This is a genomic window from Microbacterium sp. CnD16-F, from assembly GCF_024124465.1.
GTDB classification, from domain to species: domain Bacteria; phylum Actinomycetota; class Actinomycetes; order Actinomycetales; family Microbacteriaceae; genus Microbacterium; species Microbacterium gawkjiense.
The window spans coordinates 1-82,285 of sequence record NZ_JAMXSA010000008.1 but is presented as its reverse complement, the minus strand read 5'-3'; the positions used below and the strand labels follow the sequence as shown (position 1 = coordinate 82,285).

Genomic DNA, 82,285 nt, shown 5'->3' with positions numbered 1-82,285 from the left:
GACCGTCGAGTTCCGCGTGCCGCCCGCCCGCCTCGCCTACGCCGGCCGCGACGCGGTGCGCGCGGTCGAGCCGGGACGCGTCGACCTGTGGGTCGGGCCCTCCAGCGCCGACCGCGACGCGACGGCCTCGGTCGAGTTCACGGGTGAGGCGTACGTCATCGGACCGGACGACGCGCGGCTGGCGACGGCATCCGTCCTCGAGGGCGCCGTCGTCAGTCGGTGACGGCGAGGGCCGCCTCGACCGGGAGCCGGTCGGCCGAGGGGCCCGCGGCGATGCGGTACGCGCCCGGCTGCACCCGCAGCGCGCCCTCGTACAGCCAGCCCTCGGGCGCCCCGTCGATCCGGACCGTGTCGTCCCAGACCGCGAGGCGCTCGACGGCGAAGGGGACCTGCACCGTGCGGGTCGTGCCGGGCTGCACCCGCACGCGGGCGTACCCGAGCAGCAGGTGGCGGGGGGCGGTGATGGGCGGAAAGTGCAGGTTGGTGCGGCTATCGCGACCACTGTGCGGCGGGTGTCAACGGCACGAGCGGTGGCCTCTCGACGGCCGTCTCGAGAGTCACGCGACGCCGCCCGGCCGACGACCGCAGCAGGCTCTCCATCGCGTCGAGCACGTGGAGTGCCAGCGCTCCGCTCGCACGGCCGGGCCCGCCCGCCGCGACGGCGTCGATGAGCCCGATACCGCGGCCGGAGCCCTCGTACCCAGCCGAGGGGGAGACTGCACGCCACCCGTCGTCGCCCAGCTCGTTCAGCCGGACCTCGCCGTCGAACATGTTCGGGTCGGGCACGACGAGCGATCCCCGGTCGCCGTGCACCTCGATCGGCGGGGATGTCGTCGCGACCGCGTCGAAGCTCGTCACGATCGTCGACACCGCGCCGTCGGCATGCTCGAGGAGCCCGCTCACGTGCGTGTCGACCTCGACCTCGATCCGCTCACCGGCCCGAGGACCCGTCGCGATGGTGCGTTCCGCGCGTGCGCGCCGCGCGGCACCCGTGACGGCCACGATCGGTCCGAGCAGGTGCACGAGGCTCGTGAGGTAGTACGGCCCCATGTCGAAGAGGGCTCCTCCCCCGGGCGCGTAGTAGAACCCGGGCGCGGGGTGCCACAGCTCGTGACCCGGCGACACCCACGTCGCGCTGGCCGCCCTGGGCCGGCCGATGGCCCCGTCGTCGACGAGCCGACGCGCCGTCTGGATGCCGGTGCCGAGCACCGTGTCGGGGGCGGAGGTGACCCGCACGCCGGCGGCGGACGCGGCATCCAGGATCGCCCGTCCATCGGCGACATGCAGGGCCAACGGCTTCTCGCCGTGCACGGACTTGCCGGCCGCGATCGCCGCGTGGGCGATGTCGGCGTGTGCGGCGGGCACCGTCAGGTTCAGCACCGTCTCGACCTCGGGATCGGTCATGAGCTCATCGACGCTCAGCGCTCGGGCGCCGGGGACGGCAGCCGCCACCTGGGCCGCGCGCTCCCTGTCGAGATCCGCCACCGAGCTGCCGCGGTACGAGTCGGCGATCCCGCCGTGCCAGCCGGCGAGACCGGTGCCGGCCTCGACCGCGGCGCGCAGGCCCGTGAGTGCGGCATCCGAGATCGACGACATCGTGACCGCCTGGACGACCAGATCCGTCTCGGCCATCAGGGCGGCGTCGGCGTAGACCTCGTTGGACTCCTCGACGCGTACCTCGAAACCGTTCCCGGCGAGGAACGGGCGGAACATGTCCGTCGCCGCGACGGGATGGTGCCCGTCCCAGCCGCCGCGGACGATGAGCGCGCGCCGGCCCGTCACCGCAGCTCTGCCGCTCGTCGCGCGGCGACGCGGTCGTAGCGCTCCCGCACTTCGGGACGGGGGGCGGATGCCGCATCCCGATCCATCTCGACGGGCCACTCCGGCCACGACCCGGCGATTACGGCGGCCGCCTGGCGGGCCGCGCCCCGGGCCACGTACTCCCCCGGCGACGGTACGGCCACCGGCACGTCGAACACCTGCGCCGCGACGGCGGCGACCGCGGGGTTGCGCGCTGCGCCGCCCACGAGCAGCACCCGTTCGGTGGCGACGCCGAGGCTCCGGATCGCCTCGAGCCCCGTCGCGAGACCCGCGAGCATGCCCTCGACGGCGGCGCGAGCGAGGTTCTCCCGCGTCGTGTTCTCGAGCGACAGACCGTCGAGCGACGCGCGCGCCGTGGGCAGGTTGGGCGTGCGCTCCCCCTCGAACCAGGGCACGAGCACGACACCGCCGGCTCCGGGCTCGGCGGCGGCCGCCAGCTCGGTGAGACCGTCGTGGTCGACGCCGAGCAGACGCGCGACGGCGTCGAGCACCCGCGCCGCGTTCAGGGTCGCGACCAGCGGCAGGAACCGCCCCGTCGCATCGGCGAACCCGGCCGCGGTCCCGGTCGGGTCGATCGTCCGGGTGTCGCTGACGGCGAAGACCGTGCCCGACGTACCGATCGACACGACGACGTCGCCCGCCGTCGCACCGACGCCGAGGGCGGCGCCGGCGTTGTCGCCCGCACCCGGCCCGACGCGGCGGCCGGCGGCATCCGTCACCCACTCGAGCGGGCCGAGCACGCGGGGCAGCACCGCGTCGTGACCGAGCGCCGCCGCGAGCAGGTCGCGGTCGTAGCCGTCCGATGCGGGGTCCCAGTAGCCGGTGCCCGAGGCATCCGAGCGATCGGTGACGAGCTCGTCGAGCTGCGGATTCCCGGGACCGAACCCGCGCAGGCGCCACGTCAGCCAGTCGTGCGGCAGGGCGACCGCCGCCACCCGTGCCGCGTTGTCGGGCTCGGCGTCGCGCAGCCAGCGGAGCTTCGTGATCGTGAACGAGGCGACCGGCACAAGACCCGTGCGCTGTGCGAGCGTCTCGGCGCCGAACTCGGCCGTGAGATCGGATGCCGCCTGCCCCGAGCGCGTGTCGTTCCACAGCAGCGCGTCGCGCACCACCGTGCCCGCCGCGTCGAGCGCGACCATGCCGTGCTGCTGGCCCCCGATCGACCACGCCTCGACGTCCTCCATGCCCCCGGCATCCGCGATCGCGCTCTGCAGCGCGGTCCACCACGCCTCGGGGTCGACCGAGGTGCCCTCGGGATGCGACGCGCGACCGGAGCGGACGACCGCCCCGGTCGCGGCGTCGACGATGACGACCTTGCACGACTGCGTCGACGAGTCGACGCCCATGACGAGCGTCACGTCAGCGCGCGCCCAGCAGGTGCTCGGTCGCCAGCTGCTGCAGGCGGACGAAGCCGCCGCCCTTGCCGCCGAGGTAGACGCTCGGGTCGAAGTCCTCGTACGCGGAGCGGTCGGCGAGGAAGTCCTCGTACGTCTCGCCCGGGTTCAGGGTCGGGGTCGAGAGCTCGTCGACCTTGGCGGCCGCGAGGGCCTCCTGCACCTCGGGGTCGGCGCGGAACGCCTGCGCCCGCTCCTTGAGGAGCAGGTAGGTGCGCATGTTGGCCGCGGCCGACTCCCAGACGCCGGTCTCGTCCTCGGTGCGGCTCGGCTTGTAGTCGAAGTGACGCGGGCCCTCGTAGGCGGGGACGCCGCCGGGGCCGCCGTTCTCGAGCAGGTCGACGAGCGCGAACGCGTTGTGCAGGTCGCCGTGGCCGAACACGAGGTCCTGGTCGTACTTGATGCCGCGCTGACCGTTGAGGTCGATGTGGAAGAGCTTGCCGTGGTAGAGCGCCTGCGCGATGCCGGCGGCGAAGTTCAGGCCCGCCATCTGCTCGTGACCGACCTCGGGGTTGAGGCCGACGAGCTCGGGCCGCTCGAGCGAGTCGATGAAGGCGATCGCATGACCGAGCGTCGGCAGCAGGATGTCGCCGCGCGGCTCGTTCGGCTTCGGCTCGATCGCGAAGCGGATGTCGTAGCCCTTGTCGGTGACGTAGTCGCCGAGCAGGTTGACGGCCTCGCGGTACCGCTCGAGCGCCTGGCGGATGTCCTTCGCGGAGTCGTACTCGGCGCCCTCGCGGCCGCCCCACATGACGAAGGTCTTGGCGCCGAGCTCGGCCCCGAGGTCGAGCTGGCGGAACACCTTGCGGAGGGCGAAACGGCGGACGTCGCGGTCGTTGGCGGTGAACCCGCCGTCCTTGAACACGGGCGCGCTGAAGAGGTTGGTCGTGACCATCGGGACGATCATCCCGGTCGCGTCGAGGGCGCCCTTGAGGCGGTCGATCTCGCGCTGGCGCTCGGCGTCGCTCGACCCGAAGGCGAACAGGTCGTCGTCGTGGAAGGTGAGGCCGTAGGCGCCGAGCTCGGCGAGTTTCTCGACGGCGTGGACGGTGTCGAGCGGGGGTCGCGTCGGCCCGCCGAAGGGGTCGGTGCCGTTGTAGCCGACGGTCCACAGGCCGAAGCTGAACTTGTCTGCGGGGGTGGGGGTGACCATGTCGCTCCTTCGCGAACCATTAATTGTTGTTAGCAGCAACGTATACCAGGCGCGCCGCCGCCACAAACCCCATGTGATGGCTATGGTGGGTCCGTGACCGAGCAAGGGCGAACCGTCGAATCCGTCCGGCGCGCCAACCTCGGCAGCATCCTGGGGATCGTTCACCGCGAGGGCCCGCAGTCCCGCGCCGCGCTCACCGAGTCGACCGGACTGAACCGATCGACCGTCGCCGACCTCGTCGCGACCCTCGTCTCGTTTGGCCTCGTCGTCGAGCGCGCACCCGACCCCTCGCACCGCGTCGGCCGCCCCTCCCCCGTCGTCTGCGTCGACCCCGCCGTCGTCGCCATCGCCGTCAACCCCGAGGTCGACGCGCTCGAGATCGCCGCCGTCGGGCTCGACCGCGGCATCCGCGCCGTCGTCGACCTGCCGCAGGAGCACCTCCTCACCCCCGAGGCGACCGCCGACCTCGTCGCCGCGCAGATCGCGACCTGGCGCCGGGCCGAGCTGGCGGACGCCCGCATCCTCGGCGTCGGACTCGCCGTGCCCGGGCTCGTCCGGGTCGAGGACGGTCTCGTCCGGGACGCGCCGCACCTCGGCTGGGTCGACGTGCCCCTGCGCGACGTCGTCGCGGCGGCCACCGGCATCCCCGTCGTCGTCGGCAACGACGCCACGCTCGGCACCGTCGCCGAGCACCTCTTCGGCGCCGCGAGCGGCATCGACAACGCGGTCTACCTCAACGGCGGCGCGAGCGGCATCGGCGGCGGCATCATCGTGAACGGGATGCCGGTGGTCGGCGCCGGCGGCTACGCCGGGGAGTTCGGGCAGAACCGCCCCGGCATCGCCACCCTCGCCGACCGGCGGGCCCGCGACGGCGTCCTGGAGGACGAGGTCAGCCGCGCCCGACTGCTGTCGGTCGTGGGACTGGGCCGCGGAGACGACCGCGAGCTCGGCGACGCGCTCGCGGCGCAGATCGACACCCCGTCGGTGGCGGGAGAGGTCGAGCGGCAGCGCCGCATCCTGGCCACCGCACTCGCGAACGCCGTCAACGTGCTGAACCCCTCCGCCGTCGTGCTCGGCGGCTTCCTCGCGGTGCTCGCGGGACTCGACGTCGCAGCCCTCGAGCAGGCCGTGCGCGCGCAGGCGATGCCCGCCTGCGGCGAGGACCTGCGGATCCTGCCCGCCGGCCTGGCGGATCACCGCCTGCTCATCGGCGCCGCCGAAGCCGTCTTCGAAGGCGTGCTGGCGAACCCGCAGCCCGTCTGAGCGGCGCGCGGCCCTCGCCGCGTGTGCCGGATGCAGGGTGAGATGCCCCCGGGGCGCGTCGACACCCCGGTATGCAGCACTGAACCTGCGCTCGGCACACCAACGTCGAACCGTTCTCCGGAGGGATGCGAGGAACGTGCCCCGCAATGCTTCCCTCGAGGCGATCCATCCGGAGAACGGCCCGAGATCCGTCGCCGACGGCGTCAGTCGCCGAGACGCCAGCTGACGAACGGGACGCCGGCGACGCCGTCGCGCGTGCGGTCCGTCGCCCGCCGACCGCGCGCGAGTTCCGCCGGGCGACCGCCGCGGATCTCGTCGAACCGCTCGTGGCGGGCCGACCCGATCCCCCGATCGAAAAGGTCCGGCAGGACGTACAGGCTCACCAGCTCGACGGTCACCCCCAGCCGCACGTGCAGGAACCCCGTCGGTCTCTCGTCCTCGGCGACGACCCGCCGCCACATCGGCTCACGGTCGCGCGCCGCGGCATCCTCGACGGTCGCCGCCCGGAGCATCGTCAGCGAGGGCCGGGTCTGACCGACAGGTCGGTGATGACGGCGTCGCGCGGCAGGTCGAGGGCGGTGAGCACGGCGGTGACGACGGATGCCGGCTGGATCCAGGCATCCGCGTCGTAGTCCTTCCCCTCCTGCGCGTGGACCTGGGCCTGCATCGGCGTCGCGGTGCGACCGGGATAGACCGTCGTGACGCGGACGCCGTGAGCGGCTTCTTCGCCGCGCAGCGCGTCTGCGAGCGCCTTGAGCCCGTGCTTCGACGCGGCGTACGCGGCCCACTGCGGGTGGGCGGTGAGCCCGGCGCCGGAATTCACGAACAGCACCTGCCCCCGCGCGGCGCGCACGCGCGGCAGCAGCAGGCGCGTGAGTTCGGCGGGCGAGACGAGGTTGACCGCGAGCTGGTCCTGCCACGACGTCACCGTCAGGTCCTCGACGTGTCCGAGGTCGACGATCCCCGCCGCGTGCACGACCGCGTCGATCCCATCGGGAAGATCGGATGCCGCAACGGCCGCGGCGAGCGATGCGGGCTGCGCGAGGTCGGCGACGATCACCGCCGAACCGGGGTGCTCCGCGGCGAGATCCGCCGCCCGGTCGGCGTCGCGCGCCACGAGGACGAGGCGGTCGCCCCGCTCCGTCAGGCGCTCGGCGAGGAGCTGCCCGATGCCCGATCCGGCACCGGTGAGGACGATGGTGTGCGGCATCCCCTCATCCTGTCATCGGATGTTCCCGAGGAGATGCGGCTTCGCGAGGACCGATCGGGCCGAAAACCTCCTCGACAACCGTCATCTCCTCGCGAACCGACACGGCGAACCGACGCGAGGCGCCGCCTCAGTCGCCCAGCAGCGCGCGCCGGGCCATGCCGGCCAGGATGCCGCCCGCCCGGTCTTCGCTCGGCGCGGCCGAGTGCGGGGTCGAGTTCAGCAGGCCGAAGGCGGCGAGCAGCCGCGTCTCGCGCTCGGCGTCGGCGAGGTCGGGGCGGAGCGCGGCGAACGGCCGGTCCCACTCCCGCACGTACTCGCGCTGCAGCCGTCGCACCTGCTGGTTGACGTCCGCCGGCAGGTTGGCGAGCTCCCGATCCTGCACGCGGATGACGTCGGCGTCGCTCGTGGCGAACTCGAGGTGGAACGCGATGAGCGCCTCGAACACCTGCCGCGGGTCCCCGCTCGAGCCCGTCAGCGCGCGCCCACCTTCGAGCAGCCGCTCGCTCGCGTCGAGCAGCAGGTCGCAGAGCAGCGCCTCCTTGCTCGCGAAGTGCCGATACAGCGCCGGACCGCTCATGCCGACGGCGTCGCCGAGGTCGGCGGTCGAGACGGCGGCGAAGCCGCGCTCGGCGAACAGCCGCGCGGCCGACGCCATCAGCTCGGCCCGCCGGTTCGCCTTCTGCGTCGCCCGCCAGGTCGTCATCGCGACAGGGTCCGCCGCGCCTGTCTCAGCACGGGCTCGTCGATCATCCGTCCGCGGAACCGGAACACCCCGGGCTGCCGCGTCGCCTCGGCGAGCACCGCCTCGGCCCACTCGACCTCGTCCGGGCTCGCCGCGTAGGCACGGCGGATGACCTCGACCTGGGAGGGATGGATGCAGGCGGTCGCCGCGAACCCCGAGGCCGCGGCATCCCGCGCCTCGTCCTCGAGCCCGGCGGTGTCGGCGATGTCGAGGTGCACGGCGTCGATCGCGTCGATCCCCGCCGCCGCGGCGGCGATCAGCACCCGCGAGCGCGCGTACCGAGCGACGTCGCGGTAGCGCCCATCGTCGAATCGGCTCGAGCGTCCCCCGATGCCGGCGACCAGGTCCTCGGCGCCCCACATGAGTGCGTCGACGAGCGGATGCCGCGCCAGCGCGCCCGCGTTCTCGACGCCGCGCGGCGTCTCGCACAGCGCGATGACCCGGTACCCCTCGAGCGCGTCGACCTCGGCCGCCTCCTCGGCCTTCGCGAGCATCAGCCGACGGAACGGCGTGCCCTGCAGAGCCGCGAGATCGTGCGCGAGTTCGGGAGTGGATGCCGGGTTCACCCGCACGATCACGCGATCGGCGTCGACGTCCGCCGCCGCGAGCGCCGTCCGCGCGCCCGCTTTGCCCTCCGGCGCGACGGCGTCCTCGAGGTCGAGGATCACGGTGTCGGCGGCGGCGAGCGCCTTCGCGTACCGCTCGGGACGGTCGGCGGGGCAGAACAGGAGCGCGGGACCGAGGCTCATGCCGCGGCCTCCGGCGACATCCGCATGAGCGTCGAGCGTCGCGCGGTCGCGACGACCTGGTCGTGCTGGTTGCGCATCGTGTGCAGGAACTCGACGATCCCCTGCCCGGGGCGCGACGTCGACGCGCGCTTCGACGCGACGACGGTCTCAGCGTAGAGCGTGTCGCCATGCCGCACGGGGGCGGGGAAGGTGACCTCGGAGAAGCCGAGGTTCGCGACGATCGTCCCCTGCGTGAGCTGCGCGACCGACAGGCCGACGAGCGTCGACAGGGTGAACATGCTGTTGACCAGCCGCTCGCCGAACTCGGTCTGCTCGGCCCACGCGGCATTCAGGTGCAACGACTGCGTGTTCATCGTCAGCGTCGTGAACAGCACGTTGTCGGCCTCGGTCACGGTGCGGCCGGGGCTGTGCACGTAGACGGCGCCCTCCTCGAGCTCGTCGAAGTACAGACCGCGCTGCACGATGCGCCGGGGCACGTCCTCACTCATGCGTCCTCCTCCTGCGTCGGGGTCACGACGGCGAGCGTCTGCCCGCGGCCCACGCTGTCGCCCGTCGCGACCCGCAGCGCCACCGTACCGGCGACCTCGGCCCGGACGACATGCTCCATCTTCATCGCCTCGACGACGACCACGGCGTCACCGGCCGACACCACCGCGCCGTCGGCGACCGACGTCATCACGACGACGCCCGGCATGGGCGAGACGAGCTCGGGCACGGCCGACGCATCCGCGTCGCGGCGGTGGTCGAGGCTCACCCGGCGCACCTCGCGCGCGCGTCCGCCGCGCGAGAGCCACAGGGCGTCGCCGTCGACGGTCGCGACGACCGTGACGCTGCGATCGCCGACCCGCACCGCGAACCGGTCGCCGAGGTCCCGGACGGATGCCGCGACCTCCGTCCCGTCGACGATCACCCGGTCGCCGACGAGCTCGACCGCGTGCTCCTCGCCGCCGGCCGTCAGCCGGTACCGCCGCGGCGCGGGCGGACCCAGCCGCCACCCGTCCGCCCGGTGCCACGGATCGTCCCCGCGGGGGACGGCGGCGTCGAGCAGCAGCGCCGCCTCGACGAACACGTCGTCCGGATCGCCCGTCGCGACGAGCCCGTCGAGCTCGCGGGCGATGAGCCCCGTGTCGAGCTCCCCCGCCGCCACCGCCGGCAGCTCGAGCAGCGCGCGCAGGAACGAGAGGTTCGTCTCGAACCCGAGCACCGCGGTGTCGCCGAGGGCGGCGAACAGTCGGCGCCGGGCCTCGTCGCGGGTCCGCCCCGTGGCGATGACCTTCGCGAGCATGGGGTCGTAGTCCACCGACACGTCGAGCCCGTCGGCGAGGGCGCTGTCGACCCGGATGCCGGGGCCCACCGGGTGGACGACCCGCACGACGCGTCCGCCGGTCGGCAGGAAGCCCGCCGCGGGATCCTCCGCGTACACCCGCGCCTCGATGCTGTGCCCGCTGAGCACGACGTCGTCCTGCCCGAACCCGAGCGGCTCCCCCGCGGCGATCCGCAGCTGCGCCGCGACGAGGTCGATGCCGGTGACCTCCTCGGTGACGGGGTGCTCGACCTGCAGGCGGGTGTTCATCTCCATGAAGAAGAACTCGTCGGCGCGGTCCGCCGCCACGATGAACTCGACCGTCCCCGCACCGCGGTAGTCGACGCTCCGCGCGGTCTCGCACGCAGCCTGCCCGATGCGCGCGCGGGTCGCGTCGTCGAGCAGCGGCGACGGCGCCTCTTCGATGACCTTCTGGTGCCGACGCTGCAGCGAGCACTCCCGCTCGCCCAGGTGCACGACGTTGCCGTGCGCATCGGCGAGCACCTGCACCTCGATGTGCCGCGGGGTGTCGACGTAGCGCTCGAGGAACAGGGTGTCGTCGCCGAAGCTCGCGCCCGCTTCACGGCGGGCGGCGGCGAGCGCGGCCGGCAGGGCCGCGGCATCCGTCACGACGTGCATCCCCTTGCCCCCGCCGCCCGCGGACGGCTTGATGAGCAGCGGATAGCCGACCTCGGGCGCCGCGGCGGTGAGCTCGTCGTCGGTCATACCGGCTCGCGCGACGCCGGGCACCGTGGGCACGCCGCGCGCTTCGACGGCGTGCTTCGCGGCGATCTTGTCGCCCATCGTGCGGATCGCGTCGGCGCTCGGCCCGATGAAGACGATCCCGGCCCGCTCGCACGCCGCCGCGAAGGCGGTGTTCTCGGACAGGAACCCGTAACCGGGGTGTATCGCCTCGGCACCCGTCGCTCGGGCCGCGGCGATCACCGCGTCGATGTCGAGGTAGCTCTGCGCGGCGGGCGCGGGCCCGAGCCGCACGGCCTCGTCGGCGAGCGCGACGTGGCGGGCCCCGGCATCCGCGTCGCTGTAGACGGCGACCGAGCGGATGCCGAGCTCCCGCAGTGTGCGGATGACGCGGCAGGCGATCTCGCCGCGGTTCGCGACCAGGACGGTGGAGAACATGCGCATCACATCCGGAAGACGCCGTAGCCCGGCGCGTCGAAGGGGGCCCGCAGGCAGATGTCGAGGGCGAGACCGAGGGCGTCGCGGGTCTCGGCGGGGGCGAGGATGCCGTCGTCCCAGAGCCGTGCCGTCGAGTAGTACGGGCTGCCCTGCAGCTCGTACTGCGCGCGGATCGGCGCCTGGAATGCCGCCTCGTCGTCCGCCGACCATTCCCCACCGCGCGCCTCGATCTGCTCGCGGCGGACGGTGGAGAGGACGGATGCCGCCTGCGGACCGCCCATGACCGACACCCGCGCCCCGGGCCACAGCCACAGGAACCGCGGCGAATACGCCCGCCCGCACATCGAGTAGGTGCCGGCGCCGAACGAGCCGCCGACGACGACCGTGAGCTTGGGCACCGAGGCGCACGCGACGGCGTTCACCATCTTCGCGCCGTGCTTGGCGATGCCGCCCGACTCGTACTCGCGCCCGACCATGAACCCGGTGATGTTCTGCAGGAAGACGAGCGGGATGCCGCGCTGGTCGCACAGCTCGATGAAGTGCGCGCCCTTCAGCGCCGACTCCCCGAACAGCACGCCGTTGTTCGCGAGCACGCCCACCCGGTGACCGTGCAGGCGCGCGAAGCCGGTCACGAGCGTCTCGCCGTACTCCCGTTTGAACTCGTGCCACGAGCCGCCGTCGACGATCCGGTCGACGATCTCGCGGGCGTCGTAGGGCGTCGTGAGTTCGACGGGGACGACATCGACGAGGGTCGCTGGGTCTGCGATCGGCGGGGTCACCGGTTGGGGCTGCTCCCGCAGCGGCGCGGGCGCAGGGAGCGTCGCGACGATGCCGCGGACGATCTGCAGGGCGTGCTCGTCGTTCTCGGCGAGGTGGTCGGTGACGCCCGAGACCTTCGTGTGCAGGTCGCCGCCGCCGAGGTCCTCCGCCGAGACCACCTCGCCGGTCGCCGCCTTCACGAGCGGCGGTCCGCCGAGGAAGATCGTCCCCTGGTTGCGCACGATGACGGTTTCGTCGCTCATCGCGGGCACGTACGCGCCGCCGGCGGTCGACGAGCCGAGCACGGCGGCGATCTGCGGGATGCCGTCGCGCGACATCCGGGCCTGGTTGTAGAAGATGCGCCCGAAGTGGTCGCGGTCGGGGAAGACCTCGTCCTGCATCGGCAGGAACGCGCCGCCCGAGTCGACGAGATAGATGCACGGCAGCCGGTTCTCGGCCGCGATCTCCTGCGCGCGCAGGTGCTTCTTGACGGTGATCGGGTAGTAGGTGCCGCCCTTCACCGTCGCGTCGTTCGCGACGACCATGACGTGGCGACCGCGGACGAGCCCCACCCCCGCGACTACACCACCGGCGGGACACTCGTCGTCGTACAGGTCGAGCCCGGCGAGCGCGCCGACCTCGAGGAAGGGACTGCCGACGTCGAGCAGGGTGTCGATGCGGTCGCGAGCGAGGAGCTTGCCGCGGGCGGTGTGGCGCTCGCGGGCCCGCTCGGGGCCACCGCGCGCCGCCTCGGCGCGACGGCGCTCGAGCTCGGCGATCAGATCGGGATACGTGGGGGCTGTCATCGTCGACGGCACCTCCGAGGAGAATGCTTCAGTTAACGTTCGCTAACCGAAAGAACGATAACACGCGATCGCCGCTCCGGAAGGGTCAGGCCTCGAGGATCGCCCGCAGCGACACCCGCACCGGGAGCGGCGAGGATGGAGGGATGACGACTTTCGACGACCCCGTGCTGCAGGCGATGGCGATGCGGCGGTCGCTCGCGAAGGTCGGGCCGGGCGCGCCCACCGACGACGACCTGCGCGACCTGCTCGCCGCCGTCACCCCCGTCGCCGACCACAAGGCGCTGCGACCCTGGCGTCTCATCACCCTCCGCGGCGACGACCGCGCACGCCTGGGCGACGCGCTCGACGCCGCCGGCGGGGTCGAGCGCGAACCGGGCGACCGCAACGGCAAGCCGTTCCGTGCCGATCTGCTGATCGCCGTCGTCGCGAGCCCGAAGCCGCACCCCGCCGTCCCCGTCTGGGAGCAGCAGGCGACCGCCGCAGGCGCGGCGCACCTGCTCGAGCTCGCGCTCTGGCGCGCGGGGTGGGGCGTCATGTGGCGGACGGGGCTGCTCGTGAACTCCCCCGAGGTCCGCGCGCTGCACGGACTCGCGGACGACGAACTGCTCATGGGGTGGCTCTACGTCGGCAGCATCGGCCCCGACCTGCGCGCCCGGATCGACGAAGCGCCGAGGAAACCGCTCGATCCCGAGCCGTTCCTCGGCGCTCTGCCGCGCTGACCCTCAGCCGCGACGCAGAGTCGCGGTGACCGGGCAGTCGAACGGGTCGCGCGCGGCCAGACCCACCCGGTTGAGGTAATCGATGACGATCGCGTACGACCGGCCGAGGCTCGTCTCGGTGTACGGCACGCCCAGGGTCGCGCAGTGCTCGCGGACGATCTCCCGCGCCTTCGACAGGTGCGGACGCGGCATGTTGGGGAACAGATGGTGCTCCACCTGATAGTTCAGACCGCCCATGAGCCACGTTGCCCACCAGCCCCCGCGGATGTTGCGCGACGTGCGCACCTGCTTGCTGAAGAAGTCGAGCTTGGCGTCGGGGGCGATCACCGGCATCCCCTTGTGGTTCGGGGCGAAGGACGCCCCCATGTAGACGCCGAACACGGCGAGCTGCACGCCGAGGAAGGCGAACGCCATCCCGATCGGCAGCAGCAGGAAGACCGGGACGGCGACGACGGCCAGCCGCACGATGATCATGCCGATCTCGAGCCAGCGCGCCTTGACGTCCTTCTCGGTGAAGAGGTACTTCAGGCCCAGATGATGCAGGTTGAGCCCCTCCAGGGTCAGGAGCGGGAAGAAGAGCCACCCCTGCCGCTTCGTGATGGCGCGGCGGATCCCGCGGGCCGATGCGGCATCGGCATCGAGGAACGAGATCGTGTCGATCTCGATGTCGGGATCCTTGCCGACGCGGTTCGGGTTCGCGTGATGACGCGTGTGCTTGCCGGTCCACCACGCGTAGCTGATCCCGACGACCCCGGCGGCGAGGATGCGTGCGAGGCGGTCGTTGGCGGGGCCGGAGGTCAAGATCTGACGATGCGCCGCCTCGTGGGCGAGGAACGCGACCTGCGTGAAGATGATGCCGAGAGCGCCGGCCATCAACAGCTGGTACCAGGTGTCGCCGAGCAGGATGAAGCCGGTGACCGCGCCGCCGAAGGCGAGGACGAGGGCGATGCCGACGGCCAGGTAGAAGGTCGGCGTGCGCCGCAGCAGTCCCGTCTCACGGACGATGCGCGAGACGTCGGTGAACGCCTTCGCCATCGGAGGGAACTGCGCTGTTCCGGAATAGGTCTGACGGACGGGACCGAGACGTGACTCGGCGACGGATGAAGCGATGGGGGCACCTGCTCGGAATCGGGTGTCCGCTGCGGCGGAGAGGAAGCAACTGACGGATGCCGATCGCTGAGGGCCACGCTACGGTGCCGCCCATCGCCATCACGGCATGCATCGGCGATCCCCACGGGACTGCCAGGGCTCACCCAGGGTGGAGGAAGCTCAGCTCTCGCCCGAGCGGGCTGACGCCGTCTCGGGGAACCGTTGCACCGGCACGATGACGACGTCGTGCATCTTCCAGTCCAGGGCACGGCACTCGGCCTGCGCCTGCTCGATCTCGGCGAGGCGCGGCATCCGTCCCCGTCGCGGCCGGACGAAGGCCTCGACGTGGAAGAACTGACCCTGATCGCGGGTGCGGGTGCGTACCTCGTCGACCCAGCGCAGCGACGACAGGTGGTCATGGATCCGGTCGATGTCGGGATGCGGCTTCGCGTCGTCGAAGGTGGTCGCCCGTGTGTCCATGAGGTCGGTGATCGCGCCCTTCGTGTTCTTCACGCCGTCCCAGAGGATGCTGCCCGAGATGAAGATCGCCGCCGCCGCATCCGCCCACCAGATCCCGAGACCGATGCCACCGACCCCGACGATCGAGCCGACCGCCGTCATCCAGTCCGCCTTGTTCATGTCGGCGTCGGCATAGAGCACCTTGTTGTGCAACTGCCGCGCGAGCCGCATCTTGACCCGCCCGAACCAGATGGGCAGCGGGATCGTCGCCGCCATGACGGCCATCATGAACCAGCCGAGCCACACAGACTGGCCGAACACGTCGACCGAGCCGATGGGCGGGCGCTCGCCGCGGACGAGGGTCAGCGCGGAGTCGACCAGGAGGAACGATCCCATGGCGAACAACGCCACTCCGGCCACGAGGTGGGCGACCCCGACCGAGCGGAAGTAGCCGTAGGGGTAGCGCGGGTTCGCGGCGCGCGCCATGACCCGCACGGCGACGAGGAAGGCGAGGGGCGGCGCGAGCGAGAGCATGTCCTCGACCCACGCAGCGCGCATCGCCTGCGAACTGCCGGTCACGACGCCGACGACGGGGATCGCGACGGCGAGGAAGGCGATCGTCGCCCACTCCATGCGCACGGCGCCGCGCAGTGCGCGTCGACCGTCGTCGTCCAGGCCGTCCCGGAGCGCGTCGCGCCTCATCCGCGGGCCTCCTCGCGCAGGAACACCTCGAGCTCCATCAGGAATCCGTTCTCGCCCGCTCGCGTCAGCATGACGTGCTTCTCGACCTCGCCCGAGGGACTCGTCGTCTCGCGATACACATCCGTGACCGCCGCGTCATCCTTCCACGGCGTCGCGTCGGTGAGTCCGCCCACGACGACATCGAGGCTCCCGGCGTGGAGCGCGTCGACGAGGACCTCCTCGGTGCCCGCGCGCCACTCGACGGCGGCGCCGTGCCGCGCCGCGAACCGCTCGAGGAGCGCGACCTCGCTTCCGGACGCCCGGCCGTCGCCGGTCGAGGTCCACGGCGGGTTCTCGGTCACCCCCGCCCGCAGCACGCCGCTCTCCGTCACGCGATCCAGCGTGCCGTCGGTGTCGGCGGGTCGGACCCCGCAGCCCACGAGCCCCAGGGCGACGATGAAGGATGCGGCGACGGCCGCCTGCGCTCGACGTGACATCCGAACCTCCTCGGCGTCACCCTAGAGAGGCGCGCGAACCGCCCTCACCGGGGTTGACAGCCGCGCGGTCGACGGAACCGCGGCGGAAGGTCAGCCGACCGGCTGCTCGGCGATCGGCGACGACGACGAGCGCCCGTTGACGTCGAGGTAGAGCTGACGCTCGGTCACGGACACCGTGACGGCGTTGCGTCGCTCGAGAGCGGATGCCGCATCCTCGACGAAGTCCTTCTCGAAGCTGTAGAGCGGGATGTCGGCGCCGCGGTGGATGGTCTTGCCCGCCCACGCCTGGGCCAGGCGGTTCGGCTCGCGGTGCGTGTACACGGCCACGCGGCCGGCCGCCTTGCTGCCGGTGTGGAGTCGCGCGGCATCCGGAGCCCCCACCTCGATCCACGCCGTCAGGCGTCCCGTCGCGTCGCGGACGAGGACGGCCGGTTCATCCGTCGCGGCGATGCCCTCGCTGAACGCGATCCCCTCCTCGTATTCGAGGGAGTACGCGAGCACGCGCAGCAGGACGTTCGCCGCCGTCTCGGACGGGTGCCGCGCGAGGCGGAGCGAGAGTTCCTCGTAGACGCCGCGGTCGACGTCGGCGAGTTGCACGGTGAAGGTGTGCATCGTGGATCCGATGGCCATCCGTCGAGCCTAGGCCCGGGATGCCCCGTGACGCGGTCACGGGACATAATGGTCGCATCCCGACCGGCGATCCAGAGCGAGGAGCCACGCGCATGCCGTTCCACAGCCAGGAGATGCTCGAGCAGTGGCTCGAGGAGTTCGCCGCGCTGGGTTACTCGATCAGCGAGCGCGTGAAGGTCATTCCCCAGGACGGCGCCGACGGCCGCGACACGGGCCTCATCGCCCTCAACCTGCTCGACTCGATGACCCTGACCTATCTCCAGCCCGAGCCGCTGGGGTCCATCCACTGGGGCATCACGTTCGAGGCGCGCGAGACCGACCTGAAGATGGATGCCGGGCGCACCCTCGAGCTGTCCGCCGAGCTCGCCATGGTGTCGACCCTCTGCACGTTCCTGCAGACGAAGTCGCTCACAGAGGTCGAGGTCGAAGCCGGCTCGGTCGATCCCGAAGCGCTCGGTCTCTGATGGACGAGAGCCTGCAGTCCGAGCTCCGCGCGCTGCAGGCACGGGCCTACGGCCCGGGCGACGGCCTGGCCGGCGACGACGCCGCGCGCCGGCGGCTGGAAGAGCTCGAAGGCCGTGCGCGGCGGGAGCGGGATCACCCGCCCGTCGTCGACCAAGTGCCCGCATCCGTTCGTGCTTCGACGCCGCACCCCGAGGTTCCCCCGCTGCCGCCGGTCTCCCCCGCGGACGCCGCACGCGCCTTCGCGGCGCCCCCGCGCAAGGCAGAGCGCGCAGCCGACGAACGTGGGCGTCGACGCCTGAGGGGTCTCGCCTGGGTCGGGTCGCTCGCGATGGCGGCGACCCTGGCGGTCGGAGTGACGGCGGCCGTGACGAGCCGTCCGGTGTGGACGGCGGCATCCGTCCCGCCCGGGACCGACATCCGGCACGTCGCGACCCTGACGGAGGATCAGGACCGCGGATGGCCGGACGGATACCTCGGCGGCACCGCCGACGGCGTCGTGTTCGAGCCGATCGGCGAGATCACCCCCGTCGTCGGATCCATGCCGACCGGTACGGGTGTGACCCGGTGCATGCAGTTGCTCCCACCACAGGCGTGGGAGCCCTCGGGCGAAGAGGGCAGCGTGTGGGGCGGATACGGCGGATGCAGCGTCGAGCCGTTCTCCGTCACCGCCACCTTCGTCGTCGGGCCCGAGGCGCCGTCGGCGCTGCGGGAGAGGTTCGCCGAGGGGACGCGCCTGCAGTTCGTGGCCGGCGACGGTGTCATCGAGGTGTTCTCCGCGGACGCGCCGACCGCCGAGGCGACGAACTGACCGCCTCGGCCGTCCGACGTCGTCAGGCCGCCTGGTAGGTGAGGCAGTCGGCGGACTCGGCTCCGGGTCCGACGCGGACAGCAGATGCCGTGCACTCGAGCGACGAGTTGAAGACGCACTCCGAGCGCTGACAGGCGCCGACGTGGCTGACGACCTTGTCGAGTCCACCCTTCGTGCCGAGCGGGATGAAGGTCGCGCACTCGGCATCACCGGGGGCGCCGCCGATCGTCACCGCCGCGGCGTGGCAGTGCGAGTGGTCGTTGTAGGAGCAGCCGAGGGCGTTGCACTCGGACACGCGGGGCAGGTCGTCGAGGGTCATGCTCATGGAAGCCTCCAGGGTCGTGGTGGTTCGAGGGTATTCCGCGACCCCCGGAGGTTGGACAGCCTTAGTCGCGAGAAATCTGCCCGATCAGTCGCCCTTTCGAAGTTAGGTGAGCCTCGCCTCTCGGGGTCGTGACTCAAGGTCCGCCGAGGCGTGCCACAGGCTGTCGACTTCCACATCCGGCACCGCCGAGGAGCGCGGAAATGGTAGATTCCCTGCATTCCGCAGCGCGCGGAAAGCCCGGATCGGACGCGAAACCCGACGCGGGCGACGGGGAACATCGGCGCGAGGTGGTCGGCGCGAGAAAGCGGCGTGCTCGTCCCGACGGAGGGAGAAGGGTACGCATGGCTCTCGCTGCGTTGTCCGCCGACCTTCCGCCCGCCCTCCCGCTGTGGCCTCAGCTCGCGCTCAGCCACGTCGAGAGGGCCCTCTCGGAGCCGGACCGACCGCTGCGCCTCGTCGTCATCGGTCCTGCGGGGTCCGACAAGTCGCCGCTGCTCGCGCAGATCGCCGATCGCCTCCCCACCCTCCCCCACACGCGGATCATCGACGACGGCCATCTCCTCGCCGACGACGAGCTGCACGCGCTGACCGCCTCGCTCGACGACCCGCGTACCGGGCTCATCCTCGCCTGTCGGCCGTCGCCGTGGCCGCCGACCCTGACGGCGCTGATCCGACGGATCGAGCAGTCGCACCCCGCCCTCGCCCTCGGTCAGGTGGACACCGAGGACGTCCTCCGCGCGCTGTCCGCAGCCGGACGCTCGATCGACACCGGCTGCGTCGGCGCGATCGTGCAGATGGCGGCATCCGTCACCTGGCTCGTGAAGGAGGCCCTCTCCGCGCACGGCGACGGCTTCTGCCACGACCACTCCCACGAACGGGTCGCCCGCGCCGTCGGCGAAGTCATCGCCCTGCGGCTGGACACCCTCGACCCCGAGACAGCGCGCATCGTGCGTCTGGCCAGCCTCGCAGGCGACGACCTACCCCCCGCCATCGACGGGGCGGCCACGGAGTCGCTCGCCCGCGGCCACGCCGAGGGACTGTTGCTGCGCGGCGGGCGCCCCGTGCCGATCGTCCGGACGACCGTCGCCCGGATGACCCCCGTCGCCGAGCTCATCGACCTGCTCGACACCGCCCCGCTCTCGCCCCTCGACCCAGAGATCGCCACCTCTCTCGGTGGTCATCTGGACCCGCGATTGGCTCTCGCCCTCCGCAGCCAGGCCGACGAGACGGCCGGCTATGATCCGCTGCGCGCCACGGAGCTCTACGACGCCGCGCTCGCGGCCGGCGACGACGCGCCGCTCATCGCGATCCGCAAGGCTCGGATGGCCTGGCATCGCGGGGATGTCGACGAGGCCGCATCCCTCGTCGACGCCATCGTCCGGGAGGCCACCGGGGACGAGGGCGACGAGGCCCTGCGCATCCTCGGCTCGGCGTGGAGCGCCCGCGGCCTGCTCCGCGCCAGCGCCGCGACCTACCACGCCCAACCGACCACGGACTTCGTCCTGCGTGCGCAGGGTGCGCTCTCGGCCTTCGGCACCGGCGACGCGGGCCCGATGCACGACACGCTCGGCATCGTCGACAGCGGAGTGAGCGGCATCCCGACCACCCTCCACGTCGCCTACGTGAAGCTGCTGCGGGGGCTCGCGGCATCCCTCGCCGCCGCGACGGGCACCGCCTTCAACGAGCTCATCCGGGCCAGCGCGACGTACGGCGATTCGAACGAGCACGGGCCTGTGCCCGAGCTGCCCGCCGTCATCGCGGCGATCGGCGCGATCAACATCGGCGAGCTCGATACGGCCGGCAACCTCCTCGCCGATGCGCTGATGGAGGAGCACGGCGGCCCCTGGGCCCGCTCGCGATTGCTTCTGTGGGCCGCGTGGGTCGCGGTGCACCGGCAGCATCCGGAGGAATCCGCGGCGCGACTCGCCGACGTCGACGCCTCGGCCCTGCCGTTGAGCAGCCGCGAAGTGCTGGTCCGCGACTCGGTCATGCTCGCGCACGTGCGGCGCTACGGGTCGCTCGACGAACTGCGTGCGCTGTGGGAGCGGGTGCGGGACGACGTCCGCCATGTCGAACCAGACCTCTACCTGCTGCACCCGCTGCGCGAGTTCATCGAGACCGCCCCGCTGTTCGACGACTCGGAGCGTGTCCTGCCCGCGATCGAGGCGCTGACGGACATCCTGCGCGGTCTCGGCGACCCGTCGATGTGGTCGACGCCGTTTCACTGGTCGACCTACCATCGGGCGCTGCTCGCACGGGATGCGCATGGACAGGCGCACGCGGCGCGCGCGCTGTCAGCCGCGGCACGCGGCTCCCGTCTCGCCGCCACCCTGTCGGTGGCGGTCGGCGAGTGGTCGCGCAGCCGCGTCGACGACGGCGACATCGATCGCATCGAGCAGATCGCCTCGCGCCTGGCCGAGGTGGGGCTCGCCTGGGAGGGCGCACGGTTGGCGATCTCGCTCTCCGAGCGTTCCCGCGATCGCCGCGCCGGCACGCGCCTCGCCACCTTCGCCCGCGCTCTGCACCCGAACGCCGGACCGGGGGTCTCGGGCAACGACGTGGCCCTCGGCGACAGCGGGCTGTTGAGCGCCCGGGAGCGCGAGGTCGCCGGCCTGGTGCTCAGCGGCATGACGTATGCCGAGATCGGCGAGGCGATCTTCATCTCACCTCGGACGGCCGAGCACCACATCGCGCGCATCCGCCGCCGGCTGGGCGCGACCTCGCGCACCGACCTCATCGCGAAGCTGCAGGCGATCGTCGGCACCGACGACGGCGCGACCGACGCGGGCGGCAGCCGCTGACGAGGACCGCTCGAGAAGGGCGGACCCCCTCCGGCCAGTTCAGTGGGGACTGCGGCGGGAGAGGGTCCGCGAAACCATCCAGGTCGCCGGAGACGCGCAAGTTTGGGGACAGTACGCGTCGAGACCGCTTGGGGAACGGTTCGGCAACCGATGGGGGATGGCTCTCACATGCTAAAGGAAAGCGCACCGCCGGAACAGGCATGACGCCGGATCTTGAGGTGAACGACGAGGATCAGGCGGCCGGACAACCGATCCCACCCGAGCGGACGTCGACGGGAGCGAGGAGCGGCGTGTGCAGAAGCCGTGGCTCCGCACCGTCCGTCTTCACGTCGGGACCGGCCACGAATCGGAAGGTCAGCACGTCGGATCCTCCCGGCGACAGCTCGACGCGATGGGTGACCGAGAGACGACCGTCGTCCTGCGCATCGACGGATGCGACGGGCGCGCCGTCGAGCGTCACGCCGCCGGCGAACCAGCCGCGCGGCGTCACGACCGTCACCGTGGGCGCGATGTTTCCCGCCTTCACGCCGTAGGCCCCGCCGCCGGTGACACTGAGGGGCAGCGACGACGCATCCGCCGCCGCCAGGGTGTTCCCCAGGTCGACCACCACCTCGACCTCCCGCAGGCCGTCGGCGCGACAGACACCCGAGCGGGTCTCCAGCCCGACGGTCAGGTAGGGCGTGAGCTTGCCTCCGGTGGCATCGTTGAAGTACACGGCGAACGCATCCGGACCGGCCGCGTCGAGGCGGGCGAGCGGACCGGCGAACGCCGTGCCGGCGAGAACCGCCTGCTGCTCCGCGTCGCGGTCCCAGATCGAGATGCGCCCCTCCTCGACGACGCCGGCGAGCGCGGTGACCAGCGTCAGCGGGCGTGCGCGCTCGGTCACCGCCGCGAAGACGGCCCCCGCGGCATCCGCGAAGTACCGGCTCTGCGCGTCCTGATCGAGGGTGCGGTACGGCTCGACGAGCAGCCGGTCGATCGCGTTCGACTGATCGAGCGCACCCGATCGCGTCTCGACGGGGCCGACCGCCTTCAGGATCGCTGCGAGGACGACGGGGTCCATCGACACCACGACATCCGGGGCCGACCCGCCCGATCTCTGCCACCACGCGGCGGCGAGGTTCGCCGTGACACGGAAGTCCGCGGTCATCGACGTGTTCTGCACGTACCGACCGATGCCGTCCCCGAGCGCTCGGACCTCGGCGGCAGGCACGGCGGCGAGCGGCTTGTCGGACGGCGAGAAGTCCGACGAGTCGCGCTGGGCTTCGAGCGAGAGCATGCCGTCCCTCGCCCGGAGTTCGAGGAACGTCCCGGTGATGCCGCCGCCGGTACGCAGTTCGGCGGTGTTCTGGAGGACGATGAGGATGCGACGGTCGCCGTCGGCCCCGAGCATCGCCGGGACCAGCTCGGCAGCCTGCGCGGCTCCGTCCATCGCCGTCCGGAGATCGTCGACGGCATCGGTCACGCGCTCGACGCCGTCGGCGAGCCGGGGGATCAGGGCGGTACGGTCGATGCCCGCCAGATCGCGCGCGATGTCGTCCTGCGTGGCGGCCGCCCGACTCAGCGCCGGGGCGTCCTCGCGCAGGGCGTGGACCGCGGCGGGGGCGTCGGCATCCGTCAGCCGCCGCGCCGTCTCGAACATCGTCGGCGCGACCTCCTCGCCCATTCGGACGATCGCGGTCGCCGCGCGACGCGCCGCCGAGAGATTCGCCCCCACCCCCGGGATCGCTTCGGCGGCGGACCAGACCGGATCGTCGGGGATCGCCGGCGCGATCTCGGCGACGAGTCGGGATGCCGCGCGTTCAGCTCCGTCGATGTCGCCCTCGGCGACGGCCGTCGTGGCGACGGCGGCATCCTCCGTCGCAGCGGTCAGGGCCTGCTGCAGGTCCCAGGCGGATCGCCCGACATGGACGACGGCGACCACGGCGCCGAGGAGGAGGAGAGCGCCGGCGACCCAGAGGAGTCGACGGCGCCTCGTCACGACTCGACCCGGCGGCGGCGAGCGATCAGGAAGAGCCCTCCGGCGACGGCGGCGGCGCCACCGACGGCGGCCGCGATGGGCCACTGCCCGCCCGTGAATGCCAGGGTTCCGGGAGTGCCGCTCGAGGCGACCCCCGTCGGCGTGGCGCACGTGTCGGAGTAGCCCGGGTAGGCCAGCGGCACGGCGATGCTCTCGTCGCCGACGCGCAGCTGGGCGGTCACGGCCCCCGTGGTCCACGCGGCTGCGTCGTCGCGCGGGGTCCACTGATCGCCGGAGCGTATCCAGCCGGGAAGGGCCTCGACGGTGCCGTCGCCGTCGACCTCGACGCCCGGCCAGAGCACGGTGCCGTGCCCTTCACCGGCGTCGTCCACCGTGAGCGGCACCGAGAGCTGGTGACCGTCCCCGAAGATGACGAGCTCGGCGGACGGCGCCGACGCGGTACGTGCAGCCGCCGATGCATCCACACGGACGATCGAGTAGTCGATCGCCGGTGCCTGGTGGACGCACAGCGACTGCACGACCGACCCGTTCAGTCCCGACTCGTCGGGAGTGTTCGGGACGTACGACCCGTCGGCCGCGAATGCCGGTGCCGAGCCGGCACCGACGATGACGGCGCCCACGATCGCGGCACGCCAAAGTTCCCCCCACATGTCTGCCTCCCCAAAGGCGACGAGGCGGCGCCTCGGATGGGCGCTCGCTCGTTCTTCAGCCGCCACGTTACCGCCGGTGCCGCCGGCGGACCTCCCGTGTTCTGCCCCGCAACCCCCTAATCCTCCTCCCTACTTGTCCCCCATCTGGGGGACAGGAGATTAGGTTCGTCCCCCTATTGGTGGACACCGTCGTCACCTGTAGCGTCTCCGATATCGCCGCCGCAGAGGCTTTGGGGAGTCGACACGGCACATGGCGGCAGCAGATGGAGTGGGGGCGAGCTTGGGGGCCGTACCCATATCTGCCTGGGCTCTTCGTACGTCTTCGTTCGCGCATCGAACTCGTGCGAAGAGCCCTTACTCCGCACACCGTATGGGGCGGTGGGCGGGGTTTTCTGGGGGAAGAGAAAGAGGGTGCGCCGAGGGGTCGGTGCATCGAGCGGTGTCGCTGGGGGGCGGCGCCGCACACGGGGAATCGCGGATCGGATCCGCACATCGGGGGACGCGAGCCACACTTGCGTCGATGTTTTTCGGGGGATGGAACGTTCATGGGGACAGAACGGAACAGGGGTGCGCGTCTGCGTGACGCGCTCGTCGATCCGACGAGACCATCGGTGCGCGAGGCACTCCGGGGCCCGCGTGATCGCCGCCGGAGCCGTGGCCGCACCACGGTCTCCGGCGGCATCACCCCGACCGCGAGGGCGGTCCGCTGATGCACATGCGCCTTGTTGCGCCCGCGCCGCACTCCGCAGCTGTCGCTGAGCGCCGCACCCCGTCGCCGGCATCGCCCGTCGCCCCGTACCCTGCTGAGGGCCTGCGCGAGCGCTCGACGCCCGGCGGTCTGACGCCCGGCGCCCTCCTGGAGCATGCCGACGCGGCACACTGGCGCGTCGCCGTCGTCGGCGGCTCACCCGCCCAGCGCGAGGAGCTTCACCGGCGCATGGTCGCCGACCGACCCGGCGTGGCCCTCATCGGCCACTTGACGCCGGTGCACACCGCGATCCGATCGCGGGAGACCTCCCTCGACATCGCCGAACAGATCCGGCACGCCGAGGCCGACCGCGTGGTCGTCTGCCTGCAGACGCACCGGCAGACGGACTGGATCGGCACCTACGGCGAACTGACGGGCGCACGCGCCCTGATCGCTGTGGACGCACTCGGCGATCTTCTGACCGATCGAGTCCCGCGCATCCTTGCCGACGGCGCGCGCGGACGACTCGACAAGATGTGGCGGCTCGCGCTCGAGCCGAAGCGATGGGCGAAGCGGTACCTCGTCGAGGGACCCCCGGCCTCCCAGGCCGTCCGCCGATCCTCGGCTCCTCATGACGCGTGAACCGTCACCCGCACGCGGGCACGGCCGGACCTCCCCCCCCCGTCCGTCCGTGCCCGCCTGGTGGATCAGCCGGCGCGGCCCGAGCGCCGGCTCTTCCACGACCGCTCTGCCGCCTGGGCGCGCCACGGACCGTCAGCCCGCGACGCACCGCGGCGCCCGGCGCTGAGCGGGATGCCCCAGCTCAGCGACCGCAGCGCGCAGCGCCTCGCTCAGCGACGGCAGCGCCTCGCTCAGCGACCCGAGCGCGTCACCGTCTGCGCGTTCGCGAGCGCGGGTGCGCCCGGGTCGCGCAGGATCGCCACGATCTGATCCTGTTGCGCGGCCGTGAGCGTGCGCGAGACGGGCAGGGCGAGCGTGCGATCGGCGAACCGCTCCGACCCGGGAAGCCCGTCGGGAGGTGTCAGCGCACGGTACGGCGCGTGGCGGTGGATCGCCGAGCCGCCCCGTCGCACGGCGATGCCGGCGGCGGCGAGCGCGGCGAGCAGTCCGTCGCGGTCGACCGGATACGCGTGCTCGACCTCGACCCAGAACGATCCGACGTTGCCCGTTCCCCACGCGGGGTCCGCCGCGAGACGCAGCCCCCGCACGTCCCGGAGCCCGTCGCGGTACCGGTCGGCGATCTGCCGACGGCGGCGCACGATCTCGGGCAGGCGACCGAGCTGGACGATCCCCACGGCGGCCTGCAGGTCGGTCAGGCGCGAGTCCCCACCCACCTCCCGGTACTCCTCCGCGGGCGGCACCGAGCCGGGACGCGGATCGGCGGACGGGGTGATCATGCCGTGCTCGCGCAGCCGCCGCGCCCGCGCCGCCCAGGCAGCGTGCGTCGTGGTGAGCATGCCGCCGTCACCCGTCGTCAGGATCGCGCGGCCGTCGAACGACCAGGTGGCGATCTCGGCCGCGGCACCGACGGGGCGGCCGCGACAGGTCGAGCCCACACCGCCGGCGGTGTCCTCGATGACGACGATCCCGAGCGGGTCCGTGACGTCGCGGATGCGCTGCAGGTCGACGGGAGAGCCCCCGTGGTCCGCGACGATGACCGCGGTCGTCGTCGGGGTGAGGGCACGCTCGACCGTGGCAGCGGTCGCGGTCCCGGTGACCGGATCGACGTCGGCGAACACCGGTGTCGCCCCCACCGAGCGCACGGCGTTCGCGGTGGCGATGAATGCCAACGACGGGACGACGACGTCCTCGCCGGGCCGCACCCCTGCGACGAGCAGGGCGAGATGCAGGGCGTCGGTGCCGTTGGCGGTCGCAACGGCGTAGTTCGCGTCGACGAGACCGGCGAAGTCCTGCTCGAAGCGCGCCACCCTCGGGCCCTGCCCCACCCAGCCGCTCGCGATGACCTCGGCGACCGCGTTCAGCTCGGCCTGGCCCAGCCAGGGGGCGTCGACGCCGATCTCCCACTCAGCCATGGTGGGCCCGCCCGTGGCGGCGCGACCGGCTCATGCCGCCACCTCGGCAGAGGAGCGGGCGTGCGGGATAGGATGCGGCGCACCGAAGGCCGCCAGGCTGCCCGCGGCGGCGTCGAGGATCGACAGCACCCGGAGCCCGGACGCGCCACTCGTGCGCGAGGCGCGCTTCTCACGGATCGCGGCGGCGAACTCGCTCACGACGAGCGTGAGCGCCTCCCGCTCCTCGAGCGCCGGCGCGCGGGTCGCGCCCGCCCGGTACGGGATGCTGACCTCCCGTCGCTCCTTCGCGGTCGCGCGCGAGATCGATGCGACGTCCGCGCCGCGGTCGTAAATGGTGAGCCGCTGCTGCGTGTTCAGGTCGTCCCACACCAGGGTGTGGCGGGTGCCCCCGACCACCATGCGGCGCGTACGGGTCGGGCTCAGCCAGTTGACGTGCACGTGCGCCATCGCCCCGCCCGCGAGCGGCATCGCGAGGTGGCCGATGCACGACTTGCCGGTGTTCAACGGGTCGGATCCGTGCGCCGACACCGAGGTCGCCCGCAGGCCACCCGGCAGCACGAAGTCCATGATCGACAGGTCGTGCGGAGCGAGGTCGCGGAAGACGTCCACGTCGGGCTGCACGAGACCGAAGTTGATGCGCACGCTGTCGATGAACAGGATGTCGCCGAGCTCGCCGCTCGCGATCAGCTCACGCATCTTCATCACCGCGGGCGTGTAGCAGGACGTGTGGTCGGCCATCAGCACGAGGCCGCGTTCGGATGCCCGCCCGACCATCTCCTCGCCGCGCTGCTGGGTGTCGGCGAGCGGCTTCTCGACCAGCACGTGCTTGCCGGCCTCGAGCGCGGCCATCGCGATCTCGTGATGGGTCGATGCGGGCGTCGCGATCGCGATGGCGTCGATCTGCGGGTCGGCCAGCACGGAATCGAGCTCGGGGACGACCCGGGCACCGCCCACGGCGTCCGCGGCGCGGCGCGCGCGGTCGATGTCGAGGTCGCAGATGGCGGCGAGGCTCCACTCACGGCTGGCACGCAGCGTGCGCGCCAGGGTCGGCCCCCAATATCCCGCGCCGATCACGGCGACATTCAGTCGTCTCTTCACTTCGTCCCCCGGATTCCCCCCACGGATCACGCTCCCCACGAGCGCCCCCCGACGGCTGCTGCCGTCCACCGGTGGGGGCGATCGCCGCCGCACCGGTGTCGTCTCGCGGCGACCCTCCGAGGGCCGTCCGCGATGTCATGTGCCCGCACTGCGGTCGCCGAGCGAGCGCAGAGCTGCGGAAGTGTTTCGGAGCGCTCCGTCGATCGGATGGCGACGCGCGGCGCTCGCAGGACCGGGGCGGCGTACGGCGTCCGGACGGCCGTGGCAAGGCGCGGTCGCGCGGTGGTCGCACGCGCGTCGATGCGCGTCGGACCCGTCCGGTGTACGCCGATTGTCCCCGCAGTCCCCATGCTCTCCCCCACAACGCTCACACCCCGAGCAAGAGGTGCGGACGGTAGACCGGCGCCGTCGACGATCCCACTCGTCGCCGTTGTGCTCGCCTCCCCAGGCGGGCACGACCGGTGTCCCCGCGGCTATGAAACCAGACGGGGGCGGCGGGCACAAGGCGACCCGCTCTGTGAATCCCGTGGGTGTTCAGCCCCACCCGCCGAGGTAGGCGGCGACATCGGGCTCGCCGACCAGCGCGCGCACCGCGTCCGCGGTCTCCGTCGTGCGGGGGAACAGGTCGTCCCGCTGCCAGCGTGCCTCGCGCGCCGCGGCCCGGAGGGAACGGATGCGGAGGAGCACCGCGCCGTCCTCACCGGTGAGACTCGCGACGCCGAGGCCCTCCTGGGCGACCCGCTCCACGACCGCGTGAAGGCCCGCGCCCGCGCGGACCGGTCGCACGATCTCGAGGTGCAGCCGCACCCGATCGAGCACGCCGCGCCCTGCGGCCAGGTCCGCGGCGTCGACGGCGGCGGATCCGGGCACCGCCGCCACGACGGAGTCGACGCTCACGAACGCGGCGGCTTCCGAGGCGCCCTCCGGCGCGGTCACGGCGATGTCGACCCGCGTGGTCGGCAGCCCGCGCGGTCGCGAGCCCGGCACCGGGATCAGCTCCGACAGCAGCATCGCCTCGGCGTTCCGGTCCGCCTGGCCCGTCCCCTCGCGCGCACCCGCATCCGGACCGTCGTGCCACGCCACCGCGGACGGCACGTGCGCGAGCACCGCTCCCCGCAGCCACGCGCGGTATGTCCACTCCCAGTCCTCCCCGCCGTAGGCCCGGAATGACTCGTCGAAGCCGCCGGCGGCCGCGAACATCGTCCGCGAGCACGCGAGCACGGCGCCGATCGTATGCCGGTAGCTGCGGTCGTCGGCGTCGAGCAGATCGCGCGACCACCGGTAGGCGTCGGCGAGCCACGCGGGCTCGGGGAGCTCCCGCCCCGCGACGACCCCGCGCACGTCGGCGACGGCGGGAGCGTCCGCGAGGTCGGCGTGGCGCCGTCGCCCGACCGCGACGACGTCCGGGGCGAGCCCCGGCATCCGCGTCAGTTCTCGGACGAAGCCGGGCTCGGGGACCGTGTCGGCGTCGAGGAAGACGAGCACCTCCCCCGTCGCGTGCGCCGCACCGAGGTTGCGCACCGCGGCGAGGCGGAATCCCTCGTCGGCCTGCCGGACGAGCCGGACGCCCGCCGGCACCCGCGGCGGCACGGCCGAGCCGTCGTCCGCGACGATCACTTCGAGGCGGTCGCGGGGGTGGTCCTGGCCGGCGAGGGCCGCGAGGCACCGCGCCAGCTGCGCGGGCTGCTCGTAGTGCGCGACGACGACCGAGACGGTGGGTGTCGCCTCCCGTCCGTCCAGCAGGTCCCAGCGGTTGCCCGGCAGGGCGATGCCCTCCGGCATCAGGCCGCCCACCAGGCGAGGTACGACGCGGCGACGTCGTCGAGCGTCGGCGCGAGCGAGGCACCCGGAGCCAGCCGCGTCGACGTCGGATCGAGCCAGGCGTCCACGAGGCGGGCGGCGAGCTCGTCGGGGGCGTAGCGGGCGAGCGTGCCGGGGCGGAGCGCATCCATCTCGGCGGCGTAGCGCGAGTCGACGACCAGCGGGCGGCGGCCCGCCTCGACCCAGTCCAGCATCGACCGCGAGGCCGACACGTGCTCGTGTGCCGCGAGGGGGATGCCGGGGGCGAGCAGCTCGGCGGCGAAGGCGTCGTCGCCCAGGAATCCGGTGACCTCGAACGCGACGCCGAGCTCGGCGGCATCCGCCCGCAACCGGACGACGTCCTCCTCGTGGCCGCGCGACGGCGCGCCGATCGCGCGCACCGCGACGTCGCCGACGTCCTCGCCCCGGCGGAGGAGCTCGTCGGCGGCCCGGGCCGCCGCGACCACGGCGGGACGGTGACCCTTTCCGGGGTAGACGAAGCCGGCGATGAGGACGCGCAGGTCGCGCGTCGCCTCGCCGGGGCGCGACGGCGGGATGCCGGTGCGCGCCCCGAGCGCGATCGCCTCGGCGCGGGTGACCCCGGGCAGGAACTCGTCCATGAGCAGTTGCTCGTGACGACTGTTGACGGCGACCCGGCTGGCTGCGGCGACCATCCGCGCGTAGGCGGCGCGGCGGCGCTCGAACATCGTGCCGTCGGAGGGCTGGGGCACGTCGTGGAGCGTGAGCGTCAGCCGCATCCGCTCGGCCCAGCGTTCGACGACGTCGGCGGCGTCCTCGGGTGTCCTGCCGAAGAGGCGGTCGGTGGCGTGGAGGTGCACGCGCGCACCCGCGTCGAGCCCGGCGAGCGCCCGGTCGCCGGCGGCGACGTCCGCGACGCGCACCGTCCGCGCGCCGGGACGGAGGGCCCCGACGGCGCGGGCGACATCGTCGCCGTACCGCGTGACACCGTGCCCCTCCGGACCGAGGACGAGCAGGAGCGGAGGCGCGGAGATCACCCGGCATGGTTATCCGTCCGGGGGAGCGAGGTCAAGCCCCCTCGATCCGACGCCTGATGCGCCTACGGTCGGGGCGTTCCCGCGCACCCACTTCTCGGTCGGCGCGACGCCGTCAAAGGGAGAACAGTGGACACGAGCACGCCGATCGTCGCCCCCGCGGGTGCGGAGAGGACCGGAGCGATCAGGATCGTCTCGGTCCCCGCCGGCCACCCGTACGTCCGGCAGACGACGGCGGATCCGTGTGTGAGTGTGCTCCCCGACCCCATCGCCCCCGGAGCGGACCCCGCGGTGTGGTGGCCGCCCGCCGCCCTCGACCCGACCTGGATCCGTGCGCACGCCGATGCCGCATCGCTCCTCCACATCCACTTCGGCACCGAGTCGTTCCCGCCCGGACACCTGACCGCGTGCCTCGAGGCCGCCCACGCCGTCGGCTGGCCCGTCGTCTACACGCTGCACGACCTCGAGCACCCGCAGCTGACCGACGACTCCGGCTACCTCGCCCAGCTCGACGAGCTCGTGACGGGCGCCGACGCGGTCACGACCCTCACGGTCGGCGCCGCCCGCGCGGTGCGCGAGCGCTGGGGCCAGCACGCGACCGTCATCCCGCATCCGTCGGTCCTGCCGCGATCCGCCGCGATCGAACCGGCACTCGGTGCGGGCCGCGTCGTCGGCGTGCATCTGAAGGACCTCCGGCCGAGCGTCGACGGACCGGGCACGGTCCGGGCGCTGGAGGCCGCGCTCACCGCCCTGCGCGACGCGGGCCACGACGTCCGCGGCGAGGTGCGTCTGCACCATCGGGTGCGGGACGCGGATGCCGCAGCCGAGGTGCGCGCGCTGTGCGCGGCATCCGCTGTCCTCGACCTCGTCGAGCACGAGCGTCTCGCCGACGACGAGCTGTTCGCGGCCCTCGCGAGCCTCGACGCGTGCGTGCTGCCCTACCGGCACGGCACGCACTCGGGATGGCTCGAGCTGTGCTGGGACCTGGGCGTCCCGGTCGCCGCCCCGCGGATCGGGTTCTTCGCCGAGCAGCACGCCGACGACACGGTCGCCTCGTTCGCGCCCGGCGACGCCGCGGAGCTCGCGCAGGCCCTCGCCGGCCTGTGGGTCGCCCCGTCGGCGCGTCCGGCGAGCGCCGCGCGCGACGCCCTCGTCGACGAGCGCCGGGCGCTGCGCACCGTGACGGATGCCGCGATCGCCGAGCGTCACGCGGAGCTCTACCTGCACCTGCTCGAGAGCCGCACCGCGTGAGCGCCCGTCCGCTCCGCATCGTCGTGATCGCGCCGCTGCGCTTCCCGATCCGGCGCCCGCACGCGGGCGGTCTGGAGTCCGCCGTCTGGGCCGAGGTCGACGCGCTCCGCCGCCGCGGGCACGAGGTGACCTTCATCGCCCCCGAGGGGTCGGACTTCCTGCCAGACGAGGCGGCGTTCCGGCTGCCGCCGGTGGTGTGGCCGGGCGATGCCGCACCGACCGACAAGACGTGGCCCGAGAGCTACCACCGCGAGAGCGCCCCGGCGCTCGACCGTGCGCTCAGCGGGATCGCCCGCCATCCCGAGCGGTACGACGTGGTCTCGAACCACTGCCTCGACCCCCTGCCGCTGCGCCGCGCGAACACCCTCGGCGTGCCGATGGTGACGACCCTGCACACGCCGGTCGAGGCCGCCGCCGTGGCCGCCCACGTCGCCGCGGGAGGGGCGGGGTCACGGTTCCTCGCGGTGAGTTCGCACACGAAAGGGCAGTGGGATGCCGCGGGTGTGCCCTCGCAGCTGTTGCCGAACGGCGTCGACCCGGCCGCGTGGCCGCTCGGTCCCGGGGGCGACGACCTCGTGTGGTTCGGCCGGATCGTCCCCGAGAAGGCTCCCCATGTCGCCGTCGAGGTCGCGCGCCGGCTCGGTCGCCGCCTCGTCATCGCCGGCCGGATCGGCGACGAGTCGTACGCGCGCGAGGTGCTCCTGCCGAGCGTCCACGGCGCGGTCGAGTACGCCGGCGAGCTCTCGCCCGGACCGCTCGCGGAGCTCGTCGGGCGGAGCGGTCTCGCCCTCGCGACCCCCGCCTGGGCCGAGCCGTTCGGGCTGGTCGGACCCGAGGCGCTCATGTGCGGCACACCGGTGGTGGGGTTCGCGGTCGGCGGCGTTCCCGAGATCGCGGCCGCGACGATGGGGATGCAGCTCGTGGCGCCCGGCGACGTCCTCGCGATGACCGAACGGGCCGCGGCCGTGCTGCCGAGCGGGAAGGATGCCGCGTTCCGTGCCGTCGTGCGCGAGACGGCGGAGCGCCGGTTCTCGCTCGACGCGCGCATCGACGCCCTCGAGGCGACGTTCGCCCGGATGCTCGCGACGGAGACCGCCGCGTGACCGGGCGGACGCCCCGGCTCGGCTGGTACGTGCACCACCACGGCCGCGGGCACCTGACCCGGCTGCTCGCGATCGCACCGCACCTGGATGCCGAGGTCGACGCCGTCAGCAGCCTCGCGGCGCCCGCGGGCCTGCCGTCCGGCTGGACCTGGACCGTGCTCGACCGCGACGACGACGGCGGCGCGCCGATCGACCCGACGGTGGACGGGATGCTGCACTGGGCCCCGATCGGGCACGTCGGGCACCGCACCCGGCTCTCGGTCATCGCCGCCGCGGCGGCGGAACGGCACTGGGACGGGATGGTCGTCGACACCTCGGTCGAGGTGACCCTGCTCGCGCGCCTGCTGGGGCTGCGGACCGTCGTCGTCACGCAGCCGGGGCATCGCATCGACCGGCCGCACCTGCTGGGATTCGCCGCCGCCGACACCGTGATCGCACCGTGGGCCCGCGGCATCCTCTCGCCCCCGCATCTCGAGGCGCTCGGCGACAAGGTCGTGCACACGGGCGGGATCAGCCGTTTCGCCGCGCGCGTCGCGAACGGGCCGCGCTCGGACGAGGTGGTGCTGCTCGCGAGCGGGGGGACCGTCGGACCGGCCGCGATCCGGGATGCCGAGAAGGCCACCGGCCGGCCGTGGCGGGCGCTCGGGGGCGGCGCGTCGGCCGACGATCCGTGGCCGGTGCTGACGACCGCGGGCGTCGTCGTGTCGTGGGCCGGCCAGAACGCGGTCGCCGATCTGGCGGCGGCCCGGGCGTCGGCGATCGTGATCCCGCAGGACAGGCCGTTCGACGAGCAGCGCGAGACGGGGCGCGCGCTCCGGCGCGCGAACCTCGCGCAGGTCGAGGACTCGTGGCCGACAGCGGCGCAGTGGCCCGACCTGATCGAGCGGGCGGCGACCGCGCGGCCGGAGTGGGAGCGCTGGGAGGTCGCGGGGGCGCCCCAGCGCGCCGCCGCCGCGATCACCGACACGATGCGCGGTCGGCGATGAGCGTCGCCGTCGTGAGCCTGTGCTCGAGCCCCCGGCTCGCGCACCTGCGGGTGCAGTTGCGGGCCCTCGCCGGGGCACCCGACGTGCGTCGTGTCGTGGTGTGGATCGGGGACGAGGAGCCGCCCGTCCTGGACGCCGAGACCGTGCTCCGGGTCCCGCCCGGCGCGGACGGACTGCGCCTCGCCGCCGCCCGGAACGCGGGCGCGGCCGCCGCCGACGGCGCCGACCTGCTCGTCTTCCTCGACGCGGACTGCGTGCCCGGCCCGGATCTCGTGCGTCGCTATCGGGAGGCCGCCGTCCGTCACCCGGACGCCGTGCTGTGCGGGCCGGTGACGTACCTCGCCGAGGGGGTGTCGGCATCCGACCCGGCGGAGCTCGCCGCGCTCACCTCCCCCCACCCGGCGCGGCCGATGCCGCCGGACGAGGCGGAACGGACCGCGACAGCCGGCGAGTACCCGCTGTTCTGGTCGCTGTCGTTCGCGCTCTCCCCCGCGACGTGGCGACGGATCGGGGGCTTCGACGAGGCGTACGAGGGGTACGGCGGCGAGGACACCGACTTCGCGTTCCGGATGCGCGAGCGCGAGGTGCCCCTCGTGTGGACGGGTGGCGCCCACGCGTACCACCAGTACCACCCGACGACCTCGCCGCCCTGGCAGCACCTCGACGACATCCTCCGCAACGGGGCGCTGTTCGCCGCGCGCTGGGGCGAGTGGCCCATGACCGGCTGGCTCGACGCGTTCGAGCGGGCCGGCGCGGTGACGAGGGATGCCGCGGGCTGGCGCCGCGTGCCCTAGAAGCCCTCGACCGCAGCCGTCCAGGGTGACGTTGATGGAGTACCGGAGGGAGCGCACAGCGCGACCCTACGCCGGGATGGCCACGCGCGACAGCATCCGATCGACGGCCGCCCGGAGGTCGTCCGCCACCGGCGCGGGGGCGAAGCGGTCGACTCCTGCGGCGGCGCGCGTCGCCCGTCGGCGGGCGGCGCCCGGGTCGTCGAGCACGGTGGCGAGCGCGGCCGCGAGGGCCTCCGGGTCGGCGGGCGGCACCATGAGGCAGTCGGCGCCATCGGTGCAGAAGTCATCGAATCCGCTGCCGGAGGTCACGACCAGCGGCGCCCCGGCGGCCATCACCTCGACGGCCACGTTGCCGAAGCCCTCCCACCGCGACGGGCACATCACCACGTCGGCGGCCGCGATCGCGCCGTACAACTCGTCGCCCGACACGTGCCCGAGGAACGTCACCCGGTCGCGCACCGCGGACGGCACCCGGTCGAGGAGGGCCGCCCGCGACGGCTCGAAGCGGTCGTCTCCCCCGGCACCGGCCAGCACGAGGCGGGCGGTGGGATGCCGCCGCGCGACGCGCGCGAAGGCGTCGACGCCGTCGACCACGCCCTTCCGCCGCTCGGCTCGCCCGAGGAAGAGGACGATCGGACCGTCCCGCTCGGGCCAGCCCGCCGGCGGCCTGCGCGTCGCAGCCGCGTGCCGCACCACCGCGACGTCGATGCAGTTGCGGACGACCTCGACCCGCGGCATCCGTCCCCAGATGCGCTCCGCCCGGTCGGTCATCGCGTGCGAGATCGCGACGATCCCGGCCGAGCGGCGCACCTGCCGCGCCTCGAGGCGACTCTGCAGCATGACCGCCGGACGACTCGATGCCGGGAGGTCGGTGAGCCGCAGGCCCGAGATCTCGTGCGCGAGGTCCACGCCTGTTGCGAGGTTCGTCACGAGCCGGGCGTCGCGCGGCAGCAGCGCACCGAGCCCCATCCACTCCGGCACGAAGACGCGGTCGTAGGCGTCCGCCAGGTACGCCCGCCGCAGGGCACGGGGGCGATGCAGGAGCGCCGCGAGCCGCGGCATCCCCCCGGTCCGGTGGACGACCAGGCGACGGATGCCGGGAGTCGCCCGCGCGCCGACGGGAGGGTCCGTGAACACCACGAGGTCGATCTCGGCGCCCTGCGCGGCGAGGGCGGGCAACAGGGCGGCGTAGTGCCTGCCGATGCCGCCGGTGTACGACGTCACGCCGGCGTACTCCGTCGTGGCGACGAGCCAGCGCTCGGTCACCGGTATCGCCTCGGCACCGTCCAGTGCCGACCGAACTCCGTGTTGAAGGACTCCGGGTGGAACGGGCTGTCGCCACCGGCGGGGAAGCTCGTCAGTTCGCCGAAGACGATGCGGCCGTCGACGTCGTACAGGTCGACGCGCACGAAGTCGGTGTCCGCACCGAGCGCCTCGGCGACGCGGATCATCTCGTCGAGGCCCGCCGGCCGCGGCGGTGTCGGATCGGCCCACGGCGGACCGCCGCTCAGCGGCAGATGGGTCCAGTCGCGGTCGAAGAAGTCCTGCGTGCGACCGGCGAAGCGCCCCGCATCCACTTGCACGTACTGCACCCGACCGTGGAACACGAAGAGCTTGAGGTCGTCGGGGATGCGGTCCGTCGCGCCGCCGAGCATCTCCTCGACGATGATCCGCCGCGGCACCCGGCCGTAGACCCACTCCCGGTTCGGACCCTGCCCGTAGAGCTGCGAGAGCCAGTCCGTCGCGAGGCGCACGAGATGCTCCCGCGGGGCGTGCTCGGGCCGGACGTGGCGGTAGACCCAACTGCCGTCCTCGGGCAGGCGCGCGTCCACCGGCGCCGACGGCGAGACGATGATCGCCGCCCCACTCCCGTGCGTCGGTTTCAGGACGAACGCGTCGGGCAGCTCCGCCGTCAGCAGCTCGGTCGGCGAATCGAACACGGCGGCATCGGGCAGGTACTGCGCGCCGACACGATCGGCGACGTAGTCGCGCACCGCCGCCTTGTCGGCGAAGGTGACGACGAGGGGCCGATGGTCGCGGAGCATCTTGTAGCGGACCTTGTCGCGGAAGGTGACCGGATGCCGCGTCCGCCACAATCGCCAGCCGCGGACGAGGCGGCTGCGCTCCCGCAGGCGTGCGCGTCTCAGAACGACTCCTCGTACCAGGGGTCGTCTTCTTCGTACGGGTACTCGCCGACCGTCTCGGGCGGGTGCACGAGACGGTCGTTGCGACTGAGGAGGTCCATGACGGCGGCTTCGTCGTCGAGGTCCGCAGCGGCACCGGAGTGCGGCGTCGTATAGAGCTGGCTCGCGGGACCGATGAGCATCGACGAGACAGCCGGGCCCTCCGGAGTCGCGATGGGCACCGTGATGAGGTCGGAGGCCTTCTGCTCGGCGAGGGTCTTGGCGTAACGCAGCACCGCGTCGGCGATCGCGCCCGTCGTGACGACGTATCCGTCGGAGTAGTGCAGCTCGAGCATTGCTCGATGGTGCCCGCCATCGGTCGAGGTTCGAGGGGGGTCGCGCCTCCGGCATCCGTCTCTTACACTGCGGCGCTGCGAGGTGATTCGTCCATCACAGTCGCCGGCCGCTCGCAACCCCCTGCCGCGGCCGTCCTTCGCGGCGGAGCGTGTGGGCATGAGCGAATCCGACGACATGGGAACGGACTCCCCCCACGGTGGTTCCGCCGCGTCGCCCGCGACGGCCGCCGAACCGGACGAGCCGAATCGGCACGGCGTGGCGAAGCTCCCGCCCACCGGCCGTTGACGCCGGCCTCAGCGGCCCGGTGATCCCCCGTTTCAGACGGGTGGGAGTGTCGACTTCCGTCATCGGTCCTCGTCCTCACCGTGGGCGAGGCGGATGCGGCGACCCTCGTCGATGTCCTTCTGCTCCTTCGCGGCCTGCTTGTCGGACTTCCGCGTGTCGCGGGCCGGCAGCTGGATGTCCTCCTCGGCGGCGATGCCGCCCTGCAGCTGGCGGCCCCGTTCGAGCTCGGCGTCGAACTCCGCGCCGAACAGCAGCACGTTGTTGGCGATCCACAGCCACAGCAGGAACACGATGACGCCGGCGAGTGAGCCGTAGGTCCGGTCGTAGTTCGAGAAGTTCACGACGTAGAAGGCGAACCCGGTGGTGGCGATGATCATCACGACGATCGCGATGAGCGCGCCGATGCTGATCCAGCGGAACTTCGGCTGCTTCGCGTTGGGGGTCGCGTAGTACAGGACCGCGACGAGGAACACGACGACGAAGAGCATGACGGGCCACTTCGCGATGTTCCACGCGAGCAGCACGCCGTCGCCGAGGCCCACCGTCTCCCCGATCGCTCGGGCGACGTCGCCCGAGAGGACGAGACCGAGCGCGACGAGGGCGAGCGAGACCACCGCGACGAGCGTCACGAGCAGCTGCATCGGGCGCAGCTTCCAGAACGGGCGCCCCTCCTCGATCTCGTAGATCCGGTTCATCGCCCGGGAGAAGGCCCCGACGTACCCCGAAGCCGACCACAGCGCCACGACGATGCCGAGCACGAGCGCGAGTCCCGCACCGGGCGACGACGCGATCTGCTGGATCGGGCCCTCCAGCGCGCTCGCCGTGTCGGAGGGCGCGACATCGCGCACGATGCCGAGCACCGCGTCGGCGGCCGCCTGCCCCTGTCCCACGACGCCGAGCAGCGAGAAGATCGCGATGAGGGCCGGGAAGAGCGCGAGCACCCCGTAGTAGGTGAGGCCCGCCGCGGCATCCGTGCACTGGTCCGCGCTGAACTCGCGGATCGTCTTGCCCAGGACGTACTTCCACGACCGCTTCTTCACGTCGCCGACGGAGTCGGGCTTGCGCGACGCCTCGGGGTCGGGCGCGTCGGTGCGTGTCGTCTGCGTGGTGTTCTGCTCGGCCATGGTGGTCCTCCCGGTCGGAGGTCACCCTGCGGCCGACACGGTCCGGTTCAGAGGGGGTTGCACGCGGCCCCGGTTCGTGGCATTGCGTCAGCGGTGGAACGGGCAGCGCGCGCCGCCCGTCGATCCCGCGGTCCGGACGCGGCCGCCCGAACGGGGTTTCGTCGGCATCCGTCGCTCGTTCACCTCGAGTCCTGCGGGCAGGATCGCCAGGCGGGGGTCGCTCAGAGCGCTGATGGATGCCGCGAGCCCCGCGATCGCGAGCTTCTCGCCCGGGCAGCGGTGCCCTGTCGCGACGTCCGCACCCCCGTGCGGCACGAACGCGGTGATCGCCTCGTAGTCGTCGACGCCGACGAAGCGCTCGGGATCGAAGACGTCGGCGCGCTCCCACGACCCCTCGTCGGTGTCGGTGCCGAGGATGTCGAGCACGATGCGCCCGCCGGCGCGGACCGTACGACCGTCGACCTCGATGTCCTGCGTCGCGAAGGCCGGCAGCATCGGGACGAACGGCGACGTGCGGCGGATCTCCTGTGCGAACGCGGTCGCGAGCGGGCCGTCGACGAGCGATCCCCGCGCGGCGACCTCCGCGGCGATGCGCTCGCGCCATTCCGGGTGCTCCTGCAGCCGCTTCGCGGCGAAGGCGGTGAACCGGGCGACGGCGATCATCGGGCGGAAGCTGTTCTGCAGTTCCACCCCCGCGAGGCGAGCGGGCAGCAGCTCACCGGCGCTGTCGCGGTGCCCTGCCCAGGCGGCCAGCGCGGTTCCCGGGTGCGCGTCGAGGCGGCCTGCGCGCACGGCGCGGATGAGACGCTCGGCGTGGCGGTCGGACCACCGCCGGTTCAGAGCGGCGAGCAGGTACTCCGGGGAGTACGGCACACCGAATCCGTCGACGATCTGCGCCTGCCGGCGCGCCCATCGCGTCTTCGCCTCGCCGGTTCCCGGCAGTCCTGCCCACCGCATGATCGCGCGACCCAAGGCTCCGACGGCCGCGTCGTACGCCGACCGTTCGCCACCGGCGATCCACGCGTCGACCTCGTGCCGCCACTCGCGCTCGAGGTGCGGGCGCAGCCGGGCGACCTGCTCGTCCTCGTACAGCGCGGAGACGAACGTCGCCTTGCGGTGCCGGTGCTCGTCGCCGTCGAGGCTGTGCACCGAGTCGTGCCCGAAGAGGGTCTCCTGAATGAACGGCGGCATGGCGCCGTGCCGTGAGACCCGGGCGTCGTCGTAGAACGCCGCGACCCCCTCCGCGCCGCGCACCAGCAGGGCGTCGGAGAACAGCAGTCGCATCGGCGCCGAGCGCGCGCCGCGCGGCACGCGCTGCCAGATGCGATCGCCGAAGCGGTAGCCGCGGGTCAGGAGCGAGGCGGAGTCGTCGCGCCACGCGGGCCGCGACACGACCCCGAGCGTGGGATCCGCTGCCCGCCCAGGGCGGGTCTGCGGAGCGTCGGTCGTGGACTCAGGAGTGGTCGGCATGCTCCGACGCTCGCAGCGCGGAGCTGTGCCGGCCAGGGGCGTGCGCCCGCGGGACCCATGTGATACCCCGCGTCACTCGCAGTCGCTACGAGGGCCGTCGTCGTACCAGACGTCGAAATCCGCCGGGGAGGCGACCGCCTGACCGTGCCCTATCGGGAGGGCGTCGTTAATCCCGTTCTCAGGATCGGTCAACATCCGCCGAACCTCGCGTCCGTACTCCTGGAGGCATGCCTCACACCACGAAACCGCGCCATCTTCGGACCGCCCTCATCGCCGGCGGCCTCACGGTCGCACTCGCCGTCGGAGGGGCGACGGCGTGGGCCGCAGACCGCTTCCTCATCGAACACGTCGAGATCTCCGACGTCTCGGCATATGAGGCCGAGAACTCGGCCGTCGAGCCGACGACGTCGGCAACGAATGCGGCGGGTGCCGTCCACGGAGACACGTACTCCGACGGGGCCACGAGCGTCACCGTGTCGCAGGTCGTCACCGGTTCGGGCGACGACACCCTCACCTACTACGTCGCCGATGTGGTCCTCTCGGATGCGACCCGGTTGCGCTCCGCATTCGCGAAGGATCAGTTCGGCGAGAACATCACCGAGACCACGAGCGGGATCGCCGAGGACAACGACGCCGTGTTCGCGATCAACGGCGACTACTACGGCTTCCGCGACACCGGCATCGTCATCCGCAACGGCGTCGTCTATCGCGATTCCCCCGCCCGCGCCGGGCTGGCCTTCTACGCCGACGGAACGGTGCAGGTCTACGACGAGACGGCCACGAGCGCCGACCAGCTGCTCGCCGACGGGGTCTGGAACACCCTCAGCTTCGGCCCCGCACTCGTCGAAGACGGCGCCGTCGTGGCCGGGATCGAGGACGTCGAGGTCGACACCAACGTCGGCAACCATTCGATCCAGGGTGAGCAGCCGCGCAGCGCCGTCGGCGTGATCGACGACAACCATCTCGTCTTCGTCGTCGTCGACGGCCGCAGCGAGGGCTACAGCCGCGGAGCGACCCTCACCGAGGTCGCCCAGATCATGATCGACCTCGGCGCCGAGACCGCGTACAACCTCGACGGCGGCGGGTCGTCGACGATGTTCTTCGACGGCGAGGTCGTGAACCAGCCCTCGAACGGCGGCGAGCGCGGCACGAGCGACATCCTCTACATCGCGGAGTGAGCCGTGATCATCCTCATCCCGGCCTACGAACCCGACGTCGCCCTGACCGACCTGGTCGGCGCGCTCACGATCTCCGCTCCCGGCATCCCGATCGTCGTCGTCGACGACGGCAGCGGACCCCGCCATGCCGCCGTCTTCGACGACGTCGCGGCACTCGGGGCGACGGTCCTCGGACACGTGCGGAACCAGGGGAAGGGCGCAGCGCTGCGCACGGGGTTCCGGCACGCGATGAGCGCTTTCCCCGGACATTCCGTGGTCACGGCCGATGCCGACGGCCAGCACACGGTCGCCGACATCCTGAACGTCGGCGCGACCACCGTCGCCGCGGTCGACTCCGGCGCGCCGGTGATGGTGCTCGGATGCCGCGACACCGGCCGACGCGGCAATCCGATGCGCAGCAGGCTCGGCAACGCGGCGGCGCGGGCGACGTTCCGTCTCGCGGCGGGATGGACCCTCTCCGACACCCAGACCGGGCTGCGCGGCATCCCGCCCGTCATGCTGCCCTGGCTGCTCGCGCAGCGCGGCGACCGCTTCGAGTACGAGCAGAACGTGCTCCTGCGCTGTCACCGCGACGGGTGGGAGACGTGCGAGGTCCCGATCGAGACCGTCTACGTGGCGGGGAACGCGTCGAGCCACTTCCGCCCCCTGGTCGACACCCTGCGCGTAGGGGTGCCGCTGCTGCTGTTCGCGGCCTCGTCGCTGTTGGCGTTCGCCGTCGACACCCTGCTGCTCCTCGTCCTGACCGCGGTGACGGGAGCCTTGACCCCGTCCATCATCGCCGCCCGGGTCGTCAGCGCGACCGTGAACTTCGTCGTCAATCGGCACGTCGTCTTCCGTCGCGAGGGCACGGGTGCGCTGCGCCGCGAGGCGACACGGTACGCCCTGCTCGCCGGCGCACTGCTGGCCTCGAACGTCGCCTGGATGACGATGCTCACCGCGGCCGGGATGCCGCTGCTCGCCGCCAAGCTCGTCACCGAGGCGGCGCTGTTCACGCTCGGCTACCTCATCCAGCGGAGCGTGGTGTTCGGCCGGAACCCGCGCGCTTCCCGCCTCGAATCGGCCGTCAATGCGCCTCTTAGGAACGGTGAAGGTGCCGCCACTCGAATGGAGATCGTCACCACATCCCCACGGAGGAACCCATGACCATCGCCTCGATCTCGCTCATCGCGATCGACCTCGCCGCCGCCCTCATCCTCAGCCTGGGGCTCTACTACCGACGCCACCGCCGCCGCGACCTGGTCGTCGCCTTCCTCGGGGTCAACGTCGGGGTGATGGCCGTCGCGACCGTCCTCGGCACCGCCGAGGTCGCGCTCGGACTCGGCCTCGGGCTGTTCGGTGTGCTCTCGATCATCCGGCTCCGGTCGTCGGAGATCTCGCAGCGCGAGGTGGCCTACTACTTCGCCGCACTGGCCACAGGCCTCATGGCCGGCCTGCCGACCACCGACATCCTGCCCGTCACCGGACTCATCGCGCTGATCCTCGTCGTGATGTGGGCGGCCGACCACCCGCGTCTGCTCTCCCGCAGCCGCCACCAAGTGGTGCGCCTCGACCGTGCCGAGGCCGACGAGACCGCGCTCCGCGCCCTCGTCGGGCAGCGGCTCGGCGGAGAGGTCACCTCGCTGACCGTGCAGGAGCTGGACCTCGTGAACGACACGACCACCGTCGACGTGCGCTACCGCATCGCGGACAACGATCGTCCCGCGCCCGACTCGGCGGGGTCGCAGGTGGACGGCCGCCTCGCAGCGGGAGCGGTCCGATGAGCCCCGACGCCCTCGCCCGCTTCGACGGGGTGAGCCTCGAGGACATGGTGGCCGAGGCGGCACTCCTGGCCCGCGTCGACCGAAAGTACGTCGTGCCCCAGTCCGCACTGGGCGGCCTGCTCTCGCGGGTCGACGAGCGCACCCGCGTCCTCGACATCGGCGGCGCCCGCCGATTCGCCTACGAGTCCGTCTACTTCGATACCCCCGACCTGCTGAGCTTCCACATGGCCGCGCAGCCCCGCCGCCGTCGATTCAAGCTCCGTACCCGCACCTACGTCGACACCCACGCCGCCTACCTCGAGATCAAGACGCGCGGCGCTCGTGGGACGACGGTCAAGGAACGGTCGGAGTACGACGTCGCCCAGCGCGCCGTCCTCACCCCCGAGGCTCAGGAAGAGGTCGCCGCCGCCTTCGCCACGATCGGCGTCGACAGCGGTCGCGTCGACGAGCTGGATGCCACGCTCGTCACCCGGTACGCACGTGCCACGCTCCTCGCCCCCGACCAGTCGTCGCGGGCGACCATCGACACCGACCTGCGCTGGGAACGCCCCGACGGCTCAGGCTTCTCCCTCCCCGATCTGGCGATCGTCGAGACGAAGTCGCCGTCGTCGGCATCCGCCCTCGACCGACTGCTGTGGCGTGCCGGGCACCGTCCCGTCTCGGTCAGCAAATACGCGACCGGACTCGCCGCGATGAGCCCCGAACTCCCCCGCAACCGCTGGGGACGCCTCCTGCGCGGCCCCTTCTCCCCCGCATCCACCACCATCCACACCGAGGAGCTGCCATGCGCCGCCGCCTGATCCTTCCTGCCGTCCCCCTCGCCCTCGCGGGGCTCGTCCTCGCGGGGTGCGCCGTCACCGGCGTCGCCTCGACCGGCACGAGCGGGACCACATCCACGACGGACGACTCCGCCACCGTTGCGGTCGCCGAGATCGACTCCGACCTCGACCCGACGGCCGTCCTCGCCGCGAACGAGGACGCGACGGTCGTGGACGACGACGAGTGGTCGGCGGCCGACGCGATCGACGTCACTCTCGAGGGATCGACCGCGACGGCGTCCGGCGACGGGGTGAGCGTCGACGGCGGCACGGTCACCATCTCGGCCGCCGGCGTCTACCGGCTCAGCGGCGACCTCGCCGGATCTGTCGTCGTCGCCGCACCCGACGACGCGCAGGTCGTCCTCATCCTCGACGGCGTCGACATCACGAACGACGACGGCGCCGCCATCTCGGTCACGACGGCCGACGACGTCGCCATCTCGCTCGCCGACGCCAGCGAGAACTCGGTCTCGGACGCCGCGAGCTACGACGACAGCGCCGCAGCGAACGCGGCGATCTACGCCGATGCCGACCTGACCATCTCCGGCGACGGTTCGCTCGTCGTCTCGGGGAACGGCAACGACGGCATCGCCAGCACGGACGACCTCGCGATCATCGGCGGGACGATCACGGTGGATGCCGCCGACGACGCCCTCCGCGGCAAGGACGCCCTCGTCATCTCGGGCGGAACGCTCGACGTCACTGCCGGCGGCGATGCGCTGGGGAGCGACGACGACGAAGACGCCACGCGTGGGTACGTCTGGATCTCCGGCGGTGACATCACCGCCACCAGTGGCGACGACGGCATCGCCGCAACCACCGATGCCGTGATCACGGGCGGGACGGTGTCGATCAGCGCCGAGGGCGCGGCGGACGCCGGCTCGAAGGGCATCAGCGCGGGGGTCGTCGTCGCGATCGGCGACGGCTCGGTCGACGTGTCCGCCACGGACGACGGTCTGCATTCGGACGGCTCGATCGGGATCCTCGGCGGAGCGGTCACGATCAGCGCGGGAGACGACGGTGCGCACGCCGAGGCGGCGCTGGAGATCGGTGGCGGCACGGTGACCGTCGGACGATCGAACGAGGGACTCGAGGCGACCGACATCACCATCAGCGGTGGTGACGTCGTGGTCACATCCTCCGACGACGCACTGAACGGCAGCGGCGACGCCGGCGCCGCGAGCGCCGACGAGGGCGGCATGGGCGGCGGCATGGCCGACACCGGCGAGACCATCACGATCTCAGGGGGCACCCTGACCGTGGATGCCGGCGGGGACGGGATCGACTCGAACGGCTCCGTGACCGTGACCGGCGGCGACATCGTCGTCTGGGGTCCGACCTCGTCCGGCAACGGTGCGCTCGACAGCAACGGGGGCTTCGATGTCTCCGGCGGCACGCTCCTCGCCGTGGGCAGCTCGGGCATGGCCGAGTCGCCCGACAGCGGCAGCGCGCAGGCGTGGATCGCCGCGACCGTCAGCGGATCCGCTGGCGACGAGATCCAGATCACGGATGCCGACGGCACGGTCGTCTTCTCCACCACGGCGGAGAAGGAGTTCCAGACCGTGGTGTTCTCGTCGGCCGACATCGCGGCCGATGGGACCTACACGGTGTCGGCGGGCGCGACGTCGGTCACGGTGACGGCGGGAGAAGCCGTCGCCGGCGGGATGGGGGGCGGAATGGGCGGCCGCCCCGGAGGAGGCACCGCGCCCGACGGTGCCCCCGGCGCCGGCGAACGCTCCTGATCCCGCGACCGTGCGGCGTGCCTTTCCGGCCGTCGCACGGTCGCATTCCCCCCTCGAACACGGAAAGCTGATGCCATGAACGCCACCCGCCCGACCCCGATGACCCGCATCGACGGCTCCCCGATCCGCGTGCTGGTCGTCGACGACGAGGCGAACCTCAGCGATCTGCTCCGCATGGCCCTGCAGAACGAGGGCTGGGACGCCCGCACCGCCGCGAACGGCCAGGAGGCCCTCACCCTGGTGCGCGAGTTCGCCCCAGACCTCGTCGTGCTCGACATCATGATGCCGGGCATCGACGGCATGGAGGTGCTGCGCCGCCTGCGCTCCGCCGGCAACGACGTTCCCGTCCTCTTCCTGACGGCGAAGGATGCGGTCGAGGATCGCATCGCCGGCATCAGCGCGGGCGGCGACGATTACCTGACCAAGCCGTTCAACCTCGAGGAGGTCGTCGTCCGACTGCGCGCGATGGCGCGTCGTCACGTCGCCGCGGCCGCCGCGGCCGAAACGCGTCTGCGGGTCGGAGACCTGACGCTCGACGAGGAGACGTACGAGGTGGAGCGCGGCGGCATCCCGATCAAGCTGACGGCGAAGGAGTTCGAGCTGCTCCGCTACCTCATGCAGAACCCCCGACGGGTGCTCTCCCGTGCGCAGATCCTCGACCAGGTGTGGAGCTACGACTTCGGCGGCACGTCGAGCGTCGTCGAGATCTACATCTCCTACCTCCGGAAGAAGATCGACACCCTCGGCGAACCCCTCATCCACACGGTGCGCGGCGTCGGGTACACGATCAAGTCCGCCTCATGAGGGGAACGGGTCGGAGCGGACGGAGACGCTGGACACTCCGGCGCACCCTCGTCGTCGGCACCGGTGCGCTCGTCGCGATCGCCCTGCTCGTCACGGGCCTGGCGACCTCGCTTGCTCTGCGGACCTTCGTCTACGACCGGCTCGACGGCCAGGTGCTGGAAACCCTGCAGATCGTCCGCGTCGGCGGGGGGATGCCGGGGGGCTCGTTCCCGTCCGGCGGCGCCTCCGGTGACCGCGAAGGTCCCGCACCGCGCATCGGGTCGCTGCACGCCGTGTTCGCCTCGGACGGTTCGGTGGTGTCGTCGAGCTACACGGGCGACGACGGCCAGGAGACGACGCTCGCCGAGAGTCAGCTCGAGGCGATCACGCGCGCGGAGCTCCCCTCGCGCACACCCGAGACGGTCGACCTCGGCGGGAGCCTCGGCGAGTTCCGCCTCGCGGCTCAGGAGGAGAACGGGATGCGGGTGGTCGCCGGCATCTCGCTCGACGAGGTGACCGCGACCACCTCCGCCCTCACCGTCATCCAGGTCGCCGTGGCAGGCACGGCACTGCTGCTCGTGCTCATCGGGCTGTCGCTCGTCGTGCGCCGGACGCTGCGCCCTCTCGACCGTGTCGCCGCGGTGGCCGACCGCGTCGCGGCGCGCCCGCTCGCCATCGGCGAGGTCGAGATCCCCGAGCGCGTGCCCGACCGCGACACCGATCCCGCGACCGAGGTCGGTCGGGTGGGTCATTCTCTGAACGTCCTGCTGGCCCACATCGAGTCGGCGCTGACCTCGCGCCAGCACAGCGAGGATCAGCTCCGGCGCTTCATCGCCGATGCCAGTCACGAGCTGCGTACGCCTCTCGCGTCGATCCGCGGGTACGCGCAACTCTCCCTCGGCGAGAACGCGCCGATGACACCCACCCAGCAACGCGCCTTCGACCGGATCGCCTCGGAGTCCACCCGCATGGCCGACCTCGTCGAGGACCTCCTGCTGCTCGCGCGGCTCGACGCCGGTCAGCGGCTGCGCCGCGAGAGCGTGGACCTCACGATGCTCGCGATCGACGCGGTCAGCGACGCCCATGCCGCCGACCCGTCGCGGACGTGGCTGCTCGACCTCGGCGACGACGACACGATCGAGGTGACCGGCGACGAGAATCGGCTCCGGCAGGTGGTGGCGAACCTCCTGCGCAACGCGCGCACCCACACCCCACCCGGTACCCGCGTGGTCCTCGCCCTCCGGCTGGACGGCGAGGATGCGGTGCTCGAGGTGACCGACGACGGACCCGGGATCGCGCCCGACATCCGCGACAGGTTGTTCGAACGGTTCGCGCGGGGCGACGTTTCGCGCAACCGGGATGCCGGGAGTACCGGCCTCGGCCTGTCGATCGCCGAAGCGATCGTGGCCGCCCACGACGGCTCGATCGGGGTCGAGAGTACCCCTGGACACACCGCGTTCACCCTCCGCCTGCCGCTGGCGTGACCGCCGTCCCATAACGTCTCGACGATTCCTCGTCCACCCCTTCCGCGGGCGGCGTGCTCGGGCCAGGCTGGACGTGTGGGATTCGACGACGACCTCGGTGCCTGGGTGGCGCGGCAGCGCTGGTATGCGGGCAAGAGCCACGATCCGCAGTTCCGCGTGCTCGACACGCAGACCGTGGCGGGGGCGACCCGGTACCTCCTCATGGACGACGCCGGCGCGGTGCCCACGCTTTACAACGTGCCGCTCGCCGAGGTGAGCGACCCCGGCGACCTGGAGGTCGTCACCACGACCGCGGAAGGGCATGCGGTGGTGGATGCCACCCGGCATCCCGCCTTCACCGTCGGCCTCCTCGCGGACATGGGTGTCGACACGAGCCGCGTGACGGGCTCGCGTGTGCTCACCGGCGAGCAGTCGAACACCTCGATCGTCTACGACGTCGACGGCGCACCCGCCATCATCCTCAAACTCTTCCGGACGCTGCACCACGGCGAGAACCCCGACGTCACGGTGCAGCGCGTGCTGAGCGAGGCCGGCTCGCCGTACGTGCCGCGCTTCTACGGCAGTGCGGATGCCGAGTGGCCCGACGTCGGCCGCGACTCCGGCGCGGCACGCGGGACCCTCGGGTTCGCGCAGGAGTTCCTGCCCGGCGTGCGCGACGGGTGGGCGATCGCGCTCGATGCCGCCCGCGAGGGCCGCGACTTCACCGACGCGGCCCGCGACCTCGGCGTCGCGGTCGCGGGGGTCCACGGCGACCTGCGCAACGCGCTCGAGTCGGTCGAAGCCTCCCCCGAACAGCTCGAGGCGGTCGGCCGCGCCTGGCGCCGCCGTCTCGCGATCGCCTCCGCCGAAGTCCCCGCCGTCGCCGACCGGCTCGCGGCGATCGACGCCGTGTACGCCGCCGCGCTCGACCGCCCCTGGCCGCGACTGCAGCGCATCCACGGCGACCTGCACCTCGGACAGGTGCTCGCCGTGCCGCACGGCGGCTGGCGGATCGTCGACTTCGAGGGCGAGCCGCTGCGGCCGATGGCCGAGCGGGCGGTCCCCGACCTCCCGCCGCGCGACGTGGCCGGCATGCTGCGGTCCTTCGACTACGCGGGTGCCGTCGGGGCGGGACCGGATGCCGCGGCTTGGGCGGCGGCCTGCCGCGAGGCGTTCCTCACCGCCTACACCGCCGCGCCCGGGGCGATCGCCCTCGACCCCGTGCTGCTGCGGGCACTCGTGCTCGACAAGGCCGTGTACGAGTCGATCTACGAGGCCCGCAACCGTCCGGACTGGCTGCCCGTGCCGCTCGCCGGCATCGACGCCGCGCTCGCCTGACCGAGCGCGGCGTCGTCTCGCCGCTCAGTCGGAGGCGCCGCGCCCCGTCGCCTGCTGCAGGCGGTCGATGTGCTCCGATGCCTGCGCCTTCGTGAGGTCGGCGGGGATCTGCTCGCCCGCCTCCCGCGCGAGGGTGTCGAGGTAGCTGCGCTGCGCGCCGGTCATCGGCTCGTCGCCGGTGACCCATTCCTCGGGGTCCTTGACCGCGGTGTCTCCGCTCGGGCCGCCGAGCATCTCACCGGACTGCCCGGTCTCGGGCGGAAGCGCGTGACCCTCGGCGGGGTCGGTGGTGTCGTTCTCGATGGGAGTGGTCTCGTCGCTCATGGGACGACGCTACGCAGGGCGCCGGACATCGCCGGGGGGCTTGCGCCCCGGCATCCGCTCCGTCAGTCCTCCTCGGACTGCGGCTCGAGCAACAGGAACCGGGCGCCGTAGGCGGGCAGCGACACCGAGAAGCTCTGCAGGTCGTCGACGCGGCCGATGATCTCGTCGGCAGCGGCGTCACGGACCTCGCTCCGCGGGGTCAGGTGCTCGGACCGCACGGTGCCCTCGATGGGCTCGGCCGAGAAGTTCAGGACTGTCACCTGGATGGGGGCGTCGGCCTCCGGCATCCCCTCGTCGAGGCGGTGGACCAGGACGAGCATGCCGGCGTGCGCGACCTCGGGGATGTCGACCTGCGTCGCCGTCGCCACCCCGTGCGCGCGGCGCAGGTCGATGATCGCCGACAGGCGCGACGCGAACGAGTCGGGGTCCTCGAGCTGCGCGGGCAGCGGACCGTAGAGCGCGCGGCCGCGCGGCATGCCCGAGGTCGAACGGGTCGCACCCGGGTCGACATCGAGCAGGTCGTGCGCACCGCGCTCGATCCACCGGGTGTCGCCGGCGCCGATCAGGTCGGCCACCTCGTCGGCGGGCAGCGTCAGCATGCCGACGAGGTCCCAGCCCGAGAGCCCGAACACGCCCGGCTGCCAGGCGTTGTAGGCGCAGAGCAGCAGGTGGGCGTCGCGGATCGCGGGCACCTCGTCGTCGGTGATGTCGTCGAGGGACGGGATGCCGCGGGTCGCCGCGATGAGCGACGTCGTCGTGCAGGCGATGCCGTTCTGCGTGAACACGCGGTTGTAGTCACCGGCATCCACCAGCTTCTCGGTCAGCTCCGCGCGGACGACCTCGGCGAGCTCGCCGCCCGTGATCGTCTCGCCGCGGAAGCCGTACTCCTCGTCGGCGTGGCGGGTCGCCCAGTGGACGAGCTCGTAGGTGAGCTCGTCGTGGTTCTGCAGCCCGTGCACGAGCTGCACCGGCGCGACGCCGAGCGCGAGCGACGAGGTGAGCGCCAGCCGCAGGAACTCGGTCTGCCCGGTGGCGAGGGCGTGGTGGTAGCCCGGACGTCCGATGAAGTCGTACGACAGGTCGGCGCCGACGGCACCCGTGTCGCGGATGTCCTCCATCGTCAGGTTCAGCTCCTGGAACGTGAAGCCGCCGACCTTTCGCACCATGCCCGCGATGATGTGGTTCGCCGCGTGCGAGAGCGGATGCCCCTCCGACCACGCGGGCAGACCCTCGGCGCTCTTCTCCACCCCGAGGAATCCGTTCGCGTCGAGGCGCAGCGCGCTCGTGCCGAGCTCGCCCAGGGAGTGCAGGGCGTCGCCGATCACGAGGCGCATACCGGCGAAAGTCGGGTCGAGCCAGTTGATCGAGGGCTGCCCCTGCTTGAAGTAGTGCAGGTACACCCAGCGGCGCGTGACCCCGTCGGGACCGATCGCGGGAGCGGTCGCGCTCCAGTTCGTCTCCTTCACCCCGGGCGTGTAGAAGATGACGCGCTGCAGGGCGCCGATGATGTAGCCGTGCTCGGCGAGGGTGTGCTCGGTCGCCGGGTCGAGGTTGACGCTGTCGTAGCCCTCGGGGACGTCGGGCAGCAGGTGCCAGTCCTCCGGCGGGATCGCGACCATGTGGTAGATCCCCGGGTAGTCCTTGAACCCCATCTCGGCGAGGCGGAAGTCCGCCCCCTTGCCGGTGTGGCCGGGGACGATGTCGTCGATGACGCTGCCGCCGTGCGAGTCGGCCACGTCGCACAAAGCCCGGAACTCGTCCTCCGTGCCGAAGGCCGGATCGATCGCCGTGCTGATGCGGTCGAAGTGCCCGTCGACGCTGGGGGTCTCACCCCACCCCTCGATGCCGCCGGCGCGCTTGACGGGCCCCGTGTGGATGGCGGTGATGCCGATCCGCTCGAACACCGACCAGAGCTCGTCGTCACCGAGGGCCGACAGGAACGACTGGCCCGGGCGCGTGATGAGCGAGATCGGGTACGCGGTGAACCACACGTCGCTCGTCGCGATCGCCCGGCGGGCGTCGGGGCGCGCATAGGCGTTGCGCCACATCGTGGGCTGTCCCGACAGCTGGCGCGCCAGGACGTCGGCATCCTTCAGCATCGACTGACGCACCAGCCACTCGACGTACGACGGGTTCGTCCCGTTCGCCGTACGCGGGTCGGTGCGGATCCGGCGCACGCTGCTGCCGCGCAGGTTGTCGCGCGGGCGGAGCCGGCGCGGACGCGCGGGGTACCGCTGCTCGTCGTAGCTGATCTCGGGCATCTCGAGATCGCCGTCCTCCGCGGCGAGCGCCGACAGGTCGATGGGTCCGGTGTAGAGGTCCTCGGGTCGGTCGTCGTCACGCGCCATGGCTCCACGCTACGAACTCCGCCCCGTCGCCCGGAAGGGGTGGTGCCGAGTTTCTCCCCGCGATATGAGCCCCGGAGCTCGGCCCCGAACGCCGAGGCGTCGCACATGGTCGCTCCCCCGCCGCTCGCCCGACCATCTGCGACCCCTCGCGGCCGCGACCCGACGCGAAGTGCGGTCTCGCACGCGGGATGGGCGCCGATCGGGTCGGGTCGACGCCCACCCGCCCGTCCGCGCGCGTCAGCCCGCGAACGCGCGCGACAGGAAGGCGTCGAGCTCGGCGGGCGCGTCGAGCGGCAGGACGGCGGCGACGTACTGGTCGGGGCGCACGACGACGACGGCGCCGCGGCGGTCGATGCCGCGCTCGGCGAAGATGTCGACGGAGTTCCAGGCGCCGGGCCCGGCCGCGTAGACCTTCTCCCAGTCCATGAGGCCGAGCGGGCCCGTCCGCGGCCGGAAGACCTCCGGCACCGCGAGCAGATCCACCTCGTCGTACGACCGCGGGTACACGACCTTCACGTCGAACACCGCGTCGACGTCGGCGCCGGCGGGCGTGAACCGCACCAGCGGTGAATCGGCGGATGCCGCCCACTCCGCCCACGTGCCCAGGGCCGCGGCATCCGGGTCAGCGAAGGCGTAGACCCGCCACCGTCCGTCGGCGCGGGCATGGTGGCCGAGGTGCACGACGTTGCCGTCGCCCACCCGGGTCACCGGGACCGACGCGAAACGCTTGCCGACGGGGTAGCCCTCCGCGAGCGCCTGGTGCCGGTCGTCCGCGACGATCGCCGACGGCTCGTAGCGCGTCATGAACCCCGAGGGGAACTCGGCGGTGGCGAGGTAGTAGTTCGCGAGGTCGTCGGGGTCCGAGATCTCGTGGGGCTTGCGGGCCATGAGCGACGACCACTCGCGGTCGAAGTCGATGAGCTGCTGCGCGACGGGCTGGCGCTCCCCCGAGTACGTCGACAGGAGGGATGCCGGTGCCAGCCCGGTGAGGACGTGCTCGAGCTTCCAGCCGAGGTTGAACCCGTCCTGCATCGACACGTTCATGCCCTGCCCGGCCTTCGCGCTGTGCGTGTGGCAGGCGTCGCCGGTGAGGAACACGCGGGGCGTGCGACCGTCGCCGTCCTCGACGTCGTCGAAGCGATCGGTGACGCGGTGCCCGACCTCGTACACGCTGTGCCAGGCGACCTGTTTCACGTCGATGGAGTACGGATGCAGGATCTCATTCGCGCGGCGGATGATCTCCTCGATGGGGGTGCTGCGCACCGCGCGGTTGTCGGTGTCGGGCACCTCGCCGAGGTCGATGTACATGCGCGAGAGGTACCCGCCCTCACGCGGAATGTGCAGGATGTTGCCCGCCTCGGAGGTGATCGCGCACTTGATCCGCCAGTCGGGGAAATCCGTGTTCACGAGCACGTCCATGACGCCCCACGCGTGCGCCGCGAACCGCCCGACGTGCCGCCGTCCGATCGCCTCGCGCACGCCGCTGCGCGCCCCGTCGCATCCGACGACGAACTTCGCGCGGATCGTGCGCTCCTCGCCGGCCCGCGCACCTTCGACGTGGCGCACCCGCACCGCGAGCGGATACTCGTCCGCGTCGTCCCGGGTGAGTCCGACGAACTCGACGCCGTAGTCCGGGCGGATGCGGCCGGGGCCGAGCGCCGCCGCCTCGGCGAAGTAGTCGAGCACGCGCGCCTGGTTGACGATCAGGTGCGGGAACTCGCTGATCTTCAGCCCGTAGTCCTCCGTGCGGCTGGTGCGGCGGATGCGCGACGGGTCCTCCGGGTCCGGGCCCCAGAAGTTCATGTACCCGATGTTGTAGGCCTCGGCGGTGATCCGCTCGGCGAACCCGAACGCCTGGAACGTCTCGACGCTGCGCGGCTGGATGCCGTCGGCCTGGCCGAGGGGCAGCCGCCCGCCCCGCCGCTCGATGATGCGCGTCGAGACCGCCGGGAACTGCGACATCTGGGCGGCCAGCAGCATCCCGGCCGGTCCCGACCCGACGATCAGGACGTCGGTCTCGTCGGGAAGCTCCTCGGGTCGGTCGATCCCCGTGCCGGCCGCGTTCTCGACGCGAGGGTCCCCGGAAACGTAGCCGTGGTGGTGGAACTGCATGGTGCTCGCTTTCGGGAGGACGGTCGGATGCGGCATCCGGGATCTCAGGCCCGGGACACCCCGTAGATCGGGCTCTTCGCCTGCTCCTCCTCGTGATCGGGTCCGAGGGGGATACCGGTGCGATCACGCAGCAACAGCGTCGCCAGCAGGCCGAGCACCGTCATCCCGGCGAGGTAGAACGCGACCGACCAGGTCGACCCCGTCGCCTGCACGAGCGCGGTCGCGATGGTGGGGGCGAACGCGCCGCCGAGGATCGCGCCGATCGCGTACGAGATCGAGACGCCCGAGAACCGGATCGAGGCGGGGAAGAGCTCGGCGTAGTACGCGGACTGCTGCCCGTAGGTGAAGCCGAGGCCGATCGCGAGGATCGCGAGGGCCGTGAACAGGAGGCCGAGGTCTCCGGTGTTCACGAGCGGGAAGAGGGTGAACACGCCGATCAGCTGCAGGATCCAGCCGCCGATGTAGGTCGAGCGCCGGCCGATGCGGTCGCTGATCCACCCGGCGGTCCAGGTCGAGGCGAGCCAGAACAGGGCCGAGCCCGTGACGGCCAGGAGCACACCGCTGCGATCCATCGCGAGCGGCCCCTCGGGGTTGGTGGCGTAGTTCTGGATGTAGCCGCCGGTGGTCATGTAGCCGGCGGCGTTGTTGCCGGCGAAGACGAGCGCCGCGATGACAACGAGAAGGGCGTGCTTGCGGAACAGCTGCACGATCGGGGTGCGCGTGCGCTCCTTGCGCTCGGCGAGCTCGAGGAACACGGGGCTCTCCTCGACACGGCGGCGGATGTAGTACCCGACGAGGATCAGCACGATCGAGAAGAGGAACGGCACACGCCAGCCCCACTCGAGGAACGCGTCGCCCGGGGCGAGCACCGACATGAGTGCCATCATCCCCGAGGCCAGCAGCAGACCGATCGGCACACCGATCTGCGGCGAAGCGCCGAACAGTCCGCGCTTCTGCTTGGGGGCGTGCTCCACGGCCATGAGCACCGCGCCGCCCCACTCGCCGCCGGCCGAGATGCCCTGCAGGATGCGCAGGAAGATCAGCAGGATCGGGGCGGCGAGGCCGATGACGGTCCAGGTCGGCAGCAGGCCGACGAGCGTCGTCGCGACACCCATCAGGATGAGCGTCACCACCAGCACCACGCGGCGGCCGTACTTGTCGCCGAAGTGTCCGGCCAGGAACGCTCCGAGCGGGCGGAACAGGAAGCTGATGCCGACGGTGAGGAACGACAGGATCGTCGCCGTGCTCTCGCCGAGCGGCGCGAAGAACAGCTGCGCGAAGACGAGCCCCGCCGCCTGGGCGTAGATGAAGAAGTCGTACCACTCGACGGTGGTGCCGACGACGGTCGCGAACACGACGCGGCGACGGTCGGTGGGGCTGCTGATCGTTCCGGTGGGGGTGAACCCCGTGCGCGAGGATTCGCTCATCTTCATTGACTCCTGGTGACGACGTTGTCGGGGGCCGCGGCTCCCGGTGGGTGTTGCCTGCGGTCCGATAGATAATATACGATTTGGGATATGCCGCAAGAGCGAGGGAGCTCATGACCCACGACATCGAACCGACGACCCCCGTTGACCCGCGTTTCGCCGCCCTTCCTCAGCGCCCGGGCAAGATCGTCGCGGTCCACCTCAGCTACGCCTCGCGCGCCGACCAGCGCGGACGCCGCCCCGCCGCTCCCTCCTACTTCCTGAAGCCGTCGAGCTCGCTCGCCGCGTCAGGAGACGAGATCGAGCGCCCCGCCGGGACCGAACTCCTCGCCTTCGAGGCCGAGGTCGCGCTCATCATCGGCACCGATGCGCGCCACGTGGGCGCGGCGGAGGCGTGGGCGCACGTCGGGTGGGTCACGGCATCCGACGACTTCGGTCTGTACGACCTGCGCGCGAACGACCGCGGCTCGAACGTCCGCTCCAAGGGCCGCGACGGGTACACGCCGATCGGGCCGCACCTCATCGACGCCCGCCAGGTCGACCCCGCCGCGCTGCGTGTGCGCGCATGGGTCAACGGCGAGCTCGCGCAGGACGACACGACCGCCGACCTGATCTTCCCCTTCGCGCAGATCGTCGCCGACCTCTCGCAGCACATGACCCTCGAGCGCGGCGACGTCATCCTCACCGGCACCCCCGCCGGGTCGTCGGTGGTCGTCCCCGGCGATGTCGTCGAGGTGGAGGTGGATGCCCCGGATGCCGCCGGTGCCCCCTCCTCGGGACGCTTGCGCACGACGGTGGTGCAGGGCGAGCGGGCGTTCGACCCCGCCCTGGGGTCCCTGCCCGCCGCCGACGACCTGCAACGCGCCGAGGCGTGGGGCTCGCGCGAGGCCGCGGGTCTGCCCGCGCCGGGGCTCGACCCGGAGCTCCGCGCGAAGCTCGAGCGGGCACCCGTCGCCGGGCTGTCGCAGCAGCTGCGCAAGCGCGGTCTGAACAACGTCACGATCGACGGCGTCCGCCCCCTCCACCCGGGCGCGAAGCTCGTCGGACTCGCCCGCACCCTGCGTTTCGTCCCGAACCGCGAGGACCTCTTCGACTCCCACGGCGGCGGCTACAACGCGCAGAAGCGCGCGTTCGACGCCGTCGGCGAGGGCGAGGTCATCGTGGTCGAGGCCCGCGGCGAGTCCGGCTCGGGCACGCTCGGCGACATCCTCGCGATCCGCGCGCACGCGCGCGGGGCGGCGGGCATCGTCACCGACGGCGGCGTCCGCGACGTCGACGCCGTCTCGGCGGTCGGCATCCCGGTGTACACGGCCGGTGCGCACCCGGCGGTCCTCGGTCGCCGTCACGTGCCGTGGGACGCCGACGTGACGATCGCGTGCGGCGGCACGACGGTGCAGCCCGGCGACATCCTCGTCGGCGACGCGGATGGTGTCATCGTGATCCCGCCCGCGCTCGCCGCCGAGGTCGTCGACGCCGCGCTGGAGCAGGAGGTCGAGGACGGCTGGATCGCCGAGCGCGTCGCCGAGGGCCACGCGGTCGACGGACTGTTCCCGCTCGCGGGCGAGTGGAAGGACCGGTACCGCGCATGGCGGGCGACGAACTGACGGCGTCGGCGGACCTCAGCAAGTCGCAGCGCGCCTATCACTGGGTGAAGGAGCGCATCGCCTCGCAGGAGTTCACGCCGGGCTACCGCCTCGTGCTCGGCGCGATCGCGGGCGAGCTCGGCATGAGCGTCGTGCCCGTCCGCGAGGCGATCCGCCAACTCGAGGCCGAGGGGCTCGTCACGTTCGAGCGCAACGTCGGCGCCCGCGTCTCGATGGTCGATGACACGCAGTACCGCTTCAGCATGCAGGCCCTGTCGGTCCTCGAGGGCACGGCGACGGCCCTCGCCGCGCGCCGCCTCACCGCCGACGACCTCCGGCTCGCCCGCGAGACCAACGAGCGGATGATCCAATCGCTCAGCGACTTCGACCCGCACTCGTTCACGCGGCTCAACCAGGTGTTCCACGCGACGCTCTACGCCAAGTGCGCGAACCCGCGGATGCTGGAGCTCGTCGAGTCCGAGTGGGCGCGTCTCGGGCACCTCCGCGACTCGACGTTCAGCTTCGTCCCGGGCCGCGCGCAGGAGTCGGTGCGCGAGCACGAGCAGATCGTCGCGCTCATCGAGCGCGGCGCGCCGCTCGGCGAGATCGAGCAGGCGGCCCGGCGACACCGCTCCGCGACGCTCGACGCCTACATGATCCACGAACACCCGGGCGAAGCGCTCGGCCTCCCCAACTTCTGACCCTCGAGCAAGGACGCACGACATGACGGATCCCACCCTCGCGGCCCCGCACACGCCCGCGGACCTCCCCACCCGCATCCAGCACTACATCGACGGCGCCTTCGTCGACTCGCAGGACGGCGACACCTTCGACGTGCTCGACCCCGTGACGAACCGGGTCTACCTGCAGGCCGCGGCGGGCAAGAAGGCCGATGTGGATGCCGCCGTCGCGGCCGCGCGTCGCGCCTTCACCGACGGACCGTGGCCGCGGATGCTGCCGCGCGAGCGCTCGCGCGTGCTGCACCGCATCGCCGACCTCGTCGAGGCGCGCGACGAGCGCCTCGCGGAGCTGGAGTCCTTCGACTCGGGTCTGCCGATCACGCAGGCGCTCGGGCAGGCACGGCGAGCGGCCGAGAACTTCCGCTTCTTCGCGGACCTGATCGTCGCCCAGTCCGACGACACATTCAAAGTGCCGGGGCGCCAGATCAATTACGTCAACCGCAAGCCGATCGGGGTCGCGGGGCTCATCACGCCCTGGAACACGCCCTTCATGCTCGAGTCGTGGAAGCTCGGCCCCGCGCTCGCCACGGGCAACACCGTGGTGCTGAAGCCCGCGGAGTTCACGCCGTTGTCGGCATCCCTCTGGGCGGGCATCTTCGAAGAGGCGGGACTGCCGCAGGGCGTCTTCAACCTCGTCAACGGTCTCGGCGAAGAGGCCGGCGACGCGCTCGTGAAGCACCCCGACGTGCCGCTCATCTCGTTCACGGGCGAGAGCTCGACGGGGCAGCTGATCTTCGCGAACGCCGCGCCCTGGCTGAAGGGCCTGTCGATGGAGCTGGGCGGCAAGAGCCCCGCGGTCGTCTTTGCCGACGCGGACCTGGATGCCGCGATCGACGCGACGATCTTCGGGGTGTTCTCGCTCAACGGCGAGCGCTGCACGGCGGGCAGCCGCATCCTGGTGCAGCGCGAGGTGTACGACGAGTTCGTCGAGCGCTACGCGGCGCAGGCCACGCGGGTGAAGGTCGGATTCCCGCACGATCCGGCCACCGAGGTCGGCGCCCTCGTGCACCCCGAGCACTACGCCAAGGTGATGTCGTACGTCGAGCTCGGCAAGACCGAGGGTCGGCTCGTGGCCGGCGGCGGCCGGCCCGACGGCTTCGACGACGGCAACTTCGTCGCGCCGACCGTGTTCGCCGACGTGCCGCCGACGGCGCGGATCTTCCAGGAGGAGATCTTCGGCCCCGTCGTGGCGATCACGCCGTTCGACACCGACGACGAGGCCCTCGCGCTCGCGAACGACACGAAGTACGGGCTCGCCGCCTACATCTGGACCAACGACCTCAAGCGGGCGCACAACTTCTCGCAGGCCGTCGAGGCCGGCATGGTCTGGCTGAACTCGAACAACGTGCGCGACCTCCGCACCCCGTTCGGCGGCGTCAAGGCCTCGGGCCTCGGGCACGAGGGCGGGTACCGCTCGATCGACTTCTACACCGACCAGCAGGCCGTGCACATCACCCTCGGCAAGGTGCACAACCCGACCTTCGGCAAGAACTGACCTCCCTCACTCACGCAAGGACGCTGACATGAGCCACCGCGACGGCATGACCCTCACCTCCTCCGGCTTCTGGGTGAGCCAGGAGTCCCCCATCCGCTCCGACAACCCGATCCCGACCCCCTCCTCGCCCGCCCCCGACGTGCTGCGCTGCGCGTACATGGAACTGGTCGTCTCCGACCTCGCGGCATCCCGCGTCTTCTACGTCGACATCCTGGGGCTGCACGTCACCGAGGAGGACGACGAGGCGATCTACCTGCGCTCGACCGAGGAGTTCATCCACCACAACCTCGTCCTGCGGCAGGGGCCGATCGCGGCCGTCGCGGCGTTCTCGTACCGGGTGCGCTCCGCCGAGGACCTCGACAGGGCGGTCGCGTTCTACTCCGAGCTGGGGTGCGACGTGCGGCGCGAGCCGAACGGGTTCACGAAGGGCATCGGCGACTCGGTTCGCGTGGTCGACCCGCTCGGCTTTCCGTACGAGTTCTTCTTCGCGACCGAGCACGTCGAGCGGCTGTCGTGGCGGTACGACCTCTACAGCCCCGGCGAGCTCGTCCGGCTGGATCACTTCAACCAGGTGACGCCCGACGTGCCGCGCGCCGTCAACTTCATGCAGTCCCTGGGCTTCCGCGTGACGGAGGACATCCAGGACGAGGAGGGCACGGTGTACGCGGCGTGGATGCGGCGCAAGCCCACCGTGCACGACACGGCGATGACCGGCGGCGACGGTCCCCGCATGCACCACGTCTGCTTCGCGACGCACGAGAAGCACAACATCCTCGCGATCTGCGACAGGCTCGGCGCGCTGCGGCGATCGGACGCGATCGAGCGCGGCCCCGGCCGTCACGGCGTCTCGAACGCGTTCTACCTGTACCTGCGCGACCCCGACGGGCACCGCGTCGAGGTCTACACGCAGGACTACTACACCGGCGACCCCGACAACCCCGTCGTCACGTGGGACGTGCACGACAACCAGCGCCGCGACTGGTGGGGCAACCCCGTCGTGCCGAGCTGGTACACGGATGCCTCGCTCGTGCTCGACCTCGACGGCAACCCGCAGCCCGTCGTCGCCCGCACCGACTCGTCCGAGATGGCGGTGACGATCGGCGCCGACGGCTTCTCGTACACGCGCGCCCCGGAATCGGCGGGCGACGGCGGCGAGTTCAAGCTCGGCAACCAGCTCTGAGGAGGAGACCGGATGCTGCCCCCTGAGACCATCGCCGCCATCGCCGCCGAGCTCGCCGAGGCCGAGCGCACGCGCGGGGTGATCCCCCGCATCACGGCCCGGTACCCCGACGCCACCGTCGAGGACTCCTACGCGATCCAGGGCGTCTGGCGCGACCGCAACATCGCCGCCGGGCGCCGGCTCGTGGGGCGCAAGATCGGCCTCACGAGCAAGGCGATGCAGCAGGCGACGGGCATCACCGAGCCCGACTACGGCGTGATGTTCGACGACACGGTGTACCGCTCGGGCGACGAGATCGAGGCGGCGCGGTTCTCGAACGTGCGTATCGAGGTGGAACTCGCGTTCGTGCTGCGCGAGCCGCTCGAGGGGCCCGACTGCACGCTCGAGGACGCGCTCGCGGCGATCGACTACGCCGTCCCGGCGCTCGAGGTGCTGAACTCGCACATCGAGCTCGAGGGCCGCACGATCGTCGACACGATCTCCGACAACGCGGCGTACGGCGCGATGGTGCTCGGCGACGTGCACAAGCGTCCCGACGAGATCGACCTGCGCTGGGTGCCCGGTGTGCTCTCGCGCAACGGCGAGATCGAGGAGACCGGCGTCGCCGCGGGCGTCCTCGGCCACCCCGCCACCGGCGTCGCCTGGCTCGCGAACAAGTTCTCGCAGCACGGCGCCCGGCTCGAGGCGGGCGAGATCATCCTCGCCGGGTCGTTCACCCGGCCGATGTGGGTGTCGGCGGGCGACGAGGTACGGTGCGAGTACGGCCCGATGGGGGAGATCACATGTCGCTTCGTCTGACCCCGACCTTTCGCGCCGCGCTGGCGCAGTCCGACCGTCCGCTGGCCGGCATGTGGGTGTGCTCGGGTTCGCCTCTCGTGGCCGAGATCTGCGCGGGCGCGGGCCTGGACTGGGTGCTCATCGACATGGAGCACGCCCCGAACGGGCTCGAATCCGTCCTCGCCCAGTTGCAGGCCGTCGCCGCCTACCCGGTGACCCCGGTCGTGCGGGTGCCGTCCGACGATGCGGTCGTGATCAAGCAGGTCCTCGACCTCGGCGCGCAGAACCTGCTCGTGCCGATGGTGTCGTCCGCCTCGCAGGCCGAGGCGGTCGTCCAGGCGGTGCGATATCCCCCGCACGGTCGGCGCGGCGTCGGGTCGGCGCTCGGGCGGTCGGCCCGGTGGAACCGGATCGAGGGATACCTCGCCGACGCCGACGAGCATGTATCGCTGTTCGTCCAGGTCGAGACGGCCGAGGGCGTCGAGGCCGCCGGGGCGATCGCCGCGGTGGACGGCGTCGACGGTGTCTTCGTGGGGCCGAGCGACCTCGCGGCATCCCTCGGTCTGCTCGGTCAGCAGACGCATCCCGACGTCACCGCCGCCGTCCTGCGGGCCTTCGCCGCGGTGACGGATGCCGGCATCCCGGTCGGCGTCAACGCGTTCGACCCCGAGGTCGCACAGTCCTACGTCGACGCCGGCGCCGACTTCGTGCTCGTCGGCGCCGACGTCGCCATGCTCGCCCGCGGGTCCGAGGCGCTGGCGGCGCGCTGGTCGCATACCGGCGGCGAGGAGCGCGCGGGTTACTGAGACCGTCTCCGGAAAGGGAAAAACCCCCGACTCGCGGGGGTTTTTCTGGCGGTGACGGTGGGATTTGAACCCACGGTAGGGGGTTACCCTACACAACTTTTCGAGAGTTGCACCTTCGGCCGCTCGGACACGTCACCGTCGTCCAGTTTACGACACGAGAGCGGATGCCGCGAACCAGCGCCCCCTCGCGCTTCGCCGAGGCGTCGCAGATGGTCGCTTCCCGCCCGCGATGGCGACCATCTGGGACGTCTCGGCGCACCGGCGGACGGGTAGCGTCGGCGTGTGATCACCACGGAAGTCGACCTCGCGGCGCAGCCCGCGCGCACCGCCGCCGCGCTGCGCACCTGGCGCGTCGACGTGACCGGGTACAAGACGGATGCCGCGGCCCGCCTCACCGCGACGGCGAACCTCCTCGACGCGGCGCCGTGGCTCACCCTCTCCCCCCGCGCAGCGCGCGCTGATGGAGGCCTCCGACGACGCGTTCGACGCCGTGGTCGCCGCGCTCATCGCCCGCGCACACGCGCTGCGCGCGACGCATCCCGTCCCACCCGCCCGCACCGCCCAGGCCCGCCGCGAAGGCTGGATCGCCCTACCCGCGACCCCCCTCACCGACCTCGACCCGACGCGAACCGTCGCTTCGACCCCCGGGTGACGACCGTTCGCGTCGGCTCGGCGGCGACGCGGCGGGTCTACGGTGAGGCTGTGAGCGCATCGACGACCCCGCGGTTCGGACTCATCGTCGCGATCGCCGCCCTCGCCTCGGCGGTCGCCTTCCTCGACGGCACGATCGTGAACGTCGCCCTGCCCGCGATCGGCGAGGAGCTCGGCGGGGGCCTGTCGACGCAGCAGTGGACGGTGGATGCCTACCTCCTCACCCTGAGCTCGCTCATCCTGTTCGCCGGTTCGGTGAGCGACGCTTTCGGCCGCGTGCTCGTCCTGCGCATCGGACTCATCGGTTTCGGCATCGCTTCGATCGGCGTCGGGCTCGCCCCCGACCCGATCGTCCTGATCATCGCGCGGGCGCTGCAGGGCGCGGCGGGGGCGTTCCTCGTGCCGAGTTCGCTTGCACTCATCACCTCGCTCTTGACCGGTCCCGCGCAGGCGCGGGCGATCGGTCAGTGGACGGCGTGGACGACCGCCGCGAACCTCGCGGGCCCCCTTCTGGGCGGACTCTTCGTCGACCTGCTGTCGTGGCGGTTCGCGTTCCTCGTGCAGATCATCCCGATCGCGATCACCTTCGTCCTGCTCGCCCGCCTCGGCCACATCGACCACCGCCGCGACGACGCGCACCTCGACCTCGTGAGCGCGACCCTCTGCACCCTCGGACTCGGCGGGGTGGTCTTCGCCCTCATCGAACAGCCGAACCTGGGGTGGGGTCATCCGGCGATCTGGATGCCGCTGGTCGCCGGCATCGTCATGTTCGCCGCGTTCCTGCTCCGGCAGCGGACGGTGCGCTCGCCGATCCTCCCGCTCGACATCTTCCGCGTGCGGAACTTCTGGACCGGCAACCTGGCCACCCTCTTCATCTACGCCGCGCTCACGCTCAACGGGTTCGTCGTCGGCGTCTACCTGCAGCAGGGCGCGGGGCTCAGCGCCACCCTCGCCGGGCTCGCCAGCCTTCCCGTGACCGTCGCGCTCATCGCGTTGAGCTCGGTCGTCGGAGGCTTGACCAACCGTTTCGGGTCACGCCTGTTCATGACCGTCGGCCCGCTCGTGATGGCGGTCGGCTCGCTGATGCTGCTCGCCGTCCGCGAGGACTTCGACTACCGGACGCAGGTGCTTCCCGGGCTCGTCGCGTTCGGCCTGGGCCTCGGGGTCACGGTGTCGCCGCTGACCTCGACGATCCTCGGCGCGATCGGCGGGGAGCGCTCGGGCATCGCCTCGGCGACGAACAACGCCGTCTCCCGCATCGCGGGACTCGTCGTCATCGCGATCCTCGCCGTGATCATCGGCGGATCGCTCGACCTCGACGGGTTCCACCGGGCGGCGTGGGTCACCGCGGTCCTCATGGCCGCGGGCGCGGCGGTTTCGTTCCTCGGCATCCGCCGCCCTGCGACGACCGAGGTGCACCCCGCCTGATTTCTCCGGCCCGATCCGAGCCGCCCGCACCCGCCGGCTGCCACACTGGCGGTATGAGCGTCATCGAGAACTCGAAACTCACCGTCGTCGGCGCGGGAGCCGTGGGGTCGAGCGTCGCCTACGCGGCCCTCATCCGCGGGTCGGCCCGCCACGTCGCCCTGTACGACATCGCCGCCGAGAAGGTCGAGGCCGAGGTGCTCGACCTCGCCCACGGCGCGCAGTTCACCGGCTCGAGCGACATCTCCGGCGGGGCCGACATCTCGGTCGCCGCGGGTTCCCACGTCGTCGTCATCACCGCCGGCGCCAAGCAGAACCCGGGCCAGACCCGCATCGAGCTCGCCGGTGTCAACGCCGGCATCCTGCGACGGATGCTGCCGCAGCTGCTCGAGGTCGCGCCGAACGCCGTCTACGTCATCGTCACCAACCCGTGCGACGTGCTCACCGTCATCGGTCAGGAGGTCACGGGCCTTCCGCCCGAGCGGATCTTCGCCTCGGGCACCGTCCTCGACACGTCGCGCCTGCGGTGGAAGCTCGCGCAGCGCGCGGGGGTGTCGACCTCCAGCGTGCACGCCTACATCGTCGGCGAGCACGGCGACACCGAGTTCCCGCACTGGTCGCGGGCGACGATCGGCACCGTCCCGATCCTCGACTGGCAGCCGCCCGACGGGCAGCCGACGTTCACGACCGAGGAGCTGGACGCCATCGCGGTCGACGTGCGCGATGCCGCCTACAAGGTCATCCAGGGCAAGGGAGCGACCAATTACGCGATCGGTCTGTCGAGCGCGCGGATCGTGGAGGCCATCCTCGGCGACCAGCACGTGGTCATGCCGGTCTCGACGGTGCTGAGCGATTTCCAGGGCGTCGACGGCGTCGCGCTCTCGGTGCCGTCCGTCGTCAGCAGCGCGGGCGCCCGGCCCATCCTCGAAACCTCGTTCTCGGCCGGCGAGCTGGCGCTGTTCCACCGGTCCGCAGAGGCGTTGCGGACCGTCGCGACGTCGCTGCGCTGACCGGGGTCACGCCTGCCGGCGGCGATGTCGGATGCCGCGGCTAGCCTGTCGTCATGGCTTCACGACGTCCCGCCCCGACCGCCGCCTTCCGGTGCACGGAGTGCGGATGGACCACCGCGAAGTGGGTCGGCCGGTGCGGCGAGTGCCAGCAGTGGGGCACGGTCGTCGAGGCCGCCACGCAGACCGGGATCACGGCATCCGTCACCCCCGTGACGCCCACGCGCAGCGCGCGGCCGATCACGCAGATCGACACGCGTGAGACCCCCCGCCGCACCAGCGGCGTCGGGGAGTTCGACAGGGTGCTCGGCGGCGGCATCGTCCCCGGCGCGGCGATCCTGCTCTCGGGCGAGCCGGGTGTCGGCAAGTCGACCCTGCTGCTCGAGGTCGCCGCCCAGAGCGCCCGCGCCGGCCGTCGCGTCCTCTACGTCAGCGCCGAGGAGTCGCTCAGCCAGGTGCGCCTGCGCGCCGAGCGCACCGGGGCGCTGCACGACGAGCTGTACCTCGCGAGCGAAACCGACCTCGCCACGACGCTCGGGCATGTCGACGACGTGCGGCCCGATCTGCTCATCGTGGACTCGGTGCAGACGGTGTCGTCGGGCCTCATCGACGGCGCCGCCGGGCAGCCGAGCCAGGTGCGCGAAGTGGCATCCACCCTCATCCGCGTCGCGAAGGAGCGCGACCTGCCCGTCGTGCTGGTCGGCCACGTGACCAAGGACGGTCAGGTCGCGGGACCCCGCATCCTCGAGCACCTCGTCGACGTCGTCTGCCACTTCGAGGGTGACCGGCAGACGTCGCTGCGGTTCGTGCGGGCGCTCAAGAACCGCTTCGGCGCCACCGACGAGGTGGGCTGTTTCGACATGGCGGGCGACGGCATCGCCGAGGTGCCCGATCCCAGCGCACTCTTCCTCAGCAACCGCCCCAGCGAACCCGGCACATGCGTGACCGTCGCCCTCGAGGGGCGCCGCGCGCTGCCGGTCGAGGTGCAGGCGCTCACGCTCCACACGTCGGCACCCAACCCGCGCCGCATCGTGAGCGGCGTCGACGGCGCGCGGGTCGCGATGGTGCTCGCCGTCCTCGAGAAGCGGGCCGGCATCAAGCTGTCCGACCAGGACGTCTACGTCTCGACCGTGGGCGGGGTGCGGTTGACCGAGCCCGCCGCCGATCTCGCCATCGCGCTCGCGATCGCGAGCGCCGCCACCGAGCGCCCGAACCCCGAGAAGCTCGCGGCGATCGGCGAGCTCAGCCTGTCGGGCGAGATCCGCCGCGTCACGCAGCACGACCAGCGCCGGTCCGAGGCCGCCCGTCTCGGATACCGGGCGGTCATCGACGCCGGCGCGGGCACCCTGCGCGACGCCCTGGCTCAGCGGGCGCGCCACCACCGCCCGCGATCGGACGACCGCCCCGACTTCTGACGGCGGTCAGGCCTCGAGCGCGGCGGTCAGGCCTCGAGCGCGGCGGTCAGGCCTCGAGCGCGGCGATCACGTCCGCGGGAGCGGCCTGCATGGGGTGCGGCCCGGCGATGTCGAAGAACACCGTCGTGATCTGCTCGCCGTGGGTGCCGAGGAACGCGCGCAGCCACGCCGGGGACTGCAGCCCGACCCCCGGCGGCAGGGATGCCGGCTTGTTCGCCGCGTCGCTGAACAGCAGCAGCGCGACGTCGCCCGTGGCGGGGTCGCGGTAGGTCCAGACCTCCCCCGCGTCGCGGGGATTGTCGCGCGCACCGGGGCGCAGGAGCGGCACGACCGTCGGTCCGTGCCGCAGTGCGAACGCCAGCGCCGCCATGTCCTGCGTCTGGAGCGCATCGGCGAGCTGCGTGTTGCGGAACTCGAGCGGCTTCTTCTCGCGCTTCTTCCCGGCCATCCCCCCAGCCTACGGCGGCGCGGGCCGGCCCGGCGAGACGTCAAAGGGCCCCCTCGAACTCCCCATTGGGGACTGGAGAAGTCGAGAGGGCCCAGCACTCACCGGCGGCGGGGGGGGGATCCGATCGCCACACCTCTGGGGGGTCGGTGTGGCTCCGTTGCTGGGGACAACGGGGAAAGCCGCCGGGAGCTGCCCCCAGGGTACGCGGCGAGCGCGAGGCGGCGACAGGGTCCCACCCCGCGAGATCATGAGAATCCTCTCAGAATCTCCTCCGCGCGCGGGGCCGGAGCGGGTCAGCGGATCGTGAACGAGGCGGGTTCGACAGAGCCGATCCCGCCGATCGAGACCGCGAGGTTGTACCACCCGGGCAGCGCCTTCTGCCGGTCGCCGTCGCACGTGTCGACGGACGAACGGGTGCGGTCCCACACGATCGGCGCCGCGCTCGTGACGGTCTGACGGGCATCCAAGGTGACGACCTGGTCGCTCGGCTCGGTCTGGCAGTCCGTCGACCGCCACCAGGTGTCGCTGCCGCTCGTGATCTCGAACGTCTGCGCCGCCGTCCCCACGTTGATCACGCACGGCAGGTCGGTGTCGTTGACGAGCCGGATCGACAACTGCGGCAGCTCCCCCGTCCCGTAGGAGCTCTTGTCGACGACGGCGCTGACCGTCACGTCCCCGGTCGTGCACGGGGCGGCCGCGGGTTCTCCGTCGGGCTTCGCCCCGGTGTCACCGTCCGCCGACGAGGTGACGCGCGGCGTCGGCGTCCCCGAGGCGGCGGCGGATCCGCTCGGCGTCGGCGAGGGGCCGGCGCCCGGAGAAGTGGAGGCCGGGGAAGCGGATGCAGGGGCCCCGGCCGTCGGCTGCGGCGCGGCATCCGCCCACGCCCGCCAGGGCTGCCACGCGACCACCGCGACGATGCCGCCCACGATCAGGAGGGCCAGCAGCACGACGGCGAGCCGACGACGCCGGTACACGGCGGGTGTCGGCTTGCGGCGGCGGGTCGGGCTGGTCACGGATCCAGGGTACGCACGGGTCCCCGGCCCGCCCGCCCGGCGCGCCTACAACTGCTTGAGCATCCGGGTGTTGCCCAGGGTGTTGGGCTTCACGTGCGCGAGGTCGAGGAACTCCGCGACACCCTCGTCCGGGCTCCGCAGCAGCTGCGAGTAGACGTCGGGGGCGACCACCTGCTCACCGATCTCGGCGAACCCGCGCCGCGAGAAGAACGGCACCTCGAAGGTGAGGCAGAACAGCCGGCTGAGCCCCAGCGCACGGGCGTTGTCTTCGAGCAGGTCGACGACCGCACCGCCGACGCCCCGATGCAGCCAGTCGTCGGCGACGATCAGCGTGCGGATCTCGCCGAGGTCCTCCCACATGACGTGCAGGGCGCCGCATCCGACAAGCCGGTCGCCGGCCTCGGCGACGACGAACTCCTGCACGGTCTCGTACAGCGTGACCCGCTCTTTGCCCAGCAGGATGCGGCGCTGCACCCACGGCTCGAGCAGTTCCTGGATGCGGGGGACGTCCGACGTCCGCGCGGGTCGCACGGTGAAGGTGGCGTCCGATCCCGTCATGCCTTCCACTGTATTCGCCCGGCACCGGCGGGAACGCGCGGATCGACCGCGCCGCGTGCCCCTACGCTGGACCCGGAAGGGGACCTGCGTGAGTGTGCTCCGTGATTACGCCGCGGCCGTGTCGCAGCCGACGCTGCCGTTCGCCTCGGCAGCGCCGCGGTTCGACGAGGTCGTCGACGCCGACGGTACGCTGCGCCCCGCCTGGCAGGGTCTCGCCACCCTCGCCCTGGGTCTGACCCGCGAAGAGCTCGACCGCGTCGACGGCGAGATCGCCCGCTTCCTCGCCGACGACGGCGTCTCGTACGCGCGTGCTGGCGCCGAGCTGCAGCCGTGGCAGCTCGACCCGATGCCGTTCGTGATGGATGCCGCCGGCTGGGCGCGCCTGGACGTCGGACTCGCGCAGCGGGCCGAGCTGTTGAACGCGCTGCTCGCGGACCTGTACGGGCCGCAGGTCGTGCTGCGCGAGCGGATCGTGCCGGCCGCGGTCGTCCTCGGCCACGCCGGTTTCGTGCGCGCCATGGCCCGCGCCGGCGACGACGCCCCGCCGCCGGATCTGCTGCTGTCGGCGACCGACCTCGGGCGCGACGCGGCGGGCGACTGGCATGTGCTGGCCGATCGTGTGCAGGCTCCGTCGGGGCTCGGCTACGCCGCCGAGAACCGTCGCGTGATCTCCCAGGTGCTGCCCGACCTGCTCGACGAGGGCACCCTGCACCGGATGGATCCGTACTTCGCTGCCCTCCGCGCGGCTCTCATCGCCGCCGCCCCCGAGGGCGTCAGCACGCCGCGGATCGTCGTCCTCTCCCCCGGCCCGCTGTCCGAGACGGCGTTCGACCAGGCGTTCCTCGCGAACGCGCTCGGGTTCCCGCTCGTGCAGGGCAGCGACCTCGTCGTGCGGGACGGCGCCGTCTGGATGAAGCCCGCACAGTGGCCGTCGCGGACGCCGCGCGAACGCGTCGACGTCATCCTGCGACGCGTCGATGCGGAGTGGTGCGATCCGCTCGAACTCCGCGCGGGGTCGCGGCTCGGTGTCGCGGGCCTCGCCGAGGCGGTGCGCCGCGGACGGGTGCGCGTCGTCAACGGGCTGGGCGCCGGCGTGCTCGAGAACCCGGCACTCCTCCCCTATCTGCCGGCAGTGTGCGAGCGGCTGCTCGGCGAGCAGCTGCGGCTCCCGTCGGTGCCGGCGTGGTGGCTCGGCGACGACGACGCGCGCGCCGAGGCGCTGCCGCGGCTGGATGCCGCCGACCCGGCGCTCGAGGTGTTCGACATCGACGACCCCCGCCGGCCCCTCGCCGCGACCGACCCCGCCGTCCGCGGCCGGATCGACCGCGAGCCGCATCGCTTCGCGGCCGTCGAGCGGCTGCACCTGTCGCAGGTTCCGGTGTGGGATGCCGGGGGCGCGGCATCCGCTCGACCCGTCACCCTGCGGGGTTTCGCGATCCGCTTCGGCTCGACCTACCGGCCGCTCGTCGGCGGGCTGGCGACGGTGCGCACCGCACCCGAGGCGGCGCCGCGCACGAAGGACGTGTGGGTCCTGAAGTCGGACGAGGCCGATCCCGACCAGGGGATCGCGGAGGTGGCATCCCTCCCGACGACACGGAGCGACCCGACTCTCGCGCCGCGCGCACTGTCGGACCTGTTCTGGACCGGGCGGTACGCCGAGCGCGCCGAGGATCTGCTGCGCCTCGTCATCGCGACGCAGGCGGCGCTCGACCAGCCCGGCGCGCACACGGCCGCGCGGGCGGCCGAGAGCGTCCGCGTGCTGCTCGCCGCGCTCGACCGCCTCGCCGGGACGCGCTGGACCGACCCCGAGGCGGAGTTCCGGTCGCTGCTGCTCGACGCCTCCCGCCCCGGCTCGGCGGCGCACTCGATCGCGCGGCTGCGCGACGCGATGGAGGGGGTCCGCGATCAGCTCTCGGGCGACACATGGCGGGTCTTCTCGAACATCGACCGCGCCGTGCGCGCGCTGCGGAGCGCCCCGCATCCGCACCGCACCGCAGAGTCCGCCGGACGCATGCTCGCGTCGATGCTGTCGCTGTACGGCGTGACGGCGAACATGATCCGCGACCCCGGCTGGCACATGATGGAGGCCGGTCGCTACCTCGAGCGCGGCCTGCAGCTGACGACCCTGCTGTCGTCGGCACTGTCGGCCAGCCGCGGGCCCCGCACCGACCGCGAGGTGCTCGAGTCGCTGCTGCTGTCGGCCGAGAGCGTCGTGACGCACCGTCGCCGGTACCGCGGGGCGATGCGGGCGGCCGACGTCGCCGAGCTGCTGCTGCTCGACCGCGGCAACCCGCGCTCGCTCGCGTTCTCGCTGCAGACGCTGCGGGAGCACCTCGCCGCCCTGCCGGCGTCGACCGGGTCGTCGCGCGCCGAGCGCCTGCTCGACCAGCTCGAGACGGGTCTCGCCGAGGTGGAGGTGCTTGAGATGACCGCCGTCGTCGGCGGGCGCCGGGAGCGCCTCGTCGAGGGACTCGAGAGCGTCCGCGCGCAGCTCGAGCAGCTGTCCGACGCGATCGCCGACCTGCACTTCGAGGCGGGTCCCCCGGCCGTGTCGATGACCGAGCTGTCGCTCGTCGAACTGATGGGCCCGCGCGCATGACCCGCTACCGCGTGTGGCACCGGACGGCGTACACCTACAGCGACGCCGTGCAGGACAGCATCGGCCAGTTCCACCTGCGTCCGCGCGACCTGCCCTGGCAGACCGTGGCGCAGGCCGAGGTCACTGTCGACCCCGTGCCCGGCGACGTCTCGCCGCGCACGGACTGGTTCGGCAACTCGTCGACCTACTTCCACGTGACCGATCCGCACGAGGCGCTGACGATCGAGGCGGCGAGCGAGGTGACGGTCGCGGTGCCCGAGTACGACGCCGAGGCGCTCGCGCAGCCGTGGGAGCTCGCGCGGCCGCTGCGGCATCCGGACCTCCCCGGTGCAGTCGAGGCGACGGAGTACGCGCTCGAGTCCGCGCGCGTGGCGCACGACGAGGCGGCGCACGCGTACGGGGCGGAGTCGCTGATGCCGGGACGTCCGATCGGCGAGGCGGCGACGGATCTGATGCAGCGGATCTTCCGCGACTTCGACTACGACAAGACCGCCACCACCGTGACGAGCACGGTCGCCGACGCGATGACGAAGCGGGCGGGCGTCTGCCAGGACTTCGCGCACGTCGCGCTCGCGTGCCTCCGCAGTCACGGCCTGGCCGCGCGGTACGTGTCGGGATACCTCGCGACGCAGCCGCCGCCCGGCAAGGAGCGCGTGTTCGGCGCGGACGCCTCGCACGCCTGGCTCGCCGTCTGGCTGCCCGGCACCGACCAGTGGCTCGCGATCGACCCGACGAACAACCAGTGGGCGAACGACCGCTACGTCACCGTCGCCTGGGGACGGGACTACGGCGACGTCTCGCCCGTGACCGGCATCATCTTCACCGAGGCCAAGACCTCGACCCTGCGCGTGCAGGTCGACGTCGCCCCGCTCGACTGAGGGTCGTTGCCGTTCACGGATGCGACAGATCCGACGCGACACGCCGTCACAGGACCCACGGATGCGGGGCGTCGCCCGGCATCCCTTGCATCCGATGACGGTTGTCCGGGGTGCTCTACCCTGCAGTCATGGGGATCCGACCGCGGCAGCTCGTGGCATGGATCGTGGGCGCCGGGGTGGTCGCGCTCGCTCTGTTCCTGGCACTCGTCGGCGCGACCGTGACCGCGACGATCCTGGTCGATCAGGTTCCGGGAGCGGACGCGGGGATCGCATCGTCGCCCGCGCTGGACTCCGCCTACGCCACCATGGCGTGGACGCTCCCGGCGTTCGTCGCTGTCGTGCTCATCGGCGTCATGGTCCCCCTGATCGCGCACCGCCGCCGTTCACGGATGCGATAGATCCGACGCGACACGCCGTCTCAGGACCGGCGGATGCCGCGTGTCGGCCGGCATCCATTGCATCCGTGAACGCTAACCGAGCCCCGGCACGCGAACCTCAGCCCAAGAAGCCCCGCAGCAGCGCCTCGGATCCGGCGAGGTGATCGAGCACGGCCGCCTCGGCGGCGTCGGGCTTGCCGGCGAGGATCGAGGCCACGATCCTCTCGTGCTGCGCGTCGGAGTGCTCGATGTTGCGCGGCAGCAGGGGGAACGTGTCGAGCCAGGCGTTCACGCGCGCCCGGTTCTCGACGATCAGAGGGAGCAGTGACGGGATGCCGCTGGCCTCCGCGATCGCGAGGTGCAGCAGCGAGTCGAGCCGGCGGTACTCCCCCTCGTCGGCTCCCACGGTCGCGTGATGCCGCTGCTCGAGCGCGGTGCGAGCGGCATCCGTCAGCTCCTGCGAGGCCGCCGCCCGCGCGGCCCCCGCTTCGAGCACACGCCGGAGCCCCAGGACGTCGTCGAGCTCAGCGGTGTCGACGGGCCCGGTCGGCACGGGGAGGGGGTCGGCGACGAACGTGCCGCCGTACCGGCCGCGCCGGCGCACGACGTACCCGGCGTCGGCGAGCTCGCCGATCGCCTGACGCACGGTGTCGCGGCTGACGCCGTACCGGTCGGCGAGGTCGCGCTCGGAGGGCAGCGACTCCCCCGGCGCGACCACGCCGAGCCGCACGGTCTGCACGAGGCGGGCGACGGTGTCTTCGAGCGCGTTGCCGCCGCGCACCGGCCGGTAGACGGTGCGGCCGAGATCCGGCGACGACGCGGCGCGGGTCACAACGGCGTCACGTAGGCGTTGGTGATGCCGCCGTCGACGACGAAGGCGTTGGCGGTGATGAACGAGGCGTCGTCCGAGGCGAGGAACGCGACGGCCGCGGCCATCTCCTCGGGTTCGGCGAAGCGGCCCATCGGCACGTGCACGAGGCGGCGCTGCGCGCGCTCGGGGTCCTTCGCGAACAGTTCGCGGAGCAGCGGCGTGTTCACCGGTCCTGGGCAGAGCGCGTTGACGCGGATGCCCTGCCGCGCGAACTGCACCCCGAGCTCGCGGGTCATCGCGAGCACGCCGCCCTTCGAGGCGGTGTACGAGATCTGCGACGTGGCCGAGCCGAGCAGCGCGACGAACGACGCCGTGTTGATGATCGAGCCCTTGCCGGCCGGCACCATGTGCCGCAGTGCCGCGCGCGAGCAGAGGTAGACGCTCTTGAGGTTGACGTCCTGCACCTTGTCCCACGCGGGCAGTTCGGTCGTCTCGATCGAGTCGTCGTCGGCGGGCGAGATGCCGGCGTTGTTGAAGGCGATGTCGACCGAGCCGAGGTCGGCGGCGACCCCGTCGAAGAGCGCGTCGACGGAGGCCTGGTCGGCGACGTTGACCTGGCGGAAGACACCGCCCACCTCGTCGGCGGCCTTCTGCCCGGTCTCGGGGTCGAGGTCGGCGATGACGACGCGGGCGCCCTCGGCGGCGAACCGGCGAGCGGTCGCGAGGCCGATGCCGCTGGCACCGCCGGTGATGATGGCGACGCGGTCGTGCAGGCGCTGGGTGAGGTCCATTCGGGAGGTCCTTCCGGGTCAGGAGGTGGCGTAGAAGACGTTCTTGGTCTGGGTGAAGTGCTCGGCCGCGTCGGGTCCGAGTTCGCGGCCGAGGCCCGAGGCCTTCATGCCGCCGAACGGGGTCGCGTAGCGGACCGAGGAGTGCGAGTTGACCGACAGCACGCCGCTGCGCACGCCCCGGGAGACTCGGATGCCGCGCCCCAGGTCGCGCGTCCAGATCGAGCCTGCGAGCCCGTAGACGGTGTCGTTGGCGAGGGCGATCGCGTCGGCTTCGTCGTCGAAGGGCAGCACGGCGACGACGGGTCCGAAGACCTCTTCCTTCGCGATGCGGTCGCCCCGCCCGGCGAGCACGACGGTCGGCGCGAACCAGAATCCGTCGCCCTCCGGTGCGGTCCCGCGGAAGGCGACGTCGGCACCGTCGACATAGGACGCGACCCGGTCGCGCTGCGCGGCGGAGATGAGCGGTCCCATCTCGGTCGACTCGTCGTTCGGATCGCCCACGCGCCAGGCGGCGACGGCGGGTTCGACGAGCTCGAGGAACCGGTCGTACACCGACCGCTCGACGAGCAGCCGGCTGCGGGCGCAGCAGTCCTGCCCCGCGTTGTCGAACACCGAGCCGGGGACGGCTGCGGCGGCGGCCTCGAGGTCGGCGTCGGCGAAGACGATGTTCGCGCTCTTGCCGCCGAGCTCGAGCGTCACGGGCTTCAGCTCGCGCGCGCAGCCCGCAGCGACCTGGGTGCCCACCCGCGTCGAACCGGTGAAGACGACCTTGTGGACATCGGGATGCGTCACGAACCGTTCGCCGACGACGGGCCCGGCACCGGGGATGACGGTGAAGACCCCCTCGGGCAGCCCCGCCTCGACGGCCAGGTCGCCGAGGCGCATCGCGGTCAGCGGCGTGAGCTCGGCGGGCTTGAGGACGACCGCGTTGCCGGCGGCGAGCGCGGGCGCGAAGCCCCACGACGCGATCGTCATCGGGAAGTTCCACGGCACGATGATCCCGACCACGCCGTACGGCTCGTGGTAGGTCACGTCGAGCCCGCCGGCGACGGGGATCTGCCTGCCGATCAGGCGTTCCGGTGCTCCCGCGTAGTAGTTCAGGACCTGCGCGACGTGGGATGCCTCCCACCGCGCGGACGAGATCGGATGCCCCGCCTCGAGCACCTCGAGCTGCGCGAGCTCCTCGACGTGGGCCTCCACTACACCGGCGAACCGGCGCAGGGCGTCGGCGCGCGCGACGGGGGCGAGCTCGGCCCACGCGCGCTGAGCGCGGACGGCGCGGGCGATCGCGGCATCCGTCTGCTCCACCGAGGCGAGGTCGACGTCGCGGACGGCGGCGCCGGTGGCGGGGTTCAGGACGGTGAAGACGCTCACGCGGCGACCCCCCGGTGCGCGGCGGCGTACGCGTCGGCGGCGGCGACCAGCCCGAGGAAGAGGCGCCGGTCGGCGGAGTTCTCCTCGGGGTGCCACTGCACCGCGACGAGGTAGTCGTCGCCCGGAGCCTCGAACGCCTGCACGAGTCCGTCGTCGGTGCGGGCCGTGACGACGAGTCCCTCGCCGAGGCGGTCGACGCCCTGGTGGTGGTAGCTGTGCACCGTGTAGGGGCCGGCGCCGATGAGTCCGGCGAGTGTCGTCTCGGCATCCACGTCGACGGTGTTCTCGGCGAAGACGCCGCCGCCGATCTTGTAGCGCTCGGTGCCGAGGGCTTCGGGCAGGTGCTGGTGCAGCGTGCCGCCGTAGGCGACGTTGATGAGCTGCAGACCGCGGCAGATGCCGAACACGGGCATGCCGCGCTCGCGCGCGCCCGCGAGCAGGGCGAGCTCCCACTCGTCGCGGTCCGCGCGGGCAGGGTCGGTGAGTGGATGCCGCTCCGCACCGTACAGCTCGGGTTGCACGTCGAGCCCGCCGGTGAGGATCAGCCCGTCGAGGCCGTCGAGCACGACGTCGGCCGCCGCCTTCGCCGACGGCTGCGGCGGCAGCAGGACCGCGACCCCGCCCGACGCGGTCACGGCGTCGAAGTACTGCTGCGGCAGGAAACTGGCGCGGACGTCCCAGACGCCCTGCACCGCCCGCTCGAGGTAGGTGGTGAGTCCGATGACGGGGCGGCGGCCGCCCGCGGGATCAGAGACGTTCGAAGCCACGGATGCGCTCCCAGTCGGTCACGGCGGCGTCGTAGGCGAGGACCTCGACACGCGCCTGGTGCAGGTAGTGGGCGACGACGTCCTCGCCGAACGCCGCGCGCGCGATCTCGGACTTCTCGAAGAGGTCCGCCGCTTCGCGGAGCGTCGTCGGCAGGTGCTCGACGTCGGAGTCGTAGGCGTTGCCGGGGAGCGGCGCCGGCAGCGGAAGCTCGTTCTCGATGCCGTGGAGGCCGCCGGCGATGATCGCCGAGATGGCGAGGTACGGGTTCACGTCCCCGCCGGGCACGCGGTTCTCGACGCGCAGCGACGAGCCCTTTCCCACGACGCGGAGCGCGCACGTGCGGTTGTCGACGCCCCACGCGATCCCGGTCGGGGCGAACGAGCCCTTCGCGAAGCGCTTGTACGAGTTGATCGTGGGCGCGTAGAGCAGCGTGAACTCGCGGAGGGTCGCGAGGATGCCGGCGATCCAGTGCTCCATGAGCGGGCTGAACCCGTGCTCGCCGTCGCCCGCCATGACGGCCTCGCCGTCCTCACCCCGGACCGACAGATGGATGTGGCAGCTGTTGCCCTCGCGCTGGTCGAATTTCGCCATGAACGTCAGCGACTTGCCGTGCGCGTCGGCGATCTCCTTGGCGCCGTTCTTGTAGATCGTGTGCTGGTCGGCGGTCTCGAGCACTTCGGCGAAGCGGAAAGCAATCTCCTGCTGGCCGTCGTGGCACTCGCCCTTGACGCCCTCGCAGTAGAGACCCGCGCCCTCCATGCCGCGGCGGATGTCGCGCAGCAACGGCTCGAGGCGGGTCGTGGCGAGCAGGTTGTAGTCGACGTTGTAGTCGGTGGATGCCTGGAGTCCGACGTAGCGCTTGGCCCAGGCATCCCGGAACGAGTCGTCGAAGACGATGAACTCGAGTTCCGTGCCCGAGTAGGCGACGAGGCCACGGTCGGCGAGGCGCTGACGCTGCGCGTTGAGGATGCCGCGGGGCGACTGTGCGACGGCGCCGCCGGAGACATAGTCGAGGTCGGCCATGACGAGCGCGGTGGCCGCCTGCCACGGGATGCGGCGGAGCGTCGACATGTCGGGGCGCAGCACGAGGTCGCCGTAGCCCTTGTCCCAGCCCGACATGGCGTAGCCGTCGATCGTGTTGAGGTCGACGTCGACCGAGAGCAGGTAGTCGCACACCTCGGCGCCGTGCCCCGCGACCTCGTCGAGCCAGAACCGGCCCGCGACCCGCTTGCCGACGAGGCGCCCCTGGGCGTCGGGGAAGGCGACGATCACCGTGTCGATCTCGTCCTTCGCGATCGCGTCGGCGAGCTCGTCCACCGTCAGATTTCCGGGCATCCGTCATCCTTCCGTCGTGCGCTGGTCGGGTCTGTAACGAGAACGCTACATGCCAAAGGTAGACACGGCGTACCAATAGACGCCACACTCTTCCGCAAGGCGTGAGCCAGCGCGCCGACCCGACGGCGCGCTGCGCGCCGACCGCAGCCAGGAGGTCTCATGACGAATCCGAGCACCACTCCGACCACGACGGGCGGCGTCCGTTACGCCCGAGCCGAGGACGGCTACTTCGAGAAACGCACGCTGAAGCGCTCCGCGGGAGTCTGGGGACTCTGGGGTCTCGCGGTCGCCGCCGTCATCTCGGGCGACTTCTCGGGCTGGAACTTCGGTATCGACTTCGCCGGCTTCGGCGGCATGCTCATCGCCTTCGCCGTGCTCGTGCTCATGTACTACGGCCTGACCTTCTCAATCGGCGAGATGGCGGCCGCGATGCCGCACACCGGCGGCGCCTACTCGTTCTCGCGCTCGGCGATGGGACCGTGGGGAGGGCTCGCGACAGGCCTCGCCGAGACCATCGAGTACGTCGCGACGACCGCGGTGGTCGTCTACTTCTCGGGGTCGTACGCGAATCAGGCGCTCGAGCTGCTGACCGGGATCAGCCTGCCCGCGTGGCTGTGGTGGGTCGTCCTCTACGTCCTGTTCATCGGCCTGAACGCCGCGGGCGCGGCGGTCTCGTTCCGGTTCGCGATCATCGTGTCGGTCATCTCGATCGGCATCATCGTCGTCTTCGGGGTGATGGCCCTCGTCTCGGGCGCCTTCTCCTGGGCGTCGCTGTGGGACATGGCCCCGAACCCCGACGCGTTCGGCGCATCGACGTTCCTGCCCGAGGGCCTCGGGGCGATCCTGTTCGCGCTGCCGTTCGCCATGTGGTTCTTCCTCGGCATCGAGGAGCTGCCCCTAGCCGCGGAGGAGTCGCACAATCCGGCCCGCGACATCCCGCGCGCGGGACTGTGGGCTCGCGGCACCCTCATCGGCACCGGCCTGATCGTCCTGTTCCTCAACACCGGCGTGCTGGGGGCGGAGGCGACCGGCACGTCGGTCGAGCCGCTCCTCGACGGCTTCAAGGCGTTCCTGCCGCCGCAGGCCGCCGCGATCCTGTCGCTGCTCGCCCTCATCGGTCTGCTCGCCTCGCTCATGGGCATCATGTTCGCCTACGGGCGCAACATGTACTCGCTGTCGCGGGCGGGCTACTACCCGCGGTGGCTGTCGCTCACGGGCAAGCGCCAGACGCCGTGGGTGGCGCTCACCTTCGGTGCCGTGCTGGGCTTCATCGCGCTCGTCATCCTCCAGGCCGCGGGCGGCGACACGAGCCCTGCCGGCGCGATCGTGCTCAACATCGCCGTGTGGGGCGCGGTGCTCGCATACTTCCTGCAGATGGTGTCGTTCATCATCCTGCGTAAGAAGTTCCCGAACGCCGAACGTCCGTACAAGAGCCCGTGGGGATTGTTCGGGGCCTACTCGGCCGCGATCATCGCGGCGATCGTGTTCGTCGGTCTGTTGTTCAACCCGACGTTCCTCCTCGCGATCGTCGCGATCATCGTCGTCTACGTCGTGATCTTCATCGGCTTCGCCGTCTACGGCCGCAAGCGCCTCATCCTCTCGCCCGAGGAGGAGTACGCCCTGTCCGGCGGCCTGCACCGCGACCCGCAGCGCGAGGGCTACGACACCATGGAGAAGGACGTCTTCGGAGACCGCCGCTCCTGAAAGACCCGAACGGGCCGGGTGCTGCTGAGGGCGCACCCGGTCCGTTCGCACGTCCGGCTGCGTTCACGGATGCAACAGATCCGACGCGACACGCCGACGACGGGACCGAGGATGCCGGGTGTCGCCCGGCATCCGTTGCATCCGTAGACGCGGCTCAGCGAGCCCCGAAGCCCCGGAGGTACTCGACCGTCCGCGTCAGGTTCTCGTTCAGGGTCCGCATCGAGTCGACGGTGATCCGTTCGTCGTTCCATCCGTCGAAGCCCGACGTTCGCGCCCGCACGTCATCCCAGGTTGGCTCGGCGAAGCCCTCGAGGGGGCGTCGTCGGGTCTCGAGGCGGCGGCGGTGCTCGTCCGGATCCGAGCAGACCACCTCGACGAACGCGACCGGGACTCTCTGCTCAGCGGCGAGCGACCGCCACTGGTTCCGCGCGAGTTCGGCATCGTTGACCGCGTCGATGATGACGTCACCGCCGATGCAGAGCTGCTCGCGCGCGAGATCCTCGGCGACGACGTACGCCGCGAGCCCCGTCGGCTGGTCGCGGTCGATGCCCGCGCGCCACAATGCGGACTCGATGGGGTCGACCGAGAGGATCGCGCAACGCAGTTCACCGGCGATCCGCTCTGCCAGCGTGCTCTTTCCCGACGCGGGCAACCCTGCCATGACGATGAGCATGGCCCCATCCTCGCGTGCGCCCCGGCCGTGTTCGCGGATGCAATGGATCGCGTGCGACACGCCGGTGACGGCCACGCGGATGCCGGGTGTCGCCCGGCATCCGTTGCATCCGCTGACGCGGGGCGCCGTTGTGCGCGGGCCACCGCTGGACCCGGCCGACCCCAGGACTAGGGTGTGGGCATGAGCCACGCCGGAGCGGGGATGCCCCTGCGCGACTATCGGGTCCACCGCTACGTCAACGCGTTCTGCCCGACGTGCCACGAGGAGGACCCGGACCGTCCGCTGAGCGAGGTGCGCCGGCTGTCGGGGTGGCTCGCCGACCGAGACGGCACGGTCTGGCTGGAACGCGGATGCCCCGACCACGGCCTCGTGCGTACGCTCTACGACGAGTCGGCCGAGATCCTCACCTATCTCGAGCAGTGGACCGCGCCGACGAAGGCGCACGGTCCCGACACGACCGGCAACTTCAAGCCGGTGCCCTCGGCCTACGAGGACGGTCTGCCGCAGATGCAGACCCAGCACACCTGCATCCTGCTCGAGGACCTGCTCGACCACTGCAACCTCAAGTGCCCCACCTGCTTCGCGGAATCGAGCCCGGCGGCCTCTGCCGTTGCGCCGCTGGCCGAGGTGCTCGCGTCGGTCGACGCGCGGCTCGCGAAGGAGAACAATCGCATCGACGTGCTGATGCTGTCGGGCGGTGAGCCGACCCTCTATCCGTGGCTCGAACAGCTCCTCGAGCATCTCGTCGCCCGGCCGATCGTCCGCATCCTGCTGAACTCGAACGGTCTCCGCATCGCGCAGGACGACGCTTTCGTCGAGGTGCTCAAGAAGCACCGTGAGCGGGTCGAGGTCTACCTGCAGTACGACGGCGAGTCGGCCGCGGCATCCGCCTTCCACCGCGGCGCCGACATCCGCCGGTTCAAGGAACGCGCGATCGAACGGCTGTCGGATGCCGGAGTGTTCACCACCCTCACGATGACGGCGACCCTCGGGGTCAACGACGGCGAGATCGGCGCGGTGATCCGCCGCGCGATGGCGACGCCGTTCGTCGGCGGCGTGACGATCCAGCCGGTGTTCGGCTCGGGGCGCTCGTCGGGCATCGACCCGAACGACCGTCTCACGCACACGGGTGTGCTGAACCGGCTCGACCCGCAGACGGACGGCGAGGTCACGTGGCGCGACCTCACGGCGCTGCCGTGCAGCCACCCGCACTGCTGCTCGGTCGGCTACCTGCTCAAGGACGATGCCGGCGACTGGAAGTCGCTCGTCGGGCTCATCGGGCACGAGCGGTTGAAGGACTTCCTCGACCTGCAGCCCGACATGATCGCCAACCGCATCGCCGACAGCAACGTCAACAAGGCGATCCGCGAGGTGGTGAAGGGGTCGCTTCTCGACCTGCTGAGCGAGCAGTCGTCGCTGTCGCATCCGTCCATGAGCTCGATCTGGCGCGACATCTGCCAGAACTGCGACCTCGGGATCGGCACCCTCGCCACCCTCGCCGCATCGAAGCTGCCGGGGCAGCACGCGCGTCTGCGAAAGATGATGGGCGAGCGGGTGCTGCGGATCACCGTGAAGCCGTTCATGGACATCAACACGATGATCGAGGAACGTCTCACGCAGTGCTGCGTGCACGTGGCGACCGTCAACGAGTCGACCGATGCGCACCAGTGCGCTCCGTTCTGCGCTGTGCAGGCGTGGGCGCCCCTGGGCCGCACTCGCCTGTCGACCGCGATGGGCGGTCGACAGCAGATCCCGGTGAGCGTCTCGTGAGCGCGGCGGGGTTCGGGCACCTCAACCAGCGCGACGAGAGCGTCGCCGATCCGGTCGCGCCGTTCGACCCCCTGAGGCTGTGCGTCTTCGCGACGATCGCCGTGATCGCTGCCGTCACGGGGCCTCTCGCGGTCGCTTTCTTCGCCGGTGTCGCGATTGCCGGGTACATGCGCGCCCGGCGCGCAGGGCTGCTCCGCTCGCGCTGCAAGCTCGGCGACACCCGGCTCGTCCTGGCCTACCTGTGCGTGCTCGAGGTGCTCGCCCTGGCGGCGATCCCGCTGTGGGTCATGCTCTGGATGCGGCTGCTGGGCTGACCCGTGTTCCCACTGCTGAGCGACCTCGCACCCTGGCTGCCGCCGATCGACACGCACGCCGTGTTCGTGGGCCTCGGGCTGCTCGCCGCGGGGGTCGTCTTCCTCATCGAGAAGCGCCGACGCGGCGTCAGCGACCCGCGGATCGCCTATCTCGTGCTCGGCGCGCTCGTCGGCGCCGCCGTGCTCTCGCGGCTCGGAACATGGGCGCAGCACCTCGATCCGTCGAAGAACCTGTCCCTCATCGATCAGCTCGCCTACGGCAACGCGTCGATGCTGTCGGCGCTCGTCGGCGCGTGGCTCGGTGTGCACGTCGCCAAGCGGATCGCGCGCTACGCCGACCGGTCCGGCGACCTCTTCGCCCCCGCCGTGGCGCTGGCCATGGCGATCGGACGCATCGGATGCCTCCTCACCGAGCAACCCGGGACCCCGACCGGCGCCGGGTGGGGCATCGTCCTCGACCCGGCCGCAGCCGCACGCGTCGGGGCGCCCGCGGGCGTGCCGCTGCACCCGAGCTTCGTGTACGAGATCGTCTTCCATGCGGTCGCCTTCGCGGTGCTCTGGTTCTGGCTGCGCCACCGGCCCATCGCGCCGGGCGAGACCCTGACGCTGTACATCGCGGCGTACGCGGTGTTCCGTTTCGCCGTCGAGTTCGTCCGCGGCAATGAGGTCGCGTGGCTCGGGCTCACGAGGCCGCAGCTGTTCCTCGCCGTGACGATCCCGCTGCTGTTCGCCCGCCTCGCCTGGATGGCCTCGCGCGGACGACTGACCCTGCACGACACCCCACCGATCGGAAGGATGGCCGCCGATGTCCCCCGAACCTGATCGTCCCGACGACGCCGACCCGACGCCGCCTACCGACCCGCCGGCGGGTCCGCCCGCGGGCGCGCCGCAGGGTCCGCCGGCCGGCGA

Annotated in this window: 77 protein-coding genes and 1 tRNA gene; 37 read left to right on the top strand and 41 right to left on the bottom strand. The window is 72.1% G+C overall.

Going from position 1 to position 82,285, the window contains the following annotated elements:
• Positions 1–223: hypothetical protein (locus NH287_RS04100; RefSeq protein WP_253034577.1), on the top strand; the 223-nt coding region annotated here is incomplete at its 5' end.
• Here the strand turns inward: NH287_RS04100 and NH287_RS04095 are convergent.
• The 4 genes from NH287_RS04095 to xylA are packed head-to-tail and all read right to left on the bottom strand — an operon-like array spanning position 213 to position 4,368.
• Positions 213–464 carry a fibronectin type III-like domain-contianing protein gene (locus NH287_RS04095; RefSeq protein WP_308210384.1) on the bottom strand — a complete coding sequence of 84 codons (252 nt, stop codon included), beginning with the start codon at positions 462–464 and terminating at the stop codon, positions 213–215. The two genes, NH287_RS04100 and NH287_RS04095, sit on opposite strands and share 11 nt — an antisense overlap.
• Positions 465–489: 25 nt before the next feature.
• Positions 490–1,782, bottom strand: a complete 1,293-nt coding sequence (locus NH287_RS04090) for a ThuA domain-containing protein (RefSeq protein ID WP_253034575.1) — start codon at positions 1,780–1,782, stop codon at positions 490–492.
• On the bottom strand, positions 1,779–3,179 hold the full coding sequence (xylB, locus tag NH287_RS04085) for a xylulokinase (RefSeq protein WP_253034574.1): 1,401 nt from the start codon (positions 3,177–3,179) through the stop codon (positions 1,779–1,781). Before xylB ends, NH287_RS04090 begins: the two co-directional genes overlap by 4 nt.
• 1 nt (position 3,180) lies before the next feature.
• Positions 3,181–4,368 (bottom strand): xylose isomerase, encoded by a 1,188-nt coding sequence (xylA, locus tag NH287_RS04080; protein ID WP_253034573.1) that lies wholly within the window; start codon positions 4,366–4,368, stop codon positions 3,181–3,183.
• A 93-nt stretch (positions 4,369–4,461) separates the two neighbouring features.
• On the opposite strand from xylA, the gene NH287_RS04075 reads away from it, so the two are divergent.
• On the top strand, positions 4,462–5,631 hold the full coding sequence (locus tag NH287_RS04075; RefSeq protein ID WP_253034572.1) for an ROK family transcriptional regulator: 1,170 nt from the start codon (positions 4,462–4,464) through the stop codon (positions 5,629–5,631).
• 203 nt (positions 5,632–5,834) lie between these two features.
• On the opposite strand, the gene NH287_RS04070 is transcribed toward NH287_RS04075, so the two are convergent.
• The 7 genes from NH287_RS04070 to NH287_RS04040 all read right to left on the bottom strand — a co-directional run bounded on the left by NH287_RS04070 (position 5,835) and on the right by NH287_RS04040 (position 12,340).
• The gene (locus tag NH287_RS04070; protein ID WP_253034571.1) at positions 5,835–6,143 is read right to left on the bottom strand and encodes a hypothetical protein; all 309 of its coding nucleotides are present in this window, start codon (positions 6,141–6,143) and stop codon (positions 5,835–5,837) included.
• Positions 6,144–6,145: 2 nt separating this feature from the next.
• The gene (locus NH287_RS04065) at positions 6,146–6,841 is read right to left on the bottom strand and encodes an SDR family oxidoreductase (RefSeq protein ID WP_253034570.1); all 696 of its coding nucleotides are present in this window, start codon (positions 6,839–6,841) and stop codon (positions 6,146–6,148) included.
• Positions 6,842–6,968: 127 nt separating this feature from the next.
• Positions 6,969–7,544 (bottom strand): TetR/AcrR family transcriptional regulator, encoded by a 576-nt coding sequence (locus NH287_RS04060; RefSeq protein WP_253034569.1) that lies wholly within the window; start codon positions 7,542–7,544, stop codon positions 6,969–6,971.
• A complete protein-coding gene (locus NH287_RS04055) occupies positions 7,541–8,332 on the bottom strand; it encodes a CoA ester lyase (protein WP_253034568.1) in 792 nt (263 codons plus the stop codon). Before NH287_RS04055 ends, NH287_RS04060 begins: the two co-directional genes overlap by 4 nt.
• Positions 8,329–8,820 (bottom strand): MaoC family dehydratase, encoded by a 492-nt coding sequence (locus NH287_RS04050; protein WP_253034567.1) that lies wholly within the window; start codon positions 8,818–8,820, stop codon positions 8,329–8,331. Before NH287_RS04050 ends, NH287_RS04055 begins: the two co-directional genes overlap by 4 nt.
• Positions 8,817–10,781 (bottom strand): acetyl-CoA carboxylase biotin carboxylase subunit, encoded by a 1,965-nt coding sequence (locus tag NH287_RS04045; RefSeq protein WP_253034566.1) that lies wholly within the window; start codon positions 10,779–10,781, stop codon positions 8,817–8,819. Before NH287_RS04045 ends, NH287_RS04050 begins: the two co-directional genes overlap by 4 nt.
• Positions 10,781–12,340 carry a carboxyl transferase domain-containing protein gene (locus tag NH287_RS04040; RefSeq protein ID WP_253034565.1) on the bottom strand — a complete coding sequence of 520 codons (1,560 nt, stop codon included), beginning with the start codon at positions 12,338–12,340 and terminating at the stop codon, positions 10,781–10,783. Before NH287_RS04040 ends, NH287_RS04045 begins: the two co-directional genes overlap by 1 nt.
• Positions 12,341–12,483: 143 nt before the next feature.
• Here NH287_RS04040 and NH287_RS04035 point away from each other — a divergent pair, with 143 nt between their 5' ends.
• Positions 12,484–13,059 (top strand): nitroreductase family protein, encoded by a 576-nt coding sequence (locus NH287_RS04035; RefSeq protein ID WP_253034564.1) that lies wholly within the window; start codon positions 12,484–12,486, stop codon positions 13,057–13,059.
• Positions 13,060–13,062: 3 nt separating this feature from the next.
• Here NH287_RS04035 and NH287_RS04030 read toward each other — a convergent pair whose 3' ends face one another.
• The 4 genes from NH287_RS04030 to NH287_RS04015 form a co-directional block, all read right to left on the bottom strand.
• Positions 13,063–14,169, bottom strand: a complete 1,107-nt coding sequence (locus NH287_RS04030) for an acyl-CoA desaturase (protein ID WP_253034580.1) — start codon at positions 14,167–14,169, stop codon at positions 13,063–13,065.
• 159 nt (positions 14,170–14,328) lie between these two features.
• Positions 14,329–15,309 (bottom strand): cation transporter, encoded by a 981-nt coding sequence (locus tag NH287_RS04025; RefSeq protein ID WP_253034563.1) that lies wholly within the window; start codon positions 15,307–15,309, stop codon positions 14,329–14,331.
• Positions 15,306–15,785: a transporter substrate-binding domain-containing protein gene (locus tag NH287_RS04020; RefSeq protein WP_253034562.1), complete on the bottom strand. Its 480-nt coding sequence runs from the start codon at positions 15,783–15,785 to the stop codon at positions 15,306–15,308. The genes NH287_RS04025 and NH287_RS04020 overlap by 4 nt, the downstream gene beginning before the upstream one ends.
• 90 nt (positions 15,786–15,875) lie before the next feature.
• Positions 15,876–16,415 (bottom strand): YaeQ family protein, encoded by a 540-nt coding sequence (locus tag NH287_RS04015; RefSeq protein WP_253034561.1) that lies wholly within the window; start codon positions 16,413–16,415, stop codon positions 15,876–15,878.
• A gap of 92 nt (positions 16,416–16,507) precedes the next feature.
• Between NH287_RS04015 and NH287_RS04010 the strand changes: the two genes are divergently transcribed.
• Positions 16,508–16,879, top strand: coding sequence for a hypothetical protein (locus NH287_RS04010; RefSeq protein ID WP_253034560.1), 372 nt, complete (start codon positions 16,508–16,510; stop codon positions 16,877–16,879).
• Complete coding sequence (locus NH287_RS04005; RefSeq protein ID WP_253034559.1) at positions 16,879–17,688, top strand: hypothetical protein; 810 nt, start codon at positions 16,879–16,881, stop codon at positions 17,686–17,688. The genes NH287_RS04010 and NH287_RS04005 overlap by 1 nt, the downstream gene beginning before the upstream one ends.
• Positions 17,689–17,710: 22 nt before the next feature.
• On the opposite strand, the gene NH287_RS04000 is transcribed toward NH287_RS04005, so the two are convergent.
• A complete protein-coding gene (locus tag NH287_RS04000) occupies positions 17,711–18,013 on the bottom strand; it encodes a DUF1540 domain-containing protein (protein ID WP_064003688.1) in 303 nt (100 codons plus the stop codon).
• A 341-nt stretch (positions 18,014–18,354) separates the two neighbouring features.
• On the opposite strand from NH287_RS04000, the gene NH287_RS03995 reads away from it, so the two are divergent.
• Entirely contained in the window at positions 18,355–20,814 is a 2,460-nt protein-coding gene (locus tag NH287_RS03995; protein ID WP_253034558.1) for a LuxR family transcriptional regulator, read from the top strand.
• Between the two features lie 232 nt (positions 20,815–21,046).
• Here NH287_RS03995 and NH287_RS03990 read toward each other — a convergent pair whose 3' ends face one another.
• The gene (locus NH287_RS03990; RefSeq protein WP_253034557.1) at positions 21,047–22,795 is read right to left on the bottom strand and encodes a DUF4012 domain-containing protein; all 1,749 of its coding nucleotides are present in this window, start codon (positions 22,793–22,795) and stop codon (positions 21,047–21,049) included.
• The gene (locus NH287_RS03985) at positions 22,792–23,445 is read right to left on the bottom strand and encodes an LPXTG cell wall anchor domain-containing protein (RefSeq protein ID WP_253034556.1); all 654 of its coding nucleotides are present in this window, start codon (positions 23,443–23,445) and stop codon (positions 22,792–22,794) included. The genes NH287_RS03990 and NH287_RS03985 overlap by 4 nt, the downstream gene beginning before the upstream one ends.
• 715 nt (positions 23,446–24,160) lie before the next feature.
• On the opposite strand from NH287_RS03985, the gene NH287_RS03980 reads away from it, so the two are divergent.
• Positions 24,161–24,775, top strand: a complete 615-nt coding sequence (locus tag NH287_RS03980) for a WecB/TagA/CpsF family glycosyltransferase (RefSeq protein ID WP_253034555.1) — start codon at positions 24,161–24,163, stop codon at positions 24,773–24,775.
• 230 nt (positions 24,776–25,005) lie between these two features.
• On the opposite strand, the gene NH287_RS03975 is transcribed toward NH287_RS03980, so the two are convergent.
• From NH287_RS03975 to NH287_RS03960, 4 genes are all read right to left on the bottom strand, one after another.
• Positions 25,006–26,187: a DegT/DnrJ/EryC1/StrS aminotransferase family protein gene (locus NH287_RS03975; protein WP_253034554.1), complete on the bottom strand. Its 1,182-nt coding sequence runs from the start codon at positions 26,185–26,187 to the stop codon at positions 25,006–25,008.
• A 30-nt stretch (positions 26,188–26,217) separates the two neighbouring features.
• Complete coding sequence (locus NH287_RS03970) at positions 26,218–27,285, bottom strand: Gfo/Idh/MocA family protein (protein ID WP_253034553.1); 1,068 nt, start codon at positions 27,283–27,285, stop codon at positions 26,218–26,220.
• Between the two features lie 534 nt (positions 27,286–27,819).
• Entirely contained in the window at positions 27,820–29,067 is a 1,248-nt protein-coding gene (locus tag NH287_RS03965) for a glycosyltransferase family 2 protein (RefSeq protein ID WP_253034552.1), read from the bottom strand.
• Positions 29,067–30,101 carry a hypothetical protein gene (locus NH287_RS03960; RefSeq protein WP_253034551.1) on the bottom strand — a complete coding sequence of 345 codons (1,035 nt, stop codon included), beginning with the start codon at positions 30,099–30,101 and terminating at the stop codon, positions 29,067–29,069. The genes NH287_RS03965 and NH287_RS03960 overlap by 1 nt, the downstream gene beginning before the upstream one ends.
• Before the next feature lie 126 nt (positions 30,102–30,227).
• Here NH287_RS03960 and NH287_RS03955 point away from each other — a divergent pair, with 126 nt between their 5' ends.
• Genes NH287_RS03955 through NH287_RS03940 form a run of 4 tightly spaced genes read left to right on the top strand, consistent with a single transcriptional unit; the run spans position 30,228 to position 34,232 of the window.
• Entirely contained in the window at positions 30,228–31,349 is a 1,122-nt protein-coding gene (locus tag NH287_RS03955; protein WP_253034550.1) for a hypothetical protein, read from the top strand.
• Positions 31,346–32,452 carry a glycosyltransferase gene (locus tag NH287_RS03950; RefSeq protein ID WP_253034549.1) on the top strand — a complete coding sequence of 369 codons (1,107 nt, stop codon included), beginning with the start codon at positions 31,346–31,348 and terminating at the stop codon, positions 32,450–32,452. The genes NH287_RS03955 and NH287_RS03950 overlap by 4 nt, the downstream gene beginning before the upstream one ends.
• Positions 32,449–33,438, top strand: coding sequence for a hypothetical protein (locus tag NH287_RS03945; RefSeq protein WP_253034548.1), 990 nt, complete (start codon positions 32,449–32,451; stop codon positions 33,436–33,438). The genes NH287_RS03950 and NH287_RS03945 overlap by 4 nt, the downstream gene beginning before the upstream one ends.
• A complete protein-coding gene (locus NH287_RS03940) occupies positions 33,435–34,232 on the top strand; it encodes a galactosyltransferase-related protein (RefSeq protein WP_253034547.1) in 798 nt (265 codons plus the stop codon). Before NH287_RS03945 ends, NH287_RS03940 begins: the two co-directional genes overlap by 4 nt.
• A gap of 66 nt (positions 34,233–34,298) precedes the next feature.
• On the opposite strand, the gene NH287_RS03935 is transcribed toward NH287_RS03940, so the two are convergent.
• The 3 genes from NH287_RS03935 to NH287_RS03925 are packed head-to-tail and all read right to left on the bottom strand — an operon-like array spanning position 34,299 to position 36,711.
• Positions 34,299–35,498 (bottom strand): glycosyltransferase family 4 protein, encoded by a 1,200-nt coding sequence (locus NH287_RS03935; protein ID WP_253034546.1) that lies wholly within the window; start codon positions 35,496–35,498, stop codon positions 34,299–34,301.
• The gene (locus NH287_RS03930) at positions 35,495–36,328 is read right to left on the bottom strand and encodes an ATP-grasp fold amidoligase family protein (protein WP_290440311.1); all 834 of its coding nucleotides are present in this window, start codon (positions 36,326–36,328) and stop codon (positions 35,495–35,497) included. The genes NH287_RS03935 and NH287_RS03930 overlap by 4 nt, the downstream gene beginning before the upstream one ends.
• 47 nt (positions 36,329–36,375) lie before the next feature.
• Positions 36,376–36,711 carry a hypothetical protein gene (locus NH287_RS03925; protein ID WP_253034544.1) on the bottom strand — a complete coding sequence of 112 codons (336 nt, stop codon included), beginning with the start codon at positions 36,709–36,711 and terminating at the stop codon, positions 36,376–36,378.
• Between the two features lie 157 nt (positions 36,712–36,868).
• Between NH287_RS03925 and NH287_RS15175 the strand changes: the two genes are divergently transcribed.
• Positions 36,869–36,997, top strand: coding sequence for a hypothetical protein (locus tag NH287_RS15175; protein ID WP_290440310.1), 129 nt, complete (start codon positions 36,869–36,871; stop codon positions 36,995–36,997).
• Between the two features lie 59 nt (positions 36,998–37,056).
• Here NH287_RS15175 and NH287_RS03920 read toward each other — a convergent pair whose 3' ends face one another.
• Both NH287_RS03920 and NH287_RS03915 read right to left on the bottom strand, forming a co-directional pair.
• Positions 37,057–38,121, bottom strand: coding sequence for a YihY/virulence factor BrkB family protein (locus NH287_RS03920; RefSeq protein ID WP_253034543.1), 1,065 nt, complete (start codon positions 38,119–38,121; stop codon positions 37,057–37,059).
• An 87-nt stretch (positions 38,122–38,208) separates the two neighbouring features.
• Positions 38,209–39,591 carry a cytochrome P450 gene (locus tag NH287_RS03915; protein ID WP_253034542.1) on the bottom strand — a complete coding sequence of 461 codons (1,383 nt, stop codon included), beginning with the start codon at positions 39,589–39,591 and terminating at the stop codon, positions 38,209–38,211.
• 227 nt (positions 39,592–39,818) lie between these two features.
• On the opposite strand from NH287_RS03915, the gene NH287_RS03910 reads away from it, so the two are divergent.
• From NH287_RS03910 to NH287_RS03875, 8 genes are all read left to right on the top strand, one after another.
• A complete protein-coding gene (locus NH287_RS03910; RefSeq protein ID WP_253034541.1) occupies positions 39,819–40,769 on the top strand; it encodes a phosphodiester glycosidase family protein in 951 nt (316 codons plus the stop codon).
• 3 nt (positions 40,770–40,772) lie between these two features.
• On the top strand, positions 40,773–41,912 hold the full coding sequence (locus tag NH287_RS15335; RefSeq protein WP_253034540.1) for a GtrA family protein: 1,140 nt from the start codon (positions 40,773–40,775) through the stop codon (positions 41,910–41,912).
• On the top strand, positions 41,909–42,529 hold the full coding sequence (locus tag NH287_RS03900) for a DUF4956 domain-containing protein (protein ID WP_253034539.1): 621 nt from the start codon (positions 41,909–41,911) through the stop codon (positions 42,527–42,529). The genes NH287_RS15335 and NH287_RS03900 overlap by 4 nt, the downstream gene beginning before the upstream one ends.
• On the top strand, positions 42,526–43,329 hold the full coding sequence (locus tag NH287_RS03895) for a polyphosphate polymerase domain-containing protein (RefSeq protein WP_253034538.1): 804 nt from the start codon (positions 42,526–42,528) through the stop codon (positions 43,327–43,329). The genes NH287_RS03900 and NH287_RS03895 overlap by 4 nt, the downstream gene beginning before the upstream one ends.
• A complete protein-coding gene (locus tag NH287_RS03890; RefSeq protein ID WP_253034537.1) occupies positions 43,314–45,089 on the top strand; it encodes a carbohydrate-binding domain-containing protein in 1,776 nt (591 codons plus the stop codon). The genes NH287_RS03895 and NH287_RS03890 overlap by 16 nt, the downstream gene beginning before the upstream one ends.
• A 75-nt stretch (positions 45,090–45,164) precedes the next feature.
• Positions 45,165–45,893, top strand: coding sequence for a response regulator transcription factor (locus tag NH287_RS03885; protein ID WP_290440309.1), 729 nt, complete (start codon positions 45,165–45,167; stop codon positions 45,891–45,893).
• Entirely contained in the window at positions 45,890–47,356 is a 1,467-nt protein-coding gene (locus NH287_RS03880; protein WP_253034536.1) for a cell wall metabolism sensor histidine kinase WalK, read from the top strand. The genes NH287_RS03885 and NH287_RS03880 overlap by 4 nt, the downstream gene beginning before the upstream one ends.
• Positions 47,357–47,431: 75 nt before the next feature.
• Positions 47,432–48,673, top strand: a complete 1,242-nt coding sequence (locus NH287_RS03875) for a hypothetical protein (RefSeq protein WP_253034535.1) — start codon at positions 47,432–47,434, stop codon at positions 48,671–48,673.
• 24 nt (positions 48,674–48,697) lie between these two features.
• Here the strand turns inward: NH287_RS03875 and NH287_RS03870 are convergent, their stop codons facing one another.
• From NH287_RS03870 to NH287_RS03855, 4 genes are all read right to left on the bottom strand, one after another.
• Positions 48,698–48,997 carry a DUF3072 domain-containing protein gene (locus tag NH287_RS03870; protein WP_082886208.1) on the bottom strand — a complete coding sequence of 100 codons (300 nt, stop codon included), beginning with the start codon at positions 48,995–48,997 and terminating at the stop codon, positions 48,698–48,700.
• 62 nt (positions 48,998–49,059) lie between these two features.
• A complete protein-coding gene (gene treS, locus NH287_RS03865) occupies positions 49,060–51,345 on the bottom strand; it encodes a maltose alpha-D-glucosyltransferase (RefSeq protein WP_253034534.1) in 2,286 nt (761 codons plus the stop codon).
• Between the two features lie 237 nt (positions 51,346–51,582).
• Positions 51,583–53,457 carry an FAD-dependent monooxygenase gene (locus NH287_RS03860; protein WP_253034578.1) on the bottom strand — a complete coding sequence of 625 codons (1,875 nt, stop codon included), beginning with the start codon at positions 53,455–53,457 and terminating at the stop codon, positions 51,583–51,585.
• 44 nt (positions 53,458–53,501) lie between these two features.
• The gene (locus NH287_RS03855; RefSeq protein WP_217529728.1) at positions 53,502–54,884 is read right to left on the bottom strand and encodes an MFS transporter; all 1,383 of its coding nucleotides are present in this window, start codon (positions 54,882–54,884) and stop codon (positions 53,502–53,504) included.
• 113 nt (positions 54,885–54,997) lie between these two features.
• On the opposite strand from NH287_RS03855, the gene NH287_RS03850 reads away from it, so the two are divergent.
• Genes NH287_RS03850 through NH287_RS03825 form a run of 6 tightly spaced genes read left to right on the top strand, consistent with a single transcriptional unit; the run spans position 54,998 to position 61,465 of the window.
• Entirely contained in the window at positions 54,998–56,488 is a 1,491-nt protein-coding gene (locus tag NH287_RS03850; protein ID WP_253034533.1) for a fumarylacetoacetate hydrolase family protein, read from the top strand.
• Positions 56,470–57,168, top strand: a complete 699-nt coding sequence (locus NH287_RS03845; protein ID WP_253034532.1) for a GntR family transcriptional regulator — start codon at positions 56,470–56,472, stop codon at positions 57,166–57,168. The genes NH287_RS03850 and NH287_RS03845 overlap by 19 nt, the downstream gene beginning before the upstream one ends.
• Positions 57,169–57,190: 22 nt before the next feature.
• Positions 57,191–58,702, top strand: coding sequence for a 5-carboxymethyl-2-hydroxymuconate semialdehyde dehydrogenase (gene hpaE / locus NH287_RS03840; protein ID WP_253034531.1), 1,512 nt, complete (start codon positions 57,191–57,193; stop codon positions 58,700–58,702).
• A 28-nt stretch (positions 58,703–58,730) separates the two neighbouring features.
• The gene (hpaD, locus tag NH287_RS03835; protein ID WP_253034530.1) at positions 58,731–59,882 is read left to right on the top strand and encodes a 3,4-dihydroxyphenylacetate 2,3-dioxygenase; all 1,152 of its coding nucleotides are present in this window, start codon (positions 58,731–58,733) and stop codon (positions 59,880–59,882) included.
• A 12-nt stretch (positions 59,883–59,894) separates the two neighbouring features.
• Entirely contained in the window at positions 59,895–60,680 is a 786-nt protein-coding gene (locus tag NH287_RS03830) for a 2-keto-4-pentenoate hydratase (protein ID WP_253034529.1), read from the top strand.
• On the top strand, positions 60,665–61,465 hold the full coding sequence (locus tag NH287_RS03825; RefSeq protein WP_253034528.1) for an HpcH/HpaI aldolase/citrate lyase family protein: 801 nt from the start codon (positions 60,665–60,667) through the stop codon (positions 61,463–61,465). Before NH287_RS03830 ends, NH287_RS03825 begins: the two co-directional genes overlap by 16 nt.
• A 46-nt stretch (positions 61,466–61,511) precedes the next feature.
• Here NH287_RS03825 and NH287_RS03820 read toward each other — a convergent pair.
• Positions 61,512–61,602: transfer RNA gene (locus NH287_RS03820), tRNA-Ser, on the bottom strand.
• A gap of 323 nt (positions 61,603–61,925) precedes the next feature.
• Between NH287_RS03820 and NH287_RS03815 the strand changes: the two genes are divergently transcribed.
• From NH287_RS03815 to radA, 4 genes are read left to right on the top strand one after another with little or no spacing between them, the layout of a single operon-like run.
• Positions 61,926–62,117 (top strand): hypothetical protein, encoded by a 192-nt coding sequence (locus NH287_RS03815; protein WP_253034527.1) that lies wholly within the window; start codon positions 61,926–61,928, stop codon positions 62,115–62,117.
• A gap of 50 nt (positions 62,118–62,167) precedes the next feature.
• Positions 62,168–63,544 carry an MFS transporter gene (locus NH287_RS03810; RefSeq protein WP_253034526.1) on the top strand — a complete coding sequence of 459 codons (1,377 nt, stop codon included), beginning with the start codon at positions 62,168–62,170 and terminating at the stop codon, positions 63,542–63,544.
• A gap of 53 nt (positions 63,545–63,597) precedes the next feature.
• Positions 63,598–64,551 carry an L-lactate dehydrogenase gene (locus tag NH287_RS03805; protein ID WP_253034525.1) on the top strand — a complete coding sequence of 318 codons (954 nt, stop codon included), beginning with the start codon at positions 63,598–63,600 and terminating at the stop codon, positions 64,549–64,551.
• Positions 64,552–64,604: 53 nt separating this feature from the next.
• Positions 64,605–65,963: a DNA repair protein RadA gene (gene radA / locus NH287_RS03800; protein ID WP_253034524.1), complete on the top strand. Its 1,359-nt coding sequence runs from the start codon at positions 64,605–64,607 to the stop codon at positions 65,961–65,963.
• Between the two features lie 46 nt (positions 65,964–66,009).
• Here the strand turns inward: radA and NH287_RS03795 are convergent, their stop codons facing one another.
• The 3 genes from NH287_RS03795 to NH287_RS03785 form a co-directional block, all read right to left on the bottom strand.
• Complete coding sequence (locus NH287_RS03795) at positions 66,010–66,411, bottom strand: dehydrogenase (protein WP_253034523.1); 402 nt, start codon at positions 66,409–66,411, stop codon at positions 66,010–66,012.
• A gap of 293 nt (positions 66,412–66,704) precedes the next feature.
• Complete coding sequence (locus tag NH287_RS03790) at positions 66,705–67,424, bottom strand: hypothetical protein (protein ID WP_253034522.1); 720 nt, start codon at positions 67,422–67,424, stop codon at positions 66,705–66,707.
• Positions 67,425–67,469: 45 nt separating this feature from the next.
• Complete coding sequence (locus tag NH287_RS03785) at positions 67,470–67,982, bottom strand: amino-acid N-acetyltransferase (protein ID WP_253034521.1); 513 nt, start codon at positions 67,980–67,982, stop codon at positions 67,470–67,472.
• Between the two features lie 88 nt (positions 67,983–68,070).
• Here NH287_RS03785 and NH287_RS03780 point away from each other — a divergent pair, with 88 nt between their 5' ends.
• The 3 genes from NH287_RS03780 to NH287_RS03770 all read left to right on the top strand — a co-directional run bounded on the left by NH287_RS03780 (position 68,071) and on the right by NH287_RS03770 (position 71,857).
• Entirely contained in the window at positions 68,071–70,581 is a 2,511-nt protein-coding gene (locus tag NH287_RS03780; RefSeq protein WP_253034520.1) for a circularly permuted type 2 ATP-grasp protein, read from the top strand.
• The gene (locus NH287_RS03775) at positions 70,578–71,459 is read left to right on the top strand and encodes a transglutaminase family protein (RefSeq protein WP_253034519.1); all 882 of its coding nucleotides are present in this window, start codon (positions 70,578–70,580) and stop codon (positions 71,457–71,459) included. Before NH287_RS03780 ends, NH287_RS03775 begins: the two co-directional genes overlap by 4 nt.
• Positions 71,460–71,587: 128 nt before the next feature.
• A complete protein-coding gene (locus NH287_RS03770) occupies positions 71,588–71,857 on the top strand; it encodes a hypothetical protein (protein WP_253034518.1) in 270 nt (89 codons plus the stop codon).
• Between the two features lie 97 nt (positions 71,858–71,954).
• On the opposite strand, the gene NH287_RS03765 is transcribed toward NH287_RS03770, so the two are convergent.
• From NH287_RS03765 to NH287_RS03745, 5 genes are read right to left on the bottom strand one after another with little or no spacing between them, the layout of a single operon-like run.
• Positions 71,955–72,668, bottom strand: a complete 714-nt coding sequence (locus NH287_RS03765; RefSeq protein WP_253034517.1) for a FadR/GntR family transcriptional regulator — start codon at positions 72,666–72,668, stop codon at positions 71,955–71,957.
• Positions 72,665–73,438: a 3-oxoacyl-ACP reductase gene (locus NH287_RS03760; RefSeq protein WP_253034516.1), complete on the bottom strand. Its 774-nt coding sequence runs from the start codon at positions 73,436–73,438 to the stop codon at positions 72,665–72,667. Before NH287_RS03760 ends, NH287_RS03765 begins: the two co-directional genes overlap by 4 nt.
• Positions 73,439–73,456: 18 nt before the next feature.
• Positions 73,457–74,812 carry an aldehyde dehydrogenase family protein gene (locus NH287_RS03755; RefSeq protein ID WP_253034515.1) on the bottom strand — a complete coding sequence of 452 codons (1,356 nt, stop codon included), beginning with the start codon at positions 74,810–74,812 and terminating at the stop codon, positions 73,457–73,459.
• Positions 74,809–75,579 (bottom strand): gamma-glutamyl-gamma-aminobutyrate hydrolase family protein, encoded by a 771-nt coding sequence (locus tag NH287_RS03750; RefSeq protein WP_217529778.1) that lies wholly within the window; start codon positions 75,577–75,579, stop codon positions 74,809–74,811. The genes NH287_RS03755 and NH287_RS03750 overlap by 4 nt, the downstream gene beginning before the upstream one ends.
• The gene (locus NH287_RS03745; RefSeq protein WP_253034514.1) at positions 75,560–76,915 is read right to left on the bottom strand and encodes a glutamine synthetase family protein; all 1,356 of its coding nucleotides are present in this window, start codon (positions 76,913–76,915) and stop codon (positions 75,560–75,562) included. The genes NH287_RS03750 and NH287_RS03745 overlap by 20 nt, the downstream gene beginning before the upstream one ends.
• 159 nt (positions 76,916–77,074) lie before the next feature.
• Between NH287_RS03745 and NH287_RS03740 the strand changes: the two genes are divergently transcribed.
• Positions 77,075–78,619, top strand: a complete 1,545-nt coding sequence (locus NH287_RS03740; protein ID WP_253034513.1) for an amino acid permease — start codon at positions 77,075–77,077, stop codon at positions 78,617–78,619.
• A 154-nt stretch (positions 78,620–78,773) separates the two neighbouring features.
• Here the strand turns inward: NH287_RS03740 and NH287_RS03735 are convergent, their stop codons facing one another.
• On the bottom strand, positions 78,774–79,292 hold the full coding sequence (locus tag NH287_RS03735) for an AAA family ATPase (protein WP_253034512.1): 519 nt from the start codon (positions 79,290–79,292) through the stop codon (positions 78,774–78,776).
• A gap of 180 nt (positions 79,293–79,472) precedes the next feature.
• On the opposite strand from NH287_RS03735, the gene NH287_RS03730 reads away from it, so the two are divergent.
• From NH287_RS03730 to NH287_RS03720, 3 genes are read left to right on the top strand one after another with little or no spacing between them, the layout of a single operon-like run.
• Positions 79,473–81,062 carry a radical SAM protein gene (locus tag NH287_RS03730; RefSeq protein WP_253034511.1) on the top strand — a complete coding sequence of 530 codons (1,590 nt, stop codon included), beginning with the start codon at positions 79,473–79,475 and terminating at the stop codon, positions 81,060–81,062.
• Positions 81,059–81,376: a hypothetical protein gene (locus NH287_RS03725; protein WP_253034510.1), complete on the top strand. Its 318-nt coding sequence runs from the start codon at positions 81,059–81,061 to the stop codon at positions 81,374–81,376. Before NH287_RS03730 ends, NH287_RS03725 begins: the two co-directional genes overlap by 4 nt.
• A gap of 3 nt (positions 81,377–81,379) precedes the next feature.
• Positions 81,380–82,198 carry a prolipoprotein diacylglyceryl transferase family protein gene (locus NH287_RS03720; RefSeq protein WP_253034509.1) on the top strand — a complete coding sequence of 273 codons (819 nt, stop codon included), beginning with the start codon at positions 81,380–81,382 and terminating at the stop codon, positions 82,196–82,198.
• Positions 82,199–82,285: the final 87 nt, after the last annotated feature.

What these genes read in the sequence shown, in the direction of transcription:
- xylA (WP_253034573.1), bottom strand. Translation starts at nt 4,368, where the DNA reads ATGGTCACCCCCACCCCCGCAGACAAGTTCAGCTTCGGCCTGTGGACC.
- NH287_RS04070 (WP_253034571.1), bottom strand. Translation starts at nt 6,143, where the DNA reads ATGCTCCGGGCGGCGACCGTCGAGGATGCCGCGGCGCGCGACCGTGAG.
- NH287_RS04065 (WP_253034570.1), bottom strand. Translation starts at nt 6,841, where the DNA reads ATGCCGCACACCATCGTCCTCACCGGTGCCGGATCGGGCATCGGGCAG.
- NH287_RS04060 (WP_253034569.1), bottom strand. Translation starts at nt 7,544, where the DNA reads ATGACGACCTGGCGGGCGACGCAGAAGGCGAACCGGCGGGCCGAGCTG.
- NH287_RS04055 (WP_253034568.1), bottom strand. Translation starts at nt 8,332, where the DNA reads ATGAGCCTCGGTCCCGCGCTCCTGTTCTGCCCCGCCGACCGTCCCGAG.
- NH287_RS04050 (WP_253034567.1), bottom strand. Translation starts at nt 8,820, where the DNA reads ATGAGTGAGGACGTGCCCCGGCGCATCGTGCAGCGCGGTCTGTACTTC.
- NH287_RS04045 (WP_253034566.1), bottom strand. Translation starts at nt 10,781, where the DNA reads ATGCGCATGTTCTCCACCGTCCTGGTCGCGAACCGCGGCGAGATCGCC.
- NH287_RS04040 (WP_253034565.1), bottom strand. Translation starts at nt 12,340, where the DNA reads ATGACAGCCCCCACGTATCCCGATCTGATCGCCGAGCTCGAGCGCCGT.
- NH287_RS04035 (WP_253034564.1), top strand. Translation starts at nt 12,484, where the DNA reads ATGACGACTTTCGACGACCCCGTGCTGCAGGCGATGGCGATGCGGCGG.
- NH287_RS04025 (WP_253034563.1), bottom strand. Translation starts at nt 15,309, where the DNA reads ATGAGGCGCGACGCGCTCCGGGACGGCCTGGACGACGACGGTCGACGC.
- NH287_RS04020 (WP_253034562.1), bottom strand. Translation starts at nt 15,785, where the DNA reads ATGTCACGTCGAGCGCAGGCGGCCGTCGCCGCATCCTTCATCGTCGCC.
- NH287_RS04015 (WP_253034561.1), bottom strand. Translation starts at nt 16,415, where the DNA reads ATGGCCATCGGATCCACGATGCACACCTTCACCGTGCAACTCGCCGAC.
- NH287_RS04010 (WP_253034560.1), top strand. Translation starts at nt 16,508, where the DNA reads ATGCCGTTCCACAGCCAGGAGATGCTCGAGCAGTGGCTCGAGGAGTTC.
- NH287_RS04005 (WP_253034559.1), top strand. Translation starts at nt 16,879, where the DNA reads ATGGACGAGAGCCTGCAGTCCGAGCTCCGCGCGCTGCAGGCACGGGCC.
- NH287_RS04000 (WP_064003688.1), bottom strand. Translation starts at nt 18,013, where the DNA reads ATGAGCATGACCCTCGACGACCTGCCCCGCGTGTCCGAGTGCAACGCC.
- NH287_RS03995 (WP_253034558.1), top strand. Translation starts at nt 18,355, where the DNA reads ATGGCTCTCGCTGCGTTGTCCGCCGACCTTCCGCCCGCCCTCCCGCTG.
- NH287_RS03985 (WP_253034556.1), bottom strand. Translation starts at nt 23,445, where the DNA reads ATGTGGGGGGAACTTTGGCGTGCCGCGATCGTGGGCGCCGTCATCGTC.
- NH287_RS03980 (WP_253034555.1), top strand. Translation starts at nt 24,161, where the DNA reads ATGCGCCTTGTTGCGCCCGCGCCGCACTCCGCAGCTGTCGCTGAGCGC.
- NH287_RS03975 (WP_253034554.1), bottom strand. Translation starts at nt 26,187, where the DNA reads ATGGCTGAGTGGGAGATCGGCGTCGACGCCCCCTGGCTGGGCCAGGCC.
- NH287_RS03965 (WP_253034552.1), bottom strand. Translation starts at nt 29,067, where the DNA reads ATGCCGGAGGGCATCGCCCTGCCGGGCAACCGCTGGGACCTGCTGGAC.
- NH287_RS03940 (WP_253034547.1), top strand. Translation starts at nt 33,435, where the DNA reads ATGAGCGTCGCCGTCGTGAGCCTGTGCTCGAGCCCCCGGCTCGCGCAC.
- NH287_RS03925 (WP_253034544.1), bottom strand. Translation starts at nt 36,711, where the DNA reads ATGCTCGAGCTGCACTACTCCGACGGATACGTCGTCACGACGGGCGCG.
- NH287_RS15175 (WP_290440310.1), top strand. Translation starts at nt 36,869, where the DNA reads ATGAGCGAATCCGACGACATGGGAACGGACTCCCCCCACGGTGGTTCC.
- NH287_RS03920 (WP_253034543.1), bottom strand. Translation starts at nt 38,121, where the DNA reads ATGGCCGAGCAGAACACCACGCAGACGACACGCACCGACGCGCCCGAC.
- NH287_RS03915 (WP_253034542.1), bottom strand. Translation starts at nt 39,591, where the DNA reads ATGCCGACCACTCCTGAGTCCACGACCGACGCTCCGCAGACCCGCCCT.
- NH287_RS03910 (WP_253034541.1), top strand. Translation starts at nt 39,819, where the DNA reads ATGCCTCACACCACGAAACCGCGCCATCTTCGGACCGCCCTCATCGCC.
- NH287_RS03900 (WP_253034539.1), top strand. Translation starts at nt 41,909, where the DNA reads ATGACCATCGCCTCGATCTCGCTCATCGCGATCGACCTCGCCGCCGCC.
- NH287_RS03895 (WP_253034538.1), top strand. Translation starts at nt 42,526, where the DNA reads ATGAGCCCCGACGCCCTCGCCCGCTTCGACGGGGTGAGCCTCGAGGAC.
- NH287_RS03890 (WP_253034537.1), top strand. Translation starts at nt 43,314, where the DNA reads ATGCGCCGCCGCCTGATCCTTCCTGCCGTCCCCCTCGCCCTCGCGGGG.
- NH287_RS03885 (WP_290440309.1), top strand. Translation starts at nt 45,165, where the DNA reads ATGAACGCCACCCGCCCGACCCCGATGACCCGCATCGACGGCTCCCCG.
- NH287_RS03880 (WP_253034536.1), top strand. Translation starts at nt 45,890, where the DNA reads ATGAGGGGAACGGGTCGGAGCGGACGGAGACGCTGGACACTCCGGCGC.
- NH287_RS03870 (WP_082886208.1), bottom strand. Translation starts at nt 48,997, where the DNA reads ATGAGCGACGAGACCACTCCCATCGAGAACGACACCACCGACCCCGCC.
- treS (WP_253034534.1), bottom strand. Translation starts at nt 51,345, where the DNA reads ATGGCGCGTGACGACGACCGACCCGAGGACCTCTACACCGGACCCATC.
- NH287_RS03860 (WP_253034578.1), bottom strand. Translation starts at nt 53,457, where the DNA reads ATGCAGTTCCACCACCACGGCTACGTTTCCGGGGACCCTCGCGTCGAG.
- NH287_RS03855 (WP_217529728.1), bottom strand. Translation starts at nt 54,884, where the DNA reads ATGAGCGAATCCTCGCGCACGGGGTTCACCCCCACCGGAACGATCAGC.
- NH287_RS03850 (WP_253034533.1), top strand. Translation starts at nt 54,998, where the DNA reads ATGACCCACGACATCGAACCGACGACCCCCGTTGACCCGCGTTTCGCC.
- NH287_RS03845 (WP_253034532.1), top strand. Translation starts at nt 56,470, where the DNA reads ATGGCGGGCGACGAACTGACGGCGTCGGCGGACCTCAGCAAGTCGCAG.
- hpaE (WP_253034531.1), top strand. Translation starts at nt 57,191, where the DNA reads ATGACGGATCCCACCCTCGCGGCCCCGCACACGCCCGCGGACCTCCCC.
- hpaD (WP_253034530.1), top strand. Translation starts at nt 58,731, where the DNA reads ATGAGCCACCGCGACGGCATGACCCTCACCTCCTCCGGCTTCTGGGTG.
- NH287_RS03830 (WP_253034529.1), top strand. Translation starts at nt 59,895, where the DNA reads ATGCTGCCCCCTGAGACCATCGCCGCCATCGCCGCCGAGCTCGCCGAG.
- NH287_RS03825 (WP_253034528.1), top strand. Translation starts at nt 60,665, where the DNA reads ATGTCGCTTCGTCTGACCCCGACCTTTCGCGCCGCGCTGGCGCAGTCC.
- NH287_RS03815 (WP_253034527.1), top strand. Translation starts at nt 61,926, where the DNA reads ATGGAGGCCTCCGACGACGCGTTCGACGCCGTGGTCGCCGCGCTCATC.
- NH287_RS03805 (WP_253034525.1), top strand. Translation starts at nt 63,598, where the DNA reads ATGAGCGTCATCGAGAACTCGAAACTCACCGTCGTCGGCGCGGGAGCC.
- radA (WP_253034524.1), top strand. Translation starts at nt 64,605, where the DNA reads ATGGCTTCACGACGTCCCGCCCCGACCGCCGCCTTCCGGTGCACGGAG.
- NH287_RS03795 (WP_253034523.1), bottom strand. Translation starts at nt 66,411, where the DNA reads ATGGCCGGGAAGAAGCGCGAGAAGAAGCCGCTCGAGTTCCGCAACACG.
- NH287_RS03785 (WP_253034521.1), bottom strand. Translation starts at nt 67,982, where the DNA reads ATGACGGGATCGGACGCCACCTTCACCGTGCGACCCGCGCGGACGTCG.
- NH287_RS03775 (WP_253034519.1), top strand. Translation starts at nt 70,578, where the DNA reads ATGACCCGCTACCGCGTGTGGCACCGGACGGCGTACACCTACAGCGAC.
- NH287_RS03770 (WP_253034518.1), top strand. Translation starts at nt 71,588, where the DNA reads ATGGGGATCCGACCGCGGCAGCTCGTGGCATGGATCGTGGGCGCCGGG.
- NH287_RS03760 (WP_253034516.1), bottom strand. Translation starts at nt 73,438, where the DNA reads ATGGACCTCACCCAGCGCCTGCACGACCGCGTCGCCATCATCACCGGC.
- NH287_RS03745 (WP_253034514.1), bottom strand. Translation starts at nt 76,915, where the DNA reads ATGCCCGGAAATCTGACGGTGGACGAGCTCGCCGACGCGATCGCGAAG.
- NH287_RS03740 (WP_253034513.1), top strand. Translation starts at nt 77,075, where the DNA reads ATGACGAATCCGAGCACCACTCCGACCACGACGGGCGGCGTCCGTTAC.
- NH287_RS03735 (WP_253034512.1), bottom strand. Translation starts at nt 79,292, where the DNA reads ATGCTCATCGTCATGGCAGGGTTGCCCGCGTCGGGAAAGAGCACGCTG.
- NH287_RS03730 (WP_253034511.1), top strand. Translation starts at nt 79,473, where the DNA reads ATGAGCCACGCCGGAGCGGGGATGCCCCTGCGCGACTATCGGGTCCAC.